Below are 115,343 nucleotides of genomic sequence, written 5' to 3'. Positions count from 1 at the left end.
GGCTTGGTTTTTCACCCTGCTCGTCGGAAGATGCTCTTTTAAGCAGCGCTTCTTTTTGCTGCTCTTTATTTCGGCTCAGGCCGGAACTGGCAAATTCCTCAGAATCACTCATTTCTGAGCCGTCGGGCTTCTTATGATGTTTAACTTTCATGATCCAGTTGGCCATAACCGGTACAAAAGTCTGGGCAAGAAAGTAGGAGACGATCATGCTGAAACCGATCGAAAGTGCCAGCGGCAAGAACAGTGATCCAGGAATACCGCCCATTGTAAACGCCGGGGCAAATACCGCAAGGATACAAAACAAGATCAATAGTTTCGGAAAGGCAATTTCCTGGCATGCATCCCATATCGCCAGGGCTTTGGGTTTACCCATGTCAAAATGCTGGTGAATATTTTCAATCGTCACAGTGCTTTCATCCACCAGGATACCAATGGCCAGTGCCAGCCCACTCAGCGTCATGATGTTAATGGTTTGTCCGAAAAGGTTCAGGAACAAAACACCGGAAATGATGGAAGTCGGGATAGTCAGGATGACGATCAATGCGCCACGTGCATCACCGAGAAAGAGTAATACCATCAGTCCGGTAAGTATCGCACCAATAGCGCCCTCTGTCAGCAAGCTCATTACAGAGTTCATCACATACGAAGACTGATCAAATTCATAACTTACTTTCACATCCTCCGGCAATGTGCTCTGAATACGGGGGATCGATTTTTTGAGATTCTGAACAACCTCCCAGGTGGATGCATCCGCACTTTTGGCAATACTGAGGTAAACAGAGCGCTTCCCGTTTACAAGTCCGTAGCCAGACGTAATATCTGCACCGTCTTCCACCGTTGCCACGTCTCGCAAGTACAGGTTCTGAACTGACCCTTTGAACAAGGGAATATTCTCAAAATCTTTAATATTCCGGATCGTTGTGTTGGTCGGGGTAATGTAATTTTTATCGCCGATCCGGACGTTTCCTGACGGGGCAGTCTGGTTGTTGAGCCGGAGCGCTTCAACCAGCTGATCGGCAGTCATATTATGTGACCGCATCAGCTCCGGATCAGCCTTAATTACAACAGTCCGGATGTTTCCGCCGAATGGAGGTGCCGAAACCAACCCGGGAATGGAGGTGAAGTTTGAACGGACATATACGTTTGCAAGATCCAAAAGCTCATTATTCGATCTTTTTTCGCTGCTAAGTACCAGCTGACCAACCGGAAGGGTAGAAGCATCAAAACGGATAATAAATGGAGGGTTGGAGCCCGGGGGAAAAATAGCCTGTGCACGGTTGGTAAACGCGCTGAGCTCAGCGGATGCCTGGGCCATGTTCGTGCCCGGGTAAAAATTGATCTTCATCAAAGTCAAACCCTGAATGCTCTTGGTCTCAATGGTTTTGATCCCGTTTACGTAAAGCAGGATGTTGACATACTGTTTGGCAAAAAACGTTTCCATCTGATTAGGCGTATATCCCCCGAACGGGTGGGCGATATACATCACCGGCAGGTCAAGCTTGGGAAAAATATCGACCTTTATCGTCCGGACGGCATTGATACCAAAGAAAAATAAGCCTGCTACCAATACCATGATAGTGATAGGCTTACGCAATGCAAATCGTATTAAATCCATATATTCATTTATGATAGAATCTTAATTTTTGTCGTGGGTGGTCAGGTGTTGTCAAGTGTTGTCATTTTTTGTCAGGTATCGTCATTTTTTGTCATTGATAGTCGTTTGTTGTCATTTGCGACTTCATAACTATTTCATGACCGCTCATGACTACTTAATGACTATTTCCATAACTACCTAATGACGACTTAATCCCACTTCATCTAAATACCCCAAAGTCCCCCGATGCCGCTGCTTTCAGCAATAGTGCCTGCCAAAGGTTTGTAAACGCCACGTCACGGTTTGTTTCTGCGCGGTTCAGGATATAAAGCGATTGTGTGAGGTCGACGATATTGCTAAGTCCGTTTTTATACAATACACTTTTTTGCAAATAAGCATCCGCGGCAGATTTAACTTGCACGGGTGCTTCCCGGAAGTTGGCAACGGCGTTTTTAATTTTGGTCTCAGATAAGATAAGCTGGTTTTTGATCTGCTGGTCTATTACGTTGTATTCCTCCTGCAACGCATTGGAAACAAAATTTTGAGACAAAACCTGCTGCCGAGTCCTGAAAATATTCGTAACGTTCCATGTAGCACCGATCCCGAGCAGGTAATTGGCACGCACAGGTTTGATACCTTCAAAGTAACTTTGGGAAAAAGCGCTTTGATCAACCGCATAGTTGGATGAGAAACCGGCGCCACGGCCCTGAAATACTCCAAACAATGAGAAAACGGGCATTCCTAGGGTATGGAAGTACTTGGCTTGCTGGTTACTCACTGCAATCCGGTTAGAATAAAACTGCAGCAACGGATGGTTCTCAGTCCTGTAAACTGAATCTTCCACCTCGGCCGGCATTTTTGTAACGAACATGGTATCAAGCACAAAGTTTTGTTCCGTAACTCCCATGAGCCGCGCAAGATTGTTCGCTTGTTCCTGCTCCAGATCCTTGGCCTGTGTAATGCTGATCTTCGCGTTCGAGACTTCCGCGTTGGCAAGGGACGAGTCTACGCCGGCTATCAGGCCGTTTTTCGCCCGTGTGATAACTACGTTTTTGATGGCCACCGCTCTTTCGAGGTTATTTTCCCAGGATCTGGTCAGTCGTTGGGCAACGATGAGGTTCAGATATGCGCTGGCAACCCGGATGCTGTGCTGAAACTGTTCTTGTGCCAGGTCGCTCTCATCTCTTTTTACAATTGCCTCAGATACATGGATACGTTCTTTTGCGCGGCCAAATGCAAAAAAGTCCCAGTTAACATTGGTAAGGTATAGCGCACCGAAAGCCGAGTTCCAGTTTTGGTTAGGAAGTGGAAGGCCTGAGGAAGCAACCGACAAACCCATTCCATATAACGGGCCGTTCTGTCCGTTTACGGTTCCATAATCCTGCTGGGCGGAGAAATTCAGATTGGGCAGGTACTCTTTCTTGCTTTGCAGCACAGTAGCCCTGGATGCGTTGAGATAGTTATTTTTTGCCTTGATCGTGCCGTAATTCGTTAGGGCTTTCTCGACAGCGTCATTCAGCGTAAGGACTTGCGCGGACAAATCCTGATCCATACAAGTCAGCGTCAGCGAGGTAAACAGAATGGTTAAGAACTTATTCGGCATAGGTAGAAAAATTATAGAAGGAGTGTAGCCAGCGAAGGCACAAATGTAATTATGTCACCGCATGTAAAATCTATCACTTTCAAACAATACATTACAAAATTCAAACATTGTCATCTTTCGCTGATCCGGTAGGATTTCGGTGTAAGTCCAATTTGCTTCTTAAAAAGATTATTGAAATAGGCTGGGTATTCGAACCCGAGGCAAAACGCAATTTCAGCAATGCTCCAGTTGGAATGCCTCAGCATCAGCTTGGACTGGGAAATGATGCTGTCTATGATATGATCTGTGGTAGTCTTGCCGGTGCTTTCTTTCAGAGCACGGTTCAGATGGTTCACATGTACGCCCAGCTTCACGGCATAGTCCTTTGCAGTCTTCAATTTCAGCTTGTGTTCCGGTGACTCTATCGGGAACTGCCTTGCAAGCAACTCCTGGAACATGGAAGACAGTCTGGCTGAGCCATTTACATGCATATCACTCAATTCGGAAGGCTGCATTTTCATAGCTTCATGCACGATCACATTCACATAATTGCGCATGAGGTCATACTTATGGATGTATCCCGACTCGATCTCGCTTTGCATTTTTGCGAAAATACGGAGCAGATGATCCTGCTGATCTTTGTCGATAAAGTAGACAGGTATATTGTCGTTTCGCAAGATGGGGCAATTTACTATAGCCTTTGAGCGATGGATCGAATTTAAAAATTCATCGGTAAAGAGACAGAAATAGCCTGCCTGCTCAGTGGATGTTGCCTGCCAGGAATAAGGAACGTTCCGGTTAAAGAAAACGAGCGCATTCCGGTTAATATCAATTTCCTGGTTTCCATAGAATAACTTTCCTTTTCCCAGTATCAGCGAAATTTTATAAAAGTCCCTGCTGGCGTAAGAGGTGTACTTGTTGCAGAATACCCTTGAAAAAACATTGAAATGCCCCTCATCTCCTGTGTTTTTATCTGGTCCCCGGGAGCCTTGCGCTGCGGGGTGGGTTAAATAAAAATGCTCTACGGTCTCACTTGGTATCATGTGTTGAAATTATGAAATTCAAATATTCGCTACAAAATAATCCTGTTAAAAATTAATTAAAACGTTAACGTACACGCTATTTTCATACTTTTTCCGGCTTTATCAATCTTTGTAAATCGCCAAACGGAAAAAGCCGGCAAACCTGAATGCCGGCTTATGAAAACATGAAATTTGCCTGAAATACTACATAGACTGACACAAAAGCTCTGCGGCTTGATATGAAGCTCGTTTGGTGTGCTTGCCGGTTTTGTAATGACGTGCCGATAGGAGGGGATTTATGTTGGGTTTCTGTTTTTCCTGCTTTACAAATACTACAAGCGAAGCTGTTCGGGTCTGATACCTCGGCGTATAATCACGATTGTTTGTGTTGGAAAATCGCGGCTGACCCTGCGAGCTGATAACGGAGATCACTGGGATAACCAGGCGGCCGCTGTTCTTTGTTTTAGCCAGCGCAGTCTTGTTAGCGTGTTTGTAATTAAAAACTGAAACGCCTGCATCTGTGGAGTTGACAAGCTGTGCGTGCGAATTATGCGAGGCTGCTGCGCCGGCCAGTAGTAGTGCGGAGATAATTAGTGATTTGGAAATCATGATGTGTTGGAGTGAAAATATTACCTGAATAAAGGCTTCAAAATTACCTGGTAACTATTTTCCGGTAAATAGCCATTTCAAACAAAAAAATATAAATTTCAATCATTGTCGAAGGGGCTTGTCCGTAAGTTATCACTCTTGGGTGAAAGATTTTAGTTATTTTGAGGCGGGACGAATTTGAACGTCCATTAGAAAATCTAGTGTCTGGATGTCAATTTGCGCTAAATTTGGGCATCTCAGATTTTGTGTCGGTTATTTTCATTTCCCTATTTTGGGCAGGAGGGCTGATTATTCGCTGGCGGGGAAGTGGCGTGCTGGCGGACTATTTATATGAAATTCAAATATTGCCGCTGTTTGAAACGGCGGAGTAGAAAATCCGGGCATAAAAAAACCGGCTTTGATGTAAAGCCGGTTTTCGATCGAAATGGGGTCGCTTAATCCACAGTCGGATAAACAGCCTTGTCCGAGTTATTGTGGTAGTCGGCCAGCTGCGAAGTATCCTTCGTTCCCGAGTTGGTCGGTGTTTTGTAATTTCTCGGAGAAACCAGCGGATTGATTTCAATTCCTTCAACCTGGTAATCACGATAGACCACCAGCGAAGAAGGTCTTGGAGCATACTTTGGTGTAGTGCTCACGTACCTGTTTCTCTGCTGTTTGTTATATCTCTCGACCGTATTCAGGTTGGCGACTTTTATTGTATTTTGTCCTTCTTTGCCAGCTTTGGCTTTTGCAGCTTTATTGGGGTGCTTGTAATTATAAATTGAAACACCCGGGTCTACTATCGACTGAGCGTTTGAATTGAAGGCTAACAAGCATGCAACTAATATAACTGTAGTTAGAAAGGGCGTCTTTTTCATAATAAATTCGTTTACTATTTGAATAAATGAACCGTATCCTGTATTTGAGGATACATGAAAATAACACATTTTTTCCAAATCAGTTTACTTTCGTAATTTCGTGTACAATTGTAAATTGTTGAAAAATGACTTTAAAAATGGAATGATTGTGGGATAAAATTGAGGGAAGTCGAAGAAATGGGTGTGTATATTTCCCTGATTTTTCGATAAAATCTGAAAATCAAGAAAACTGCGTTAAAAGTGGCTCTCGAAAAAAAAATAAAATTTTTTAAATTTTAATGCTTTTCTGATGAGATCTTAAGAAGTTTCTAATAATTGGGCCTCTGAAATTAATATTATTTCATAAAAGCCTATCTCAACAACGCCGCAGTAGAAGTCTGTATACCCTTGCAAATGCGCTCGATCGGTAGGTCATTGGAGTCATCGCCAAACGGATCTTCGATTTCTTCGGCAATTACTTCAAGGCTGGCCAGGATATAAAATACAAACATTACAAACGGAATAACCAGGAAATGCAGACTGAAAACATAGCCAATCGGCAACGTGAGACAATAGAAAAAGATGAATTTCTTGATGAACGAGCTGTAGGAAAGAGGGATGGGCGTGTTTTTGATCCGTTCGCAGGCACCGCAGATATTGGTGAATTCCTCCAGTTGATTGTTGAGAAGGATCGTATGTTCGGGAAGTAGGGTACCTTTTTTCTGTAATGTGATAACCCTGGAAAAAATGGCAGCTGCAATCTGGTTTGGTATGTGGTCGTGTATATTCAGGTCCGATTTTCCAAATAGCTGACAGTCTGTGAATTCGTCAGATTTGTAGATTCCCCGCAGGTGGTTTTTTAATGAATAGGCGTAATTGGCAATCATGGTCTGAAAGAACATTTTTTCTTCCAGATCGCTCCCGTCAAGCAGTGCGTTGACTTTGAGTGCTAAATTCCTGCTGATATTCATCAGCGCACCCCACTGCCTTCGACCTTCCCACCAGCGATCATAGGCAGTATTTGTTCTGAAAACCAGCAACATGGATATTACAAAACCCAAAAGAGAGTGCATCAGAGAAATGTTCTTCAGGTCAGTATTTTCGCCGATTCGCCAGTAAATCAATATCAGATAGGATAAAACGGCTGAGTATACACCTATAGTCAATATCAGCGGTGTCAGCTTCCTGACGGTGTCCGCTTTCTGAAAATAGAATATGTAGCGGAGCCACTCTTTAGGATTGTAATCAATCATACGAGTTTAACATTGTCAATTAGCTTGAAAAATTCTTTAAAGCACTTGGCTGTCAGCATCGCGTCTTCGAGCGCGTTGTGCGTGGTATCTTCCCGCTCGAAACCAAAGTAGTTAGCGACAGAAGAGAGACTAAGGGATCTGGGAACCGTTTTGCCATTTTTTTCCAGTATCTGGAAAAACAGGTAGGAAACTGTATGCAAGTCAAGCATTTTGTTTGAAAAAGACCATTTCAACTTTTCGTTCCGGTAGGCGTACTGCAGAAAGTTAATGTCATTGATCACACTTTGCCCGCAGATTATGACACTGGATAGATTTGGTTTGCCAGTATTCAGTTTCTTGATCCATTTTTCAAACTCAGGGATCACATCATATATCATAGGCGCATCTTCCAGATCCTGCAACGAAAGCCCGTGTACCTCCTCAGATTTGACGGAAAAAGCCTCTTCGTTTTCAGGATAAACATTCTGGAGGTAGGTACCCTGTGAGCGCCATTGGTCATCGAAAAATTCGGCACCTATTTGTATAATTTCATTCCAGCCGGGCTCCGGTCCGGTCATTTCAATATCGAGTACAAGGAATGGCATAGGCGGATTTCGGGGTAAATGAAAAATGGATGATGTGTTTTGGAAACTCAAACTTATACTTTTGTGTACAAAATTATATAAACATTATCGTCAAGCCGATTTACCATTACTCATTTCAACAAAAATGCCAATAGATTATTCCAATATTCCATCGCCATGTTACATTCTGGAAGAAGATCTGCTCCGAAAGAATCTCCGGCTTATCGATTCCGTCCAGAAGGAATCGGGCTGCAAGATTATCCTGGCATTAAAGGGTTTTTCGATGTACAGCGCTTTCCCGATTGTGAAAGAGTACCTGAGCGGTGCCACTGCAAGTTCATTGAACGAGGTTAAGCTCATCAATGATTTCATGGGAATTCCGGCACATACCTATATGCCCGCTTATCCTGAGCAGGAATTTCAGGAGATTATGGAACGTAGCAGCCATATTACTTTTAACTCTTTCGGCCAGTGGGAGCGATTTAAAGACAGGGTTGAAAATTTCAAAGCTGTTCATCCGGAGCATTTTCTTTCTTGTGGCATCCGAGTGAACCCGCAGTATTCCGAGGTAACAACAGATATGTACAACCCTTGTGTACCCGGGTCGAGGTTGGGCGTGACGCGCGACAAGCTTCCGGACAAGCTTCCCGAGGGAATCGACGGAATCCATTTTCATACACTCTGTGAGAATGGATCCGATACCTTGGAAAGAACATTGGAAGCATTGGAATCCCGCTTTGCCGATCTGCTGCATCAGGCCAAGTGGCTTAATATGGGAGGGGGGCACCTGATGACACGGGAAGGATACGATATTGTGAAGCTAAAAAAATTAGTTAGCAATATTAGGACTAAATATGATCTTGACGTGATATTGGAGCCAGGATCAGCGATAGCCTGGAGAACTGGAGAGCTGTACGCAACTGTACTGGATGTTCTCGACAGTCAGGGAATAGAGGTGGCGATACTGGATACATCTTTCGCCGCTCACATGCCGGACACTCTGGAGATGCCATATAAGCCTGCGATACGGGGAGCATACCAGGAAGCAATACCCGGAAAACCAACATACAGAATGGGTGGAATGACCTGCCTGGCAGGCGATTTTATAGGCGATTATTCCTTTGATGAGCCCCTTGGAATTGGAGATAAAATCATATTTGAGGACATGATTCATTACACCATGGTAAAGACCACAACATTTAACGGAGTTAACCTGCCTTCCATAGGTATCTGGAAAGCTGAACAGGAATTTCAATTGATCCGTTCGTATGGTTATGAGAGCTTTAAAGACAGGTTATCGTAGTAAACCGATGTAAAACACGGTCTGGTCCCTACGGACAGTAAAACAGCCTTCTGAAAATCGTCCTATTCTGATTTTTAGAAGGCTGTTTTATGCATTGCAAAACTGATTCCTTAAGCCGTCAAGGCAGCATAGGAAACAATCGTTTTATTTCTTCTGTGGAAGGTTGTTTTCCATACTCGCAAATCTCGAAAACTTCTACTTGCTTAATCTTCTCAGCCTTCTCGGTTCCGTACCATTTGTCGAGAGAAATTTTGATTTCCGGGGTCACCGCAGATCGTTTTTCCATTGATGCAAGAAGCCATTTTTTTCGTTCGACTTTGTCTTTAGGTACATTAGCAAGGTCCTGATTCGTCCAGGGAAGCCACTCGTAAAATTGGGAAACGTGTGCATCCAGTCCGTCTACCTTTTTGGCAAGATTAGCAGTGATATCAATGGCAATATCCGGGCGGAAAGGATTAGGTCTTTGGAAACGGTCACGGAAATAGAGGAATACCGGGTTCTTGGTTAAAGGCGGTACGCTACTAAGAATATTAGGAACGATTACTAAGTATGCAGCGTCCTGAACGATCACGCCGGTGTTACGATGGTCAGGGTGGTAATCGTTGGTACGTGGTGCGATTACAACATCGGCGTTCCATTCGCGGATGAGCCTGATAGCGGCCATTCTGTTTTCCAGGGTGGGCAGCAATTCGCCGTCGTGGTTGTCGAGTACATCATATTCAATGCCCCATCTGCGGCCGGCTTCCTTCGCTTCTTTCAACCTGATATTGGCCAGCTCGCCGCCGCCAATGTCCTGATGTCCTTTATCGCCATTGGTAAGCGAAACGAATTTCACTTTATGCCCCATGGAGGAATAAATGGATGCGATACCACCGGCTCCCAGATCGCAGTCGTCGGGATGGGCACCGAACACGATTATCTTAAGTGGCGGTTTGGCTGTGTCTTTCGCAGATTGCGCAAACGCAGCGCAACCACAGAGGAGCATGGTGGAAAGTAATAGTGATTTTTTCATAGACGGGAATAGGGATTGTGTTTATTGAATAGAATTTGATTTGGCGGAGTTGCAAAATAGGAAAATAAAAGCTGCCAATTACGAAGCATTTGTACATATTCGTGCGCTCAGTAACCTTTATCGGCAGAAAAAGGGCTTCATCTTAGTACAAGTTTTTTTTAAGTGCTTACCCGCAAGATTAACAATCGGTTAACATGCAGAGCCCAAATAATTAGACCGGGTCTGATAAAATTCTTTTATTTTCCTGTACCTTTGTATCCCGTAATCATAGAAAAAAAGCAACGTCTTATGGCTTCCAAAGCACGCAAGACCGCGAAGTACATTTTCGTTACGGGCGGTGTTACATCTTCACTTGGCAAAGGAATAATTGCCTCCTCTTTAGCCAAATTGCTGCAAGCCAGAGGGCTTTCAGTTACAATACAAAAGTTTGATCCATATCTGAACATAGATCCGGGAACTATGAATCCTTACGAGCATGGTGAATGTTATGTAACGGATGACGGGGCCGAAACGGATCTTGACCTCGGGCATTATGAACGTTTTTTGAATGTCCGGACATCGCAGGCCAACAATGTTACTACGGGCCGTATTTACCACAACGTCATCACAGCAGAACGCCGGGGAGATTTTCTAGGGAAAACTGTCCAAGTGGTACCGCACATTACCGACGAGCTGAAACGGAACATGCTTTTGCTCGGCCAGAGCGGAGAGTACGACATCGTCATTACCGAGATCGGCGGCTGCGTGGGTGATATTGAATCCCTTCCTTTTCTTGAGGCAGTACGCCAGGTGAAGTTTGAAATGGAGGAACACGATACGCTAGTGATCCATCTTACACTGATCCCTTATCTTAATTCTGCCGGCGAGCTGAAAACGAAACCGACCCAACACTCTGTACGCATGTTGCAGGAATCGGGAATTCAGCCTGATATCCTTGTTTGCCGCACCGAGCACCCGCTTCCTTATGATCTCCGCAAAAAGATCGCGTTATTTTGTAACGTTCAGGTCAATTCAGTGATTGAGGCGATGGACGCTGACACGATTTATGCGGTTCCTTTGCTGATGTTAAAAGAAAGACTCGATCAGCGAGCGTTATATATGCTGGATATTTATAATGACAAAGATGTAGACCTCGATTCGTGGAAGACGTTTTTGTCAAGATTGAAAAATCCGGTTGATTCTGTGAAGATAGGTCTTGTAGGAAAGTATGTGGAGCTGCACGATGCTTACAAATCCATTGTAGAGTCGTTTATCCATGCCGGAGCGGCGAACGAATGTAAAGTCGTGATCGAGTGGATCCACTCGGAAAGCCTTACTACCGAAAATGTTGTTGAAAAGCTTGACGGCCTGGACGGTGTTTTGGTAGCGCCTGGATTTGGGGAAAGAGGTATCGAAGGTAAGATCGCTGCAATCCAGTATGTCCGTGAAAACAACATCCCTTTCTTCGGGATCTGTCTGGGCATGCAGATGGCGGTTATCGAATACGCACGCAATGTGATCGGCTGGGAAGGCGCGCATTCTGTGGAAATGGATAATTCTACCGACCATCCGGTGATTCACCTGATGAAGGACCAGAAAGATATTTCGAATAAAGGAGGAACCATGCGTTTGGGCGCATATCCTTGCCGTATCAAGAAAGATTCATTGGCCAGTAAAATCTACGGAAAAACCCATATCACCGAAAGGCACCGCCACCGGTATGAGTTCAATAACAAATACCTGAAAGATTTCGAAGATAAAGGCTTGATGGCTACCGGAATTAATCCTGACAACAATCTGGTGGAGATGGTAGAGTTGCCGGGACATCCTTTTTATATTGGTGTACAATTCCACCCGGAGCTGAAAAGCACTGTGATGAACCCGCATCCCCTTTTCGTTAATTTCGTGAGTGCAGCCTTGTCATACTCTCTTGAAAAAAGGTCGGTGGAGTCCTTAAATCCATCAATCCACTGAGTTAAAAAAGGCAATAACGAAAATCTTGCTACCTTTGCGCTCCCGTCTAAGGGTATACTATTTCAATAATTTTAAGTAAATAATGGATAAAAATTTTATAATCGGCTTAGTACTCATCATGCTAATGCTGATAGGCTACCAGTTACTTGTTCCGAAACCTGTGGAACCGACGCCTGTGGCCCAAGTGAAAAAAGATGCCTCAACAGCTTCTGTACCCTCTTCAATTGCTCCGGATTCGACCCAATTAACCCCCATAACAAATGATACTGCCGCCGTCGCTGCGGTAGCGAAGGATCTGGTTATCGAGACTAAAGACGCCCGTGTGGTATTTTCAAACAAGGGTGGGGTGATGAAAGAGGTTTTGTTGAAAAATTACAAAACCTATGATCAAAAGCCACTATATCTGATCGCTGAGAACCACAACCAATTCAGGATCGATTTTCCGACTCAAACAGGGGATGTTAGGCTAACAGACCAGTTTTTTTCAACAGACGCCACAGATCAGACGCTTGCAGAAAAAGATTCAGCAGTGATCACTTATCGTATCGATCTGAAAAATAACCAATCTATAGAGCAGACTTATGTAGTTCGCGGAACAGGTTATGTGATCGACTATGGTATCAAGTCAAACGGAGCCGGGCTTAGCGACAAATCAGTGAGGTTTGACTGGAGCAATGATCTCTTGCAGCTTGAAAATGACATGAGCAAAAACCGTGAGGTGGTCACGATCAATTATTACACAGACGATCTGCAGAGCCTTGCCACGAGCCCCACTTCAAACGAGGAGGCAAAAACCGCCGATCCCGTAAAATGGTTTACGATCAAACATAAATACTTCCTAGCCGGCCTGATCGCCGACAAACACCCCTTCAGCAATGTTGAAATGAGGGCGGATGTGAATCCGAGTGATTCGGTTATTGTAAAAACAATGAAGGTTTCGGCGGGTATACCTATGTCAGCTATTCAGAAAGGTGATGCCAATTATCAGTTCTACCTTGGACCTAACGAATATCACGTAGTTGATAAAGTAAAAGCAGAGAATTTTGACCAGAACGTTTATCTCGGCTACGCTTTTCTGAAACCGATCAACAAGTTTGTCCTTGTTCCGCTTTTCAATTTTCTGGAAAAATTCATTTCCAACTATGGCCTGCTGATCATCTGTCTGGTGTTGTTTGTTAAAACCCTTCTGACACCGCTTACTTATAAGTCGTACATCAGTATGGCGAAAATGAAGCTGCTGGCCCCCGAGCTGGAACAGATCCGGGCTCAGAATCCTGACGATCTGGCGAAGCAGCAGCAGGATCAGATGAAGTTATATCAGCAAGTGGGAGTAAGCCCGTTGAGCGGGTGTGTGCCCGTTCTCGCCACGATGCCGATCCTGTTTTCGCTCTTTTTCCTTTTTCCAAATTTGATTGAACTGCGGCAGCAGTCATTCCTTTGGGCAAGTGACTTGTCAACATACGATTCGTTTATTAAGCTGCCGTTTACAGTTCCTTTCGGCGTAGGAAACCACATCAGTTTGTTTACGGTTTTAATGACCGCTTCCAGCATTGGATACGCCTACTATAATAATCAGATCACGCCAACGCAGCCCGGCCCGGTTAACATGAAGGTGCTTGGTTACATTATGCCGTTGATGTTCATGTTCGTTCTGAATTCATTCCCCGCGGGTCTTACGTTTTATTACTTTGTTTCCAACGTTGTAACCATTGCGCAACAGTTGCTGATCAAAAGGTTTGTAAACGAAGATAAGATCAGGAACATCCTGGAAGAGAACCGGAAGAAAAATGCAAACGGCGAAAAGAAGCAGACCAAATTTCAGAAATATCTTGAAAAGTCACTTCAGGCAGCTGAGGAAGCAAAAAAGAAGCAGGCTGAACTAGAGAAACGGTCTAAAAAGAAATAATAGTTTTATTGCAGCGTAATATAAAGGGCAATGTTTCCAAAAGGGAATATTGCCCGTTTTTTTCTCTTTGAACTGTTTTAGTAATTTGTCCCATCAAGTGCAATTTTGACCCCGGATACTGATGAGAGTTATTTTTTTGTTGATGTTTACAGTGTACACATGTTCCGCGAACTTATCTTACGGGCAAAACAATGTGCAGGCTGCGGACAGGTATAAATCGGCACTCAACGATTATAAGCAAGGTAAATACGCCGCGGCAATGGAGAAGCTTTCGCCTCTCACCAGCGTGAATGCTACTTCGCCGTACTCGGCTTATGCGCATTACTATTACGCGTTATCTGCATATCAGCTCAAAAGATTTAAGGAAAGCAAACAGATGCTTCTGCAATTGCAGAGCAGGGTCCCTGGCTGGAACAAGATCGCCGACGTGCATTATTTGTTGGGAGCAATTGCTTTTGAAAACGGCCAGATCAGGGAAGGCATGGATTACCTTGGGCGCATCAGGGATTCATCGTTTGCCAAAGATGTCCAGGCCCTGAAACAACATCACCTGAGCAGCCTGAACGATCTCGCTAAATTGAAAGAGCTTCAGAAGCAGTATTCGTCTGACAGGGATATAGCGCTGATTTTGATCAACTATATTGAAAATTCCCCTTCTTCCACCCAGACGGACATGCAGATTGCGGAACAGCTGGAAAAACAATACAAGATTACAAGAAAGGAAAAAGCCGCGGTGAGTGAAGAGGCCCCAAAGCGCAGTGTACCCAAAACTGAGAGCAAATGGACAAAAGGCTATTTTGATGTGTCGGTACTTTTGCCTTTCAGGTTGGATGAATTCAGTACTTCAAAACGCCGGTCCAATCAGTTTGCATATGACTATTACCTGGGGCTGACATTGGCGCAGGAGCAGTTGCGTGAGGAAGGCATTACGGTCAATTTATGGGCTTATGATGTCAGCAATGATGCTGGCTCAATGAAAGCAATCGTAAATAACAAGAACTTCCAATCATCGGATATGGTGATCGGGCCACTGTATTCCGGCACGTTTGACGTCACTGCGCAGTTTGCTGCTGATGCGGGCGTAATCATGCTTAATCCGCTTTCTACAGATGGAAATTTACTTAAATCGGGCCCGGACATATATCTTGGCCACCCTTCCATATCTTTTCAGATGCAAAAAGCCGCTGAGTGGATGAAAGGCCGGTCAGCAGGATTGTCGGCTGTGATATATTATGGTAACACAGCAAAAGACTCGACGATGGCATTCTCTTATGCTGATGAATGGAAAAGCAGAGGCGGCAAGGTTATGGAATTAACGAAAATACAGGGTGAGCGCGAATGGCTTGAAAGTAAGCTTCCCAGCTTCGAAGTTGCCAAGCCGGGTCATGTTGCTTTGTTTTCCTCCGACGGCGGCTCAGGGGCGTCTCTGATCGAGGTTTTGAACGGTCGTAAACTCATCACGGTACCAGTCCTGGCTACTGCTACAAGTTTCAATTTGCAGCAATCACGGTTAACCAAATACGGATCACGCTTGTTTCTGATAGAGACTGATTACGTGGACCGTGAAAAGGAAAGCATTCGTCAGTTTCAGAAATCGTACTGGAATAAAACCAGTTCATTTCCTTCCGTATATTCTTATCAGGGATTTGACCAACTATTGTTTTTCGGCAGAATGATGGCCAAATACAAGGACAAATTCAGCACAGGATTACAGTCCAAAAAGTATGGCGACGACGAATATCTGTTGTCCGGCTTTGATTATACAAAATCAAATGAAAACCAGATCACGCCTGTTTTGAAATATAACGGTTCCAAATGGCTGCCAATCGACAGGTAAAAAATTTAATTAACGAATGAATATCTCAACAAGTAACAGTCTTTTTGAAAAAGCCCAGCAATATATACCGGGTGGTGTAAATTCACCGGTGCGTGCTTTTCGTGCGGTGGGTGGTTCTCCTGTTTTTATCAAATCGGCCAAAGGTCCTTACGTATATGATGAGGACGATAATGAATACATTGAACTGATCAATTCCTGGGGGCCGATGATTTTAGGGCATGGAAATGAATTGATCCACAAGGCTGTGTCAGATGCAATCCAGCATTCATTTTCTTTTGGTGCGCCGACGCGCAGAGAAGTTGAGATCGCCGAGCTGATTGTGGGAATGATGCCTTCCATTGAAAAAGTGCGAATGGTAAATTCAGGTACGGAAGCTACGATGTCGGCTATCAGAGTAGCCAGAGGGTTTACGGGAAGGGACAAAATTATCAAGTTTGAAGGTTGCTACCACGGGCATGGCGATAGCTTTCTGATAGCCGCCGGCAGCGGGGCCGTTACTTTTGGTACGCCGGACAGCCCAGGTGTTACCAAAGGTGTAGCGAACGATACGCTTACTGCTCCATATAACGATCTGGACGCTGTTCAGCGATTGGTAGATGCAAACAAAAGCCATATTGCAGCCCTGATCCTGGAACCTGTTGTGGGTAATATGGGATGTGTGCTGCCTCAGGAAGGTTTTTTAATGGGTTTGCGGAAGATTTGTGACGAGGAAGGTATCGTTCTGATTTTTGATGAAGTAATGACCGGTTTCCGGCTCGCGAAAGGCGGAGCACAGGAAAGATTTGGCATTAAGCCTGATCTAACAACGTTAGGAAAAATAATAGGTGGTGGGATGCCCGTAGGAGCCTACGGCGGCCGGTCTGAAATCATGAACTGGGTTTCCCCGGTGGGACCTGTATATCAAGCCGGAACGTTGTCAGGTAACCCTATTGCGATGGCTGCCGGACTAACTATGCTGAACTACCTCAATGACCACCCGGAAGTATATACCCAGCTTGAAACCTCGGCAGCAAAGCTGGTGAACGGTTTTTCAGCTTCAATGCAGAAACTTGGACTGGATTATACTCTGAACCATATCGGTTCGATGTATACGCTTTTCTTTACAAATCAGGCTGTAACGGATTTTCCTTCGGCCAAATCTTCCGATCTGGTTTTGTTTGGAAAGTACTTTCACGCCATGCTGAACAGGGGAATTTACATGGGCCCCTCGCAGTTCGAAAGTATGTTTTTATCCACCGCGCTGGGGGACAATCATCTGAACCGTATTATCGAGGCCAACGAAGAATCATTGAAAGAAATTCTGAACTTAGGCTGATCTCATTATTCACTATTCAAGTGTTCACGCACCGATGCGCAAGTATTCTATAATCATCCCCGTTTACAACCGTCCCGACGAGTTGCAGGAGTTGCTTGAATGCCTGTCCAGGCAGACTGTGAGGAATTTTGAGGTAATTATTGTGGAAGACGGTTCAAGAGTAAAGGCGGATGTTGTTGTGGCGGGTTACAGCAGTAGGCTTGACATCAAATACTTTTATAAGGAAAACGGTGGTCAGGGTTTTGCCAGAAACTATGGTTTTGAAAGGGCTTCCGGCGATTATTTTATTCTTCTCGATTCGGATGCGCTGATCGAGCCTGATTATCTGGCCATCGTCGATAAAAAGCTGGACACCGATTATGTCGATCTCTACGGAGGTCCTGATACGGATCACCCGTCGTTTTCGCCGATTCAGAAAGCGATCAGCTATTCCATGACGTCATTGTTCACGACTGGCGGGATAAGGGGGAAAAAGAACAATATGGGAGGGACGTTTCATCCCAGAAGTTTTAACATGGGCCTTTCCCGCAAGGTTTGGGAGCAGACCGGCGGTTTTCTTACCAGTAGGATGGGGGAAGACATTTTGTTCAGTATCGCCGCGATCCGCTTGGGTTTTCGGTCAGCTTTGATTCCGGAGGCATTTATTTATCATAAAAGAAGGACCGGTTTTGTCCCGTTTTTTAAGCAGCTGAAATTCTTTGGCCGGGCACGTATCAATATCGGACGGTTTTATCCCGATGAATTGAAACTGGTCCATACATTTCCGCTGCTTTTCACGCTCGGTGTTTGCAGTATACCGCTCTGGCTGCTGGTTTATGAGCCTTTTTTTTATCTCGGGTTGATCGGGCTGGGGATCTATGTTTCGCTTCTTTTCGTAGATGCTTTGGGTAAAACCAAAAACGTTGAAGTTGCTTTTCTTAGTGTTGCAGCTGCATTTGTACAGCTTTTCGGCTACGGAACCGGATTTTTACAGGAGGGATGGAAAAGGATATGGGAAAAAAAATCGCACCGGGAGACCGGCGCGACCATTGAATATCCTTCTTGACGAATTGTGTGTTTCTAGATCTTCTGACAGAAATAGACGATTTCCTCTGATGGCAGTGCGTAACGCTTCACTTCTTCTTTCGAAAGCTGGTCCATCACAAACCTGTCTTCTGTCACAGTAAATCCCCCTTTTTCCAGTTCACGGCCATAATTTCTTCCAAAGAGCCGCAAATGATCATTTTGTAAAAAGTGTTTTTCCCTCTCTTTCGGATCAGTAATTGTTGGATCCTCATAAGTTGTTTCGTATTTCATGTCCTGTGGGGATTGGATCAATGCCCAGCCACCTGGTTTTAAAACTCTGTGCAACTCGCTCATAGCCAGTATGTAATCGTCCACATGTTCCATAACGTGGTTGCAGAAGGCAACATCGAAAGTGTTTTCAGCAAAAGGGATTTCGTGAATATCCATTTTTACCTTAGCCAGGGGCGATTCGATGTCAGCGGTGATATAGTCGATGTTTTTCATGTGCTCGAAGCGATCGATGAAACAGTATTCCGGAGCAACGTGCAGGACTTTGAGATCGGCTGTGAAGAAGTTGGTTTTTCTTTTGAGATATAAACCCATCAGACGATGCCTTTCCAGAGATAGGCAATGAGGGCAGAGGGCGTTTTCACGACTGGAAGTATTTCGTCCGTATGGCAGGAACTTCCGGTACCGGCTGCTGCATACAGGACATTCTACCTGATTCCCGATATAAAAAATGCTTAAAAATCGGGCAACCCAGTGGCCGACAAGCTGTAGATAGGGGCGGGGGATATATCTTAAAACTAAACTTATAATGGCCTTCATTAAACCAATTAATTAAAAATTAATAATTTTAGGATCATATAATAGTGAAAAAACAATCATGATCCCATCTATAGACCCGAAACCACCTGGCAGAAAGCTGATCAAACGAATGTCAACCCGTACCAAATGGATGATTCTTGCTCCATGTGGCTTGTTGATGTTCAGTTTTGGCCTTACTGTACTCAGCGAGGCCGCTCACCAGCGCCGGACGGGCGTGCCCACGCAGGTCTGGGTGGTTTTGGGATTGTACAGTCTCGTGCTGATCAATACCGGGCTTATATTGTTTGGCGAAGCGCTGCGTTTTCGGATCCTGTTGAATGTCCGGCGGGAAACACGTCGCAGTATGCGTCAGATTGTACGGAAAGTAAATACAAAGTCAAACCGGAAAACGAAGTCCGATAAAAAAACAAAAAGCCCTACCAAAACAGATTGACAGGGACTAGTTGAATAACACTTCGTAGAGGCTACTTATTTTTTATTAGCTTCAAACTGAGCCTTAATTGCCTCAACATCTACATTGCGCACCTCTGGCTTGCGTAGAAGATCTTTGATTTTCGCTGTACGATTATTAGCTACCGCCTTGTTTCTACGACCTTTACGTTTTAATTCCGTAACTCCCATTGTAAAATATTGTTTTGTTAAAGAGCCGCAAAATTAATGATTTTCGCGTAAATAATGCAGACAATAGTCACAAATATTGCATAACCTGCCCTAACTTTACGGTTTAGTTGGCATTCGTGGCTGACTTTTTACAATTCTGACATTAATTTAATTGCTACCTGCAGCATGTGATAGCCTGCAGGTAGCGAAAGTTTAGCAAAGGTCGGACAGTGCATATTTGACAGAATTATAATAATGAGTAAACCATCCCTTGCCCGCGGGACCCGAGATTTCGGCCCCGAACAAATGGCAAAGCGTACCTTCATCTTTGATACAATCCGGCGCTCTTTCCAACGCTATGGCTTTCTTCCTCTGGAAACTCCGTCCTTTGAGAACCTTTCGGTTTTAATGGGTAAATATGGAGAAGAAGGTGACCAGCTTTTGTTCAAACTTTTAAATTCCGGGGACTTCAGCGGAAAGCTTACCGAGGACGACTGGAAGGAAGGTTACAAGCCACTGACCAGCAAAATATCGGAAAAAGGCCTCCGTTACGATCTCACAGTTCCGTTTGCACGCTATGTTGTCATGAACCGCGGAACATTGGTAATGCCTTTCAAACGCTACCAGATCCAGCCTGTGTGGAGGGCAGACCGTCCGCAGAAAGGGCGTTACAGAGAATTTTATCAGTGTGATGCCGATGTAGTAGGAACGGATTCGCTGCTTTGCGAGGCAGAAATTGTGACGCTTCTGCATGACATTTTACCAGCTTTGGGAATCACCGATTTTACGGTAAAAATCAATAACCGGAAAATCCTGACCGGTATAGCTGATGTGATCGGCGCGCAGGGTATGGAAGGGCCGCTTTGCGTGGCTATTGATAAGCTTGATAAAATCGGCAAGGATAAAGTAGTGGAAGAATTGCTGGAACGAGGTTTTTCTTCGGACAGCATAACTTTGCTCGATCCGATTTTTACACTATCCGGCGAGGGAGATCCTTTTGCCGAGTTGAAAAGCTTACTTTCCGGCTCGGAGATAGGGTTGAAGGGAATCGAGGAGCTGGAGGAAGTCTGGGTGTTGGTAAAAACTCTTGGGCTGGAAAATCCAAAAATCCAGTTTGATGTAACCCTGGCGAGGGGGCTTTCCTATTATACCGGGGCTATCTTTGAGGTTAAAGCAAATAATGTGCAGATCGGAAGTATTTCAGGCGGCGGGCGATATGATAATCTCACCGGTACTTTTGGTGTACCTGGTATTTCGGGTGTCGGGATTTCGCTTGGGGTGGACCGTATTTATGATGTGATGGAAGAGCTTGGCCTTTTTCCGGAAAGTCAGAAGACCAGTACCAAAGTGATGATTTCCAATTTTGATAATGACGCTTTCAAATACGGATTGTCCATTTTGCCGAAACTGAGAAATGCGGAAATTAACGCTGAAATTTATCCCGATTCAGTAAAATTGAAGAAACAGCTGGATTATGCCGACCGGAAAAACATCCCTTTTGTTATTTTGATCGGTTCCGACGAAATGCAATCGGGCTTGTTAACTTTAAAAAATATGAAAACCGGGGAGCAGCATAAGTTGAGTGCAGATGATATCATCACACATTTGACGTCCGCAGCATTATAACCTGGTCTGAGGACGAGTCAAACTGATTATAGAATTTTAACAATTATATGGACCAAGATAAATTAAGGATTGCGATACAAAAATCGGGTAGATTAAGCGAGGATTCTTTAAAATTGATCAAAGAATGCGGTATCCGGTTTGATAACGGTGCCGGAAAGCTTAAAACGGACGCCACCAATTTTCCTGCGGAGATTTTATTTTTAAGGGACGATGATATTCCGGGTTATGTGGAAGACGGCGTCGCACATTTGGGTATTGTAGGCGAAAATGTTTCGGAGGAATCTGCCAGGGATGTGGATACGGTTCATAAACTTGGATTTTCAAAATGCAGGCTTTCAATAGGTGTTTTGAGAGAGCATGATTATGCTGGTGTGCAGGATCTGGAAGGAAAAAGCATAGCCACTACGTATCCACGTTTGTTGGGTAAATATCTGAAATCGAATAATGTAACAGCGCAGATCCATGAAATAAGCGGGTCGGTAGAGATTGCACCGAGCATCGGCCTGGCGGATGCAGTATGTGATATTGTAAGCTCGGGAAGCACATTGCTGAGCAATGGATTGAAGGAGGTGGAAACTATTTTCCGCTCGGAAGCTGTGATGATCGCCAGCAAGCATCTTTCCGCGGCTCAGCAGAACCTGCTGGATCAATTGCTTTTCCGGATCAAATCCGTTCAGGTTGCTAAGAATAACAAGTATATCCTGCTCAATTGCCCTACTGAGGCAGTTGATAATATCATCAAGTTTTTACCAGGAATGCGTTCTCCGACAATCTTGCCGCTGGCTACCAAGGGTTGGTGCTCGCTGCATTCGGTGATCAATGAAAACGAATTCTGGGAAAATATTGAAAAAATCCGTCAGGCTGGCGCGGAAGGTATCTTGGTGATACCAATCGAAAAAATGATTTTGTAATTACCTGGCTCCCTTGCCGGTATATGATCGATTAAATATGAATATTATTGCATTTCCGGACAGAGAGCAATGGCCTTCTTTGTTGGCCCGCCCGGTGCAGGATGCCCGGGACATAGAAGGAAAAGTAGCGCCCATTCTGGAAAAAGTCAGAGTGGAAGGTGATAAGGGTATAAAGGAACTTGCCCTGAAATTTGATAAAACAGAACTTACTGACCTTGCTTTTTCAAGCTCTGATATAGACGAGTCAGAAGGTAAGCTGGATGAGGAGTTAAAAGTTGCGATAAAACAGGCTTATCAGAATATCTATAAATTTCATAAAGCCCAGTTGCTTCCTGCCGAAAAAATCGAAACGATGCCTGGTGTAACCTGCTGGCGGCGTAGCGTTGGGATTGAAAAAGTGGGTATCTACATTCCAGGTGGATCGGCACCTTTATTCAGTACCGTTTTGATGCTTGGAATTCCGGCCCAAATTGCTGGTTGCAAGGAGGTGGTTCTTTGTACGCCTTCCGACAATCCGGCGATTTTGTATGCCGCGAAATTGGTTGGAGTTACAAAGGCTTTCAGGATTGGTGGCGCGCAGGCTATTGCTGCCATGGCTTACGGAACTGAAAGCGTTCCCAAAGTATACAAAATATTCGGCCCTGGAAATCAGTATGTTACTGCTGCTAAAATGCTGATCAGTAAGGAAGGGGTGGCGATTGATATGCCGGCCGGACCGTCTGAGGTGGCGGTTTATGCGGACGATACGGCAGTTCCCTCGTTTATAGCAGCGGATCTTTTGTCACAAGCCGAGCATGGCCCCGACAGCCAGGTTTTATTGGTTTCGACCAGCAAAAAGGTGCTGGAGGCGGTTCGTCTGACGTTATGGTCGCAAATGGACAGGCTTCCCCGCCGGGATCTGGCAGCTCAGTCTATGGATAACAGCAAGGCCATACTGTTGGAATCCGAGGAGGATGCGATCGATCTTTTGAACCAGTATGCTGCCGAACACCTCATATTAAGTGTGGCCGATGCAGAAAAAGTATCAGAAAAAATCATCAATGCCGGATCCATATTTTTGGGCAACTACACGCCCGAATCCTGCGGCGATTATGCGTCGGGAACTAACCATACACTTCCAACGAATGGGTATGCCAAAGCATACAGCGGCGTGTCGGTAGACAGCTTTGTGAAAAAAATAACCGTACAGCAAATCACAGAGGAAGGCATCAAAAACATAGGGCCGACAGTAGAAACAATGGCAGAAGCGGAATACCTTGAGGCTCATAAAAAGGCAGTTACCATCAGATTGGAAAGTCTTTTGTGAAAAAAATATAAAACCCCGAAAAATGTCGTAAATTTGGAGACAATTTTCCAGAGCTTTAAAAAACAAGTTTATGACAGCATACATGGTAAATGAGCGTTTGGGCGGCTACGGAATTCTCAAACACACTGTAAAAAACGATTTTGATCTGGCTTATCTGGCGGCCAATGGAGTGCCGAAAGCATCCATACAACACTTGGCCGATTCAGTAGGCATGGATGTAAAAGATGTAATTTCCCTTTTGCCGGTAACATCAAGAAACCTGCAACGCTACAACGACATAGATCTGTTAAGCAATGTGGTATCTGATCATCTGATCGCGCTTGCTGATCTTTTCTCGGTAGGGACAAGAGTGTTGAGCAAAGAATACTTTCTGGATTGGCTGAACAATGAGATTCCCGCCCTGGGCAAAAAGAAGCCGGTTGATTTCCTTAGCACACATGCCGGTATAGACCTGATCAAAACAGAGCTGGGGCGCATCGAACATGGTATTTTTGCATAATGGAGCTATTCAGGATCACGCGGTCGGAATATCAAAATGACCTGAGTGGAATAGGGGCTTACTACAATGGCGGGCGATGGAACACACCCGGAAATGCGATGCTCTACACGTCGTCGCACCGCTCGCTTGCCATGCTGGAAATACTTGTCCACTGGCAAAAAACTACTCCACCGCCTGATTACGTCGTGGTAGTCATATTTGTCCCCGACACACTAGCCCATACCCACACGATATACACTACTCCCGACTGGCAGGAAGATGAATACTGGAGCAAAATTGCCGGAGATTCCTGGCTAAAAGAAAAGAGCAGCCTGTTGATGCGGGTACCGTCTGTAGTAGTGAATTCAGAGTACAACTACCTGATGAACCCGCTGCATCCGGATGTGGAATCAATAAAAGTGGTACATGTGGAACCATTTGAATTCGATACAAGATTATTTAATAAATAAAACCAAGCTTACGGCACCGGCCCGGCTTGTTTCCGGAATCAGAACAGCATGAGTAATACCTTTGATCTAAATAAAATCCTTCGTCCTCACATTATATCCCTGGCTCCTTATTCTTCCGCTCGTGACGAGTATACCGGGCACACAGGCATATTTCTGGACGCTAACGAAAACCCTTACGGATCCGCTACCACTGAAAATTATAACCGGTATCCGGATCCCTATCAGGCAGAAATAAAGCAGAAGCTGATAGCACTGAAAAATATCAGTAGTGAAAGAATATTTCTCGGCAACGGAAGCGATGAGCCGATCGATCTGCTGACGCGCGCGACCTGTACACCCGGGCAGGATCACGTGATCATCATGCCGCCTACTTACGGTATGTATGAGGTAAGTGCTTCTATTCATGATGTTAAGATCGACAAGGTTTCTTTAACGACTGATTTTCAGATTGATGCGGAATCTGTGATCGCGGCGATTACACCACTTACCAAAATTATCTGGATTTGTTCTCCCAACAATCCTACCGGTAATGTGATGCAGCATGAAGCGATCCAGACTATTCTGGAAAATTTCAACGGACTGGTCGTCGTGGACGAAGCTTATGTAGATTTCACCGATACACCTACCTGGATACAACATCTTGATAAATACCCCAATCTGGTTGTTTTGCAGACCTTCTCAAAAGCATGGGGACTTGCGGGTATCAGGGTAGGAATGTGCTTTGCTTCTGCCGAGATCGTTAAAATACTGAACAAGATCAAACCTCCCTATAACATCAGCCTGCCTGCTCAAAAAGCATTGCTGGAAGGCCTGGATTCAGTTGACAAAAAAGATAAAATGGTCGCTGAAATTCTTAAAGAAAGGTCATCCCTGTGTAACATGTTACAGGATTTATCGTTGGTGATAAAGATATATCCGTCCGATGCGAATTTTTTACTTGTACAATTTGAAGATGCGAAGGCGATCATGGATTACCTGATCCATGAGACTATCATTGTCCGTGACCGTTCCCGTGTGCACTTGTGCGAAGGCTGTCTGCGAATTACGGTCGGTACTAAGGAGGAAAACGAGGTTTTAATCGAAACTTTAAAAAAATACCAGCAAAAAGGCGTTATCGTTTAGGATTCCCCGGTAATAACTGTTCCCCAAAAAAACTTCTCTGATAAAATTCACTATGAAAAAATTAGCACTCACCGTTATTTGCGCACTTTCATTTGGACTCGCCCATGCCCAATATGATAACTGGGCAGTTGGTTTTAAACTTGGCGAGCCGACAGGCGTCAACATCCGTAAATACTTTAATAACATCCACGCGATCGATGTAACTATCGGCACTTACGGTGGAATTTTGTCCAAAGACCGTAAATACAGGGGAGACGAGGGAATATACAAGAACACAGGAATTTCTCTTCAGGCGCATTATTTGTGGCATACCCCACTTTTCAATTCAGAGGCAGTGCATGTATATTATGGATTGGGCGGCCAGCTCAACAGCCGGAGATCATATCCGAAAAGACTGAGCCCAAACTATGAAAAAGACATATCACTAGGAGGTTCGGTATTAGGTGGCTTTGAATATTATATTCCTGACAACCGCATTTCCGTTTTCCTTGAAGGCGGCACCTATGTTGAGCTTCTACCGCGTCCGTTTTATCTGAGCCCCAATATTTCCGCAGGGATCCGGTTCAATTTATAAAATCCATTTGTCATTCAATCTGAAATAAAGAAGAGCAGGTATCAACCTGCTTTTTTTATGTAAATTCATTAAAAGTTCAAGCGTTTTTCGTCATCACCATTCAATTCTGATCCCAGGTGTTTAAAGTTTACAGCTCATCGGCAGGTTCCGGAAAAACATATACACTCACCAAGGAGTATTTAAAACTGGCGTTACATTCCAATTCCGACACTTACTTCAGGCACATACTGGCAGTAACGTTCACCAATGCAGCCGCCAACGAAATGAAAGACCGGATTTTATTAATGCTCCGGGTTTTTTCTGACGCTGCGAATTCAGACGCGCCGCCGCATCCCATGCTGAAAGATGTCGTGACCGAACTCTATCCGGAAACTGCCGGAAACCAGGTATTATTTGATGAAGTAAGCCAATTGATCTCTCTGCGTGCGCAACTGGTATTCAGGCAGATATTACACCGGTACTCCGATTTTTCGGTGATGACGATCGATAAGTTTACACAAAGGCTAATCAGCAGCTTTACCGATGAACTAGGCATTCCTTTTGTCTTTGAGACGCAGCTTGACAGGGAATTACTGGACGAGGCCGTGGATCGTTTATTGGCAAGAATAGGGCAGGAGGGCGAAGAAATCCTTACGGATATTGTCGAAAAATATTACCGCGAAAATGCCGAGGAAGGTAAAAGCTGGGGCACTCTGCCCATGCAGATTAGGGAAACATCGGGCACTTTGCTCAGCGAACAAAGTTACCTGCAAATGCAACGGGTAGCAGACCTGAAAATGGAAGACTGGATTGTGATCAGGAACCAGATGAGGGATTTTGTCAAAGAAACCGAGGCCAAACTGACCCGGCATGCACAAAACGCCTTGCAATTAATCCAGTCTACTTTCCTCACAGAAAAAGATTTCCACCAGGGCGGGCGTGGGATCTATGGATTTTATAAAGACAGGGCAGAAGGAAAGAAGATCTGGACAGAACCCAATTCATACGTATATAAAACAATTGGCGAGGGAGTTTGGTATGGGGCGAAAACGGCCCTACTGATCAAAGATGAAATTGAAAAGGTCAGGACCGATCTTGAAAATTACTTTCATCAGATCGAAAATATCCGTCTGGCTGAAACGGAGAAAGTGACACTATACATTCAGCTGGACCGGCATATCTACAACCTGTCGCTGCTGGGTGAAATCAGAAAAGAATTTGATGCGCTTTTGAAACAAAACAACCAGGTCCATATTTCAGATTTTAACCGTAAAATTGTTGAGATCGTCGCCAGCGAGCCGGTTCCCTTTATTTTTGAGAGGCTGGGCGAAAAGTATAACCATATTCTGGTCGACGAGTTTCAGGATACCTCCAAATTGCAATTCGCAAACCTCCTGCCTTTGATCGAGAATGCACTTTCGGGAGGACATTTTAACCTGATCGTGGGAGATGCGAAACAGTCCATATACAGGTTCAGGGGAGGCGATATGGATTTGATCCTGAATCTCGCGCAAAACCAGGTGATGCAGCTGGCCAGTGTCCTGGGAAGCAGTCCGTATAATGAAGATCGGTTAGGAAGTCTGGACAACTATCTTCACGTTAACCATCTTAAAATAAACCGAAGGAGCCACCGGGAGATAACCGATTTCAACAATAAATTCTTTCAGTTCATATCTGAAACGACAGGTAATTCGTCCCAGTTGATCCGCGATGTTTTCGATGAGAATTTTCAGCAGGAAATTCCCGGGGAAGTACCGTCGGGTGGACATGTGCAGATCGAATTTCTGGAAGCCGTGGGTGAGTCAGATGAAGCAGGGGATGAGAATTCAAATGACAGCATTGTCAGGCGTTCTCTTGAACTGGTATCGGAATTAAGAGAAAAAGGTTACAACTGGCGGGATATAGCTATTCTCTGCCGTAGGAAAAAAGAGGCAACTTCGCTGGCAAATGCGTTAAAGGAGATCGGATACCCGTTGATATCTGACGATGCGCTTTCACTGGCGTACTCGCGGTCGGTGCATTTTATTGTCTCTTTCATGAAGGTGCTGCAAAGTTCGGATCACCGACTGGCGAGGTACGAGGCGGCTTATCTGTTTCATAACGTTGTAAGACGGGAAAACCCTGCTGCTGCGGAGTATGAGCAGATCCGGTTACTTTGCGAGGAACGCGGGCTCGATACTTTTCTGGAATACTTCAAGCGGTGGAATATCAGCCTCACCGCATTCCGGATGCGTCAGCTTTCGGTATTTGAACTCAGCGAAATGCTGATGGAGCAGTTCGGGTTATTTGAAAACCATTTTGAAAATGAATACCTGTTCAGGTTTCTGGATGTCGTACTCGAATTCGGCAACCGTAAAAGTAACCATCTCGGGGATTTTCTGAATTATTGGGAATCAGCCAGGCAAAAGCTTTCGATTACTATTCCCGAAGAAACGGACGCGATCCGGATTACGACCATACATAAGTCCAAAGGCCTGGAATATCCTGTGGTAATTGTCCCATACGCACATTGGAAAGTGACACCCAATGCCAAGCTGGACAGGCTTTGGATAGATCTGGATCACGTAGATTACGAGGAACTTACACTTGGTAATCAACCCAACTACCTGAATAAAAAGCTGAGAAGCTCCATGGTTTCAGTCGTGAAGGACCTGGGGATTACAGCGATTGCCGATCAATATGATGAAGAGCGATCTCGAACACTGGTAGAAAATCTGAACCTGTTATATGTTGCATTTACGCGCCCTGTGCAGCGTTTGTATATATTGGCAAAACGCGAGAGAAAATGGGAGTCCGGGCAGTTGGTAAGTAACTGGCTGCATGATTATCTCGACCGCCAGGATTTCGTTCCTGCCTGGAATGAAACCGAATCCGTATATGTGATTTCTGATGGAGATGATATATGCAAACATGCCCATTTACGTTCGGACGCACAACCCTTTGTGATGAAAGAAATCCTGAGCAATGACCGGACGGAGTCGCTGAGATTGCGCAGGATGGCAGACCGGATTTTTGATGTGCAGACTTTTGAACCCCGCCATGACCGCATACAGCGGATCCGTTACCTGCTGACGAGACTAAAGACGATCTCAGATTTGCCTCAGGCGATTGAGAAACTTGTAGCTGAAGGGATTTTTACAAGATCGGAAGGATCGCAGGTGGCTGCGCAAACGGATTCCCTGCTCAGCGATCCCGCTTTACGGCTTCTGTATGCTGACAATGTAACCCTTCAAATCAACAAGGAACTATTGATGCCGGGCGGTAAAATGCTGCATATTGACAGACTCGTTCAGATACCGGACGGAGAATTTGTATTTATGTCTTTTGTGGGGGGAAGCAGCCTGGAAGCACCCAAAAAGCATCTTAAAAAGTTGATCAGAGCATATCAGGAACAGGGAAAACCTGCAAAGGGGGTACTGGTGACATTAGAGCATGAAATGGTTGAGTGGGTAACTGCCTGATTTGATTCAAAAAATCGAAGAAAAAGCCTAATATCTTCGTTTGTAGAAATAATTTCTTTTAGTCTACGAAAAAAAATGACAAAATACTTCGCTAGTATGCTGTTTTTTGACCTGAATTGATTTTTTTTTCCAGATATTCACAAAAAATTTACTGACTGCAAGATTTTTTATTGTCACTGTCAAATTTATGCGTCTATCGTTTCAGCATCAGGTTCTGGTCGGAATTGCGTTTTCAATTGTTTTAGTTTTCGTAGTTGGGCTTTCTTCTTACAACGCAATCAAGTTACAGCAGCAAAATGCTGAATGGGTTGACCATACCCGGGAAGTGATCAGCACATCGTCGGCTGTGCGGGGTGTCCTTCTGAAATCTGAGGCCAACGTCCGCGGATTCATTCTGGCCAACAATTCTTTTTATGAAAAGGCTTATCGCGAGGCTTCTGAAAGCCTGCCAATCCAGCTGGAAGCAATGCGGAAACTTGTCTCGGACAATGCGGAGCAAGCTAAACGTGTTGACACCCTCGCCTCTGTGATTCACGCTCGTCTTGACATTATGGAGCAGCAGTATGAGTTGGCTAAGACAAAGAATTATTCACTCGACAGCATACGTTTGCTGCTGATGAAGGGCAGGAGTTTGTCGTCGCAGGTTGAATTGAATTTCAAAAAAATAGAAAATGTTGAGGAGGCACTCCTGGCGGAAAGGGAAAGGGATGCTTTGACGAGCGCTACACGTGCCAAGCAGTTTATTCTTGGAGGTACATCGACCTTTTTTCTGGTGATATTTTTGTTGTACTACTTTATCCGGAGAACATATCTCGCCCAGAAAGCATCTGAAAAAGAGACGCTTAATGCTAACAAGCGGCTGGAAGAACTTTCTCTGGAAGACCATGAAAAGAATTGGATCCTTAATGCCGCAGTGGAAGTTTCGGTCGCTATCAGAGGAGAGCCGACGCAGTTGGAGCTGGCAAAACGGTTTCTGCACCGTCTGGTGGAAGTGACGGATTCCCTGGTGGCAGCGATGTATTTGACAAGCAGAGATCATGGCAGTCTTGAACTGGCGGTTTCGTACGGGATCCCTGACGCACAATCGGTGCCAAGGAACATCATGATGGGCGAGGGGTTATTAGGGCAGATGGCTAAGGATAATACCAGTTTTAAAAGACTCGAAGTTTCTGAAAATTATTTCAGGATTAAAACAGCCACCGGAAGCAACCCGGGCGGGGTTGTTTTTTTGAAGTCGATCGCTTTTGAGGGTTCGGTGGTTGCGGTTATCGAGATCGGCTTTTTAAGGGAGCCGGGATCAAGGATCGTGAAGCTTCTGGAGATGGTTTCGGATAACGTTGCGGTGGCGATTGCTGCTGCGCACGCGCGGCAGGTAACGAATGAGCTCCTGGAAAAAACCCAGCTCCAGGCCGAAGAACTGGAAACCCAGCAGGAGGAGTTGCGGGTAACCAATGAAGAACTTACACGCCAGACATCATTGCTTCAGGTTTCCGAGGAAGAACTTCGGGTGCAGCAGGAGGAGCTCAAACAGATCAATACCGAGCTGGAAGAGAAGGCAGTTTTGCTTGAAGAACAGAAAAATACGATTGAAGAAGCCAGAGACCAGGTTCAGCTGAAAGCCGACGAACTTGAAAGAAGCGGGAAATTCAAAAGTGAGTTTCTGGCCAATATGAGCCATGAACTACGCACACCGCTCAACAGCATCCTGATTTTGTCCCGGATACTCGGTGAAAACAAGGGGGCAAGACTGAATGAGGAAGAGGCGAAATATGCATCGGTTATTTACAACTCAGGAAATGACTTGCTGACGCTGATCAATGATATCCTTGATCTGGCAAAGGTGGAGGCAGGAAAAGTGGAGCTGATGCATGAGAATGTCAAAACGGAGCTGATCTTATCCGAAATACGCAATACTTTCCAGAAGGTAGCAGAGAACAAGTCGCTGAATTTAAAGATAGAAAAAGCCTCTTCTTGCCCCGAATCCCTATATATAGACCACACCCGACTTCTGCAGATACTGCGCAATCTCCTGTCGAACGCCATCAAATTCACTTCTGCGCACGGTACGGTTTCACTGACCATGAGCCAGGAGTCCGGAATGCTGCATTTCGAAGTTTCGGATACGGGTATTGGGATTCCATTAGAAAAGCAGCAGGCCATTTTTGAAGCATTCCAGCAGGCGGACGGCTCCACAAGCCGGAAATTCGGCGGCACAGGATTGGGGCTATCGATCAGCCGCGAACTGGCCCAGTTGTTCGGAGGAAGTATTTCTTTAAAAAGTGAGGCCGGAGTGGGATCAGTGTTCACACTGAAAATACCCGTTCGGGACCAGGAGACTGCCGTAACCGAAGTTACCTCTCAAGTTGAGACTGCCAATTTGCGAAAAGAACCTGCGAGTGAAAAAGGCGTCGTTCTTCCTACAAGAGAAGAGAGATTGCTGCTGATTGAGGATGATCCGATTTTTGCTGCCGATATGCTTACCAAAGCGAAGAGCAGCGGATTCGAAGTAATGATCGCGGAAGATGGCAGGACAGCCTTGGAACTGGCCGCCACATTCAATCCGACCGCCATTATCCTGGATATGCATCTGCCGGACATGTCTGGTGAAGAGGTTCTAAAAAAACTTAAATCAGACCCGACAACAAGATTGATCCCGGTCCATACTGTGTCCGCCGGAGATCATTTCGATGCCGATCATTTGAAAAACGGGGCTATCGGCTTTATGCAAAAACCAGTGGATAAGAAATCGGCAGAGCATATTTTCAGCCTGCTAAAACTGGAAGGCAAAGACCTTGACAAGCAGCGGATACTGCTTGTGGAAGACGATACTTATCAGAGTAAATATCTCGGCGATTTTTTAGCCTCGAACAACATTTTTGTCCTGTACGCCTACTCGGCAGAGGAGGCACTTTCAATTCTCACTCATGAACTGGTGCATGGTATCATCCTGGATATCAGGCTGGCAGACATGAACGGGCTGGATCTTCTTGATCAGATCAAGGAAAATCCCGGCTGGAAATCGATACCGGTAGTGGTCAACACAGCCGAGGACCTGAGCCAGGCGGACCTGAGCCGGGTAATGAAATATGCACATCCGATTGTCATGAAAACCCGCAAGTCCAATGAACGGTTGCTGGACGAAGTGAAATTGTTTTTAAGAAAGATCCAGCCCAAATCTGTCCAACCTGAGCCGGTGAAGGAATCTTTCAGTAATGCTATCGTCAACGCAGACAAGGCTTTTATCGGTAAAAAAATACTGGTAGCTGACGATGACATGCGGAACATATTTGCACTCAGCGCAGTGCTGGAAGAAGCTGGTTTTACGATTGAGATTGCTACAAATGGTAGAGAAGCCATAGAAAAACTGGCGGAAGTTCCCGGTATCGAACTGGTGCTTATGGATGTGATGATGCCTGAAATGGACGGGATAGAAGCGACAAAAATCATCAGGCAAAACAGCAAATGGGCCAACCTGCCTATCATCGCGGTCACTGCGAAGGCGATGCAGGGCGACAGGGAACAGTGCCTGGCAGCGGGCGCGAATGATTATATATCAAAACCTGTGGATGTGGACAAGCTGCTTTCCCTGATTAAAGTTTGGTTACAAGCGTAGACTCATGATTACAATCGAATATTCAGATCTGGAATTGCTGATCGTTCGTATCCGGGAAACATCGGGATTCGATTTTTCAGGTTATGCACGTCCGTCCCTGCTGAGAAGAGCCAGCCGTTACCTGACTAACAAATCATTGGACCTGAGCGGATTATTGTTCCATATAGAGCAGGGGGGCAAGGAAGTATACGATCTGATCCAGGAACTTACAGTCAATTATTCCGAAATGTTCCGTGATCCGGACTTTTTCATTGCATTGAGGTCGGAAGTGTTTTCTTATCTCGAATCCTATCCGGCAATCAGGGTTTGGGTGGCAGGCTGTGCTTCGGGCGAGGAGGCGTTTTCAATGGCTGTGTTACTGCGGGAGGCAGGGTTTTCGGACAAGTCGCTGATCTATGCCACCGATCTGAACAATAAGGTGCTTTCGGCAGCGCGCGAGGGTGTTTTCACTTTGTCCAATGTCAAGACCTTTTCGGAAAATTATCTGCTGGCAGCGGGTAGATACTCGTTTTCGGATTATTATCATGTAGCGTATGACAAAGCTTTCATTTCTCCCGAATTGCGGAAGAACATCGTTTTTTCATTGCATGACCTTACGGGCGATGGTGTGTTCAATGAGTTTCAGCTTGTCAGCTGCCGGAACGTGATGATATATTTCACGGTAGAGCAGCGTCAGAGGGTTTTCAGGCTGCTATATAACAGTCTGAGCATATTCGGGTTCCTGTGTCTCGGTAAGCGCGAAACCCTTCGATACTCCGGGGTGGAGGAAAATTTCAGGATTATTGATAAGAAACTGAACATTTATCAGAAAATCAAATGAAAAGCGCCAGCGATGCATCGCTCAGGCTGGTTTTGATCGGCGGGTCTTCGGGGAGTTTTACCATCTTTGAGGATATTTTGAAAATGCTGACCGGCCCTTTGTCTTTTTCCATGATATTCGTCCTTCACAGGGGGAAGAAGAGCTCGGCGTCGCTGCCCGATTTGTTTAAATCAAAAACGCAGGTACCGATGAAAGAACCTTACCATCTGGAACCTATCGAAACCAATCACATTTATTTCGCTTTTCCGGATTATCATTTGCTCATCGGGCCGGACCGGCATTTCTACTACGACTGCTCGGGTAAAGATTTCTTTTCCCGGCCTTCGATAGACGCAACTTTTATCTCGGCAGCGGTTTCCGGGATTCCCGTAAAGGCTGCCATGCTGTTTTCGGGGTCCAGCGCCGACGGTGCTTCCGGGATGAAGTTGCTCGAAGAGAAAGGGTTCCCGACCTATGTCCAGGATCCGGCTTTTGCCGAGTCCAGGCGAATGCCCGACGAAGCGTTGGCGATATGTGACCGGCACCAGGTACTCCGTAAAAAAAACTATTTGAAAGAGATTAACGATATACTTTTCTATTAGCTGTAATAACCCATGACAAATACAAAAATTCTGCTGCTGGACGACCGGGAAGAAAACCTGCTTTCCCTGAAAGCAATTCTGAACAGGGATGACATTGAGATATTCACGACTACCTCCACCAACGAAGCATTGAGAATGGTATGGGAAAACGACATTGCCGTAGCATTGGTGGATGTCCAGATGCCGGGAATGGATGGATTTGAATTCGCTGAAACATTACTGTCCAACCCCAAAACGAAGGAAATCCTGATCGTCTTCGTGACCGCTATTTCCAAAGAGACTTCCTATGCTGTGCGGGGCCTGAAAACCGGGGCTATTGATTATCTCTACAAACCCCTTGACCCTTATATTACCAATGCCAAAGTGGATTCACTCATACGCCTTGCCCGCAGCCAGAAAGAGATCAGGGATAAAAACAAGCAGCTCGAAAACTTTGCGACCATTGTCCTCAATTCCCCGGATATCATAGCAACGGTCGAACCGGAAACGGGTAATATCATTTCGGTGAACCCTTCGGTCGAAACAATACTTGGTACAACTGTTTCGGCTTTGCTGGGGATCAGTATCCTGGACTTGCTGGTAGAACCGCACAATTCCGGCCTGCGGGAAGTGTTGGTAAAAAGGACTTACTTCGGTGGTGAGACGATCGTGGTCGAGGACCAGTTTTATGGAAGGTTACGCCAGCCAGTGTGGCTGGAACTGCGGATCATGTATAAAAACAGGCTGCTTTTCGTGAACCTGCATGATGTGGAAAAAAGAAAGGCCCACGAACGTGCATTGATTGACGCACAAAGCCTGGCCGAGAAAGCAAGAAAAGTAAAGGAATCTTTTCTTGCCAATATGAGCCACGAGATCAGGACGCCTTTGAACGGTATTATCGGGATCGGCAACCTGCTCGCAGCCACCAATCTCGACCAGCCCCAACGGGAACTGCTCAATATGCTGCGGCAGTCGTCGGGATCACTACTGAACATCCTGAACGACATTCTGGATATCTCGAAAATCGACGTGGGCAAATTCTCTATTCTCCCCACGTCTACCGATCTCAGAGTTCTGGGAAAGGGTATCATAGATTTGATGAAGTTTAAAGCTGATGAAAAAAAACTTGATCTCAAACTCTTCATACCGGATTCGATCCCGGACTGCGTTATGGCCGACGGTATGCGGCTGAATCAGATCCTGCTGAACCTGGTGGGAAATGCCCTGAAATTCACCGATTCAGGAAATGTGAAGTTGCGGATGGAGAAGATTTCCACGGAGGATTCCATACATAAGATCAAATTCATTGTGGAAGATACCGGAATAGGGATGTCTGAGGATCATATCGCGAACATATTTTCCGAGTATGGGCAGGCATCTGAAAATACTTCTTACCAGTACGGAGGTACCGGATTAGGCCTGACAATTTCCCAAAAACTCGTCAGGCTCATGGGAGGGGAACTTGAAGTTAACAGCAGGTATAACCATGGGAGTGAATTTTTCTTTACCCTGATCTTAAAAGACGCGAACGAAAAAACCGGGGAAATAAAGCCTGCGATCGCATTTCAGGACCTGCCTCCTTTTACGGGAAAAACGGTCCTTGTAGCCGAGGATAATCCCATCAATGCCTTGCTTCTCAAAAAGTATCTCACTTCCTGGAAGCTGGTACCGATCATGACGGTCAATGGCAAGGAAGCCATTGATGTGCTGCGTGAAAGAAGTTTTGACCTCATCATCCTCGACACCCGCATGCCTGAAATGGACGGCTTCGAGACTGCCCGCTACGCACGCCAGAAACTTGGTATCGTCACGCCTATTCTGTCGCTTTCTGCAACTGTTTTGCCGGAGGAAGTGGACCAGGCCCTGAGCTCCGGAATGAACGATACTTTGTCCAAACCTTTTGAGCCCGAAAAGCTGCATGCAAAAATCGATTTTCTGGTGAACAAGCTTGCCGTCTGAAAACGGTCTGACACCGGCAGACTGATTAGTTTGCAACTATTTATTCCCGTTTGTCGTAATGATTACTACAGGATTTCGTTTATAAAAAAGTAATCATAATCGCTCAAATCAGTAAAATGAAAAATATAGGAAACAGTTGGTCTTTACTTCTGTTAGCAACCCTCGCTGCATGCAGTTCGACGAAAACAATGCCCTACGAATCAAAATGGAATGCACCGTTTTCTTACGTAGAAGAGATCAAGCCCGATCAACAGGATCAGAAATCGAGATTGAGGTACGGGATTATCAATGATGAACATTACGTTTACATCACGCTGAAAACCAAAGATCCGAATACCATCCAGAAAATTCTGGGAAGTGGGCTGAAGATATCATTTAGCCCGGAAGGTCAGAAAAAAGAGGGATACTCGCTTCTTTTTCCAGTGATCATGAAGGAGGACAGAAAAGCACTTAAACGCATTGAAACGGATCTCCCGAACAGCCTGGGCCTGGGGCTTCTCCTGGATTCTTACAACAAAGAAGCATTGTGGAAAGACAAACAAGGCCAGCGTTTTATCAATCTCGTAGCCGCGGACGGAAGTATCAAATCACATATTTCCATGGATAAGGACGGAGAACTTTCTGAGCAGATAGCGATTCCGTTCAGTCTGATGGGTGTTAATACGAAAGAGAATTCAATGCTCGGTATCAATATCAAAATAGAAGGTCAATCGTCTCAGTCTGGTTTCAGTCCGAGGATAGGGATCGGCCTCGGCGGAGGTATAGGAATGGGCAGCGGCATGGGAGTGGGGATTGGAACGGGCGGCTACGGTTCCCGCTATGACAACAGCGACCGAAATGTCGATATCAGGCTGGAAGTCCAGCTTGCAAGGGCCAACTGATTTTGGAACCCGCCGTAAAAAACGGCGGGTTTTTTTATGACTTCCCGTTATGGAATACTATTTGCTGTAATTTCGGCGTCCGGTTCTGATCTCCAAAACGATTGCATGTGAATAAAGGCACGGTTAAAAAATTATACAACTTTTTAAAGTTTCGCCGGGATTTCACCCGGTTCAGTCTCAGCAAGGCCAGAAGCTACGAGATCGTTCTGTTCTGGCTGAAAAATGTGCTCAGCCGTACTCAGTTTTTGATTCTTTCCGGGGTTTTGGTGGGTATCACCTGTGGTCTTGCCGGGGTAGTCCTCAAATCTCTGGTACATTACATCCACTACATTATTACATATAAAGTACACTTCGAAGAGCAGGTTTTCTTTTATATTCTGTTTCCCTTTCTGGGGATCGTGATCACTACGCTGGTCGTTCTGTTCTTTTTCAAAGGCCAGGATAAAAAAGGCATTTCAGTTATTCTGTATGAAATCGCCCGAAATTCGAGTGTTGTTTCTTCGGTAAAAATGTACTCCCAGATTGTGCAAAGTGCCATCACGGTGGGCTTAGGAGGCTCGGCCGGTCTGGAAAGTCCCATTGCTGTTACCGGGGCTGCAATCGGCTCGAACTTTGCGCAAACCTACAAGCTCGACTACCGCGAACGCACATTGCTGCTCGCTGCCGGGGCAACTGCCGGCATTGCTTCTGCTTTCAATGCGCCCATAGCCGGGATGATGTTTGCATTTGAAATACTGCTTACAGGCGTAGTGTTTACAGATTTCATTCCGCTCGTAGTCGCTGCCGTCTGTGGGAGTCTTGTATCCAAGATCCTCCTGCAGGAAGATGTTCTTTTTCAGTTTAAAACACGCAATCCGTTCGATTACCACAACATTCTTTACTACCTGGTGCTGGGTATTTTGTGCGGTTTGTATGCCAGATACTTTGTGCTCATCGCCAAATATATCGATCAGTTTTTTCATGGATTAAAGATCACAAGGATCAGAAAGGCGATGCTCGGCGGGGCAATACTCTCTGTCTTATGTGTACTTTACCCGCCACTTTTCGGAGAAGGGTATGACACGATTAAAGCGCTGACAAACGGCGAGATCCTGCCGGTGATCGAGAACAGCTTTTTTCGTTTTATAGGATACCATGAGTGGGTAGTGGTGGTGTTTGTTGCACTGATATGTCTGCTGAAAGCATTCTCAGCTTCGATCACGATTTTCAGCGGCGGCAACGGTGGGAATTTCGCTCCTTCTCTCTTTGCCGGCGGAACGCTGGGCTATGTTTTTGCGCTGCTTTGTCTTCGTTTCGGCATAGCAGATGTGCCGGTCAATAACCTGGTGATTGTCGGTATGGCCGGGGTAATGAGCGGGGTTTTGTACGCGCCGCTGACAGCCATTTTCCTGATTGCAGAATCCACCTCCGGTTACGATCTGTTTGTTCCGCTCATGATCGTTTCCGTCACATCTTTTTTGATGGCAAAATGGTTTTCTCCTATTTCTCCTGACTTGCAGAAACTCGCGGACCAGGGGCAGATCTTCACAAAGGAGCACGACCGCAACCTGCTTTCGCTGCTCGATATCCTCGATCTTATTGATAAAGATGTGCAGGTGATCAAGGTGGGTGCATCATCCGAAGAGCTGGCCGATGCTTTGCGTACAGGCAAAAGAAATATGATTTCAGTCGTGGACGAAAACCTCAGACTGGTGGGCATTATCTCCCTGGAAGATGTACGCCCTTTACTTTTTAATCCGGATGCCTACGAATTTCTGACGGTGGAGAATCTCATGAAAAAACCTTCCGTGGTCATCAGTGATTTTGACAGCGTGGTAAGCGTGGTAAAGAAGTTCGACGAAACCGGAGCATGGAACTTACCGGTCGTAAAAGTGTCGGGTGAATTTATCGGCTTCATTTCCAAATCAGGCGTGCTGAACAGCTATCGGCAGCTGTTGCGCGCGCATTCCGGATAATTATTTTTTTCATTTTGTGCATTAGGAATCATTCAAATAGGTTTTATATTTGCAATATACTTGATTACTCAAATATATATCAACAATTTGTCAATCGTATGTCAACTATATCTCAATCTTTAAAGCTGTTTCTTAACCTCACTACCGTCCAGGCGCTGACCTTCAAACGCTTTGATTCCCGGCTGGCAAGCCATGGTGTCAGCCTCAATGAATTCATGATTTTATTCCATCTTGGAGAGGCGCCCGACGAAAAACTGCGCAGGATCGATCTTGCTGAGAAGATCGGGCTGACGGCTTCCGGGATCACCAGAATGCTCTCACCGCTCGAAAAACTGGGCTTGGTGAGGCGGGAAGCAAATAGCCGGGATGCACGTGTGAGCTATGTAAAACTGGCTCCTGCAGGCAAGCGGATACTTGTCGATGCGACAGCTACTGCCGAGGCTACTTCGGAGCAGATCCTGGCGACGGTGAAGACAAAAAAGCTGGATGATGTAGCCCGGGTGATGGTAGAGCTGGGCGGGACAATTGAATAGCGGCCGTCGCGGAAAAGTTATTTTTCTGTACGAAAATCAGAACTCCCGGATTGCCGTATTGCAACCCGGGAGTTCTTCAAAAATGAAGCTTTTTATTTCGCTTTCCGCACATAGATATTGCCATTCATATTCTTCATCATAATCTCCTTTCCGCCGCCGTTTATTTTACCTTTGACCCAGTCTTCCACGCTGACTTTGTACATGCCTTCCTTGCTGGTACGGACTGCCTTTGGCTGCGTATTATCGACGTCCACGTCAAAATCGCTATAAATTTCCCCCCTGTCTGATTTCAGTTTTACGTCGAATTTCGCGCTTGCCGGAAAAGTCACATCAATGTTTCCGTTCAACGTCGAGAACGCCATCGGGGACTCGGGGTTTATACTTTTAAAATTCGCTTTAAGCGTCCCGTTGATCGTATTCGCAACCGCTGATCCCGAAACATTGGTCATGGTGATCAGCCCGTTCACGTTCGTGATCTCCATTTCGCCGTTTACGTTTTCAATCACGATATCGCCGTTGTTGATCGTGCTTACTTTAAGCGAAAAGGTCGGGGGCACTTTAATCTCCAGATCCAGATGGGAATTAACTTTTTTGGAACTGATTGAAACGTGATTTTTTTCTTCTGTCCCGGTGAGATCGATACCCCTGGAAGGTGCCGAGAGTTTTCTCATGCCGCCGGCATTTTCGTCAGGCTTTTCCTTCCTGTTTTTCTCAGGCGCTTTCGTCGAAGCATCTATCACGACCTGATTTCCGGTATAACCTGTCACCCTGATGCTCCCGTTAATAAGGCCGACTTCCAGTGAGCCCGGTTTGCCGGGGTCTGTAAGGGGGATTGTAAGCTGCTCCCTGGTCTCATTTTGAGCCCACGCAGGGATTGGACTTGTAACCAGGACAAATGCTATGAAGAGAATCTTAATGGAATGCGTTTTCATGATTGTTTTTTAATATAAATGTTACCGTTAAATGTTTCAAATTTGAAAGTCTTGCCACCATTTCCGAAGCGGATCATGGTTTCGGTATTGAGCTTGTAAACCGTTTTGCTATCCTGGTTTTCCGCGTTCTTGACGACTTTCGGGGGCAGCGACTCGGCGTTCGGGAAGTCTGTGTAAAAATCGCCGTTGAAGCTTTTGAACTGACAATCTGCCGAAAGCGTCGCGGGGTAGCTGATCTTGATATCGCCGTTGAGCGTTTTATAATCCGATTCACCGGGAGGTAGCGCAACGTAATTGGCCTCTACATTACCATTGATCGTTCTGGCAACTGTTTTTCCTTTGGCATTGACAATTTTTACCGCGCCATTTACATTGGAGACGTCCAGCGCACCGGTCACATTGCTGACTTCCACATTGCCGCCATTGACGGTAGAAACATGTAGATTAAGCGAGTAGGGGACTTTCACAGTATAATTGAGCTCGAAATGGTATTCTACTTTCCTTTCATTTCTTTCCTTCCAGTTACGGTTCGGACGAGAATCGAAAGGCTCTGAAATGTAGGCCGTGATGCTGTCAGCCTTTTCGTCGTATTCCAGTTTAAATTCCGCTTTTCCTTTTTGAAGGTTAGCTTCGTCTTTGGCAGTGATCGTTTTGTCGATTTCCAACACCACTTTGTTGCCGTCATATCCTTCCACTTTGATATAGCCATTGATGTTATAAATCGCCAACGTACTGGCGGAAGCACTCTGGGAAATGGTGAATTCTTTACTTATATGTTCCTGGAATTCAAGCTTTTGGGCCGGGGCCTGGGCACAGCAGAACACTGCTCCCGCCAGCAGGGGGATCGCAAAATATTTCATGGCGTATAAAAAATTGAGATGATGGTTTAAGATAAATCCTTGATCGACTGCTCGATTTTATTTTTCACAAGATCATTGAGATCTTCCTTTCGAAGTAGCGATTGCAATGCCTTTACAGAGCCTTTTTCCTGCATTTTGACCATTACATCCGCAAGGGCAACCTGCACCATCGGAGAGTCCTGTATGGCCAGCGATTTTACCAGCCCTTCACGCACAGCCGGGTTTTTGGCAAACTGGGTCAGCGCTTCCAGCGTTACCAACCTCACATTGACATTCGGGTCATTATTGAGTGTGGCAAACAAAGCCTCTATGACACGTTCGTCTGCGTCGGTTATTTCACTGGTATACCCCACCGCCCGCAGCCTTTCAGTTGCCGAGGGATTTTCGATCAGGGAGAGCATCATCGTGCTTTTCATCTCCTGGACTTGTCCTGCAAGCATGTCTATTTGCTGTTCATAGGTACTTGCTTCAATTTTGGGCCGGCTGGTTTTGCTCCCGATCACCCAGCCAAGTGCCACCAGCAAAAGGCTGAAAGCAAGCTGAATGCTCCATTGTGGCAACGCAAAACTTTTTATTTTCCCCAATAGGTTTTCAAAAGAAAACCGGTGACCCGCTTTTTCGGACGCTTTGAAAGTGTCCAGCATCGCATGAAACTGAACCCGCATTTCCTGACTTGGTTCCGGGACCTTCATTTGACCCATAGCCTCCCAAACCTGCCTGCTGGCCGCAAATTCTTCCTGACAATGCAGGCAGTGGATCAGGTGTTTTTCAACCTCAGAGCGGTCCGTAGTGGTCAGATTATGATTGAGCCAATCGGTCAGTTGCCCTTTTATATTTTCGCAATTCATATCATTATCTGCGGCTTTCATTTTTTACAAACATTTTTTTCAATTCCCCCAGCGCCCTGTGGACGCGTACTTTCACCGTTCCTTCCGTAATGTTCAGCGCATTCGCTATCTCGTCGTATTTCAGCTCCTGAAAGCGGCTCAAAACCAGTACCTCCCGGTGTTCGCTGCTCAATGTTTCCATTGCTTTATGCAGCTGTTCAGCGTCCTGCTGTTTTTCAAAACCCTCATCAGCCAATGCCCCGCCGGCCAGATGGTCGGCCATTTCGTTTACGTCATAGTGATGAAGTGTCTTGTTCTGTTTTACCGAATCATGCAGGACGTTTCTTGCCAGATGGTACATCCACGTCCTGAATTCACCTTCACCTGTAAACGTCTGCCGGTATTTCAGCATACGGTAAAATACATTCTGGACCAGATCTTCACTGGTATTTTTCTGGTGCGTCATATGGTAAAAAAATCCGAACAAAGCCCGGTGGTGCCGCTCAAAAAGCAGCCCCATTTTGTCCATATCACCGGCTTTCACCCGGAGCATCAGCGAATTATCTGTCAGTGAGTTCAAACAGTCAGGCCGTTTTTTGTTGATCTTATAGTGGAAACTCCCGGGATTGGAAAAGGTTACAGGAATTTAAAAAATATTTGGAGATAACCCGGCAACTATCATTTCATAGCTGCCAGACCAAATCAAACCCGTATACTGATAGAATTGGCGTCGATCGAGAAGGTACCATTCTTTACTTTGTCGGCAGCAATCCGTCTTCCGAGTGCAACCAGAATCTCCTGCCGCATATGCAACGGCGTGTTGGTCTGCGCTTCCCAATATTGTTCTTCCGGGATCAAGATAATTGCCACCGCATGACGCCCGCCAAACTCCCACTCAAAGCTCAGTGAATCCGCATCGTTTGAGTAGTGTACAGTACCAGAGCGGCCATCCTGGGTGTAGTTGAGGGCAGGGACAGACTTGTCAGCCATTCTTCTTTTGAAACTTTCGAGATCAAAGTGACGCTTAGCCATAATTGTAGTGTTTTGTAAAATAGTTGTGTGAATTGAAAAAAAGAAAACCGGGCCCGCTCTTCCCCCGAAAGGAAATGCATAACCCGGTTGACGGAGAAAATTGCGCTTCTGTGAAAAGCGTGTATTCATAGCGTTGTGTGTGTGTATTTACTCTTTTAATGGATGTAAAGATGCACATATCCTGCAATAAAATTACTCGGAACGCAGGGATTTAACAGGATTCATCAATGCCGCTTTAATGGATTGATAAGATATGGTCAACAGGGCAACGATAACTGAAACCACTGCCGCGCCGGCAAACATCCACCAGGCAATATCAATTTTGTAGGCAAAATCCTGCAACCAGCGGTTCATCATCCACCAGGCCACGGGCAATGCAATGACTATCGCGACAGCGATGAGTTTTAGAAAATCTCTTGAAAGCAATGCAACGATCCCCGCCACCGAGGCGCCAAGTACCTTTCTGACACCGATTTCCCTGGTACGTTGTTCAGCCGTAAAAGTGGCCAGGCCAAATAATCCCAGACAGCCGACGAATATGGTCAGACCAGCAAATACGCCCAGTATCTGTCCTGTTTTCTGTTCTGCTTTGTAAACTTCGTTGAAGCGTTCGTCCAGAAAAGAGTAAGTGAATGGCAGGTCCGGTTTGAAGCTGTTCCATTGTTTTTCCATACTTGCCAGCAGTCCGGAGATCTCCTTCGTCTTTGTTTTTACGATGATATGGCCCGAGCCTTTGCTTAATGTCATCACCAGGGGGGAAATTGCCTGATGCAGCGAACGGAAATGGAAGTCTTTTACCACGCCGATGACCCTATAGGTTATTATGGTGCCTTCATTGGTGCGGTGGGAAATGCTTTTTGTCAATGCGTTGTCCTTCCAGCCCAGTGTTTTGGCAGCAGTTTCGTTAATGATCACGCCGGTGGAATCTGTCCCATAATCTTTGGAAAAATTACGTCCGTCCGCCATTTCCATTCCCAAAGTCGGTATATAGTCGTAGTCCACTTCGTACCTGAGTGTTTTTACGAACTGTGAAACGTTGTCTTCCGGGGTCACCATGTAATTGTTGTTCGCAGACGGGCCGGCAGGTACGTAACCCGAGAGGCTAACCCTCTCGATCCGTGAATCACGTTGCAGCTCGTCGCGGAAAGCTGTCTCATTTTTTCCCAAAGCCCAGGCCGGTATCACCAGTACCTGACTTTTGTCATACCCGATCTTTTTGTTTTTAATGTATTTGAGCTGCTGATACACCACAGTGGTACCGATCATGAGCGTGATAGAAATGAAGAATTGGAAGACCACCAGTCCGCTTCTTAACCCTATATTTTTTCCAAAAGAGCTTAATTTGATGGAGTTACCGCCTTTCAGAACCGCTACGGGTTTGAAAGAAGACAGGAAAAATGCCGGATAACTTCCGGCAAAAATGCCTACAAAAAGTCCGAACAGCAGAAAGGAAGGCACGAGCTGCGGTATTGAATTCAGCTGGACTTCCATGTTTTTTCCGGACAGGTTATTGAAAAGCGGAAGCATCACTAGGCATAGTATCGCGGCCAGTACCAACGCGATGGATGTCAATAAGACGGACTCGATCAGAAATTGCCACACCAGCTCGGCCTGAGCCGAGCCCATAACTTTTCTTACACCCACTTCACGGGCCCTTTTGGATGAACCGGCGGTTGATAAATTCATGAAATTGATGCAGGCTATAATCAGCATAATAACCGCCACAGCTCCGAAAATATAGACATAGCGAATGTCACCATTTGGATTTTGGTCGTATGTGAAGTCTGAGTGCAAATGGATGTCCGTGAGTGGCTGCAGGTGGAGGGCTATATCGTTTCCTTTTTTCCGGAATTCATCAAGTGTTACGCCCATCGCCTGTTTCAGCTGCGGACCCATGTATTTTCTGACAGTCTGCGGGAGCTTGGCTTCCAGCTTTTTGTAATCGTAACCTTCCGGAAGCACCAGATAGGTAAAAAACTCTGATATCATCCACGAATTGCTGCGCCCATCGGGAATCGTAGACATGGACGCCAAAAGATCATATCCGAAATGAGAATTGGCGGGAATATCTTCGAAAACACCATTCACTTTGTAGGTAGCTTTCCAGTCCTTGAAGTTCAGCAGCTTTCCGACCGGGTCGGTTTTTCCGAAAAACTTCTCTGCCGTTGACCGCGAGATCACGATACTGTGGGGTTCAAGCAAAGCCGTTTTTGGGTTGCCCTGGATCATAGGGACTGTGAAAACGTTAAAAAAGTTAGAATCAACAAAAGCCAGATTTTCATCCGTGAAAAGCTTCTCATCCATAAGGATCAGCGGCGAACCGCCCTGACGGATACGGGTAGCGTCCAGTACCTCGGGGTAGTCGGCTTTGAGGGCGGCGGCAGTAGGAGGCATGACGTGGGATTCATTTATTTTTCCACCCTGCATGGTACCTTTAAAAATCACCCGCACGATCCGGTCCGACTTATCATGAAACCGGTCAAAGCTCAGTTCGTCCAGTACATATAGCCCGATGAGCATGCAAGAAGCAAGCCCCATTGCAAGTCCAATGATATTGATTGCAGAAAAAACACGGTTGCGAACAACGTTTCGCCAGGCAGTTTTGAAATAATTTTGAAACATGAGGTCAGGTTGATTACTATTTTATTTTTATGGCTAACAGACGGTACATGGTATTGCATAGTTCTTTGTATAAAATATATGCCAGTAAGTGAAAATCCCTTTTTTTAGTTCATGATGGCCGTTTTTAGATTTAACTTTGTTCAGATTCGAACATCTTTGTACGAAATCGCGCACGCTGGCGCCAGCCTCCAGGTTAATGCCGACTATTAAAAGGCCTCCGGCCGTAGGAGAAGTATTTCACCCGCCGGAGGCCTAGGAGTATTGATCACGACATTATGTTCGCGCTAACTATACCGGCCGGAGGCCTGAAAATAAAAGTCACGAACGTCTACGTTCGCGCCGGCTTCGTGCTAACTTCACATTAATATGACTGAACTCGAACAATACCTGCATTCCTACTTTGCTTTTGAACGGGAGGATCTTTACAAAGTAGCCCAGCTGTTCAGAAAATCCACGCTCAAAAAAGGTGACTATTACCTCCAGACCGGGAAAATCTGTAACAAACTCAGCTTTATCCAGTCGGGTATGCTGCGAATTTTTGTGTCGCAGGAGGACAGGGAGGTTACGCAATGGATTTCTACAAAAGGCTATTTTGTAACAGACCTCGCAAGCCTCGTTTTTCGCACGCCCGGGCGCTGGAATATGCAGGCACTGACCGATACGGAATTATATACCATCGAAAAAGCGGACTACGACCGGATCGGGGAGCTCATACCCAGATGGCCGGAAACGGAAAGATTATTCATCGCACACTGTTTCACGATCATGGAAGATCGCATATTCAACCTCTTATCCATGACTGCCGAGCAACGCTACAACTTCTTCTTTGAACATAACCGGGAGATTTTTAATCAGGTACCGCTTCAGTATCTCGCTTCCATGCTCGGCATGACACCCGAAACGATCAGCAGAATACGCAGAAAGCAACTTTCCTGATTTCTTGATATATGTCAAGTGGCTTTAAATGAGCCGGTGATAGCTTTGCAGCATCATTAATCAACTCATATTTATGTTTATCGGACATTACGGATTAGCACTTGGAGTGAAAAAAGCAGCTCCAAAAATATCGCTCGTTATGCTTTTTCTGGCCGTCGAGTTTGTGGACATTCTCTGGCCTGTACTGCTCTTGCTGGACATTGAGCAAGTCAAGATCGTTCCAGGTTTCACCGAAGTGAATCCCTTCGATTTTGTGCATTATCCCTACACGCACAGCCTTGTGATGGGAGTTCTCTGGGGAGTTGTAGTCGGTTTTTTGTATTGGTTATTTAAAAAAGATTTCAAAGACGCAGCAATCGTTGGTTTGGCAGTGCTCAGTCACTGGTTTCTGGATTACATAGTCCACACCGCCGATCTTCCACTAACCTTGTTTGGTTCCGAAAAGGTAGGCCTGGGCCTCTGGAATTCCATGCCGCTTACGCTACTGATCGAAGGCATACTGTTCTTTGGAGGGGTTTACTTATATGCCAAAAGCACCCGGGCGGTAAACAGCCAGGGCAAGTGGAGCTTGTGGGTAATGGTCGCTTTTTTTGTTGCCGCCAACCTTTTCAATTTATTCGGTCCGCCCCCGGGCGACTCCATTCCGGCAATGTTTGTTTCATTCATGGTCTTGCAGGCGATTGTCCTGTGGCTCGCCTATTGGGTAGATAAAAACCGGGTCGCGCATTAAAAAAAGGCATTCTTCGCCTTCAAGAAAGCGGCGAAGAATGCGGCATTGAATCTGAAATATTAAGCCAGCACCGCTTCGATCCTTTTCAGTTCGTCTTCCGAAAACGCAGTATTATTCAGACAAGAAAGAGAATCAAGCAGTTGGGCAACTTTGCTGGCACCTATCAGCACGGAAGTGACCCGCGGATCTTTCAGCAGCCAGGATAACGCCATTTGCGCCAGGCTTTGCCCACGATCCACCGCTATCTCATTCAGTTTTTTGATTTTTTCAACAATTTCCGGGGTTACCTGGCTTTCCTGCAGATAACCTTCGGCCTTGGCCGCCCGTGAATCAGCCGGAATGCCATGAAGATATTTGTTAGTCAAAAGTCCCTGAGCGAGAGGCGAAAAAGGGATACATCCTACACCTTCACGGCCTAGTATGTCCATTAAACCCCCTTCTACCCAGCGTTCGAACATGGAGTATTTGGGTTGATGGATCAGGCAGGGCGTCCCGAGCTGTTTCAGTATGGCAATGGCCTTTTCAGCATCCTCCGCCTGATAATTGGATATCCCGACGTAGAGCGCTTTGCCCTGCCGCACGATAGTGTCCAGTGCAGACATGGTTTCTTCAAGAGGGGTTTCGGGATCGGGACGGTGCGAGTAAAAGATATCGACATAGTCCAGCCCCATTCTTTTCAGGCTCTGGTCAATGCTCGCCATCAGGTATTTCCTTGAACCCCATTCTCCGTAAGGTCCCGGCCACATGAGGTAACCGGCTTTGGAGGAAATGATCAGTTCGTCTCGGTATGGGGCAAAATCTTTTTTCATCAATAACCCGAAATTCTCTTCTGCCGAACCTGCCGGAGGACCGTAATTATTGGCCAGGTCAAAATGTGTGATGCCCTTATCGAAAGCAGTCCTGAGAATCGCACGATAGTTTTCAAAAATATCCACTCCGCCGAAATTGTGCCACAGCCCGAGTGAAATTGCAGGTAGTTTGAGGCCGCTTCTTCCGCAGCGGCGGTACGTCATGTGCTGGTAACGGTCAGCATCAGGTTGGTAATTCATAAGGTATTTTTAATACTAAATGGAATGGTTTGCGGCTGCAAGATTGTCATTTGACATGTTTAAACAAATATCTGCGGCCTGGGGCAGTTAAATTTGTCCAGGTATGACGCAAGTCATTGGCTAAACATAAAAAGTACATAAATTTGTTGAGTGAGCAGTCAATCAAAAACACATGCTGTAATGGACAAACAAAAGAAAATACTTGAATCGGCCCTGCAATTGTTCGTGGAATATGGTTTTCACGGAACGCCCACCAGCAAAATCGCAAGTAACGCGGGCGTGGCGGCGGGTACTTTGTTTCATTATTTTAAAACCAAGGACGAGCTGGTCATTAATTTATACAACCGTATCAAAGGGGAGCTTAATACCTATGTATATTCCCAGATAGACAACAACGATACTGTCGAGGCAAAGTTCAGGACCCTATTCAACCACACACTATATTGGGCGCTGAAAAACAACCAGGAGTTTTATTTCATCCAGCAATTTCATTTTTCGCCCCACCTGGCAAGTATCCCGCCCGACGAGCTGGTAAACCAGGCTAAACCGCATATCGAGCTTTTTGAACAGGCAGTACGTGAAGGAATTCTGAAACCTTTGCCAGCCGATCTTTTGCTGACCTTGGTTGGCAGCCACGTGTACGGGCTGCATCAGTATCTTGCCAAGGCTGGTTTTGATAAAAAAAGAGAATCAGAAGTCATCGATCAGGCTTTTGAAATGATCTGGGACATGATCACCATTTAAAACTAACATGGAAAAAAATACAAAGATCAGGGCAATTATCACCGGCGTTACCGGTATGGTAGGAGAGGGCGTATTGTTGCAATGCCTTCAGAGCGACGATGTGGAAGCCATATTGATCATCGGCAGAAAACCTTACGACATCGAACATCCCAAAGTAAAGCAGGTCGTACATAAGGATTTCTTTGATATTTCTCCGATAGAAAGCGAGCTGGCTGGCTACAATGCCTGTTTCTTTTGTCTGGGCGTTTCATCGGTGGGGATGAAAGAACCTGAGTATTTTAAACTCACGCATACCCTGACGCTGCACGTGGCGGGCACATTGAGCAGGATCAATCCCGACATGGTTTTTTGCTACGTTTCCGGCTCAGGTACCGACACCACTGAAAACGGCAAATTGATGTGGGCGAGGGTGAAAGGCAAGACCGAAAATGATCTCATGAAATTGCCTTTCAAAAAAGCATACGCGTTTCGTCCCGGCGTGATGCAGCCTACCGAAGGTGCCAAAAATACATTGTCACTTTATAAATATTTCCGCTGGCTTTTTCCGATCCTCCGTACGTTTTTCCCCAATTTCCTTTCCAGGCTCAGCCAGGTCGGAGATGCGATGATTAAAGTTGTAAAGTACGGATATGAAAAAAATATCCTCGAAGTAAAGGACATCAACGCATTGGCCGACAGGCAGTTTGTAGATTAAAATTGCAGTGTTTCATTTTCGTTTCAACCGTACTACATACCCACCGCCCGGCGCCATTTTGATCTGAATGGCGTCGTTTTTTTTTAACTGCTTTTTGTATAACCGGTAATCTGAAGCATACCTGTCCGCATTGACACCGTCTTCGCAAATGACTGCCTCGTAATTATGCTGATCCAGAAAATCCAGAGAAACGGTTAATTCTCTGGGCGTGAGGTCGGTCATGGCACCGATATACCAGTTGTTATCCTTTTTTCGGGCTGTTACGATGTAGTCTCCGAGCTTTGCATTGAGCACAATGGTCGTGTCCCAGACGGTCGGTATGCTGCCGAGTAACTCCATAAAATCAGGCTCCAAGAGTCCCTGCGACGGATTTCCGGAAAAAAGCTGGATGGGGCTTTCGTATACCACAAACATCGCCAGCTGCTGCGTTCTGGTGCCGAGCGACATTACGTTTTCAGCAGCCGAACGGAAAGTTTTGACAGTACCGTTGCTGAGCAGGCCTGGTTCATAATCCATCGGGCCGGAAGTCATGCGGATAAAAGGCAGGAGCAGGTTGTGATCGGGATGTGCTTTGTCGCTCCACATGTTGTATTCGGAACCCAAAACCGCTTCCCGCGTCAATGCGTGCGGATAAGTGCGGTTGAAGCCTGCGGGTTTGAATGCGCCATGGAACATCAGCATGATTTTGTGGCGGGCGCAGGCCTTGGCTACTTTATGATAAAAATTAACGGTTTTCTGGTCGTCCCGGTCGATGAAGTCTGTCATTATGAAGTCAACGCCCCATTTGTTAAACTGGTTGAGCGCGGGTTCCAGCTGTCTGTCGAGGGTCATCGCGAGTGTCCACATGCCCAGTTTGATGCCTTTGCTTTTAGCATAAAGAACAAGCTCCTCCATATCGAGCGTGGGTGTAATTTTGAAAAGATCATTGTTGTCGCTCCATCCCGCATCCAGCAAAACCTGCTCGAACCCAAACCGTTTGGCAAAATCAACATAGTATTTGTAAGTCTCCGTATTGATCCCGCTTTTAAAAGGCACATTGAAAATATTGGAAGAAATGATCCATTCCTCCGTCGATTTTCGGGGCTGTATCCAGGAAACATCGCTGACGCGGGAGGGAGATGCCAGCCTGTAAACGAGGTCATTCGCCGGAAGGTCTTTGTCTTCGGGAGCTATCATGATCACACGCCAGGGAAAACTGCGGGTACCTTTTGTCTTTGCGAGAAAATTCTCTCTTTCAGCTACATACACATGCGAAAACTCGCCTGTCATGACGGTCTCTTTTTTGGGATAGGGCGGAAGATCGGCGGATAGCGCATTTTTTCCTGTGCCTGCGAGGTACATACCCGGGTAGTCTTCCAGGTCCGATTCTGTGATGACGATTTTGGGCTGATTTTCAGGTGCGATCAAAAGCGGTGTGAAGAGCAGTTTTTTGGAAGAAATGCTGTCCAGCCTTTTCACCTGGTAAGGCTCCTCAAAACTGGTATGGTACTTGTCCTGGTTGCCGCGCGCAGCTACTTCGGAAAGGTATACCTGGTGGCTGGAAGAAAATTTGAAATGGGCCGTTTCGTTTTTAACAATAAGGGAATCCTTGAAAGCCGTGGTAATACGGTAGGCAACACCATCATTATAAACCCTGAAAATAACGCCGAACGAACCCTGAAAACGGAAGGTAATTTCATTATAGACGTCGGGAATCCTTTTCCGTTTTTCCGGCACCGGCGAGATGATCACTTCATTGACGGCCCGCGTAGTGATCTTGGGCTTGGAACGCTGGCCGGAAAGTGTGGCCCCGTTTTCCAGGGCCATATCAATTTCAGAAGCCGTTAAAAGGGTTTGGTTATTGTAAAAAACCGAGTAACTGAATGTCTTGTCGATGGCGACCGAAACCCGGATTTTCCCGTCGGGAGACAATACATCTTTTTGGATAGCCGCAACCGTGAATAACGGCACGATCAGGAAGGCAGAAATGGCCAGGAATTTTTTCATAAAAAAGCAGGGTAGATCAGCAAAAATAGATTTTTCCTGCTTAAAAAATTACAAATCCATGATTTCGCCCGTTTTTTTCGGTTTACGTTTCTTTTCAGCCCACAGGTACAGAGGCGGCAGCAGTATTGGCGCAAAAAGTAAGGTACTGGTCAGCCCGCCTATGATCACTGTAGCCAGCGGCCGCTGCACATCAGACCCGATCCCCGACGAAATCGCAGCCGGTACCAGACCGATAATCGCCACCACAAGGATCGAAAGCAACGCGCGGAGTTGTTCGGTGGAAGCTTCCAGCACGTTTTCGTGGATATTGTTATCCTGCGATTGCTGGGCGCGGTTGAGCGCCGAAACCAGCAATACACCCGCCATAACAGAAATCCCGAAAATGCTCACAAAGCCGACACCTGCGGACACGTTGAAATAATACCCCCTCAAAAGCAGGGCCGAAATTCCGCCACCCAGCGCAAACAGTATGCAACTCATGGTTACCATGGTATGAGGCAGGTTTTTGAACAACATAAAAAGGAACAGGAAAACCATTACGATTGTCAACGGAATGGTGAAAGCAAGCTGTTTTCCGGCACGTTCCAGGTTTTCGTACTGACCGCCGTATACAATGCTGTAACCCTTTGGCACATGCACTTTTGCATTCAGTTTCTTTTGCAGCTCAGCCACAAATCCTCCCTGGTCGCGGCCGCGGATATTGGTACGGACGGTCACCATGCGTTTGCTTCCGTACCGGTAAATATTGGTTTGTCCCTCAATGAAGCGGATATCTGCGAGCTGGCTCATAGGCACCAGCGCGCCGGTCAGGGAAGGTACCTGCACATTTTTGATCGCGTCGATCGAGTTCCGGTATTTGGGTAAAAAGCGCACGACAATATCGTATCGTTTGGTACCGTCGTATAAAGTGGAGATCGTTTTTCCGCCAATCGCCGCCTCGATCATGTTCTGGATGTCCGCCACATTGATCCCGAAACGCGCCGCTGCCTGCCGGTTGATATTGATCGCCAGCTGTTCCTGCGGACCTTCCTGCTCAATATTCACATTGTCGGCGCCCCGCGTTGCTTTGACGATTTTGGCAATGGCCTCAGCTTTTTGGCGCATCATATGCAAGTCATCGCCCACAATGGATACCGCCAGATCGGCCGCGCTTCCTGTCACGATTTCCATCACCTGGTCGATGATCGGCTGGCCGGAAGAAAAGGATACGGCCGGCAGCTGGGTCTGCAGATCAGTTTTTATTTTTTCAACCAGTTCTTTCTTGGTAATGGTTTTACTCCAGAGCTCATAGTCTTTCAGGCCCACCAGGATTTCATTTCTGTTGGCTGGAAAAGGGTCGGTACCATCGTCGTTTCTGCCGGTTTGGGTAATTACAAAAGCGATCTGCGGATATTTGGAAATGATTTTCCTGATTTTCGGCGCGTAGCTTGCATTCTCCTGGATCGTAATTCCCGACGGGAAATTGCCCCTCAGGAAGATAGAACCTTCGTCCAGCGTCGGCAGGAACTCTGTACGCAATTTTAAGCCAAACAAAACCAGCACCATCACGACACTGAAACCTGCGATAACCGTTGTTTTATAATGTCTCAGAAAACCTGCCAGGGATTTTGCATAAGAGCGCGTCATGAATTCCAGTATGAAGTTTTTCTGCTCCTTGATAGGCTTTTCGGGATCGGCGAGGGCTTTCCGGTAGGCAAATGAAATCAATACGGGAATAAACGTGAGCGCAGCCAGCATAGACCCGATCACCGCAAAAGCCAGCGTCAAAGCCATGGGCGAAAACAGCTTTCCTTCCACCCGTGTCATCAGCAGAATAGGCATGTAAGCCAGAATGATGATCGTTACCGAAAAGAATATTTCCCGGCCCACTTCCTGGGCGGCCAGTAAAGTGATTTTTACAATGCCCTGTTCTTTTTCCTCCACGGTGGCCGTGCGGTATTTTCTAATCAAATGCTCGGCCATTACGCAAGCTCCGTCCACGATTATCCCGAAGTCTATCGCGCCCAATGAAAGCAAATTCGCCGGAATGCCGGTTAAACGCATGAGTATAAACGCAAAGAGCAGGGAGAATGGAATTGTCAATGCCACCACCAAGGCGCTGCGGATGCTTCCTAGGAAGAAAATCAGCAATATAACCACGATGGTGATACCTTCGAAAAGGGTATGGGCTACCGTTTCCAGCGAGTGGTCGATCAGGAAGCTGCGGTCGTACAAAGGCCTTAATTTTACACCTTCGGGCAGTTCGCTGGCGGTGAGATCAGCCATTTTTTCCTTTAACACTTTCAGTACCTCGCTGGGGTTTTCGTACCTTCTGAGGAGGATAATGCCTTCCACGCCGCTGCTGACGTCGACTTTGTCCTGTGTAATAGTATAGCCCATTACGCCGCTTGGCGGGGGAGGGGTGATTTCTACAGTCGCTACATCGCGGACAAAGACAGGTACACCATTGTCGGATTTCAATACGATATTCTGGATATCCAGTTCATCTTTGATCGCGCCAAGCCCACGTATCGCAAATCCCTGGCCACCTCTGGAAATGATGTTGCCACCTGTATTCTGGTTATTTACATTGATCGCATCCATCACATTTTGCAGCGAAAGACCATATTTAACCAGCTTTTCGGGAGACGTGATCACATGGTATTGTTTCAGCGGCCCACCGAAAGTGGTCACGTCGGCAATTCCGGGAACCTGCAGCAAGGCAGGTTTAATGACCCAATCCTGCAAATCCCGGAGCTGGGTGGGGCTGTAACTGGCGGGCGCTTCCACTACATAACGCAGGATTTCTCCTACTGCCGTCGACAAAGGAGCAAGTTCAGGCGATACTCCGGCAGGTAGTTCTGCGGAAGCAATGCGCTCTGTAACTTGCTGGCGTGCAAAGTAATCGTCGGTTCCGTCTTTAAATGTCAGCTGCACAACGGACAAGCCGAATATCGTGCGGCTTCTCCTGTCGAGGACATTGGGGGTATTTTGCAAAGCCCGTTCAATGGGCACTGTAACCTGTTGCTCCACTTCTTCCGCGGCCCGGCCGGGATATTGGGCAACAACAATCACATTGGTATCGGCAATGTCGGGGTAAGCTTCTATTTTGAGCTGGGTAAAACACCAGTAGCCGACGCCCATCAGCACAAAGCTGACAGCGATCACAACCCAGCGGTTGCGCAGGCTGAAAAAGAGCAGGTTCTTGATCATTTTAATTCCACTTTTCTACATGGTTGGTAACTATGAAGCCGCCTTTCATCTCTTTGCGGAGCAGGGTGAGCGCTGCTTTTACTTTCTCTTCTTCGTCGATGAAGGATATCACCACCGGAGTTTCGTCAAAGCTGAAAAGGTCGTTGGGCCGGTTCAGGTGTTTGCCGTCAAAACCCAGGCTGGCGCGGTAGACGGTTGCGCCCTGGACTTTTTGTTTAACCAAAAACTGTAAAATGTATTCGTACAAAGGCAATCCGCCTTTCCAATGGTCGGTGCCGATGAATATTTGTGCCTGTAACATGGTCGGGGAGGTTAGTAGCCAAACGATAAGCCTTTCAATTGCATCACGCCTTTGATCACCACATTATCGCCGTTTTTAAGGCCGCTGTATGCAATGATCCTGTCGCCGATCTGATCGCCGACATTGACCTCGCGCCGCTCGAAACTGGTGGCGCCGCTTTTTACAAAAACATAGTTCTTACCCTGTATCGTAATCAGCGCATCTTTATTGATACTGAGGTTTTTACCTTCACTTAAACCAAATGCTACTGTACCGAACATACCGGCTTTGAGCCTGCCAGTGTAGTTGTTGATACTCACCCTGAGCTTGATCATCCGCGTGGTCTGGTCTACCATGTCAGCCACGTCGTCTATGTTTCCTGTGAATTTTTCGTTGGGGAATGCCGTGAACATGATGGTGCAGCTGCTGCCTTTTTTTACTTTATTGATCTCGCTTTCAGGCACATCGCAAATGAGATAGGCGGTTCCGGCGGGCGCACGGCGTAGTTGTTTGGGTTCAAAACCTCCGGCTTTCAGTTTGGTTTCATGTTCAATAATGGCCGATCTTTCGTTGATCAGGTTCGTTTCTTCCATGGCCAGGGCGGTTTGCGATTCGAGCAGGTCTTTGCCGGTGGCTGCGCCGTGTTCCTGCAAATCCTGCATGCGCGCCAGCTCCGTTTTACGTTGACGGATATTGATATTCTGGATCTGGTTGATCATCGTAAGGTGCTGCAAAAGCTGGGTGTAATTGCCGGAAAGTTCAGGATTGTCGAAAATCACGATGTTTCCCGACGCGCCTTCCTCAGAGCGTATCACGGTGGCCGATACCTTGGCCGGGGCCGTAATATCTGCCATCAGGGAAGTTGCAGCTATGTTTTCGGTTTGGAAAAAATTGGCGCTTTCGGCCTGCGGAAACGATATTTTCGTGCCGCTGCTGTTAACCACCGGCGTGGTGTTGTCTTCCTGCACCTGGTGGGTTTCTTTGCTGGTACAAGCTGTGATCAAACCCGCGGTCAGGCAGCTGTATAGGATCAGGTTCTTCATGTTATTGAGCGAGTTGAGTGATCAGACCTGATGTGTACAGGAGGTCAATGTAACTTTGGCGGTATTGTTGTAACAGATCATAATATTGCTGCTGGGTATCGAGCCAGCTGCGTTGCGCTTCCAGAAAATCCACAATTGTAGTTCCTCCACGCAGGTAAGAATATTTAACACTGTTCAGTATGATTTGAGATTGTGTTAGTAACTGATTGAAATTCTGTACGTTCTGTTTTTGAAGCTGAAAGGTTCGATAGGCTGTTTGGATTTCGGTCTGCGCCTGCAGTTCGGTAGCATTCAGGGCCTGTTCCGCCTGCTGTTTCATGATCGTGGACTTTTTGATTTCCCCCTGGTTTCGCGAAAACAGCGGTATTTCAATGGTTCCGTAAATACCCATATAGTGGGCTTTGTTCTGCGGGTTGTAGATTAACCCTAATTCCGGGGTTGGCAATGCACTGGATTTTTGCAGCCTGATATTGGCATCCGCCACATCCATAGTCGATTTGATGGCCTGAATATCGGTCCGGTTCTGAAAAGCTTGTTTTATCAGGGCTTCCATTTCGGCAGGGAACTCAAACCGGAACTGGTCTGCCGTATCGACGCTTACCGAATCCTTTGTTCCCATCATGAATTTCAGGTTTGCGATTTCATTGCGGTAAACCTGGGCGGCCGATTTCAGCTGAATGGCATACTGATTGGCCAGCAGCTCGGTACGTGCCAGATCCGTGGTAGTGATCACCTGGTTTTTCAGCCGGAGCCTGTTAATGGTTGCCAGCGAGTCTACGTTACTTTTCGCGGTTCCCAGTAAGTCAAGCTGTTTGTGGGCCGTCCACACATCGAGCCATTTCTGCGCCACAGCCTGAAACAATTGTCTTTCGGTTTCGGCGTATTGTTTTTGTGTCAATTTTACATTCTGTTCGGCAAAATGGATCTTGTTTTCCCGCTGAACAGGAAGCTGGAACGGTTTGGTGACCTGCCACCATATCTGGCGGTTTGCACCATTGTACCACGATGAATTGTCGGGGAACCGGGAAGGCTGCACCAGTTGCAGCGACTGATTGTTCAAAATCGGGTTCGGCCGGAGCTGCGCCGTGGTGATGTCAGCCTGCGAAATGCCGACATTAAATTGCTCCCTTTTGAGCACCGGGTTGTCCGACCGGGCGGTTTGCAGCGCCTGCTGTAAAGTATATACGGTCTGGGCTTTTCCTGGGCCAGGCCAGCACATCAGCAGCGCGAACGGAAAATAAATGGCTACTTTGATCGACATAGTCTTGTTCGTTTAGACTTTATGTGAGCAAAGGTTCTGAGCTGCGTTAAAAAAGGGATTAAAACGCCTTTATAATTGGATTAAAAAGCTGTTAGAAATAAATTAGAACCCAAAAAAAGGCAACCAGCTCCCGCCAATTGCCCTTTCCTCCTTCCTCCCTTTCCTCCGTTTCTCCATCCTCCCATTCATATTCCCTCTCGTCCGCCCCGAGCGTTGCCGAAGGGCTAGGGTATTTGAGCCCGTTGGGCTCTGCTGATGTGTTTATTTTTTCTTTCCTCCGTTTCTCCCTTTCCTCCTTCGTCCCTTTCTTCCCTTTCCTCCCATTCATATTCCCTCTCGTCCGCCCCCGGCGTTGCCGAAGGGCTAAGGTATTTGAGCCCGTTGGGCTCTCGGAGATTCCTCCCTTTCCTCCATCTTCCCGTTCCTCCATCCTCCCTTTCTTCCCGAACTCCTCTCCCTACACGCAACCAAAACCCCCTTCTCGTCATAATCTAGCAGAAAATAATTACTTTGCTTTCCAAATCTGTTTACGAACAAAAAGACTCCTGAACCTGTATGGATTATTTTCTGGTCTCATTTTTTCTGATCCAATATGTTCGTTCTTCCCTGCAGACGAAAACCACTTTGCCGGAATGGGATAAGCTGCTCATCTATGCCCGATATTTCACCGTTGCCCTCATAGCCACTTACTTCATTGCCGACACACCGGATTGGTTCAGCTGGATATGGCATGTTTTTATGATCGGGCTGGTTTCCGTTATTTACAAGAACGACGAATTTAAACCGCTGCGCTCCACTGTGCAGTCGATCCTGCCGTTCATGATCATTTCAATTATCAATGATATACTGCAAGTTGCCGTGCCAAAATTTTACCGGGAGTATGACCAGTACCTTTCCATAGCCAATTCTTTTGCGTTTGTATTGTGCTTTGTGATATGGTTTTATGCCCAGAAGCAGCAGAAAGCGCTTTTAAAGGAGAGAGAAGACCGGCTGCGCGAAGAAAAAGAGAGCAAAGCGCAGAAAGAATCTCTCGAATATCTGGTGAACGAACGAACACTTGAACTGACATTACAAAAAGAAGAATTGCAGAAAGCGATCGAGGAGCTGAAAGCAACGCAGAACCAGCTGATACAGAGCGAAAAAATGGCTTCCCTGGGAGAACTCACTGCCGGGATCGCGCATGAGATCCAGAATCCGCTGAATTTTGTGAACAACTTTTCGGAGGTTTCGGTAGAGCTTTGCCAGGAACTGGAAGAAGAGATTGAAAAATCGCCTTTGCAGGAAGCAGACAAGGATTATATCAAAGGAATTATCGCAGACCTTAGCCAGAACCAGCAGAAGATCACGCACCACGGTAAACGCGCGGATTCGATTGTGAAGGGAATGTTACAGCATTCCCGGACTTCTTCCGGTGAAAAGGAGCCGGTCGACATCAATGCGCTGGCTGACGAATATATGCGGCTCGCGTACCACGGTCTGCGGGCGAAAGACAAGGAATTCAATGCAACACTTACTACGGATTTCGACCCTACTATCGGCCAGGTTAATGTGCTTCCGCAAGACCTGGGCAGGGTTTTTCTGAACCTGTTTACAAATGCTTTTTATGCTGTAGCGGAAAAGAAGAAAATGTTGCAGGAATCGGGCAACCTCGGGGATTACAAACCGGAAGTGAAGATTTCGACCAAGAAATTTGATAACAAGCTGTACATCAGGGTAACAGACAATGGAGCCGGGATGCCCGACAGCGTGAAGGCCAAGATATTCCAGCCATTTTTCACTACAAAACCAACCGGCCAGGGCACTGGACTGGGCCTTTCCATGAGCTACGATATTATCACCAACGGGCACGACGGCCTGCTCGACGTGGATACCGAACAAGGGGAGCGGACGGAGTTCAGGATCACGATCCCCATAGGGGCAGTAAAACTGTCTGAATGAGATATTTATGAGTAGATATGCGCAAATAAATAATTACTATATTGTCCATTATTTTCAGAAGGACAGGTAAGGCCATTTCCACACCATTTTAATGTAGATAAATTGATCTGATAACAGCAGTGTTCATGTCGGACACGGGCTGATTCTTGCTATACATTTTACATTCTCAACGTGACTTTATGAGCGAACTTGTACAACCTGTACTTTCCAAATCCCCCGAGCCAGGGCATGACCTGGCGAACGTGCTCCATGTCGGGGATTTTATGAATCTGCTGAAAGAAGAAGAAGACTATTTTACGGGTGATCAGAACAATACCAAGCTTATGATTACCAGGTTACGAAAGATTTTTTATGACCAATGGGGCTGGAATACGGAGTTGATCAAGGGGGCGGCGGGCATAGAAATGCGCTACAAAGTGGAAATCCTGCCAGACCCTGCGGAGCATTCCAGAGCGGTGACCCGGTACGAAGACAATGCGTACCAGCCCAAGCACAGGCTCATTACGTATAGGGATAACGACAGGGTTTATGGCAACACAAGGGTGGGGCAGGTGCCTTTTATTTACAAAAACGATCACCAGGAATGTGTGCTGCCCGACGGAAACTATTGCGATGTGGCGCATGTGCTGGCCGGTCTGGACGCTTACAATTACAAGCAGGCGGTTACCCCGCTGCCGAAATTCCTTTATTTTCTCAAAAACCTTTGTCCGCATGTAGATTCGAACATGGACATTGTTACCTGGCTGGGCGACATCGCCAGCTCTTCCGGCGACTTCATGTTTTATTACCTGTTGCATGACAAAAAGCCGCTAACGACCGAGAAGGAGCAGTATTTCATCAACATCGACGCGCCCGGTTCCGACATGCTCGGCGACATAGACCCGTATGTGATCTGCCGGCATTACAATGTTGCTTCCGACAGGGGCATGCGGGTTTCCGATATTTTATCTGAATATTATTGCGGAAATCACGAGGCGCAACCCTATATGAAAAAGAAGTTTCTGATTTTTTGCGAAGCCGTGGGTTTGCGGGATTGGGATGGGGCGAAATTCGGTAATGAACAATCCTGGATGAAATATTACGGAAAACAGCTGCGCGACAATATTTGCTTCCAGGTTTTCAGCCTCACCGAGGAAAAACTGAAAAGTGTCTGGCTGCCGCTGCGTATATTTTTCAATGGTTATCGCGATGTGATCAAGTACGATCTGCTGCTGATACTGTTTTTGAAGTCGCTCAAACAATTAGTCAAAACAGAAACTCAGCCAGCATAAATGAACACTTCCAGTAAAGTTTTTTATCTTCTTGTAGCCTGCGCAGGCATTATTTTTATCCCGTATCTGGGCGCATGGATCTGTTTCGACGGGCATTTCGATCACAATTATTTTCAGTACCCGCCACTGGTCGCGCCTCCCAAAGCGGGTTTCAGTCTGCTTGTTTTTGTCGCCGTTGCTTTCCTTTTTTTCTGCATTGCGCTCCTTTATCTGATGCCGGATATTTTTGGGTTTAAAAAAAGTGTAAAACCTCCGTCCCCGCCAGTCAAACGTGTGCCTTTGCCGATATGGTTCTGGCTGGGGCTGGTGATGTGGGGAAGCACTTTATGGATTCTTTGGGCGAAATTGAGTGAGCCAAGATGGATCATTATTTGGGCGGATTTGCCGCTTTTCTGGGGTTTTGCGCTGCTGATGGACGGCTGGGTATACGTGAGGACCGGCGGAAAGTCCATCATCGGCAGGTCGGGCCGGGAACTGATCGGGATCGGCGTTGCTTCTGTGTCCGGCTGGCTCATTTTTGAATATCTCAATTTCTTTGTGGACGACAACTGGATCTATCCCAAAGGCGATATGATCCCCGACAACCAGTTCACAATCTATGCAGTCATAGGCTCGGCCGGCCTGATGCCGCTGGCTTTTGAATGGTACTGCCTGCTGCTGACATTCGACGGATTAAAAAACAGGTTCAGCAACGGGCCAAAAATCAGAATCGCAGGCTGGCTCGGCTATGTGATGCTGGCGGTTTGTTATCTGGCGCTCTTCTTCATCGCATTCTATCCCGATACACTTTTTACGCTCCTGTGGGTAGTCCCGCTGATCATCCTCAGCATCGTGCTCGAAAAGCTCGAAATCTGGACGCCTTTTAACATGGTCAAAGACGGGAACTGGTCGCCAGTGCTGCTGTTTGCGTTGTCGTACCTGATCCAGGGATTTCTGCTCGAATTCCAGAATTATTTCAGTGCCTACCACGAAAACGGCCAGATCATCACCCAAACCCCGGCCTACTGGGCTTACAGCGTACCTTATGTGAACGTTTACCATATTTTTGAAATGCCGGCCCTGGGTTTCATGGGGTATCTTCCGTTCGGGACTTACTGTATCATCTGGTGGATCGTTTTCGCTTTTTTACTGAATATCCCGTCCAATTTCACAGACCCGAAGCACCTTGACATTTAATTTCCGCCTATGAACAAGCTTTACCTGCTCATCTGTTTGGTGTTTTGTTCGCTCCCGGCATTGTCGGCCGAGGTGATTTGGGATGGGAAAAGCAGTTTTATCGACATTGGGAAAAAGGTAATGCTGCTGGAAGACAAGGAAGGCAAGCTCACCATTGAGCAGGTGAGCGGGGCGGGCATGGCGTCACAATTCAAACCTTCTGACAAGACGATCCTCAATTTCGGGTTTACTGAATCTTTTTACTGGCTCAAATTTTCGTTGGTCAATAAAACAAATGAAACGTTGTGGCTGGAACTCGCCCAGGCGCATTTGCCAGTTACTGATCTTTATTTCAAAAAGCCTGACGGACAATGGCAGTTGTACCATTCGGGTTATACGGCGGGGCTGGACGAAAAGGTGATCCGGCACCATTTCCAGCTTTTTCCGCTGCCTGCCGGCAACCACGAGTTTTATGTAAGGTTCAGGTCATATACCAACCCGGTACCGATCAGGATCTGGAAGGAGAAAGTATACGAGATCAAGGCCAACCGCCAAAAGATGATCTACGGCCTCTACGAAGGCGTTTTGCTTTTTGTCATTATCAATAACATCCTTCTGTTCCTGTCGTTCAGGCGGCGTTCCTACCTGCATTATGCGCTGATTGTGGCCATTTACGCGGCCACCACGGCCTGTGTCATGGATGGTTACCTGCCGTATTTCTTCTCCCGGCCCGACATGATGTTCTGGTACATGCTCATTCCGGCTGTCAACATTCCGGTGTTGTGGCTGTACTGCACGCGGTTTCTGGAAGTCAAAAAGTACATTCCATGGTTTTACCGGTTTTCGCTCTGGGCATTTGGTTATTTCGTCGTTTCGGTAGTCATAAGCCAGTTTATGCCCATGATGCAGGTATTGATTTTTAACCAGATCAATGCCGTGGCTTCCTTTGCGCTGATTGTGACGCTGGGGATTATGGTTGGGAAAAAAGGCAATGTGCTGGGTTACTACCTTGCCCTCACTTATTTTATCTTTTGCGCCATTGTGATCGTGGAAGCGGTGTACATCCAGACCGGCTTCCCTCCCTACTTTTTTGAGATCAGTCACGTGTCGGTGGCTATCCTGATCGAGATATTTATTCTTTCTTATCTTTTGTCAAAACGTTTTGAGTGGGAAAAGAAAGACCTTGAAAAAGACCGTATCGAAGCCCAGCAGCAGCTTCTTGAAAAAACACTGGAAAACGAAAAGATCGTGAGGGAGCAAAATGCGTCGCTGGAACAGAAAGTAGCCGAGCGCACCGCCGAGTTGAACAATTCGCTCAACAACCTCAAAGCAGTCCAGAACCAGCTGATACAGGCCGAAAAAATGGCTTCACTGGGAGAACTTACTGCCGGCATCGCGCATGAAATACAGAATCCGCTGAATTTTGTCAACAACTTTTCGGAGGTGAGCACGGAGCTTTTGGAGGAGTTTATGGAGACAAGGGAGGAAAGGGGGGAAGAGGATGCTTTGTTGAATGATTTGGGGGAGAATCTTCGGAAAATTACGCATCATGGAAAGCGGGCGGATGCGATTGTAAAGGGTATGCTGGAACATTCGAGGGCAAGTACCGGGCACAAGGAACCGACGGATATCAATGCGCTGGCCAATGAATATCTGAGGCTGTCGTACCATGGTTTGCGGGCAAAAGACAAGACCTTTAATGCAGAATTTAATTTCAGCGGTGACCCGGCAGTTGGCAAGATCCATGTTGTGGCCCAGGACATTGGCCGCGTTTTGCTCAATCTGATCAACAACGCCTTTTATGCTGTAAATGAGCGGAAAAAAGAGGAGCCGGAGTTCAAACCAACTGTATCGGTAAGCACGAGAAGGCTTGCGGAGTTTGTTGAAATCCGGGTAAAAGACAATGGCAGAGGCATTCCCGAAAACATCCGTCAAAAGATCTTTCAGCCATTCTTTTCTACCAAACCAACCGGCCAGGGCACAGGGCTTGGCTTGTCGCTCAGCTACGAAATCCTGGTGAAAGGCCACAACGGACGGCTGGAAGTGGAAAGCGAGATTGGTAAAGGCTCCGAGTTCATCGTTACCATTCCAGTATGATTATTAAGGTTGAAACCCTATTTTTATGATCTGTAACAATGATTTCTTCCTATGAAAATACTGGTCGTTGATGACGAAGAAGATGTAAAGTCGCTTTTTGAGCAAAAATTCAGAAAAGAGATCCGCAGCGGGCAGTTCGCTTTTTCCTTTGCTTTTTCCGGTGAAGAAGCCTTGCAATTTCTGGCTGAACATCCTTCCGAGGTTGTTATGATCCTTTCTGACATCAATATGCCCGGCATGAGCGGCATCGAACTTTTGAAATCCATCCGCAAGGATTTCCCTACGGCCCCGCCACAAGTGATGATGATCACGGCTTATGGGGACAGTCAAAACCACGATCAGGCGATGAAGCTGGGCGCGGACGATTTCCTGACCAAGCCCGTGAATTTCCCCGAACTAAAAGAAAAACTGATGCAGCTGCCACTATCGTGAATAGTACATGTAAGGCACTGAAAATGAATATGCTGATATGAAATCTAAAATACTGGTTGTGGATGACGAAGCGGACCTTCAGCTGCTGATCAAGCAGAAATTCCGAAGGCAGATCCGTGAGCAGGAATATGAATTTGTTTTTGCCGAAAATGGTGCCAGGGCGCTCGAAACGCTGGATGCCAATCCGGATATTGATATGGTGCTGAGTGATATCAATATGCCCGAAATGGACGGACTGACGCTGCTGATGCACCTGAGCGAAGTAAGTCCGCTGCTTAAATCCGTGATTGTTTCGGCTTATGGCGACATGGATAATATCCGCACGGCCATGAACCGGGGTGCCTTCGATTTTCTGACGAAACCCATTGATTTCAAGGATCTTGAAGTGACGATGGAAAAGACCCTGAAATACGTTGCCCAGCTCAAAGAAACATTAAGGGCCGTCAGGGAAAATGATATCCTGCGGATGTATGTGGACGCGTCGGTATTGCAGTTTATGACCCAGGATTCGTTTGGAAAATCACTGATGTCGAGCGAAAATATTGAGGCTACGGTGGTGTTTATGGACATGTGCGGATTTACGACTATTTCCGAGCAGGAGCCGCCCGACACGGTTGTGAGGCTGATCAACAAGTATTTTGATGTGATGGTGAAAGAGATCATTGCGCAGGGCGGACTGGTTGATAAATTCATGGGAGACGCTGTTATGGCCGTTTTCCGGGGCGAATATCATCTCGACCGGGCGGTTGAATCCTCCCTCGCTGTGCGCAACCAGATCAATAGTTTCAAAGAAGAATTGTCCGATCAGTCGGGTTATTTTCCCAAAGTGGCGATTGGTATCAATTCGGGTGAAATGGTTTCAGGAAATATCGGTTCTGCGGCTTTGAAACGGCTGGATTATACCGTGATAGGCGATGCCGTTAACACCGCGCAACGCCTGCAGTCGATAGCCAAGCCGGGTCAGGTGGTACTACCTGAGGCGGGCTATTTACTTATCAAGGAGGCATTTAAGTGCAATCTGATCGGTGAAGTAAGTCTGAAAAACAAAGCCGGTACCGTGAATATTTATGAAGTTCTGGAATAATGGAATTTGAAAGGGCGGAAGCATATATTCTTGACCGGCTCCGGACCGGCCTGGCGGATTCACTGTATTACCACGGCCTGCACCACACCCTGGATGTAGCGCAGGCGGCATCTGCGCTGGCGGAGGAAGAGGGTATCAGCGAAAACGAAGATCTTATTTTGCTTAAAACCGCAAGTCTGTACCACGACTGCGGGTTTTTATATGCATATCAGGGGCATGAAGCCGAGAGCTGCCGGATCGCAGCGGAAGTGCTGCCGGACTTCGGATACAAGTCAGAGCAAATTGCTGAAATTGTGGGCATGATCACGGCTACGAAATTGCCACAAAGTCCCCAGACACATCTGGAGCAGATTATTTGTGATGCCGATCTGGATTATCTGGGCAGGGAAGATTACTGGCCGGTGGCGGAAACATTGTTTCAGGAGCTAAAAAAACGCGGGCTGATTGAAGATCCAGCAGCCTGGATTGCGACCCAGATCAGGTTTCTGGAAACGCACCAATACTGGACAGCATCCGCCCGCAAAAAGCGGGACGCTTTGAAACAGCAACATCTTGATCGCCTGAGCAAATCAGTGGGCCGATAGCAGCCTCATTTTTTCGTTCTGGACACGGATACGCTGACAAAGTATCCGTAACACGTTTTTCAGAATTTCGTCCCGCTCTTCCATCAATTCAAAAAAGTCTTCCTGATCGATCCTGAAAACGAGGATATCCGACTCGGCCACGGTGGTAGCGGAGCGGGGTTCGGTATCGAGCAATGCCAGTTCGCCGAAAATTTCTCCTTTGTCAAAAAGCGCCAGCTGCTTATCTCCATCATAAATCCCGACCTGACCGGCATAAATGATGTACATAGAATCGCCCAGGCTGCCTTTTGCAAATATCTCCTGCCCGTCGCTGTAACTGACCTCCTTCATGATCGGGGCAATGGAGCTGAGGACGTTTTCGGGCGTTTCAGAGAAAAGGCGGGTGTTTTTCAAAACGATGACCCTTTCCATTTCGGAAATCTGCTGCGGGGTTTCGGAATGTTTCATGCTGTCGGAATAAGTAAAATGGGTATCGCCGTGTTGGGCGAGCGTAATTATTTTTTGCCGGAATGCATCCCGGATCAGTCGGGAATGATGATTGGATAAGCTGCGGGCATCTGCCTGGTTCAGTTCATCAAGGGTACTTTTTGTCACGGCCAGGGCAATTGTCCAGGGAGTGAATGACCTTTCTTTTCGCGTCAGTATGTATGAAACGAGTGTAAGGCCTGATTCCTGGTTTCCTACAAACTGTTTCAGTGCCTCGCGTTTTTTCTGGATCGAAATGTCTTCGAACAGTGCGTGCAGCGAGGGGTACAAGGTGCGGGGCAGCAGGCTTTCGATCATTTCCAGCGAATTCGCCCTTTTTTCCCTGGACGAATGCTTGATTCCCTTCCAGGCATTCTGCACGGCATCTTTGTCGTATTGTACCATAAAAAGGTAAAACAACCGCCGACCGGTCAGTTCGAGTTCGTAATCCAGTGCATTATTCCAGGAAGCGTCGTCTTCATTTTCCTCTGTTCCGTTCAGGATCTGGTAGGCATGGACCAGTTCCTGCTCTACAAATTCGGATATAGTAACTTTATAATCAGACGATAACGAATAATTGGATAAAGCTTTCAGCGCCGACTGGTGCGTGAGGGTATTGATCCCGCTGAAATTTAAAAGTGTCGATTGGGGAGAAAGGTTTGAATGGTATATATTTTTAATAAGGTTAAAAAGTATCTGAAAAATAAACTCGTGCTTGTGCTTTTCAGCTGCTTTCAGCAAGATACGGATACGTTCACCGGACGGGTCGTTTTTCAACCATTCTTCGACAATACCGGGGCCTGCATCACCAGATTGTACCAAAGCTATGATCGTTGGCCGAGATAAATTCCCTGTCAGAAACGGCTTGATTTCGCGCAAAAGCTGCGTAGACCCGGAAGCTGCAATGACTTCCGTCGCGCGGTCGCGGACTTTTTCGGAGCCGGTTTTGAGGGTATTTTTAATAACGTCTTCATAGGAATGCGTGCCGGTTATTTTTACACAATCCAGGGCGGCAAGGATCAATTCTTCGTTGTCGGAAAGAAACAGCTTGCGCAAGGTACCATGCACGAGCGGCAGCGCTTTTCCGGCTTCCCAGCAGCCGATGATCGCGCCTTTTACAATATCCAGATCCTGATGGGCGAGGAAGCGTGCAATGGTTTCATCGGATAATCTGGATGAAGCGCAGGCGATCCTTACAGCCAGGGTCTGGCAGGCAGTATCGGGCTCCTGTTCAATGTACTGCAGAAACGAGGGCGACAGCTCCCGTTTTTCCTGTGAGGCGAGTGTTTGCAGCGTTTTCAGTCGGACGGGAATTGCCGGATTTTTGAGCAGGAAACCAATGTTTTTGAGGAATAGCGGCATTTTATTTTTAGCCAGCCAGTCGATCGCATTCAGGACTTCCTCTTTCCTTTCACTTTTAAGATTGTCGGCGATAATAGGCAATGCTTCGGCAGGGGAGGCCATTTCGCCACTTCGGATAAATCTTTTGCTGATCGCGTTTTTCAGTTCCAGAATATAATGTGAATAGGCTTTTCTGAAAATGAGCAGGGCGGCCACCGCAAAAAGCAACGAAAGGTCAAAAGTCAGGCTGATGTCGCCGAGTTTCCAGGTGTAGACGATCCACAGCAGTAACCCTGCAATCAGCATCCCCGCGGGTTCGAACAGTCCTTTTGCAAGGGTATGTCCTTTCAATCTGGTTTTGGTGGACAATGGCTGGAAAAGGACCAGGAATACCGGGTCAAAGATTGTCCTTCGCACAAGCTCGAAAAGCAGGTAGGCTACACAGTAATATACCAGAAGCGAGGGTTCATCTTTCCGGAAATAGGAGGAAACAAGCAGTCCGAGCGAAATGGCAATGGTCGTGAGCGGCAGCAGGTAAAGCGTGATCTTCACGCCGAAACGCTCCACTGTTTTTCCGGAAAATATCAGTTTTACAAATGTCGAAATAACATAAGTGGCTGTTAACAAACTACCTACAAACACAATCACATCGTGCTGGCTGTGGAATTTGTATTTGACATTGACAAAAAAATGATACTCTATCCAGGTTGCAGCCGCTGCTATAGCCACCATTCCCAGACATAGCGAAGTCAGCAGTTTGTTCCCCCCGAAATACTTTCTTATAATCTCCGAATCGGACGAAATCGCCTTGCGGGGCCGCGCATGGTGCGGATTGGGAATTTCTGTGTATCTGAATGTAAGGAGCTGAGTGTAAAACGCCAGCGCAAAGAACGCCAGCGATATCACCAGCAGGATCATCAGTACGGAAGGAGAGTGGATGAGCACGGCCAGTACTGCACCCAGCGCCTTGGCAGGCATATCCCCGGACCCGATCACGCTAAACAGCCGCTTGCTTTGCCGGACATCGAAAACAAGGGCAGATAACCCCCAGAATTCCAGGTTAATGAGCAGATAAATGACCCGGTAACCTACCATAATGGCAATCGCAGTAGCGATTCCGTGGCCGCTCCAAAGCAGTCCCATCACAATCAGCACCGTAAAAAGCGAAGAAAGCATGGTACCGGTGCTCAGCTTTTTGAGCAGCAGATGGTGTTCGAAATACGCGTATATCTTTCCGGCGACCATCACCGTCAGTGCGGCGGCGATGTATGCGATGGGTAGGGAATACTCGGGATGGTTTTCGAGGAGGAGTACGTTGGCCGACACATACACCAGCGTGGTACCGACATTGATAAAAAAATTATGGAAGAAGAACAGGATCGTCTGCGGGTTGATGTTCCCGAAAAACCTGTTGTTCCTGATAAATGACATCATAAAATGGGTGCTAACTTAGCTCATGGAAAAAAGGTTAGCGGCCTATATTTTGGCCGCCTCAAGTATGCTCATATCTGCGCTTGCAGGAAAGTTTGCAGCATGGGGAGCGTTGACGATCAGCACGGAAGGGGAATAGGAAAGCCACAGGCTATGCGATTCCACAGCTTGTTTCCAGCTGTCGAGGCCAATGATCATCAGGTCCTGTTTTTGCATAAAATCCTTTTCCAGTGCCTTTTCATTGTGCAGCACCACACGCCCCGGCGCGATTGTCCCGATTTCCAGGATGGTGTCTTTGATCTCCGCATGCATTTCGATGTACCCGAAAGGGTCGAGGATGATAATGTTCACGGATTCGGTGCGAACGATTTTTTGCGCCAGTTGAAGCAGGAAATGATCTTTTTCCGAAAATATCGGGATAAATATGTCCTCGGCTTTTCCAAGGTCTTTTTCGATCAGGATCCCTACCGGCACTTTTACAGATTTGAGAATGTGGCTGGTACGTTCGTCGAAAACATCCTGATGGAAAAACCGTTTTTTGCCGGTTATTGTATCAAAAAGCCTTTCCGGGCTGATTATTTTGTTGGTAAAACCCAATACTTTTCCCAGGAAAGTCCCTTCAAAAACCGACCGGCCGATTCCGATCATGAGCATATCGAATTCCCCTGAATTAGCGGTTTCGATGATATCATGTTCGATACTTTGGGATGGCTTGAACAGGGAAACAAACGGCAGGCGGAGCTTCCGGGCTTCTTCCTGAATCGGGCGGAATGTTTCGTGCTGGTATTCTTCTGTATTGACTTGGTTGAGATAGCTGCTGGGCGAGAGATGCAGGGCAGTGACATTGGTGTCAGAGGCGTCTTTTTCAACCAGCAAATTGCTGATACGGAGCATTTTACGGCCACCTTGAGGGCTTGCAAATGCAATCAATATCGTAAACCGGCTGGGTTCCAGACTGGAAATGAAGTCGTTTTGTTTTTTTTCAGGCATGAATTTGTCGATCAGGTCGAGGGCCGGGCCTGTCATGCAGGTGGTGAACAGCGCCATAATCACCATCATCGCAAATATTTCGGGAGAGAGCACGCCGATGTCATAGCCGATATTGAGTACTACCAGCTCCATCAATCCCCTTGTATTCATCAGTGATCCGATGATCAGGCTGTCGCGCCAGGACTGGTTTACAAATTTCGCGGCCACCGTACTTCCTACAAATTTACCAACAACGGCTGCCGCGGTGATAAGGGCGGTAACCTGCCAGAGGTAAGCGTCATTCAAAAGTCCGATCTGGGTTCTCAATCCTGTAAATACAAAAAAGAGCGGAAGCAGCAGCACCATGGAAACATCCTCTACCTTCTCGATGAAAAGGTTTCTGAAACGCTGATTGCTCGGCATAATCACTCCGGCCATAAATGCGCCGAAAAGCGCGTGAATGCCGATCACCTCGGTGCAATAAGAAGATAGCAGGAGCACAACGAAAAACACCGCCACCACGGGTTTGGTAAGACCTTCTTTGTAAGAATAATGGTCGCCGAGCCTTTGCAGGAAAGGTTTTACGGCTTTCATCATCAGCAAAACGTAAGCCCCGGCCAGGATAATGGTGTAGATAGAACTGATAAATGAGCCTGCTTTGACGATCGCAATAACGGCTGCAAGGATGCACCAGGCGGTAATATCATCGGTAGCAGCGCAGGTGATCACCATAGTACCGAGCTTTGTTTTGGACAAACCTCTTTCCTGAACGATACGCGCAAGCACCGGAAATGCCGTGATACTCAGTGCTATACCTATAAAAAGTGAAAATGAAAGAAAACTGATACCGTCCGGCGCAAATTGTTTGTAGATGTACAAAGCCAGCCCGACACCTAATGCAAACGGAAAAATGATGCTGGCGTGGCTGATGACAATTGCTTCCTGTGCTTTTGTTTTAAGGGTTTTGAGGTCGAGTTCCATGCCGATGATGAACATGAAAAGGATCAGGCCGATCTGGCTCAGGAACTGAAGATTGCCGAGCGACTGGGTAGGAAACATGAATGAAGAAAATTCCGGAAAATACATTCCGGCGAATGACGGACCGAGGAAGATACCGGCGGCAATTTCGCCGATAACGGTCGGCTGCCCGATTTTTTTACACAAAAAACCAAAAATCCTCGCAACGAGGATGATAGTGATGATTTGCATTAAGAGGATAGCGAGCGGATGGGTGAGGTTGTGAACAAAGGTATCCAGGAACTGATCCCAGGAAGAGGTATTGTTCAGGGCTGAGGCGGCGGAGGCAATATTAGCTTTTTCGAGGAATCGGCCCTGGTACATGAAGGTGTATAGCAGGGCTGAAAAAGCGCCGATTGTGACAATGTAAAATAGTACGTTGCGTAAATTTTTCATCAGCAATTTTGAGAGTGATGCACGCAAAATACCAAAATCGGACGAGATTTCGTAGCGTTTATACCAGTAAGCCCCGATTTTAAGTCGGGGCTCACTGGTACTTACTTTATTGAGAATCTAGCTCCAGAGCCTGTCGTGCGAACGTTTGTCGTTCCAGTCGGGCGTAGGGGCAAAGAAGCTTTTGTCTTTTGGATTCAGGTGTTTTTTCACCTCTTCTTCATTGAGCTCTATGCCAAGCCCGGGTGCTTCCAGCGGCACAGGCGCGAACCCTTTGTCGATGAGCTTGCGGCCGTCGGTAGTTTTGACCAGGCTCTCCCACCAGGTAACATCCACCGAGTGGTGTTCGAGCGCCAGGAAGTTCTGGGTTGCGGCAGCACAATGCACATTGGCCATAAAGCTCACTGGTGTACCTGCGAAGTGCATCGCCATAGCGATACCGTTATCCTCTGCATAGTCACCGATCCTTTTTGTTTCCAGCAGGCCGCCCGAGGAAGCGAGGTCAGGATGGACAATATCTACGGCGCGCTTGTCGATCAATGCCTTGAAACCTTCTTTGAGGTAGATATCTTCTCCGGTAAGGCATGGCGTTTCCAGGGCGTCGGTCATTGTTTTCCACTGATCGGTATATTCCCAGGGTACCATATCTTCCAGCCATGCAAGCCGGTATTTATCGAGGGCGCGACCCAGACGGATCGCATTGTTCAGGTCAAAGTGGCCATAGTGATCGGTGGACAAAGGTATTTCGTAACCGATCACACTGCGTACATCCTCCACCACCTTGGCCATTTCGTCCAATCCTTTCGGGGTGATCTGAATCGCTGTAAAAGGATGTTTGGTATTGGCATAAGAATAATAGTCGCCGGACCACTGGGAGAAACCGCCTCCCCAGAATTTATTGTTTACGACACTGTTTTCCTTGTTTTTCAGCATCCCGATAGAAACGTCCATTTTCAGCCAGGTATAGCCCTGGTCCTGCGTGCGGTACTTGATTTTCTCCTTGAACTCGTTCAGGTCACTGGACTCCGGGGTATCCGCATAGAGCCGTACTTTATCCCGGTAGCGGCCGCCCAGCAGCTGCCAGCAAGGAACCCCGTAAGCCTTTCCGCACAGATCCCATAACGCCATTTCCACTCCGCATACGCCACCGGCCTGACGTCCGTGGTAGCCAAATTGCTTGATTGACTTGAAGAGCTGTTCAACATTGCACGGATTTTGTCCCAGTAAGTGGCTTTTCAGGAAGAGCGCATATCTTTCATCCGCCCCGTCGCGCACTTCGCCCAGACCGTAAATTCCCTGATTAGTATCGATACGGATAATGGGCGTGCGGCCAACGTTTTGAACAATACAATAGCGGAGGTCGGTGATTTTCAGTTCGGATGGTTTGGAAGCGCGGCTTACTTTTGAAGTAGCCTGTGCGATGGTATCTTCCGTGGACATAGACATGAACCCGCCGAGCGCGATACCTCCGACAGCCGTTTTTCTCAGAAAGTTGCGACGGCTGTCCTTGGTTGCCGGATTGTTTATTTCAGCAATAGTAGCCTCTTTTTCGGCCTGCTCTAGCGTTTTGTTGGATGCAATGAGTTGGTTTAAAATGCTTTTCATCGGGTTGTTTTTTTTCGTGGAAAACTATTTTTGGGCGGTGGGCAGTCGGCTTTGGGCTTTGGGCTTTGAGCTTTCGGCTTTTTTGGAATCTATCTTGCATAATCAGCCTTCGGTGGCCGACTGCCTAGTAATTTCTTTCTTTCAAATAATCATCCAGCTCCTTTTTCGTCATCGGGAGCTTTCCCGGGTAGTTGTTGACCCAGTTCAGAAAATCCTTCTGGATCGCTTCGGACCATTTGGTATCTATTTCGCCGGGGGTATATTTTCCTTCGCGCAGGCGCAGGTGACCAAACTCGTCACGAAGCGCAGTTACTTCCGAAGTAAGAACGAGTTCTTCTGCGAGATGTGCAGGGATGAAAATCGTTCCGTATTTCTTGGCAAGCACCACGTCGCCGGGAAGTACCGTGGCGCGTCCGATGCGGATCGGCACGTTGATGTTGGAGAGCATCATTTGCTGGATGTAGGAAGGGTCTTGTCCTTTCATCCATGCGTTGAAACCTTTGATCTCGCTCAGGCCTTCCACATCGCGCACAGAACCGTAGAAAATAACGCCGCGCTTCGATTTGGCATAAATGGAGTTGCCAAGATTATCACCGATCAGGGTTCCGTCTGCGATTTTTCCATAACCGTCGGCTACATACACATCGCCTTCTTTGAGCACATCAATAGGCCAGGAGTTGGTACCACCGGTTTGAACACGACCTTCCTTTTTCCCGGTTTCCTTTACCAGGTCCTGCAAATCAGGGCGGGAAGGTACATACTGGGCGGTTACGACACGGCCCGTCATGACACTGTCGGTATGGATCAGCTGCCAGTCTCCTTCAAACTGGTTATGGTACCCTTTGTTTCTCAAAACTCCCCACGCTTCTTCCATAGAGATGTTTTTTAATCTCGCCAGAATAGCATCTGAAACCCTGGGACGTCCGTCGGCCGAGCGTTCGCCCTTCCAGCCGGATGTGTAGGCTTTGATATGATCCGGAGAAGGGGAGATGGACTGTGCGCCCGAAACCAGTGCCATTAGCAGCAAAGCCCCTGTAAACACGTTTTGTTTAAGCATAGAAGAATAATTAAGAAGATTGAAATATGGAACTGCATGCAAATTTTAATGCTATTTATCCCAAAAAACCGGCGTTCCCAGCTCGTCTGCGCCCATGCGCGCAACTGCCTCGTTGTAATTCACCTGGTTCACCGATTTCTCCCGTACAGGATATACCAGCCTGCGGATAAAATCCTTCACGGAAGGGTCTTTGCCCGGATAGGTATTCACGGGTAAAATAGGGAATCCGCTTCTGCGGAAATTGGCCCATCCTTCCGAGCCGTTCAGAAATGACGAGATCCAGTACTGGGTATTGATCTGCTCGAGTGCCCTGGCCGGGGTGTAGGGATTTGCTACAATGTACGCCTCCTGAGCGGCAGGCGCGATGGTGGCAGCTACATCATAAGTCGCCATCTGAGCCATGTGTGCCTTAACAGCGGATTCATAAAGTGCCTTCGCATCGCCCGTTGCCCAGCCGCGCACCACCGCTTCTGCCAGTAACAGCTGTGTCTGGGACCAGGTGATAAAGAACTCGGGCGCATCAATTTTACCTGCTGTTCTGCGGTTGATCTGAGAATATTTGAATGCCGAGCCTATTTTGCCGGGAAACCCGGGGGCACCGGTAATGGTAGATTCGTTGTATCCGTAGGGCATACCCTCCTGGTTCGCCGGTGTGGTATCTTCCGCTCCCGCGGTGGCGATTGGGTTGCCCGGCGTTTCATACTTTACCGAAATAACCCTTAAACGTGGGTCAGCCGTGGTTTTCAGGTAATCCACAAAGGCATGGCCGAGGTACACATTACCGCGTTCGGTTCCCTGGAAATAATTGGCCAGCGGATGGTTGAATGTGCTGTTGAAAGCAATGTATGCATTGTCGGAGTTTGCGCTCAGCAATCCTCCGTTGGCTGGGTCTGTTGCTTTCGTAACATAGGTTTGAGCCTTGGCGACATCCACTTTGGAAAAACGCATGGCGGCACGCAGCAGCAGGGAGTTGCCCAGCTTTTTCCATTGTGCGATGTTTCCTTTGTAAAAAAGATCACCGGTTTCAATGGCCTTTGTGGCGTCGAGCGCTTTTGTACCTTCTTCCAGCTCTTTCAGGATATCGTCGTAGATCACTTTCTGGTCGTCGTATTTGGGCAGGTTAATACCTTCCAGGAACGCTTTACCGGCTTCAAAGTACGGTACATCACCGTAAGTATCCACTAAGACCATAAATACGTATGCGCGCCAGATCCGTGCCATATTATAAAGATTGGAGCGGGCCGGATCGTCTTTTGTTTTGGCGAGCACCGTGGTCAGCAAATTAACCGGGCCGTTTTGCAAGTACAGTGAATTAAAATTCGCATTGGAATTCGGATCAGAAAGTGCGTTGTGGTTACCACCTTCCAAAACACCGGTGTAAGGCGTGTTGATTTGCTGTACGATCTGTAACTGGTAGTTCTGTGTCGCAATGGCCGACCCGAACTGGGCATTTGAAAACAGATAAACGGGGTCTACGCTTGTAGCCTGGACCGGGTTCTTGTTTACTTCTTCAAACCCTTTATCACAGGAGCTGCTGCCTGCAACGATGCCGAAAACCGTCAGATATATGAATATTCTTTTCATTGAATTAGAAGTTAGGTGTGGATTACAGTTTAATGTTGAGATTGAGGCCAAAGCTCCTTGTAGTAGGAAGCGTGTGGGTTTCAATACCCTGCAAATTGTCGGATGCAGACACCTGCGCTTCCGGATCAAGATTGTCGATATGCTTTTTGATCAGCCATACATTGTTGACCATTGCTGAAATGTTCAGGCCTTTGATAAAGGTTTTGTCCCTGACAAAACGCGAAAGGTCGTAACCCAGCGAAATAGTCCGCCAGCGGATGAACGCTCCGTTGTATACAAACGGCGTGGCAATGTTGGTACTGCGGTAAGCTGTGTAAAATTGCTGGGCCTCAACACGTTGTGTATTCGGCGCACCTTCCGCGGTAACACCTTCCAGCAAAACACCGCCTTCACGGCCTACCAGCGAAGGTTTGGAAAGCCCTTCTCTCAGGAAGTTCAGGTTGGAGTTGGAAAGGATCGTGTTGCCCGATTTGAAATCGATCTGGGTTCCGATACGGATTCCTTTGATATTCACCGTATTTACCCAGGCACCTACCCACTTGGGTATCGCGCTGCCGAAAGTGGTGAGGTTGCCCTGCATCGGAAGTCCGGCCGAAGTGACGATACGTCCCTGCGCATCTCTTTTGTAGTCAAAGCCGCGGAGAGAGGCGAGGGGCATGTCTTTTTCATGCGAAACAGTCCCGAAAAATTCCCCGGTACCCACATCCAGTCTGGGCTGGTTGTTGGCCAGTTCAAGTACCTTGCTGATGTTGTAGCTCGCATTGAATCCGGTTTCCCAGGTAATGTTATCATTTCTTACGGGAACGATTGTTACCAGAAATTCAATCCCTTTGTTCTGCAGCTTGCCGACATTCACCTTGGTCTGGCTGAATCCGGAGGTATTTGAAATGTCTACGTTCAGAATTTCGTCAACGGTGTTTTTCCTGTACACAGACATATCTACGTTCAGCCTGCTGTCGAATATCTTGAATTCAAGTCCGAGTTCCGTTTCCTTCACTTTAAGCGGCCGCAGATTTGCATTCGGGCTTACGGTCGATGGCAGGTTGCCAAGCGCTGTTCCGTTGAAAGGGTTCGCGTTGATACCGTAATAGAGGTTATTGGAATAAGGGTCCGTGTCGCCTCCCACTTCTGCATAAGCCGCCCGGAGCTTGCCGTAATTCAGCCAGTTGGGCATACTTGCAAATGCCTGGCTGAACACAAAGCTTCCGCTCACAGACGGATAGAGGTAGCTGTTCGACTGCGGGTTCAGAGTGGAAAACCAGTCATTTCTGCCGGTCACGTTCAGGAACAGAAAGTTCTTATACGAAAACTCAGCCGCTCCATAGATGGAGTTTACTTTTTTCTTGCTGTAATTATAGTTCGGATTTTTAACCTGACCGTTTGCGATTGTGTACAAATCCCGCACATAGAAATTGGTAACCGCAGTGGAAACATTGTCGCTCACCTGCAGCATCTGGTTTCCACCCAGAGTAACGTCGATCCCGAAGTCGCCGAACGTGCGGTTGGCACCGATGAGTACATCCAGGTTACGCTCGCGGAAAGTGGCTACATCCTGATAGTAATATCCGTTGAAACCGGTGGCAGCGGCGCCGATAGACCTTGTTCCGGTGGGGCGGTTGTAGTTATAAGGGCGGGTATAATAATCCTGACCGATCCTGCCTTGTACAAATAACCAGCTGGTAAGATCGTAGCGAACGGAAGTGTTGCCGAATATCCTGTCACGACGCACGTTTTCGAAACGGTCCAGGGTAACCCAGTAAGGATTGTTCCGGTTTGTGAAACGTGCCAGCGGCATTTCATTGCCATTGGCATCCTTGCGGTTCTTAAGCCAGTCTGTATCGATACTTGTAGCCAGGGTATAAATGGTCGTATTGGCATTCATATCCTGGATCCCGATCTGGGGCGGATTGTGGTTATATTCGTTAGAATAATTGGCGTTCAGCTGCGCAGAGAGTTTTTTGGAGAATTTGTAGTTAAGCCCCAGGTTAAAGATCCTTTTGTGGTAATCGGAATTGGGCATGATCGCGTTGGCATCCGTATTGGCAAATGACAGTCTGAAGTTACCTTTTTCATTTCCACCCGACAGCGCCACGGAGTTCGTAAAGCTCGTCCCGGTTCGGTAAAACTTTTTGATACGGTCGTTATGCGGTGAATAGGGCTGTGTGCTTCCGTCGAACTGAGGTGTGGGTTTTCCGTCCATTTTTTCGCCAAATGCAAAAACACCGGAACTCTGCGCCTCTGCGACAGTGGTAGGCCTTTTGCCAAATTCTCCCTGGCCGTACTCATACTGAAAATCCGTGTAGTCCAGCGCTTCCTGTGCCTGAAAATTCGAATTCACTTCCACACCTATGCCTGTAGTCTTGCTGCCGCTTTTGGTTGTGATGATGATCGCACCATCTTTGGCCCGAAAACCATACAAAGCCGCTGCTGCAGCACCTTTCAAGACCGTCATGGATTCAATATCGTCCTGGTTGATGCTTTGCAGACCATCACCCGCATCGGACGAACCTCCCGTGGGATTACCGGTTCCGTTCCCGTTAGACCCGCCTGCAGAGACGCTGCTATTGTTGATCGGTATACCGTTTACAATGATCAATGGAGAGTTGTTGCCGCCGAAAGAAGACTGGCCCCGGATACGTATTTTGGTCGATCCGCCAGGACCGCTTGCAGGAGGCGTTACATTAAGGCCAGCTACTTTTCCCTGAAGGCTGTTCCCCAGATTGGTGGTCCGGTTGGTGGTAAGTTCCTCTGTATTTACCGTTGCGGTAGAGTAACCCAGCTTTTTAGCGTCACGTTTGATACCCAATGCGGTAACGACGACCATTTCGAGGTTCCTGACATCGGGCTGCATGCTGATATCATAAGTTGCCTGATTTCCGAGGGCAACTTCCTGCGGCATGTATCCAACATAAGAAAAAACCAGCGTTCCTCCTGCGTCGGGCACGCTCAGCTGGAATGCGCCTTCTGTGTTGGAAGCTGTGCCGGATTTGGTTCCTTTAACGATGATGCTTACACCCGGCAGCGGCTGACCTTTTTCATCCTGAACTTTGCCGCTGATATTGCGGTCGGGCAGGGCAGCGTCGCGGATGCCCTGAGGCACGAGGAGGCTGCTCGGAGCGGCCGTGCCTTTGAGCAGTACAACTTGTTTGCCTTCGATTTTATAGGTGACATTAATGGGTTTGAAAAGTTCATCCAGCACGTCGGCAAGTGGTCGGTCGACTATGTTCAATGACACTTTCCGCTGCGAACGGATCAGTGCCGAGCTGTAAGTGAAGCGCAACTGAGTCAGCTTGTTAAGACGCGAAAGTACAGTTTTTATTTCCTGATTACTGACCTGGATCGTGACCTTCTGGTTCAGGATATCCTGTGCATCGACGATACTGGCCGCAGAGATGTTAGCAAAGATAAAGGCAATACTTAATTGGTATAATGATATTCTCATAGCACGATAAAGTAGCCTGGACAATTGTCGGTGTTTTTTCATACTTTTGATTGTTTTGTTCGGTATTTGGAAGAAGATAGGACAAACACTCCCAGGCATCTTGAAGAAGATGTTGCTGATTTTCCGGGAGGCATCGGTCAGTGATGGCGCAATCATCACTGACCGTTTTTGTTAATTGACTGTGGTATCGGTTTAAATCATAGGCAAGAAGTGGTTAAAAGAGGTAGTTCGATTCAGGTTAGGTTTGTTATGTAATATTTTAGTATGTCTGCTTTTTCGATGCTAAAGTGTCAGCTGCATCCTTTGCTGTTAATAATGATCTCACCATTGATCATATCATAGCTGGCCCCGATAGCCTGACAAATGGCATTCATTCTCTGTTTCAGGTTTTCGTCATTGAACTGCGCGCTGATCACGCATTCGGATAGGATGGCTGCGTTGTATACGATCACGATCCCGTAGATGTTTTCAAGCGCTTCAAATACTTCCGTTACCGGTTTTTCATCGAATACCAGCTCCCTGTGAAGCGAGGATTCAGACAGCAGGTTCGGGTTCGCAACCGCACCTCTTTCCAGCCTGTTCTGGTCCCGGATAAATACCACCTGCTGATTGGGCTTTAATACCACACCGGAAACCTCGCGTTCCGTTTTCTCTGAGAGGCTTTCATACTCCGTTTTCTGATATACCGAGACCGTACCGGTTTTCACCAGGACCATTACCGTGTTGTCTTCATCGAAAGCTTTAACCCTGAAACTGGTGCCCAGTACTTTTGTCACCGTTTCATTGGTAAAAACCAGGAACGGTTTCTGGGGGTTTTTGGAAACATCAAAAAAAGCTTCACCAGTCAGAAACACGCTGCGGTTCCGCTCACCGAATGTTTTGGGGTAACGGATGGAGCTGCCTTTCATCAGCGTGGCCACACTGTTGTCGCTGAGCAGTACCGTCATATCCTTGTCCGTGTGGTTGGTTTTCACGATCATCGGCTCAATCGAAACCGTCGGCTGAGCTTCTGCCGAGGCGGTTTCTGTTTTCAGCGACTGGCCGGAATAATACATCCAGCCGAGTGTGCCTGCCAGCACCAGCACCGCGGCAGCCCGCCGTACGGGATGAGCAAAAAAGCTCAGGATGTTACGCTGTTCTCTTTTCCGTAAATCGGCGAGGCGGGTAATCTCCTGTATCTCAAAGTCAATCATTTCGGGTGAAAGATCGTCTTTGTAAATTTCATGCACTTCCAGTACAAGCTCTCTGGCCTGACCGATCAAACCGGCCTTGTCCGGATTTTCATTGAGCCATCGATTCCAAAAAGCCGAATTTTCTGACGTAGTGTCTATTACCCAGCTCCTGAACATTTCGTCAGTCGCGAGGTCCTCAACGGTATATGAATGATAATTATGCATAATTAAAGTGGGTTTTCCGCAGCGTGAATAAGCCTGGAAATTTTATAGGGTTCAGTATGATGCTAATCTGATATGAATGTCAGATTTGCATAACGTTATAACCAAAAAAATTAAAATATTTTTTGAAATAGTGATATATGCAGATGGGGTCAAGATATAAGTATCTCAGCAGAAGTAAATTAGCATTAGTGCCCAAAAGAATTCCGCAGGATGCCAGATCTCTTTTATTTCTTTCAATGTACGGTACAACAGGTTGGAAACACTCTGGCGGCCCAGGCCCATGATTTGAGCGATGTCCTCGTTTTCCAGGTTTTGGTAAAAACGCAGATAGATGATCTCCTGCTGACGTTTTGAAAGGAGCGTAATGATACGTTTCAGCCGGTTCGACTGGTATGTGGTATGCTCGTCCTCAATGATGTGGGATTCAATGGAGAGGTCTGAATTGTCAGCGTCGAAGAGCACTTGATTGTGTTCCTGGATACGTTTCAGCCTGACGCTCTCTTTGATCAGTTTGTGGCGGAGTGCCTTTAACAGATAGGACCTGACGAATGCGGTTTCGGATAAAAATTCACGGCGTTCCCAAAGTTCAAGGAACAGCTCCTGAATGGAATCGCGGATGAAATCAGGATCGGGGGTAAATTTTGACGCGTAGTTGTACAATGCGCGGTAATGAACCTTTGAAAGCTGGCCCAGTGCGTCTGCGTCGCCGGCCTTAAAATTTCTCCAAAGGTAGGCGTTGATGTCAGAGGAGCTTGATATGTTCTGTTCTTCGTTCAAATCTTTTAACTATTAACATTATTAAATTTAATCAAAGAATTGTACTAGGTAAAGCAGATTGCATTTTTGATCTCCTTGTCAGAAAGATAAAATGATAAAATTGAGGTAGAGATGGATAAAAAACTGCCAGACCTGGTTGAGTCTGGCAGTTTTCGGCAACGGTCAACGGTTATTTGCTAACCTTAAGTTTTCCCTGCATCAGGGAGTAATGGCCGGGAAATGTGCAAACGTACTGGTAGGTTCCGGGCTGTTTCGGAGCAACGAAGTAAATGGACTCTGATTTTTCCGGCTCGACGATGTTGCTATGAAAAAGCACATCATTGCTTTTGGGCACATAATTCATTTCAGATCCTTTCAAGCCCAGATTAAGCCCGGCCTCGCCAACAGCATTCGCTGTACCTGGCTTGGTGATTACAAGGTTATGCAGCATATCGTCATTGTTATTAAAAATGATCTTGACACGGCTGCCGGCTTTCACCTGTATTTCGGATATGTCAAATTTGAGCCCGGGGACCGTTCCGATGGTGATTACCTGATCGGGCCCGTTTGTCCAGCTCGCCGGCATTTCGGTAACCCTTTTCGCGGAAGGTGCGCTGTTCGCAGGCTCAGCAGACATGGTATGATTGCTGTGATCGGCAGTTGCTTTTACGGTAGTCGTGAACTGTGAGCTGCTTACAGGTGTGCCGGAAGCAATTTCATTCAGCGTATAATAACCGGAGACATGCAGTAACGGATTGCCGTCTGTCCCTTTGATACCCTCAGCCTTGATCTCGTGCACATATCCTTTGCGAAGGACGGCCGGATCCAGTACAAGCCTCACTTTCATGCCATCTTCCGACACCACAATACCTTTGAGCGGAACTTCCCGGGTGTTGATGATCGGGCTACCGTAAGTCTGGTGGTATTTGTATGTAAAGCTGTTCAGTTTGTAAGAGTCCTGGTCGGCGGCTGTTTTTTTGTCGACCGGACTTGTGAAGGTGATTTCAAAACCATCCGGCATCGAACGCACCGTTTTCATTTCAAAAGGCATTTTTCCGGTCCATACGAGACGCTGGATACCAAAATCCTCTTTTCCTGTTGCAGACCACCCGCGGCTGGTCTGCCCTACGAACATCGACCCATCAAGCCCCCACGCCATACGGATGATACCCGACATGAATCCTTCGCGGAAGGGGAAAACGGTTCCCTGCCACACGCCGTTCACCTTCTCGAGGTCGACGCGCGTAATGATGCTGTGTCCCTGATCCCCCACGAACATCTGTCCTGCAAACGGCCCGAAAGCTCCGTTGGTCACGTCTTCTTTGAAGTCTGAAGTAGAAATTCCTACGATGGTGTGCGGAAACCATACGGTCGGTGGTTTGAGGCCTTTCACCCTTTGGGCCACATCGTACAAAGGCTCGCCGGTGTTAGGAATATCGCCCGGGCTGAGCTTCACAGGGGAACCTTCTTCTTTGCTCCATCTCAATCCCGCGGGGTTTCCTGCGAAATCCCCTTTTTCCAGATGCGTCATGCGGCCTGAGCCCACCCAGTCGCCCTGGTTTTCGGTGTAAAAAATGTCGCCTCGGTAAGAACCGAATCCCGATGGGGAACGAAGGCCGGTGGCCCAGGGAGTCAGTGAGCCGTCTTCGCCCAGTTTCAGCATCCATCCTCTCCATTTCGACTGGCTGGCACCACGTCCGACCCAGTCGAGGTTGAGGGTTACCAGCATCTCGCCGTTCGGCATCGCAACCGGCCCGTAAGAATACTGGTGGTAGTTACCTGATAATGGCCATTTGGCGAAGGATTCATACAAATCAGCAACGCCATCATTGTCGGTATCAACAAGGCGGGTTACCTCGCCCCGTTGTGTGATCAGAAAATCCTTGCCCCGGTAAAGTAATCCCAGCGGTTCATGCAAACCGGAAGCAAAGCGGTTGAACGAAGGTTTTCCGTCACCCTTCATGTAAGGGTTGCCGATCATCCACACTTCTCCGCGGCGGGTGGAAGCTGCAAGGCGGCCGTCGGGCAGTACCGACATACCTCCTATCTCCATCTTTATATTTTCAGGAATGGGAATGGTTACAAGCCTGTAAAAGTCATCTTCTTTATTGGGCTTCGACTGTGCGTGGGCCGACAGGCAGCCTAGTGAAATCAGGGAAGTTAAAAGGATATTTTTCATTTATTGGGTTCAAATCTTTGAAGTAATTGTTAGCAGGCACTTTTACCAGAACATCATATAAGTAGTATTGTCCGTAACAGGCAGCAGGATTTCCTGGTTTTCACCGGACGCGCGAACGATCGCTTTATACTTTTTATCTACCTGGATGTAATAGCGGTCATCTATCTGATACAATCCGTTTTTGAGGTCGGTGATATGTTTGCCAGACGCCAGCAATGAATAAATCGGGCTGCTTGGTTTGCCTTCCACTTTGAAAGTCCTGAAAACGCCTTTGTCGTTGGATACCAGCTGGTCGCTCACGGTAGCTGAAGCGATTGAATATCTGAACCCCGGAAAACCCTTTTCATCCAGTTTATAACCGAGAAAATTGATATTGGAAGAATCCGGCCATGCTGCGGAAGTGTTTTCCAGCGCTGCAAAACTGCTTTTTCCCGAAACGGGCACTGTCAAACCAGCCGGGAAAAGCAACTGGGGTTCTCCGCGCTCGTACCACATTTCGGTTACGTTGGCGAACTGTCCGCGCCATGCTTGCAGCAATGCGCCGCGGTTGAGGTCCATCGTGTAATTCCAGCCGTCGGGGCTTCCGACAGAAATACAGTGCGTACGTTTGTATTTTTCACCATCCAGCAGGATGAATGAACGCACCATTTCAGGGCGTATCTCGGGCGTTACGCTGATGTAGGGTTTGGGCTCCGGCTCCGGAAGAGAAGAAAGCACGTGCAGGTCATAAGGTCTTATACCTGATTTTTCCACACGCAGTCCCAATGCAGGCTGCCGCCAGGGAAACCGGGAATAATGTATTTTGAATTTATGGTTGCCCTGGCTGAGGTTTGCGGAGCCGGTATGGGTTTCCTGAGAAGTGCTTTCGCCGGTCAGCAAAACATTTTTGCCGTCGATGTCCAGAGAAAGCACCGGGCCCGAATATATACTTGTAAAGATGTATTCACCAGCTTCCGTAACATCCATATCGCCTTCATAAACCAGATGAAACTCGCGCAGTCCCTTTGTCACTTCTTGCGTCAGAACGGCGGATTTGCCTTCGTGGTCCAGTTTGCTGTATTCCTTCGCGTCCCATTTGTCGGAATAGACTTTGTAAGCGAGATTGTTCAGCGTCAGCGGCTTGCGGCTGGCCAGCAACTGATATCCGAGATTTCTGAAAGCGATCGTTCCTTTGTTCACTTCCAGGGCCAGAGGCTGGCCGTCTGCGGCGGATTTGGAATTCGTCAGATACACCGTTTCCAGTACGGTCACACCGTTCAATGAAAGTGAATTCAGGCGGGCGGAATTGGCGACCGCCGGAACCGCAGCATCATAAGCCAGTTCCATAGTCTGCCATAATCCCGGCGATTTGGCCGCATTCTGGGTCGGAAACTGACCGATATAGCCAGACGTTTTTGCACCCGGATGTTGGTCGAGGCTGCTGTCGGAAATCCGCACTTTTTGTCCTCCGGGCAAAACCACGTTTCCTTCCGCCCCCGGAGAAACCATGAATTCGACGAAAAGCCGCAGGTCACTGGCCTTCAGTTTTGTAACGATGGGGTTGCCCGGCGTACCTACCAGAATCCCTTTGCCTCCTTCCGTTTTTGTTTTCACCAGACCTGTGGGATGAATCGAAACATTGCCCTGAACAGACCAGTTTGGACTGCTCGTTTCAAAGGAACTGAGGTCTTGAAGGGGAAGCGTGGTGTAATTTCCTTTTACGTTCTGGCCCGTTGCCATAACCGGGCATGTCAGAAAAAGTAGCGTGACTTTCTGAATCAAATGATGCATGGAATATATTAAGTGTATTGTTTACAATTATAAAGCGAAGTTCGCATTTTTTTCTTCTAATATACCGCGATTTATTATGAATTTTTATAAGTCAGATCCGGCGTGTGCTGCCGCTCCATTCGGGATAGAGCGTTCTTCATTTATTTTACGGCTGGCAGCAATTATCAAACGGATGTGTATGAATATTGAAATTATGCTTTTACGTATATGTCTTTCGGTTAGCACTGGTTACAAATTTTCGGATAGCTTAGAGGAACCGTTTAGCAAATAAGCGGGGCATAGAGGTGGGCGGACGGTCACTTTAAATACGGGCAACTCTGTTTTTTTTCCGGTATAAAATATTATTCTGTCATGATCAGGTACGTTATTTTCTCGAAAAGCCTGGGTTTGATAGAATATAATTTCAATGCGATTATGCTAATAACGAATCAATTGATTAATTTTTAGGCACAATAGTGCATACCGGTGGCGACAGGCTTCCCGTAAAATTTCCGGAGGAGCTCTGATCTGATGACTTCCGAAAACCTGAAAATGATAGTACAGCAGGTTTGCAAAATTATGATTAGAGCTTGGTGAAGGTGGGTGGATTTGTTTATAGAAAGTTAATAAATACTTAACACGAATGATTGGATTATCGCAGAATTTTGCGGTTTGTCAGGTCTGGTGCCGTTAGAATTCCATTTTCTTTTTTCAATTATAACCCAATTTTTTAGCTCATGACTAAACTTGTCTACTTGGCCCGTCCGAGGCTGTTTTCGCAATTGTGTAGAAAACTAACCTGCCTTGGACTATTTTTGCTCATTTCACAACTGTCTATCGCTCAAAGTATTAGCGGGCAGGTGACTTCCGGTGACGACAATCTACCGCTTGCAGGGGTGAGCGTGGTAGCAAAAGGCACTACGAATGGGACTGTAACGGATTCCAACGGTAAGTATCAGTTAAATGCAGGTGGCAACAGCACCGTAGTTACGTTTTCATTTTTGGGTTATGTCTCTCAGGATGTAACGATCAGTGGCAAGTCTGTGATAGATGTTGTGCTTGCGCTGGATCAGAGGCAGTTGCAGGAAGTTGTAGTAACCGCTCTGGGTATCAAAAAAGATGTCCGCAAGCTTGGATACGCAGTGCAGGAACTGAAAGGCGAGAGCATTGTTACAGCCCGGGAAACAAATATCGTCAACCAGCTGGCCGGTAAGGTGGCGGGGGTGACTGTGGTCGGAAGCCCGTCCGGTATAGGCGGCTCGTCCAGGGTGACAATCCGGGGTGAAAGGTCTGTGGATTTGAATAAAAACCAGCCTTTGTATGTGATAGACGGTGTGCCGATCAGCAACTCGATCACCAGCGGATCTGGATCGGGCAACCTTGAAGTGGATTTTGGCAACGGTGCAAGCATGGTAAACCCCGATGATGTGGAAACGATGAGCGTTCTGAAAGGACCTGCTGCTGCGGCATTGTATGGTTCGAGAGCTGCCAACGGGGTTATTCTGATCACAACCAAGTCCGGTAAGGGAAACAAGGGGATCGGCGTTGAAGTGAACAGCAACCTTACTTTTGAAAGGGCGCTGAAACTGCCAGAATATCAGAATAAGTATGGACAGGGAAATGGAAACGGCGGTGATTTTGCTTTCGTGAACGGTGGAGGCGGCGGTCTTACCGACGGAACGGATGAAGGCTGGGGACCTGCTTTCAACGGCCAGAGCTACCCGCAATACAATTCTCCCCGTACGCTGAATGGCCAGGTGATACCTTTTACAGGCGGGGACCTGAACGCACCCGCCGGAAGCGTCATCACAGCTACGCCCTGGTTGCCTGATGTGGACGGTCTGAAAAACTTCTTACAGACTGGAAAAACGTTTACCAACAATGTGGCCCTTGTCGGCAGCAATGATCAGGGAAGTTTCAGGTTATCGTATACCAATCTGGATCAGACGGGTATCGTGCCCAACACGGATTTGAAAAGAAATACCGTTTCTGTAAGCGCAGGATATAACCTTACCAAGAAATTCTCTGCGAAAACTTACGTCAGTTACGTGAAAAGCGCTAGCGGTAACCGTCCTTCGATCAGCTACGGTACCGAGAGTATCATGTACCTGTTCAACTGCTGGTTGCCAAGGTCTGTGAATGTAGCGGACATGAAGCGTTTGTGGATGAACGGAGCTGAAAATCAACGTCAGTACAGCTGGAATTACAATTACCACGACAACCCGTACCTGACTGTGTTTGAAAACACAAACGGCCAGGACGTAAACCGGATCATTGGTAACGTTATTCTGAAATATGATTTTACGAGCTGGCTGAGCCTTCAGTTCCGTACAGCGACAGACTGGGGTAACGAGATCAGGAAATACAAACGTGCGTTCAGCACACAGCGTTTTCCGTTCGGGGAATATCGTGAAGTTAAAATCAATACGGAAGAGAGAAACTCGGATTTCCTGCTTAGTGCCAACAAAGACATCAGCAATGACCTGTCGTTCTCTGTAACCCTTGGCGGAAACCAGAACAGGCAGACTTCGTTCTACGATGAATCGACTGCCGGCCAGCTCAACCTTCCTGGAATCTACAACCTGACGAACTCACGGATCGCGCTGGTATCTTCGCAGTCTAATGTCGGCAAGCGTATCAATAGTATCTATGGTTCCGCAGCGCTTTCATTCCGCAATTATCTGTTTTTGGACATCACTGCAAGAAACGACTGGAGTAGCGCATTGACATTGCCACAAAACCTGAAAGCGTTCGGAACTGAAAACAACTCGTATTTCTATCCTTCGGCGGCTTTGAGCGCAGTATTATCCGACATGGTAAAGCTGCCTGAGGTAATTTCATTCGCCAAGCTGAGAGCAAGTGTGGCGCAGGTGGGTAACGATACCGATCCTTTCACATTTACACAGGCATTTAATCCGAGCACACCTTACGGAAGCTCACAGATCTACGGGGAAACAGACCGCCTTGCGAACCTGAACCTGAAACCGGAGATCAGTACCGCATTTGAATTGGGAGCGGACTTGAGATTTTTCAAAAACAGGGTAGGACTTGATTTTACTTTTTACCAGAGCCGCACCAAAAACCAGATCCTGCAGATACCTCTGTCCCTGACCACCGGGTATAACGGGCGGTATTTTAATGCGGGAGAGATCAAAAACTGGGGTTTTGAAACCATGCTGAATGTGACGCCGGTAGAAGTGAAAGATTTCAAATGGAATATCGCTGTTAACTTTTCGGCGAACAGAAGCAAGGTACTCGAACTTTCAGACGGCCTTTCCAACTTCGTGATGGCCAGTAAAGGTGTAAGCATCGAGGCGCGTGTGGGAGAAAGAATGGGAGATATGTACGGGATTGGATTTGCAAGGGTACAAAATACCAATAGCGCGTTGCCATACTACGAAGCAAGCGGGGCGAATGTCGGTAAAGTTGTGTACAGGGACGGAAGACCGGTACCGACTACTACCTTGCAGAAAATGGGAAATTACAATCCAGACTGGCTTGCAGGTATCTCCAACCAGTTTAGCTACAAAAATCTCCGTTTGAGCTTCCTGTTTGACGTACGTCAGGGAGGTGAATTGTATTCGCTTACACAAGTGGTTGGGCGCGAGGGTGGTATTATCACTGAAACCCTGGAAGGCCGTGCAGATGGTTATGATCTTTCAAAACCGGGCAATGGTGTGATCGGAGACGGTGTGATCCAGAATGCAGACGGATCTTTCAGTGCGAACCAGACGAAACTGGCTGCAAGAGCTTGGCATACTGCATTCACCGGCGGCCGCAACATTGCGGAAGGTGTTGTGTACGATGCATCTTTTGTGAAACTGAGAGAAGCGCAGCTGGGATATTCAATTCCCAACAAATGGCTGGGCCGTTCACCGATCAAAAACATCACAATTTCTGCCGTAGGACGCAATTTGTTCCTTTGGTCAAAAGTACCCCACGTGGATCCGGAGACGATGTCTTACAATGGCGGAACTGCATTGCCGGGTATCGAAACCATGTCGATCCCTTCCAGCAGAAGCTACGGCTTTAATGTGAGTTTCAAACTTTAATATTCTAATTTGACAACAATGAAAAAGCTACTTCCAATATATATTTTCTTGTTGGTAATCATTTCCGGAGGCGGGTGTACCAACGATTTTGAAGAGATCAATACCAACCGTAACGTCCCGAATGGTGTAACTCCAGACTTGCTCCTGGCCGGTGTGATTCGTAACATGGTCAACTCACAGGTGAACATGGCCTGGGGTATCGGCAACATCGTTGTGCAGCACCACGCCAAGATCCAGTTCGTGAACGAAGACCGTTACCTCTGGGGACAGCAGAATTCTGTCTGGGATAATGTTTATGGTAACATGCGTAACATCAAGAATATCCTTGATTATGTGGGCGAAGACAACGCGAATGGCTACCGTGGCGTGGCATTGGTCATGAAGTCGTGGATGTTCGGGCTGGCTACTGATTCTTACGGTGACATTCCATACACAGATGCTATCAAAGGCAAAACTGATGGCGTTTATCTTACCAAGTATGACACGCAGGAGTCTGTTTATGCGGGGATTCTTGCAGACCTTAAAACAGCCAATGAAATACTGGCGGGAAGTTCAACAGCCATAGGCGGTGACATTCTCTTTGGAGGAGGAGCCGGTTCGCTGATCAAATGGAGAAAGCTGGCCAATTCGCTTCGTATCCGTTACCTGATGCGTATTTCCAAGCAGAAGGATGTGAAAGCCGATTTACAGGCGATCGTCGGCGATCCTGCCAATAATCCGATTTTTGAAGGACTTGCTGACAATGCGGAATTGAAATACCTGGCATCGGCGCCAAATCAGTGGGCGTTGTATGGAAACAGGGTAGGTTCGTTTGACGAATTCCGTGTGAGTAAAACACTGAGCGATCGTCTTACGGCTCTGGGCGATCCCCGCCTGAACGTTTTCGGACGTGCTTCACAATCGTCTGTAACGGCTGGAAAACCGGTCATAGAAGGTATTCCAAACGGTTTGGGAGATGTTCCTGCACTTAACTATAACGGAGGTCCTCAGGGCGTTTCCAGAGTAGGATATACATTCGCGTGCCTGGTGTGCAATGATCCGGGCCAATCGCCTCCGGACCCTGCCGCTCCCCGTGGTATTATCATGAATTATCCTGAACTGCAGTTTACCTTGGCAGAAGCACGTGAAAAAGGATTGATCTCTACCGGTACTGCCGAAGAGTATTACCTGAACGGGATCAAAACCAACTTTGACTACTGGAAAAGTGTAGTTCCCGCTTCGTACGGGATCAACGTAACTCCAGCCGCTACATACTATACTCAGGCAGCGGTTGCTTACACTGGTACAACCCAGGAAAAACTGGCCAAAATAGGCTTACAGAAGTGGATCGCTTATTATTTCAACGGAACTGAGGCCTGGTTCGACTGGCGCCGCACAGGATTCCCGGAGATCATACCGGGACCAGACAACCTGAATGGTAACAAAGTGCCGGTGCGCTTCCCATATCCGCTTTCTGAGCAGTCGCTGAACACTGCCAGCAGGCAAGAGGCAGTTACCAGACAGGGTGCAGATGACCTCAATACAAGAACCTGGGTGGCAAAATAGATTCCTGACCAGGCAGATTTAGTTGCAACAAAGCCGGGCTACATTTCGTAACCCGGCTTTGTTGTTTTCTGGGAGGCTCAATGTGCTTCCAGCCAGTTGGCACCGACACCTATTCCTGTTTCCATTTTTACGGGAAGCTCAATTGCCGTACGCATCAGCTCGTCCACTTTCTCCTTCAACAACGGAATTTCATCCCTGTGCGCGTCGAACACAAGTTCATCATGCACCTGAAGGATCATTCGGGATTTCAGTTTTTCGTTGGCAATAAAATCGTGTATATTAATCATGGCAACTTTGATCATGTCCGCAGCTGAACCCTGGATCGGAGCATTGATCGCATTTCGTTCAGCATATCCGCGGTTGGTCTGGTTACGGGAATTAATGTCCGGCACATACCTTCTTCTGCCCAGAATGGTTTCCACGAATTCTTTTTCCCGGGCGTCATTGATGACGCGGTCCATATAACCTTTTACAGCCGGGAACTCTTCAAAATACGAGCGGATGATCTCCGCAGCTTCCGAGCGTGGAATGGCCAGCCGCTGGCTCAGACCGAAGGCCGAAATGCCGTATATGATACCAAAATTGACCATTTTAGACTTACGCCTCATATCCGAAGTCACCTCTTCAAGAGGTACTTTAAATACTTTGCTGGCAGTAGTAGCATGGATGTCGCGGCCCTGGTTAAAAGCTTCTATCATACTCGCGTCCCCGCTGAAAGCCGCCATGATCCGGAGTTCGATCTGGGAATAATCTGCCGAAAGGATCTGGAATTCTTCATTGTCGGGCACAAATGCTTTTCTGATTTCTCGTCCGCGCGGGGTACGTATCGGAATGTTCTGCAGGTTGGGATTCGTAGAGCTTAATCGCCCGGTGGCTGCCACAGCCTGATTGTAGGAAGTATGGATCCTGCCGGTACGTTTGCTGACCAGCGTGGGCAGCGCATCGACATAAGTGGATTTTAGTTTTTGCAGTTCTCTGTAGTCCAGTATTTTACGGGCTATGATGTGGTCGTTTTCCAGCTCGGATAAAATCTCCTCACCGGTAGCATATTGCCCGGTTTTGGTTTTTTTAGGCTTGTCAATGAGTTTCATTTGTTCAAAAAGCACCTCGCCGAGCTGTTTGGGAGAGCTGATGTTGAACGATTGGCCTGCTGCCTGATATATTTCAGATTCTGTCTGCCGCAGGTCTCCTTCTAGTACGTCGGACATCTCTTTCAGTGCCTGCGTGTCCAGCCTTACGCCTTTGTTCTCCATAGCTGCCAGTACTTTTAGAAGCGGCATTTCGACGGTCTGGAACAGCTTTTGGGCGTTTACTTTCGGAAGTTCTTGGATAAAGATATTATTGAGCTGCAAGGTAATGTCCGCATCTTCGCCGGCATACTGGGTAATTTCCGGAATTGCGACGTCACGCATGTTGCCCTGCTTTACGCCCTTTTTACCGATCAGGGAAGTGATTGACACAGGTTCGTAGTTCAGGTAGGATGCAGCCAGTATATCCATTCCGTGGCGTTTGTCCGGTTCCAGCAGATAATGGGCAAGCATCGTATCGCTTAATGTTCCGTTCACCTCAATGCCATAGTTTTTCAGTACCAGAATATCGTATTTGATGTTTTGTCCGATCTTGCCGATATTTTCATTTTCAAAAACTGCACGGAAATTCTCTACGATTTCCTGCGCCTTTTCCTTGTCAGCCGGTACAGGAATGTAAAAAGCTTCTCCCGGCAGGTAGGAAAACGAAAGTCCTACCATTTCTGCATCAATGGTATCAAGCGAAGTAGTTTCAGTGTCAAAGCAAAATGACTCCTGAATACTCAGATAATATGCGAGGCTTTTCAGCAACTCGGGCGTGTCCACAGTATGGTAACGGTGGAGCGTATTGTCAATCGTTCTTTTGGCAGTCGGGATTTGCCCTTCCAGATACCCCTGGTCGGCGGCATCGCTGTCGGCCAGACTTTCGCTGATCACGGCAGGTTGCTTACCGATTTCTTCCGTGGCATTTCCAAAAAGGTCGAGCTGGCCTTTGCTGTCGGAAGCTTTTGGTTTTGAACCGCCCGAAGGAGGCGTGATCTGGATAGGCTGGTGCATGGCCAGCACCCGCTGTCTCAGTGTTTTGAATTCTAGTTCGTCGAACAACGCGATGATCTTATCACTATTGGCCGGGCAGACCGTTAGGTCCTCGGCATCAAAAGGGACCGGCACTTTGGTATCGATGGTGGCCAGCTGCTTGCTGAGTATCGCTTTATCAAAATTTTCGCGGATCTTTTCTCCCAGCTTTCCTTTGATCTCGTCTGCGTGTGTGATCAGATTTTCAATGTTATCATATTCTGCGATCAGTTTTTGGGCGGTTTTTTCACCCACGCCGGGAATTCCCGGAATATTGTCCACAGCATCTCCCATGAGGCCCAGAATGTCGATCACCTGATCAATGCGTTTGATCTGCCAGCGTTCCAGGATTTCGGGAACACCGAGCTTTTCGGCCCCTTTTCCCATGAAAGCCGGCTTATACATGTACACATGTTCTTCCACGAGCTGCCCGTAATCCTTGTCGGGCGTCATCATAAAAACCTCAAATCCGGCTGTGGAAGCTTCCTTTGCAATGGTACCTATGATGTCGTCCGCCTCGTACCCATCAAGCACGAGAACAGGGATACACATGGCTTCCAGTAACCTTTTAACCAAGGGGATAGCAATTGTAATATCTTCGGGCTGCTCCTCCCGCTGTGCCTTGTACGCCTCATATTGAACGTGACGGAAAGTAGGGGCTGAGGTGTCAAAAGCGACGCCGATATGTGTCGGCTTCTCTTTTTGCAAAACTTCGAGCAGGGTATTTGTAAAGCCGAAAACCGCACTGGTGTTCAGTCCTTTAGATGTGATCCGGGGCGCTTTGATAAAGGCAAAATGGGCACGGTATATCAACGCCATGGCGTCAAGAAGGAACAACTTGTGAACGGGTTTATCCATAAGATCTTTTTGATTTAAGAAATCAAATATAGTGCAAGTAAAGCGATGAAATGGATTGTATCCGGATTTTTGTAGCTTTAAAGTTCAGTCATTTTTAATTACTTTAAATACATTTCATTCATTTTAAATGTTCATATCTTTTAGTATAGTTTATATGTCGTAATAGTATTGAAAACTGGAAACAAATAATACCTTTTATAAATACATTACATTTTAAATATATTGTAAACAGGCTGTATATGAGAATTTTTTTATTGATTTTTACTGTTGTTATTTTTTCGTGTAACCAAAACAAAGAAGTGAAAGAAGCATATCAATGGCCGGGTGCAACGCCGCCCGTAGCAGAAAAGAAAGACCATGAAACAGGAATGCATGGCGACAAACGAAACGATGAATATTATTGGATGGCTGATTTTTTCAGCAAAGGCCCCGACAGCAATAAGGTAGTGGACTACCTGAAAGCGGAAAATGCCTACACGGATACGATGATGAGCGGTACGGACAAGTTTCAGGAAAATCTGTTTGCTGAAATGAAAGGCCGCATCAAAGAAAAAGATGAGTCGGTGCCGGTGTTCAGCAATGGTTACTGGTATTATACCAGAAGCGAGGAGGGGCAGCAGTACTTTAAGTATTGCCGGAAAAAAGGTAGTCTGGACGCGCCGGAAATTGTTTTGCTGGATGTGGATAAAATGGCGGAAGGTCACCCTTATTATTCGGCAGTAGGCTTTAATGTCAGTCCCGATAACAAGCTGCTTGCTTACGGAGTGGATACCGTTTCGCGCCGGCAGTATACGATTTATATCAAAAACCTGGAAACGGGAGAAATATATGCGGACGCCGTTTTCCCGGCTTCCGGCGGCTCGGAGTGGGCTAACGATAACAAAACATTGTTTTACACCGCTACCAACCCCAAAACTTTGCTGAGCGAAAAGATCAAACGGCACACCCTGGGCACCGACAGCAAGAAGGATGTAGTGGTGTATACTGAGAAAGATAATAGCAACTACATTGGCGTAGGCAAAACAAAATCGGAAAAATTTATAATCATCGCATCCTCAGCGACCATGTCTTCCGAGTATCGCATTCTGGACGCCGACAAACCGGAGGGAGAATTTGAGGTTTTTCAGGCAAGAATGAAGGATGTGCTGTATGATATCGAGCATCAGAACGATAAATTCCTGATCGTGACCAATAAGGATGCACTGAATTTTAGATTGATGGAAACGCCATTGAACAAAACCGGTGTTGAGAACTGGAAAGAAGTAATCCCGACCAGAAAGGACGTTTTGCTGGAAGGAATCGATGTTTTCAAAGATTATCTGGTAGTTACAGAGCGTAAGAATGGCCTGCTTCAGCTACGCATCAGGAATATAAATACAAACTCGGAGCACTATGTGGACTTCGGGGAACCTGCTTATGCAGCTTACGCCGGGTCAAATCCTGAGTTCAACAGCACCAATCTCCGATACATTTATACATCGCTGACGACGCCGAATTCGGTGTATGATTACAACATGGAGACGAAAGCTAAGGAATTGAAAAAAAGGCAGGAAGTGGTAGGCGGATACGATCCCGAAGAATATGTTACCGAACGCCTGTACGCAACTTCTGCGGAGGGTTTGAAAATCCCTCTCTCCGTTGTTTATAAAAAAACAACTAAAAAAGATGCCGATACGCCTCTGTTGCTTTACGGATACGGCTCGTATGGAAACAGTCTTGACGCAGCATTCAGCAGTTCCAGGCTGAGTCTTCTGGATCGTGGGTTCGTATACGCTATTGCGCATATTCGCGGCGGGCAGGAAATGGGTCGCCAGTGGTATGAGGACGGCAAACTTTTCAAAAAGAAAAACACCTTCACTGACTTTATCGCCTGTGCGGAATACCTGATCAAGCAAAATTATACTTCTCCGGCGCATCTGTATGCGGAAGGCGGAAGTGCAGGCGGATTGCTGATGGGTGCTGTAACCAACTTACGGCCGGATCTGTGGAAAGGGATCATCGCGGACGTGCCGTTTGTAGATGTGGTTACTACCATGCTGGATGAAAGCATTCCATTGACAACTAATGAGTTTGATGAGTGGGGAAATCCTAAGAACAAAGATTCTTACGACTACATGAAATCGTATTCACCTTACGATAATGTAGAGAAAAAAGATTATCCCAATATGCTCGTAACCACAGGCCTTCACGACAGTCAGGTGCAGTATTTTGAGCCGGCCAAGTGGGTTGCGAGGTTGCGGACGCATAAGACGGACAAGAATGTATTGCTTTTGAGAACAAATATGGAATATGGTCATGGTGGCGCGTCGGGCAGGTTTGACTACCTGAAAGAAGTGGCGCTGCAATATGCGTTTCTTTTCGCGCTTGAGGGGATTAGTAAGTAGCGAGGCTCGTTGATGCCACTCCATCGGAGTTCACGGAGATCGAACTGCTGTATTTTTTTATAAAAATTTCAGCCCTTCGGGCTTTTGCGTGGCTACTGTTTGGATTTTTGTAGCACTGGAATCCCGAAGGGATGTTATTATTCTAGAATATAATCGCCTAAAACCAGAACGAATCCCGTGAGGGGTGACATTTGGTCCTTATGTCACTCCTTCGGAGTTCACGTAAATGGAACTGCGGTATTTTTATTATAAAAATTTCAGCCCTTCGGGCTTTCGCGTCTGTGCGGGTTTGGTAGCACTGGAATCCCGAAGGGATGTCATTATTCTAGAATATAATCGCCTAAAATAAGAACGAACCCGGTCAGGAGTGACATTGGTCCTTATGTCACTCCTTCGGAGTTCACGTAAATGGAACTGCGGTATTTTTTTATAAAAATTTCAGCCCTTCGCGCTTTCGCGTCTGTGCGGATTTGGTAGAACTGGAATCCCGAAGGGATGTTATTATTCTAGAATATAATCGCCTAAATAAGAACAAACCCGGTCAGGAGTGACATTGGTCCTTATGTCACTCCTTCGGAGTTCACGTAAATGGAACCGCTGTATTTTTTTATAAAAATTTCAGCCCTTCGGGCTTTTGCGTGGCTACTGTTTGGATTTTGCAGCACTGGAATCCCGAAGGGATGTTATTATTCTAGAATATAATCGCCTAAAACCAGAACGAACCCCGCGAGGGGTGACATTGTATGACCGATGCCACCCCTCACGGGGTTCACGTAAATTGAACCGTTTTATTTTTTTATAAAAATTTCAGCCCTTCGGGCTTTTGCGTGGCTACTGTTTGGATTTTGCAGCACTGGAATCCCGAAGGGATGTTATTATTCTAGAATATAATCGCCTAAAACCAGAACGAACCCCGCGAGGGGTGACATTGAATGACCAATGCCACCCCTCACGGGGTTCACGTAAATGGAATTGTTGTATTTTTTTATAAAAATTTCAGCCCTTCGGGCTTGTTGGCGTGACCCTTCAAATCTGTGCCAACGACGCTTCAATATCAGCTTTTATATCATCTATATGCTCAATTCCCAGCGAAATACGCAATTGGGTAGGCAGCACGCCAGCCGAGACCTGCTCAGCTTCCGACAGCTGCGAGTGCGTCGTGGAAGCCGGATGTATGATAAGGGTTTTTGCATCGCCTACATTGGCCAGGTTACTGATCAGTTTGAGATTATCTACAAAGCTTTCGGCGGATTTCTTGTCGCCCTTAACTGTAAACGACAACACGCCTCCAAAACCGCGTGTAAGGTATTTCTTGGCCAGGCCATGGTACTTGTTGCTTTCCAGGCCAATGTAGTTGACACTCTCCACTTTTGGATGCTGTTCCAGCCATTCCGCTAGTTTTTGAGCGTTTTCCGCTGTGCGCTCCACGCGAAGTGAAAGTGTTTCAAGGCCTTGCAGAAATAGAAATGAGTTAAAAGGCGATAATGCCGCACCCCAGTCGCGCAGACCTTCTACCCGTGCACGGATGATAAACTGAATGTTGCCAAATGGGCCGCCGATTCCGAAGACATCATTGAAAACCAGTCCGTGGTAGCTTGGTGAAGGCTCGGTAAACTGCGGGAATTTTCCGTTGCCCCAATTGTAGGTTCCCGCGTCGACGATCACACCGCCTATGGAAGTCCCGTGTCCGCCGATCCATTTCGTAGCCGATTGCACCACCACATGGGCACCATGTTTGATAGGCTGAAAAATAGCCCCTGCAGCACCGAAAGTATTATCCACGATCAGAGGCAGGTCATGCTTGGTAGCGAGGGCTGAAAACGCTTCAAAATCAGGAACGCTGTAACTTGGGTTGCCGATTGTTTCAAGATAGATAAACTTGGTTTTTTCGTCGATCAGTTTTTCGAAACTCGAAACATCGTCCCCGTCTGCAAATCTGGCTTCGACACCTATGTTTTTGAAAGAATTTTTGAACTGGTTATGCGAGCCTCCGTAAAGGAAAGATGTGGTCACAAAATTATCTCCGACTGTGGTAATGTTGTTGATCGCCAGAAATTGAGCAGAGTGCCCCGACGCTGTGGCCAGTGCCGCGACGCCGCCTTCCAGTGCTGCAATTCTTTTTTCAAAAACATCCGTAGTCGGGTTCATGATCCGGGTATAAATGTTCCCGAATTCCTTTAATGCAAAGAGATTTGCCGCATGTTCAGCGTTGTTAAAAACATACGAGGTGGTCTGATAAAGAGGGACTGCGCGCGAATTGGTCACAGGGTCCGGTTGTTGGCCGGCATGAAGTTGCAAGGTCTCAAATTTCATTTTTCATACGTTTAAGTGGACAACCCAAAAGTATTAAATAAAAAATATAAGGCATATAGAAATTGTATTCTTTTGCTCTAAATATATTTTTTATCATTTTACCGGTAAGGTACCTTTTGATTACTCCGCCATAGTATGTAAAAACGGCCTAAATGGCGACTTGTGGCACAGTGTCAGGTTTTTCCAGATTTTCTGCGATCTGCCGGATCAGCATTTTGATCGTATCTTTGAGCACCTGGGGTTCGCAGATCGTGGCGTTAGGTGCGATCATCATGTACCAGCGGGCAAACCACTCAATATGGCCGGTCAGGAACGACATTTCCACCTCGTCGCCCTCAACCGTCTCGGAGACAAATCCGTAGTAGTATTTTTGGTTTGAAACATACCTGGCGGCAGTTTTTTTCATCCTTATTCGGACGAGGCGCAGGTTTTGTCGTTCCCAGGAATCGGCCAGGAAATCCTTCAGCGGAGCATGCTGGTGTTGAAAGGGATTCTCGGTTACCTCGGCTTTGAGCATCCGGTCGCAGCGGAAATTGCGGTATGCCCTTCGCAAATAACAAAAAGCGATGGTATACCAGTAGTTGTTCTCATGGAATATGCCCACGGGTTCAATCAACCGATCGACTGGGCCGTCGGATGCAATCGCCACGTAATTGATTCGGACAATTTTTCGTTCGCTGATGCTTTTCAGCAGAATATCAAGTGCGTTGCTGTTGGGAGTTGGGAAAGGGTTATTGCTGTTTCGGACTGCGATGTGGTTTTCAAGATTCTCAACCATTGATTTTTCACTGCTGCGCAACACCGCCTTCACCTTGTACATCGCCGACTGGTACTGAGACTGGGTGGAAAAGTCCGTGAATTTCTCCATCAGCTTTTCGGCGGTGATAAATGTTCTCGCTTCTTCTTTCGTAAACATGACAGGAGGCAGGCGGTAGCCATCCATGATGGAATAGCCGACACCCGCCTCCCCGATAATAGGTACTCCCGCTTCCGCAAGCGAGCTGATATCTCTGTAAACGGTCCTCAGACTGATTTCAAACCGTTCGGCCAGGTCCTGGGCCTTTACGATCTTACGGGACTGAAGCTGAATTAATATCGCGGTGATGCGGTCAAAACGGTTCATTTTGTATCGGCGGCTAATGTTCGATACAAAAATAAAATTAATGAACTGTTTCCCTCAAATTAAATGCTTCTGAAATCAATTCGAATGATCTGATGCGATCTTCTGCGCTGTCGGCCATGGTGGATATGATGATCTCATCCACTTCAAATTCATTTGCGAGGTCGGTGAGTTGCTTTTTCACGTCTTCCTTGGTGCCCGACACGATCCTGCCGCTGTTGTAGCGAAGGCGTTCCAGCTCGCCCGGTGTGAAACGGTAGTTCATAACCGTCTGGCGATCCGGAAACGGCCCGAATTTTCCTTTTTCGAATTCGATCAGGATGTAATCCATTGTTTTTCTCAGTTCCAAAGCCTTTTCTTCGGTTTCGCCGCAGAGGACAAAGACGGATAAAAGTGCGTGCGGGGCCGGGTACTGTTCCGAGGGACGGAAATTCCTGCGGTACGTTTCAACCACATCAGGTCTTACAAAGCCGTTGATAAACTTAGCAACGGCAAGTCCGAGACCAAACCTGGCCGCAATATTGCTGCTTCCGCCGCTGGAACTTAGTATCCATTGCATAGGTATTGTCGTGGATTGCGGTGTCGCATAAATAAAGCCGCGTTCTGTACCGGCTGTGTCATTAAAGAAATGCTGTAAATGCTCCAGTTGACGGAGGTAGCTGCTTTCGCTGAAATCATTGGAAGGGTTCAGGAGCGACGATGTAAGCCTGTCGGTGCCTGGTGCGCGGCCCATGCCCAGGTCTATCCGGCCCGGAAAAAGGGTTTCGAGCATGCGAAAGTTTTCCGCAACTTTCAGGGCGCTGTGATTGGGGAGCATGATACCGCCCGAGCCAATACGGATATGGTTGGTGGCGTCGGCCAGTTTCACCATCAGAACTTCCGGTGTTGACCCGGCTATAAAGGTAGAGTTATGGTGTTCGGAAACCCAGAACCTGCTGTAACCCAGTTCCTCTGCAAGCTGGGCCGTGGCCACCGTTTCCAGAATCGCTTCCTGAACAGTTGCGCCTTGTCTTACAACCGATTGGTCTAATACTCCTAATTTGATGTTATCCATTACGAAAAATGTATTTTCAGGACAACAAGCGGGGAGGGGTTTGTGTTTCCCGGGTATGGCTAAAGTGTACTTTCCTCCGGGATAGCGAATGTGTTTTGAGGTAAAAGAGTGGGACTATAATTGTCTCTGCCAGTATGTGGACCTGCCGAAAAGGGGGATCCCGACATAGCTTCTGATTTCCAGAACGTCTTCTTTGGTTCTCATAAAGCAGCTGTAGGTTTTGCCGCTTTTGCGGTCATACATTTTCCCATCATCCCAGATACCGTCTTCGTATGTAAAGCTCATGAGTATCTCCATATTTTCCTGGCTTCTTTCCTGCAGTTTCAGGTCGTGGTTATTGCTGTCCCGGCGGGCTGTCTTGCCGTCCGGCTCGTAGAGATCGATGCTCCATACCAGCTTGCCAAAGTATTGGGCACCTTTTTTAAAAATTTCAATTCTGGTATTATTTTCCTCATTGGACCATGTTCCCAGAATTTTATCTGCTGCTATGTTTTGCGACAGACAGACGGCATAGAGAAGTGTTAAAAGTATGGTAAAAGTAATTCGCTGCATTGCTTATGATATGGGTAAAATACTTATCGTTGAGTATGTTCCTCTTTAAAATGTTCTATTTGAAAATATAGTTGCAATTGTACTGAAATTCACATCGGGCTCTCGTTTTGCGCAATTTGAACAGTGAAAGAAGTTAATTAACAATGTTAAATTTTATAACATTGACAAAACTGAGCTAATCAATGATTTTACTACGATCGGAAGTAGACGCTGTCTTCTTAATTTTCTATTTTGAGCATATAATTAGTGAGACAATATACGACTCTTATTCGAAGAAAAATAAATGAATTTTTTCAAGATATTAAAAACCCGACCTTCAGCTCCGAACTTGCTGCCTTGTCATGTGACGGCTTTGATTTATTTGTGCCACGGAATTATATTATTCCTGGATCGGGAAGTGAACGAAAATATGGATGAAGGATTTGCCTTCGATTATCGATAGTTTTGTAAACTTCGAACTCAGGAAATTTTTAGACATTGAAATTACACAAAGGACTTGTAGAGGCGGTGGTGGAGTCGCTGCAAAATGTATTCCAGAAAAACCGGCAAGCCGACAAGGTTGTGGAGCTGGTATTGAAATCCAATAAAAAGTGGGGCGCCCGCGATCGTGCATTTATAGCTGAAAATACATACGAAATGGTGCGCTGGTGGCGCCTGGTCAAATATGTGGGAGAGCTCGGTGCAGCAGGTGAAGCTGCGCATTTCTGGAAGCTTTTTGGAGCCTGGCAGATTATTAAACCGGTTCACCTTGGCGGCGGCGGCGAAGAAACATTACCGGCTTGGACAGAATTTGCAGAAATTGAGCCAAGCCGCGTCTTGGAACGTTATAAAGAGGCAATGTCTTTCCCTAAAATTGCGCAGTCAATTCCCGATTGGATCGACGATCTGGGGCACAGCGAGCTAGGGGACAAATGGGATGAAGAAGTAGCGGCGCTCAATAAGCAGGCACCTCTTGTTTTGCGTGTCAATACCCTGAAAAGTAATGTGGGTGCTGTCAGAGAGCTATTTGGGCATGAAAATACCGAACTTGTGTCGGATGTGCCCAATGCACTCGTACTCAAAAAAAGACAGAATGTTTTCGGGCAGGAATCTTTCAAAGAGGGATTTTTTGAGGTCCAGGATGCGGGATCCCAATTGATCGCGCCATTTCTGGATGTGCAGCCCGGGCTGAGCGTTATCGACGCTTGTGCCGGCGCTGGTGGAAAAACGCTGCATATTGCTGCTTTGCTTCAAAATCAGGGTTCAATCCTTTCTATGGACATTGATTATCACAAGTTATCCGAGCTCGAAAAACGAGCCAAACGGAATGGTGTGGAGAATCTTGAAACGATGCTGATCACATCAGATGACATCATCACAAGCCTCGCAGGCACAGCCGACAGGCTACTTTTGGACGCCCCCTGCTCCGGATTAGGGGTTTTGAGAAGGAATCCGGATACAAAATGGAAGCTGAAACCGCAGTTTCTCGACAATATCCGCAACGTTCAATGGCATATTCTGAGCACGTATAGCAACATGGTAAAGAGAGGGGGGAAAATGGTGTATGCGACATGCAGTGTGCTTCCGTCGGAATCCGAAGATCAGGTGAAAAGGTTTGCGAAGCAGCATAAAAAGGATTGGAAGTTCGTGTCCGAGCATCGCACTTCGGTTGCAGGCGATGGGTTCGACGGCTTTTACATGGCCTTGTTGGAAAGAAAATAGTGAAAAAGTATCGCCGGGGTGTGAATGGGTATGATTTTTTAGCTGTTTGTATCTGATCAAACATACTGAGTATGCTGTACCAAACCATCATCTACGAACTAAGTTTCAGCGAGTTTCCGGGCGATAAGCCACTAGCTACCAGCTATCCCGAACTTGATGGGCTGGCACCCTTAAACCCGAAATCCCATGTTCCCGGCACGGATTCGCCGGGAGTTGGCACCGGTTCCGGAATGAATGCCGACAAAGCGGAACAGGATGATAATTCCGATAAAGAATCGGATAAAGAGGAATAGTATTTTTACCTACTGTCTTCCCGACCCAAAATACATCAATGCGTTAAGTATCAGTTGATTTTGGGCTTCATTGTCGAATGAAAAAGACAGTTCCTTATTGATTTTGTTCTCATAATCGATATCGTTATGCCCCATGTTGAGATACATCATTTTGTATTTGGCGTGGGTCCACACCACCGGATAATATCCGCTATGCCATATCTCATGCTGTTTGGGGCCGGTCCCGAGGGGGAAACTGGCCAGATCTATCGATAACAGGATACGGATATCCGGATTTGCTTTCAGATCCTTTTCCCACCTGTACCATTCATTTGGCGACGCTTTAAATGTTGCCGGAAGGTTTTTTGTTAGCGGACTGGATGGGTCTTCTACTTTCAAAATGGCCGATGTGGGCCGCCAGGTATTGCTTTTATATTGGCCGGATCCCAGGAATTCGTCGTGATACCAGTTCCAGTTTTGCGGGTAGGCGGAGGGAGTGAGCGCAAATGCAGCAAAATGGAAACCGATCCACCCACCTCCATCCTCCATATACTTCTGAAATGCTGTACGTTGTCCGGGTGTTTCTGGCCGGGTATCGAGGAAAAGCACCACCTGATATTTCGAAAGGAACTCCGCGTTCAGATTGTCCCAGTTACTGGTTGAGTCGTAAGTGAAGTGGTATTTTCTCGCCATTTCGGGAAAATGTCTGTTTGCTTCATTTACAAAGCTGATGTGCGCTTTGTCATTTTTTCCGGTAAAAAATGCTATTACATTAAACTGACTGTCAGTGTTTTGTGCTTGTAATTCCAGCACAGATAAAAACGGCATCAGGCCGAGCAGAATACCAGCCAATCTCCGTAAGCAAGGATTTTTCATTTTCAGGGAATAATTGATCATTAAGTTACCACGACAGGGCTGGTGCGAACTTTTGTTCCAGTTTACGGTTCGCTCCCGAAATAAGCGGGCGCCCGTGGCCGAAGACCGCTGTTTCAAAGTCATAATCGGCGACCTTTAAAATACTTTTCATGCCTTGTTTCCTGTCTTCATACACAGTACTGTAATCAAGGCCGAGCATATTTGCGCAGATGTCGCCGGCGATCAGGATTTCTTCCTTTTTAACCAAAAGCGATATGTGCCCTTTGGAATGGCCGGGTGTGTGTATGATCTCAATACCGCCGGCAAAGGGGAGAATATCTCCATTTTTCAGCTTTTTATCAACAACGAGGACGTCTGTTTTATTTGGGCTGTTTTTTATGAAAATATGGAAAATAAGCCAGTTGGCCACACCCGGCGACAGTACATGGGGCAGCCTGCCACCAATACCTGCTTCCAGGAGTGTGGCATCTTCCTCATGGGCAAAGACGGGCACGTTCAACGTGTTTTTGATGTCCGCTGCGCTGCCGCTATGGTCCGGATGTGCGTGTGTAAGGATGATCCTCCTGATATCTTCCGGCTTTTTTTTGCCCTCTCTGATGGCTGAGAATATCTTCTCTTTGCTGTTCTGATATCCGGTATCCACCAGTGTCAGGCCCTCTTCATCAGCTATCACAAAGGCATTTACAGCGCCCAGTGATAGCTGGTAAACATGTTTGGATAATTGTTTCATTGGGTAAGGTTTTTGTTCGTAACAATAAAAATAGACAGATCTTTGGTCAGAACATCATTGTTGTACTAAACTTTATCTCAATATTCTCCTAAAATAACCCTGCTACTTAATACCAGCCTAATCAGGACTTTAGGTAAACCAGGTATTTTACGGTTCCAAAGTATAAAAGGATTTACATGGTTTTTGTCAGCGAGTGAGTAATATTACAAACTGAATTTAAGCAAATACACAATATGAATTACCCGCTGATTGCGCAGCAGACGCAGATTACAGAGAAACAGGTCAAAAATACGATCCAGCTTTTTGAGGAAGGGGCGACGCTTCCATTTATTTCCCGCTATCGCAAAGAGGCCACCGGCGGGCTGGATGAGGTACAAATCGGGGCTATTAAAGAAGCCTGGCAGAAACAACAGGAGGTTGAGAAGCGGCGGGAGGCAATACTCAAAAGCATAGAGGACCAGGGAAAGCTTACCCCGGAGCTGAAAAAGCAGATCAATGGCGTGTATTCGCTGGTGGAGCTCGAAGACATTTACTTACCATACAAACAAAAACGTAAAACGCGGGCAAGCATAGCGATTGAACGGGGGCTTGAACCACTGGCTCAGCTGATTTTCGGGGGACGGGAAACAGATCCAGCGGCACGGGCGAAGGCATTTCTTACCGATCAGGTTCCGGCGGTGGATGATGCTTTGCAGGGGGCGCGGGACATTATTGCGGAATGGATCAACGAAAACCAGGACGCGCGTTCCCGGATAAGGAACCTGTTTCAGCGCGGAGGCGTGGTTACAGCTAAGGTAAAGAAAAAGAAAGAGGAGGAAGGCGTTAAATACCGCGATTATTTTGAGTTTTCGGAGCCACTGTCACGAATTCCCTCGCACAGGCTGCTGGCGATACGGCGGGGTGAGGAGGAAGGGGTACTCAGCGTGGATATTTCCCCGGACGAAGATCAGTCGCTTGAAGCACTCGACAGATTGTTTGTGAGAGGATCTTCGGCTAGTAAGGATCAGCTCGAACTGGCTGTTTCCGATAGTTACAAGCGTCTTTTAAAACCTTCTATTGAAACAGAGTTTGCCAATATTTCGAAAGAAAAGGCAGATGTTGCTGCTATTCAGGTGTTTACTGAAAATCTCCGCCAGCTGCTACTTGCCTCGCCTCTGGGGCAAAAGAATGTACTGGCTATTGATCCCGGCTACCGCACCGGCTGTAAAGTAGTGGTGCTCGACAGCCAGGGTAATCTGCTGTCCGACCAGGTGATCTATCCTTTTGATAAAGCTGCAGAGGCGGGACAAACTGTCTCGGCATTGATCCAGAAATGGAAAGTGGAAGCAGTGGCTGTCGGGAATGGAACTGCCGGGAGGGAGACGGAGGATTTTGTGAGGAAGTTGCTGGTGGGTCTGGGGAAAACGGAGGAGGTTGGTTTGTATATGGTCAGCGAGCAGGGGGCATCCATTTATTCGGCTTCGGATGTTGCCCGGGAAGAATTTCCCGACAAGGATGTTACAGTACGCGGTTCGGTGTCGATCGGGCGGAGGCTGATGGATCCGCTTGCCGAGCTTGTGAAAATTGATCCGAAGTCAATAGGAGTAGGGCAGTACCAGCATGATGTAGACCAAACTGCATTGAAGAATGCTTTGGATGTAGTCGTGGAAAGCTGCGTAAATTCCGTAGGCGTAAATCTCAACACGGCAAGTAAGCACTTATTGCGGTATGTATCGGGCCTTGGACCCGCTTTAGCGCAGAATATCGTAGATTTTCGGGCCAAAAACGGAAATTTCAAATCACGCCAGCAACTTTTAAAAGTTCCCCGTCTCGGTGCAAAGGCTTTTGAGCAGGCGGCGGGGTTTTTGAGAATAGAAAATGGTGTTAATCCATTGGATAACAGTGCAGTACATCCGGAAAGGTACGATCTGGTGGAGAAAATGGCGAAAGATGTGGGTACCACGGTGAAGGATCTGGTACAAAAAGGAGAATTACGCAAGCAAGTAAAGCCAGAAAGATACATCAGTGACTCAGTTGGACTGCCTACGCTGATGGATATATTATCGGAGCTGGAAAAGCCGTCGCGCGACCCGAGGGCAGCGGTCAAGAAATTTGAGTTTGACAGTTCGGTCCGTAAACCCGAAGACCTGAAGGTAGGCATGGTGCTGCCCGGGATCGTCACCAACATTACAGCCTTCGGTGCTTTTGTTGATGTCGGTGTGAAGCAGGACGGACTCGTGCACGTATCGCAAATGGCCGACAAGTTTATCCGCGATCCGAATGAGGTGGTTAAGCTTCAGCAGATCGTAAGTGTTAAAGTTACCGAAGTGGATCTTGCCAGAAAGCGGATTGCGCTCAGTATGAAATTATAGAAAACGGCGTGACTTTCCAGGGTATTTAGTCAAACCTGGAAAGTCATTTCTTACAAAACATGCTTGGACTGCTCTTCCAGCATGTTTTTGATTTTACGGCCCACTTTCATCCAGTTTTCCTCCGCTGCAACCACTTTTTCATCACTTTCCAGATTATCCTGCGTGATGGTCAGCGTCGTTTCGTCATCATACTCCGAAACGTGATACGTAACGATGGTGTAATTATCTTCGAAATCCTCAGTTCCGAAAAGCGGACTCCAGAAACTGAAACTCAAAACCCTTTCCGGGATTATTTCAAGGATCGTTCCTTTATCCTGATAAGGTTTACCTTCCCACTCGCCGGTGAAGGTAATCGGGCTACCTACTTTCCATGCGGAGTTCACGATGGTGCCATGCATGTATTGTTTTACCAGATCCGGATCGATCAGCGCTTTCCATACAGCTGACGGACTGGCGTAAATAGAGATGGATGTTGTGGCAATCAGTTCTCGGTTCATAACGGTTTCAGGTTTTCAATTGGATACTCTCATTTTTTGTCCCAAAATCGTGCCATGTCCAATGTATTTTATGTACTGGCCTGATAGTTTACGTATATTCGACAAACATTGTTTTCATTCATGCAGGAATTATATTTTACGCAGGAACTGCCCATATCGCTGGATGAGGCGTGGGAATTCTTTTCCAATCCGGCCAATCTAAAAGAAATAACACCCGCTAAAATGGGATTTGTGGTAACCTCTTCCCACCACGGAGAAAAAATGTATGCGGGCCAGATTATCCGCTACATTGTTCGGCCTCTTTTCGGGATTCCATTAAAGTGGTGCACAGAGATCACACATGTTGCTGACAGACAGTATTTTGTCGATGAGCAGCGGTTTGGGCCATATGCATTTTGGCACCATCAGCACAGATTTACAGAAGTTCCGGGAGGGGTTTTGATGGAGGATATCCTCCATTACAAACTTCCCTTCGGGTTTATTGGTAACATCGTGGATACCCTGCTTGTCAGGAATGAAGTACTCGGGATATTTGCTTACCGGAAAAAGGTACTGGACGAGCGGTTTAAAGCTTAGAAGTTGTACTGTACGCGGCAGGTGAAAATGTCGTCGGCGACGTCTTGCTCAAAGCCGGTGATGGAAGAGGATTCGTTTCTTACAAAATCATAATAGAATGTGAATTTGAGGGAGGAATTGGGGATATAAACGTATCCCATTCCCACGGTGTCATAGCGCAAATCCGCTTTGCTGAAACCGTTTGCGCTGGAAACCTGGCGGCCCGACACGCTGGTATTGGCATCATACCAATCATATTTCATCACAATCTGGTGCTCCTCGCTTCCGAGGTTTTGCAGGAAATAAAAGTATGCGCCATCAAAATTACGGATGTAGAGCGGATCTTTGACGCCATTTGTTACCGGGTAAACACCCGGCGTTTCGCTGGATGCAAATGTCGCAGTTTGTCTTCCACGTATGTATTCCGCCCGGAATTCTGTCTCTCCCTTGCGGTTGGGGATTGAAAACTGTGCATCCGCGCCGGCATAGTTACGTGGGGCGACCTTTCTGAAATTGTTCGCCGACGAGTCGCGTACCATGTAATATTCACCCGACTGTTGCCGTGTTTTGTTCAGTACGGCCGACTGGCTGGTAATTCCGCCCCAGTAACCCGAGACAGCCGCTGAAAACGTTGCTCCGTTGAAACTTTGTATTTTGGTAGGTTTCAGGCTGAGTCGCCCGATCACATCCTTGTGGCTGTCGTAGTCCATTGGCCCTGACATTCCCTGGCCGTTAAAAACACCCAGATCTAGTTTCAGGACTGTAAAGAGCCCGTGATCTTTCCGGCTGCTGACCGTGAGCATTGCCCCGATATCCCGCTCCGTTCTCATAAGGATCTGCGACATTCTGCCACGTTCGGGCGTTTCGCGGTTGGCCGAGGACAGGTTTACCTCATAGCCGAACGGACGTGCAAACATTCCTGTCGTGAGGGCGAACATTTTGTATTTATTCTCATAAAAACGTCCCCAGAAATCGCGGATCGCAACGCCTCTTTCGGTTCCGTCGAACTGGAACACAAAGTAGGAGGTAGGTTCCGAACGTTCATTTAAATGTGCATAGTCAACCCGCAGACGGCCGCGGCGCAGCATGAAGCGGTTGTTGGACATGGGTGAAAAATTGCCTCCACCATAAGTTTCCGCACCTTCTTTGGTAATTAATTGAAACTGAGGCTGGATATACCCGCTGATCCGAACCCGGTTATAGCGTTCATAGATGGATAGCATGCCCTTTCCCATCTGGTTGGTGGTATCCACCAGGTCCATAAGAAAGCGCTGGGCGACCGACTCGCCCGAAAAAATCAGGTTGCAAACAAGTATGAGGCTGAGGAGCCGTAATTTCATTCCGTTGAACAGGTTGGTACAAATGGGGTGCAAAGAACCGCAAATTGACTCACAAACCGAAAAATCCGCGGATAAATTATACTCACTGCCATAGATACATTTGCCGCATTTCCTACTAAATGTATTTTTAGTTCTTTTCGTATGTATTAAATGTCATGGCAGGGCGATATGGAGCCGGTTTTACGGTACTTATGTACAATGTGGAAGGCTACTTAACATAAAAACCATTTAATACTTACCAGGTAGTATTAAATGGTTTGAACTTTCAATTAAGTATGTACTTTTAATTAGTAGGCGGCCGTAAACCGCTTCTTTATGAAGTTCGATTGCTCGATTTCGTCGACAATTGCCACTGCAAGATCTTCGGCGGAAATGATGCTACGACCATTTTCATCGAATACAGGGTTGTCCAGTCCGGTGCGGTAAACACCTTTTTTTATCCCGGAAGTACCCTGGTGCATTTCGATTGCCGGGCTTAAAAATGTCCAGTCGAGATCTTTTTCCTCTTTGAGGATATTCAGGTATTCCCTCGCGGCGTTCGCCCCCGGTTTGTATTCCGCAGGAAAATTCGCGGTGTCGATCAATTGCTGGCCGGGGGCAATTTCGAGGCTTCCGGCACCGCCCAGGATCAGTATTCTTTTTACACCGGATTTTTTTACACCTTCCTGTATCGATTTAGAGCCTGCAAGGTACTCCGCGTAGATATTCGGGTTGGTCCAGCCGGAATTGTATGCGCTGATTACCGCGTCGGTTCCCTCCACCGCAGCGGCTACTTCTTCGGAGTTCAGTACGTCGGCCTTTTTAACCTCCACAAGGTCGCTTTCAGGTGAGAATTTGGCAGGATTACGCACGAGCGCAACGACGTGGTGGCCGCGGGAGATCAATTCATTCAGAATGTGGGAGCCAACAAAGCCTGTTGCTCCGATTAATGCTACTTTCATTTGCGTTTTTTTAAGTGGTTTTGTATTTCTGTAATTTTAAATGTTACAGTTTTAGCTAAAAAAATTAATTGAATTTCTTCGCAAATTCAGCCAGTGATTTCTTTCCAAGGCTGAGAAGCAGTGTTTTTTCCGCTTCTTCGTACAGATTGTCCAGATGCTCGTTGATCTTTTTGCCAACAGGGCAAGCCGGATTGGGCGAATTAATGCCTTTGCCAAGCAAATCCTGCTGTTTTACGGCTTCATAAATCTCCGACATAAAGATCTGGGAGGCTGGTTTGGCGAGGCGGCTGCCACCGGATTTGCCTTCTTTACTCGCAACAAGGCCACGAAGACGAAGATTACCCAGTTCTTTCCGAACCATCACAGGGTTAATGTTGATGCTGCCGGCCAGATATTCAGAAGAAGTCCATTCATCCTCCGAAACGGCCAGCAAGGTCAATATGTGCACCGATATAGCGAAACGTCCGTTGTTCATTCTGTAACATTAATTATTACAGTACAAAGGTGGAATTTTATAGCCGGAAAAGCAATTTTCCGGCTATAAAAAATTGATCAATATCAATATATGTTCGATAATTTATTTATTTCCAGTCACTTGCGGCAGTCAGCAATGCGATTGCCTCGTCGTCCAGCTGCAAATTTGCTGCTTCAACCAAGGCGTTTAATTGTTCAATGCTGGTAGCGCTGGCAATGGGCGCTGCCACACCCGGACGGGCAATAAGCCAGGCAATCGCAACGCTTGCCGGTTTTGTATTGTATCTCTCTGAGACTTTGTCGAGGGCTTCCAGTATTTTATAGCCCCGGTCATTCAGGTATTTTTTCACGTCTCCTCCGCGCGGACTTTTGCTGAGGTCATTTTCGTTTCTGTACTTGCCTGTGAGGAACCCACTGGCTAGTGCATAGTAGTTGATCACACTGAGATTATTGTCCAGCGCTATTTTTTCATATTCCTTTTCAAAACCTTCCCTTTCATACAGGTTGTACTCCGGCTGGAGAGTCTGGTAAGCAGGAAAATTATGCGCCTTGCTGGCTTCAATTGAGGCCAACAGACGTTCCGGGGAGAGATTGCTGGCTCCGATCCAACGTACTTTGCCGGACTTAACGAGTTCCGAATAGGTTTCCAGCGTCTCTTCAACTGGCGTGGTAACGTCGTCCCAGTGGGTCTGATAAAGATCGATGTAATCCGTTTGCAGCCTGCGGAGTGAGTCTTCGACGGCTTTTAATATGTAAGCTTTTGTAAGGTCTTTTTTTCCTTGACCCATATCCGCCCCGACTTTTGTAGCAATGATCACGTCTTTTCGGTTGCTTCTTGACTTGGTCCAGTTGCCGATGATGGTCTCTGATTCACCACCCGTGTTGCCCGGAGCCCATCGCGAATATACATCCGCAGTGTCGATGAGATTGAAACCAGCGGCTGCGAACGCATCGAGTATTTCAAATGATTTTGCCTCATCAATAGTCCAGCCAAAAACATTTCCACCAAGAGTTATGGGTGCAACATATAAATCTGATTTACCTAATTGTCTGTTTTTCATTTAGTTACTTGTTTTGTAAATATTAAATGGTATTAACTTTTAATACTTATTTAAAATATTGTAAATGATTATAAGTATTAAAAGTTTGATATGTTAATAATGTTTTAAAAATATCAAATGAGAGATTAGTTGGATGTGGATAATATGTTGTGATATGGGTGTTTCATTTTCTGCTTTCAGTATTTTACAACATTATACTTCGTATTAAACATATTGAAAGGTAAGTAATGTGTTTATGTTTGATATCAAATTGTATGCTCACAGCTTTTAGTTTGTATTGTATTTTATAAAAGTATATAATGTATAATAAGTCAGTATCTAGTTAATACATATAGAATTTAATAAACATATTGTAAGTATATTATGTATTATTCATTTAATACTTATCAATTGGTATGTTACTATGTAAAATATTAAATGGATTAAAAGGAATAATTCATATCAGCTGGGCGAAAACACTCGGTCGTATTTAAAGTAGGTGCCTTTTTTAATATATTAAAAGTTGTAATAATATTAAAAGTAATGATAGTTTTAAAAGTATTTGAAATGAATAATACTTTTAATTGATTGATAAACTTATTGTTAATTTTAAAAGTATAGATCATTTTATACTATTGGTTTATTTATCACTTTTAAAAAGTATAAATAGGTCGTTACTGTATTTGTCTGTTTTTACTTTTATTACTTTTTAAAAGTGTGTCGACTGCCAGTGAATTGCTGTCATTAACGAAGCAGAGCAGGACAGCAAAGAAAGCGGTATGAATGAGTTGTGACGGAATAGCGCCCCACTCTTCAATCATGGAAGAGCCGAATATCAGCGCAATCATGACAAAACCCCCGGCGATGAGTGCCTGCCTGGTAAATAATCCTATCAGAAGCAGTACGCCGACGAGTAGTTCAGCAAGAGGAAGAAAGTAGCTGAATGGGACAACGATAGCGTCCGGGAGCATGGATTTCTGAAATTGACCAACCATCCAGTTGCTGAATCCGTGGAGTTTGGGCAACCGCACAAAGCCGTGGCCGAACATACTCATGCCTGCGGCCAGGCGCGCTAGGAGAAACGGCCAGTGATATCTGTTTGTCATTTTGATCTGCTGATTGATACATAGAGAGTAACAACCCGTGGCTGTTAACGGTTTCTCGGCAAATCAAATAAACGGCAGGATACCACAGGAAAAAAGCTATTGCATTGTGACGCAGAGGCTTATTTCAAGACTGTCAGGCCACCTTTGTAGGATTTTTGTGTGTAGCGGATCACGTAGTAGTAGTAGCCGCCTGATATGCTGGTAGGGCACCAGTCGTTTGCCCTTACTTTGGAGTAGTAGATCTGTTTTCCCCAGCGATTGTAAATGGTCACATCTTGAAATTGATCGGCACAGTCGCCTTCCGGCAGGTCCTGGAAAACGAGGCAGTCGTTTTTACCGTCTCCGTTGGGCGTGATTACATTGGGGATTTCCGGGAAAACCTCCGATTTGTTGTTCTTCACAATTACTTTCACGGTGGTGGTATCGCTCGAAGCGGCACAGCTTTTGTCCTGTGTTACAAAATCTATCAGAAATGTCTGTTCTTCTTCGCCGTTCAGCAGCGAGCAGTCGGGGTTCCAGGAGTAGGGAGAGGTGACCTGTTTTACGCCCGTCTTACCTTCAAAAATCATCCCTGCGTCGGCAATATCAAACCCGCGCCCGAAAGCCGCCAAGCTGATCATATTGGTGTCGGGATCGTTTCCAAGGACATCAAATTCGATGACAGGAGAGCTACCGATCGTATGGCTGATCTCGGCCGCAATAAGCGAAGTGGTGACGGAAGGCGGATTGTTTGGCGACTCGTCGACAATAAAATATACCGGCTTGCTGACTGCCAGCGGATTACCTTCACAGCGCATATCTTCCACTTTGAAGTCAACAGCCAGCGTATCACCTTTCTGGGTATTGCAAGGCGGCGTCCAGGTGAAATTCTGCTGTATTGCCTCGGTGCCATTTACCGCTTTAAAATCCATTCCCATACTGGTCATATTAAAATCCTGGCCGCGCCCTGAAAGTGCAAGGGGATCTTTATCAAGGTCTTTGCCATAAACGGTGAAAGTTACAGGCACACCGGCCGTGACGTGGACATAGTTGCCAGGTAGTGAAGTCGTTACGGTCGGACTTGTGTTTCCGCTGCTTTCGCGCCGGATAAAGATGGTCAGTGTGTCCATGAGTGGCACGGGGCAGCTTCCGTCTTCGGCAATGAGTTCTATTTTAATGGGGCGGTTGTCGTAAGTTACAAAGCAGTCTTCCAGACAGACTTGAAAACGCATGGTATCATTCGCGGTGGTAGTGCGGAATTCGGCCGGAAGCAACGTAAAATAGTCTTTGGAATTATTCACCGCCCGCCCGTTCACGCGCACGATCTGGTTGACTGATGGGTCGGTAACCATGACTTCAAAACAGTCGGGATCGCCTTTTTTGAATGTAATGATTTCATTTTCAGTATAAAATATATTTTTCCCCTTAGGTTTAAACATCAGTTTCGGAGGATCCATTTTTGGACAGTCCACTACTTTGAGCTGGAAATCCCTGGTGACCGTGCCGATTTTTTGTCCATTCCTGAACTCGTCTACCCGTACGGCAAATACATACAAACCGATATTGCCGGGAGTTACTGACAACATACCTGTTCTGGGGTCGACCTTCAGTGGCTGCGGCCCAGGAATGATGTTTGCGACGGAAATGCCGTCGATCCAGGTGAGCGTCGGATAATTGGATGACCCGCGTGCCTCTATGCTGGGATTATTTTTGTCCGAAAACCCCTGTAATGGCGTGATCAGGCTGTATGAAAGGCTGTCCCCGTCAGAATCGGTACCTCCGAAATTGAAAAAGAATGGAGAATTGACGCAAGCATAATCACCGATAATGGCGGGGAAAAGAGGGGAGGAGTTTTTAAAATTGGTGTAATTTTTAACAAGAGGCGGAAATTCAACATAAAA

Annotated in this window: 87 protein-coding genes (2 of these 87 cut by a window edge); 40 read left to right on the top strand and 47 right to left on the bottom strand. The window is 46.8% G+C overall.

From position 1 onward, the window contains the following. From FBF61_RS05985 to FBF61_RS05955, 7 genes are all read right to left on the bottom strand, one after another. Positions 1-1,615: the beginning of an efflux RND transporter permease subunit gene (locus tag FBF61_RS05985; RefSeq protein WP_138476301.1), read on the bottom strand. Its footprint begins 1,649 nt before the window's first position; only the first 1,615 of its 3,264 coding nucleotides appear in the window; the start codon lies at positions 1,613-1,615; the stop codon falls past the left edge of the window. Positions 1,616-1,814: 199 nt separating this feature from the next. Beyond that, a complete protein-coding gene (locus FBF61_RS05980; protein WP_138476300.1) occupies positions 1,815-3,197 on the bottom strand; it encodes a TolC family protein in 1,383 nt (460 codons plus the stop codon). Positions 3,198-3,307: 110 nt separating this feature from the next. After that, entirely contained in the window at positions 3,308-4,219 is a 912-nt protein-coding gene (locus FBF61_RS05975; RefSeq protein ID WP_138476299.1) for a helix-turn-helix domain-containing protein, read from the bottom strand. A gap of 183 nt (positions 4,220-4,402) precedes the next feature. After that, positions 4,403-4,807 (bottom strand): hypothetical protein, encoded by a 405-nt coding sequence (locus FBF61_RS05970; protein ID WP_138476298.1) that lies wholly within the window; start codon positions 4,805-4,807, stop codon positions 4,403-4,405. A 434-nt stretch (positions 4,808-5,241) separates the two neighbouring features. Further along, positions 5,242-5,664: a hypothetical protein gene (locus FBF61_RS05965; RefSeq protein ID WP_138476297.1), complete on the bottom strand. Its 423-nt coding sequence runs from the start codon at positions 5,662-5,664 to the stop codon at positions 5,242-5,244. 350 nt (positions 5,665-6,014) lie between these two features. Further along, entirely contained in the window at positions 6,015-6,896 is an 882-nt protein-coding gene (locus FBF61_RS05960; protein ID WP_138476296.1) for a bestrophin family protein, read from the bottom strand. Then, on the bottom strand, positions 6,893-7,480 hold the full coding sequence (locus FBF61_RS05955; protein ID WP_138476295.1) for a 3'-5' exonuclease: 588 nt from the start codon (positions 7,478-7,480) through the stop codon (positions 6,893-6,895). The genes FBF61_RS05960 and FBF61_RS05955 overlap by 4 nt, the downstream gene beginning before the upstream one ends. A 124-nt stretch (positions 7,481-7,604) precedes the next feature. Here FBF61_RS05955 and nspC point away from each other — a divergent pair, with 124 nt between their 5' ends. After that, positions 7,605-8,762 carry a carboxynorspermidine decarboxylase gene (nspC, locus tag FBF61_RS05950; RefSeq protein WP_138476294.1) on the top strand — a complete coding sequence of 386 codons (1,158 nt, stop codon included), beginning with the start codon at positions 7,605-7,607 and terminating at the stop codon, positions 8,760-8,762. A 118-nt stretch (positions 8,763-8,880) separates the two neighbouring features. Here the strand turns inward: nspC and FBF61_RS05945 are convergent, their stop codons facing one another. Then, entirely contained in the window at positions 8,881-9,774 is an 894-nt protein-coding gene (locus FBF61_RS05945; protein ID WP_138476293.1) for a PIG-L deacetylase family protein, read from the bottom strand. Positions 9,775-10,062: 288 nt separating this feature from the next. On the opposite strand from FBF61_RS05945, the gene pyrG reads away from it, so the two are divergent. From pyrG to FBF61_RS05920, 5 genes are all read left to right on the top strand, one after another. Beyond that, positions 10,063-11,727, top strand: coding sequence for a CTP synthase (pyrG, locus tag FBF61_RS05940; RefSeq protein WP_138476292.1), 1,665 nt, complete (start codon positions 10,063-10,065; stop codon positions 11,725-11,727). Positions 11,728-11,809: 82 nt separating this feature from the next. Continuing rightward, positions 11,810-13,633 (top strand): membrane protein insertase YidC, encoded by a 1,824-nt coding sequence (gene yidC / locus FBF61_RS05935; protein WP_138476291.1) that lies wholly within the window; start codon positions 11,810-11,812, stop codon positions 13,631-13,633. Between the two features lie 121 nt (positions 13,634-13,754). Then, complete coding sequence (locus FBF61_RS05930; RefSeq protein WP_138476290.1) at positions 13,755-15,470, top strand: ABC transporter substrate-binding protein; 1,716 nt, start codon at positions 13,755-13,757, stop codon at positions 15,468-15,470. Between the two features lie 16 nt (positions 15,471-15,486). Continuing rightward, positions 15,487-16,785, top strand: coding sequence for a glutamate-1-semialdehyde 2,1-aminomutase (hemL, locus tag FBF61_RS05925; protein ID WP_138476289.1), 1,299 nt, complete (start codon positions 15,487-15,489; stop codon positions 16,783-16,785). Between the two features lie 34 nt (positions 16,786-16,819). Further along, positions 16,820-17,830, top strand: coding sequence for a glycosyltransferase family 2 protein (locus FBF61_RS05920; protein ID WP_138476288.1), 1,011 nt, complete (start codon positions 16,820-16,822; stop codon positions 17,828-17,830). Positions 17,831-17,844: 14 nt separating this feature from the next. On the opposite strand, the gene FBF61_RS05915 is transcribed toward FBF61_RS05920, so the two are convergent. After that, positions 17,845-18,618: a class I SAM-dependent methyltransferase gene (locus FBF61_RS05915; protein ID WP_138476287.1), complete on the bottom strand. Its 774-nt coding sequence runs from the start codon at positions 18,616-18,618 to the stop codon at positions 17,845-17,847. Between the two features lie 58 nt (positions 18,619-18,676). Here FBF61_RS05915 and FBF61_RS05910 point away from each other — a divergent pair, with 58 nt between their 5' ends. Beyond that, positions 18,677-19,051 carry a hypothetical protein gene (locus FBF61_RS05910; protein WP_138476286.1) on the top strand — a complete coding sequence of 125 codons (375 nt, stop codon included), beginning with the start codon at positions 18,677-18,679 and terminating at the stop codon, positions 19,049-19,051. A 35-nt stretch (positions 19,052-19,086) separates the two neighbouring features. On the opposite strand, the gene FBF61_RS34490 is transcribed toward FBF61_RS05910, so the two are convergent. Then, positions 19,087-19,239, bottom strand: coding sequence for a hypothetical protein (locus FBF61_RS34490; protein WP_166444435.1), 153 nt, complete (start codon positions 19,237-19,239; stop codon positions 19,087-19,089). Between the two features lie 234 nt (positions 19,240-19,473). Between FBF61_RS34490 and hisS the strand changes: the two genes are divergently transcribed. The 15 genes from hisS (at position 19,474) to FBF61_RS05835 (ending at position 39,466) form a co-directional block, all read left to right on the top strand. Then, a complete protein-coding gene (hisS, locus tag FBF61_RS05905; protein WP_138476285.1) occupies positions 19,474-20,844 on the top strand; it encodes a histidine--tRNA ligase in 1,371 nt (456 codons plus the stop codon). Between the two features lie 47 nt (positions 20,845-20,891). Continuing rightward, positions 20,892-21,755, top strand: coding sequence for an ATP phosphoribosyltransferase (gene hisG, locus FBF61_RS05900; RefSeq protein ID WP_138476284.1), 864 nt, complete (start codon positions 20,892-20,894; stop codon positions 21,753-21,755). Between the two features lie 37 nt (positions 21,756-21,792). Then, positions 21,793-23,061 (top strand): histidinol dehydrogenase, encoded by a 1,269-nt coding sequence (gene hisD / locus FBF61_RS05895; RefSeq protein ID WP_138476283.1) that lies wholly within the window; start codon positions 21,793-21,795, stop codon positions 23,059-23,061. Positions 23,062-23,131: 70 nt separating this feature from the next. Further along, positions 23,132-23,560, top strand: coding sequence for an Xre family toxin-antitoxin system antitoxin (locus FBF61_RS05890; protein ID WP_138476282.1), 429 nt, complete (start codon positions 23,132-23,134; stop codon positions 23,558-23,560). Next, positions 23,560-24,009 carry an RES family NAD+ phosphorylase gene (locus FBF61_RS05885; RefSeq protein ID WP_138476281.1) on the top strand — a complete coding sequence of 150 codons (450 nt, stop codon included), beginning with the start codon at positions 23,560-23,562 and terminating at the stop codon, positions 24,007-24,009. Before FBF61_RS05890 ends, FBF61_RS05885 begins: the two co-directional genes overlap by 1 nt. A 48-nt stretch (positions 24,010-24,057) precedes the next feature. Then, complete coding sequence (gene hisC, locus FBF61_RS05880; RefSeq protein WP_138476280.1) at positions 24,058-25,131, top strand: histidinol-phosphate transaminase; 1,074 nt, start codon at positions 24,058-24,060, stop codon at positions 25,129-25,131. A 52-nt stretch (positions 25,132-25,183) separates the two neighbouring features. Continuing rightward, on the top strand, positions 25,184-25,705 hold the full coding sequence (locus FBF61_RS05875) for a hypothetical protein (RefSeq protein WP_138476279.1): 522 nt from the start codon (positions 25,184-25,186) through the stop codon (positions 25,703-25,705). 116 nt (positions 25,706-25,821) lie between these two features. After that, positions 25,822-29,145 carry a UvrD-helicase domain-containing protein gene (locus tag FBF61_RS05870; protein WP_138476278.1) on the top strand — a complete coding sequence of 1,108 codons (3,324 nt, stop codon included), beginning with the start codon at positions 25,822-25,824 and terminating at the stop codon, positions 29,143-29,145. 187 nt (positions 29,146-29,332) lie between these two features. After that, positions 29,333-32,758 carry a hybrid sensor histidine kinase/response regulator gene (locus tag FBF61_RS05865; protein ID WP_138476277.1) on the top strand — a complete coding sequence of 1,142 codons (3,426 nt, stop codon included), beginning with the start codon at positions 29,333-29,335 and terminating at the stop codon, positions 32,756-32,758. Between the two features lie 4 nt (positions 32,759-32,762). Further along, a complete protein-coding gene (locus FBF61_RS05860) occupies positions 32,763-33,578 on the top strand; it encodes a CheR family methyltransferase (RefSeq protein WP_138476276.1) in 816 nt (271 codons plus the stop codon). Then, entirely contained in the window at positions 33,575-34,159 is a 585-nt protein-coding gene (locus tag FBF61_RS05855; RefSeq protein WP_138476275.1) for a chemotaxis protein CheB, read from the top strand. The genes FBF61_RS05860 and FBF61_RS05855 overlap by 4 nt, the downstream gene beginning before the upstream one ends. Positions 34,160-34,171: 12 nt before the next feature. Then, the gene (locus FBF61_RS05850) at positions 34,172-36,097 is read left to right on the top strand and encodes a response regulator (RefSeq protein ID WP_138476274.1); all 1,926 of its coding nucleotides are present in this window, start codon (positions 34,172-34,174) and stop codon (positions 36,095-36,097) included. 188 nt (positions 36,098-36,285) lie between these two features. Beyond that, a complete protein-coding gene (locus FBF61_RS05845) occupies positions 36,286-36,978 on the top strand; it encodes a hypothetical protein (protein ID WP_229214931.1) in 693 nt (230 codons plus the stop codon). A gap of 107 nt (positions 36,979-37,085) precedes the next feature. Beyond that, on the top strand, positions 37,086-38,933 hold the full coding sequence (locus tag FBF61_RS05840; RefSeq protein WP_138476272.1) for a chloride channel protein: 1,848 nt from the start codon (positions 37,086-37,088) through the stop codon (positions 38,931-38,933). A 98-nt stretch (positions 38,934-39,031) separates the two neighbouring features. Continuing rightward, the gene (locus FBF61_RS05835) at positions 39,032-39,466 is read left to right on the top strand and encodes a MarR family winged helix-turn-helix transcriptional regulator (RefSeq protein ID WP_138476271.1); all 435 of its coding nucleotides are present in this window, start codon (positions 39,032-39,034) and stop codon (positions 39,464-39,466) included. Positions 39,467-39,558: 92 nt separating this feature from the next. Here FBF61_RS05835 and FBF61_RS05830 read toward each other — a convergent pair whose 3' ends face one another. From FBF61_RS05830 to FBF61_RS05805, 6 genes are all read right to left on the bottom strand, one after another. Next, the gene (locus tag FBF61_RS05830) at positions 39,559-40,398 is read right to left on the bottom strand and encodes a DUF4097 family beta strand repeat-containing protein (protein ID WP_138476270.1); all 840 of its coding nucleotides are present in this window, start codon (positions 40,396-40,398) and stop codon (positions 39,559-39,561) included. Next, positions 40,395-41,258, bottom strand: coding sequence for a DUF4097 family beta strand repeat-containing protein (locus FBF61_RS05825; protein ID WP_138476269.1), 864 nt, complete (start codon positions 41,256-41,258; stop codon positions 40,395-40,397). The genes FBF61_RS05830 and FBF61_RS05825 overlap by 4 nt, the downstream gene beginning before the upstream one ends. Before the next feature lie 26 nt (positions 41,259-41,284). Then, on the bottom strand, positions 41,285-42,127 hold the full coding sequence (locus FBF61_RS05820; protein WP_138476268.1) for a HEAT repeat domain-containing protein: 843 nt from the start codon (positions 42,125-42,127) through the stop codon (positions 41,285-41,287). Further along, positions 42,111-42,638: an RNA polymerase sigma factor gene (locus FBF61_RS05815; protein ID WP_138477064.1), complete on the bottom strand. Its 528-nt coding sequence runs from the start codon at positions 42,636-42,638 to the stop codon at positions 42,111-42,113. Before FBF61_RS05815 ends, FBF61_RS05820 begins: the two co-directional genes overlap by 17 nt. 149 nt (positions 42,639-42,787) lie before the next feature. Next, positions 42,788-43,117, bottom strand: a complete 330-nt coding sequence (locus tag FBF61_RS05810) for a hypothetical protein (protein ID WP_138476267.1) — start codon at positions 43,115-43,117, stop codon at positions 42,788-42,790. A 192-nt stretch (positions 43,118-43,309) separates the two neighbouring features. Then, positions 43,310-45,739 carry an ABC transporter permease gene (locus FBF61_RS05805; RefSeq protein ID WP_138476266.1) on the bottom strand — a complete coding sequence of 810 codons (2,430 nt, stop codon included), beginning with the start codon at positions 45,737-45,739 and terminating at the stop codon, positions 43,310-43,312. A 366-nt stretch (positions 45,740-46,105) separates the two neighbouring features. On the opposite strand from FBF61_RS05805, the gene FBF61_RS05800 reads away from it, so the two are divergent. Beyond that, positions 46,106-46,675: a Crp/Fnr family transcriptional regulator gene (locus FBF61_RS05800; RefSeq protein ID WP_138476265.1), complete on the top strand. Its 570-nt coding sequence runs from the start codon at positions 46,106-46,108 to the stop codon at positions 46,673-46,675. Between the two features lie 73 nt (positions 46,676-46,748). After that, the gene (locus FBF61_RS05795; protein ID WP_138476264.1) at positions 46,749-47,405 is read left to right on the top strand and encodes a hypothetical protein; all 657 of its coding nucleotides are present in this window, start codon (positions 46,749-46,751) and stop codon (positions 47,403-47,405) included. 59 nt (positions 47,406-47,464) lie between these two features. On the opposite strand, the gene mgrA is transcribed toward FBF61_RS05795, so the two are convergent. Then, the gene (gene mgrA, locus FBF61_RS05790) at positions 47,465-48,454 is read right to left on the bottom strand and encodes an L-glyceraldehyde 3-phosphate reductase (protein WP_138476263.1); all 990 of its coding nucleotides are present in this window, start codon (positions 48,452-48,454) and stop codon (positions 47,465-47,467) included. Between the two features lie 180 nt (positions 48,455-48,634). On the opposite strand from mgrA, the gene FBF61_RS05785 reads away from it, so the two are divergent. Together FBF61_RS05785 and FBF61_RS05780 are read left to right on the top strand one after the other, a co-directional pair. After that, positions 48,635-49,198 (top strand): TetR/AcrR family transcriptional regulator, encoded by a 564-nt coding sequence (locus tag FBF61_RS05785; RefSeq protein ID WP_166444434.1) that lies wholly within the window; start codon positions 48,635-48,637, stop codon positions 49,196-49,198. Between the two features lie 7 nt (positions 49,199-49,205). Next, complete coding sequence (locus tag FBF61_RS05780; protein WP_138476261.1) at positions 49,206-49,892, top strand: Rossmann-fold NAD(P)-binding domain-containing protein; 687 nt, start codon at positions 49,206-49,208, stop codon at positions 49,890-49,892. 12 nt (positions 49,893-49,904) lie between these two features. Here FBF61_RS05780 and FBF61_RS05775 read toward each other — a convergent pair whose 3' ends face one another. The 6 genes from FBF61_RS05775 to FBF61_RS05750 all read right to left on the bottom strand — a co-directional run bounded on the left by FBF61_RS05775 (position 49,905) and on the right by FBF61_RS05750 (position 57,982). After that, the gene (locus FBF61_RS05775; RefSeq protein WP_138476260.1) at positions 49,905-51,878 is read right to left on the bottom strand and encodes a glycoside hydrolase family 97 protein; all 1,974 of its coding nucleotides are present in this window, start codon (positions 51,876-51,878) and stop codon (positions 49,905-49,907) included. A gap of 48 nt (positions 51,879-51,926) precedes the next feature. After that, positions 51,927-55,070 carry an efflux RND transporter permease subunit gene (locus tag FBF61_RS05770; protein ID WP_138476259.1) on the bottom strand — a complete coding sequence of 1,048 codons (3,144 nt, stop codon included), beginning with the start codon at positions 55,068-55,070 and terminating at the stop codon, positions 51,927-51,929. Between the two features lies 1 nt (position 55,071). Then, positions 55,072-55,371 carry a DUF190 domain-containing protein gene (locus FBF61_RS05765; protein WP_138476258.1) on the bottom strand — a complete coding sequence of 100 codons (300 nt, stop codon included), beginning with the start codon at positions 55,369-55,371 and terminating at the stop codon, positions 55,072-55,074. Between the two features lie 11 nt (positions 55,372-55,382). Beyond that, the gene (locus FBF61_RS05760) at positions 55,383-56,393 is read right to left on the bottom strand and encodes an efflux RND transporter periplasmic adaptor subunit (RefSeq protein ID WP_138476257.1); all 1,011 of its coding nucleotides are present in this window, start codon (positions 56,391-56,393) and stop codon (positions 55,383-55,385) included. A 1-nt stretch (position 56,394) separates the two neighbouring features. Further along, positions 56,395-57,654 carry a TolC family protein gene (locus tag FBF61_RS05755; protein WP_138476256.1) on the bottom strand — a complete coding sequence of 420 codons (1,260 nt, stop codon included), beginning with the start codon at positions 57,652-57,654 and terminating at the stop codon, positions 56,395-56,397. Between the two features lie 91 nt (positions 57,655-57,745). Continuing rightward, positions 57,746-57,982: a hypothetical protein gene (locus FBF61_RS05750; protein ID WP_138476255.1), complete on the bottom strand. Its 237-nt coding sequence runs from the start codon at positions 57,980-57,982 to the stop codon at positions 57,746-57,748. 227 nt (positions 57,983-58,209) lie between these two features. On the opposite strand from FBF61_RS05750, the gene FBF61_RS05745 reads away from it, so the two are divergent. The 7 genes from FBF61_RS05745 to FBF61_RS05715 all read left to right on the top strand — a co-directional run bounded on the left by FBF61_RS05745 (position 58,210) and on the right by FBF61_RS05715 (position 66,215). Next, entirely contained in the window at positions 58,210-59,592 is a 1,383-nt protein-coding gene (locus FBF61_RS05745) for an ATP-binding protein (RefSeq protein WP_138476254.1), read from the top strand. 179 nt (positions 59,593-59,771) lie between these two features. Then, a complete protein-coding gene (locus tag FBF61_RS05740; protein ID WP_138476253.1) occupies positions 59,772-60,863 on the top strand; it encodes a hypothetical protein in 1,092 nt (363 codons plus the stop codon). Continuing rightward, a complete protein-coding gene (locus FBF61_RS05735) occupies positions 60,864-62,039 on the top strand; it encodes a mechanosensitive ion channel protein MscS (RefSeq protein ID WP_138476252.1) in 1,176 nt (391 codons plus the stop codon). It begins immediately after the preceding gene. 9 nt (positions 62,040-62,048) lie between these two features. Beyond that, the gene (locus tag FBF61_RS05730) at positions 62,049-64,115 is read left to right on the top strand and encodes a sensor histidine kinase (RefSeq protein ID WP_138476251.1); all 2,067 of its coding nucleotides are present in this window, start codon (positions 62,049-62,051) and stop codon (positions 64,113-64,115) included. A gap of 51 nt (positions 64,116-64,166) precedes the next feature. After that, a complete protein-coding gene (locus FBF61_RS05725) occupies positions 64,167-64,547 on the top strand; it encodes a response regulator (RefSeq protein WP_138476250.1) in 381 nt (126 codons plus the stop codon). Between the two features lie 37 nt (positions 64,548-64,584). Then, complete coding sequence (locus FBF61_RS05720) at positions 64,585-65,631, top strand: adenylate/guanylate cyclase domain-containing protein (RefSeq protein ID WP_138476249.1); 1,047 nt, start codon at positions 64,585-64,587, stop codon at positions 65,629-65,631. Beyond that, complete coding sequence (locus tag FBF61_RS05715) at positions 65,631-66,215, top strand: HD domain-containing protein (protein WP_138476248.1); 585 nt, start codon at positions 65,631-65,633, stop codon at positions 66,213-66,215. Before FBF61_RS05720 ends, FBF61_RS05715 begins: the two co-directional genes overlap by 1 nt. On the opposite strand, the gene FBF61_RS05710 is transcribed toward FBF61_RS05715, so the two are convergent. The 10 genes from FBF61_RS05710 to FBF61_RS05665 form a co-directional block, all read right to left on the bottom strand. Next, positions 66,201-69,455, bottom strand: coding sequence for a cyclic nucleotide-binding domain-containing protein (locus FBF61_RS05710; protein ID WP_138476247.1), 3,255 nt, complete (start codon positions 69,453-69,455; stop codon positions 66,201-66,203). The genes FBF61_RS05715 and FBF61_RS05710 overlap by 15 nt on opposite strands. A gap of 42 nt (positions 69,456-69,497) precedes the next feature. After that, positions 69,498-71,834: a cation:proton antiporter gene (locus tag FBF61_RS05705; protein WP_138476246.1), complete on the bottom strand. Its 2,337-nt coding sequence runs from the start codon at positions 71,832-71,834 to the stop codon at positions 69,498-69,500. 117 nt (positions 71,835-71,951) lie between these two features. Then, entirely contained in the window at positions 71,952-73,436 is a 1,485-nt protein-coding gene (locus tag FBF61_RS05700; RefSeq protein ID WP_138476245.1) for a mandelate racemase/muconate lactonizing enzyme family protein, read from the bottom strand. A 124-nt stretch (positions 73,437-73,560) separates the two neighbouring features. Then, complete coding sequence (locus tag FBF61_RS05695; RefSeq protein ID WP_138476244.1) at positions 73,561-74,493, bottom strand: RraA family protein; 933 nt, start codon at positions 74,491-74,493, stop codon at positions 73,561-73,563. Between the two features lie 51 nt (positions 74,494-74,544). Continuing rightward, the gene (locus FBF61_RS05690; RefSeq protein ID WP_138476243.1) at positions 74,545-76,077 is read right to left on the bottom strand and encodes a SusD/RagB family nutrient-binding outer membrane lipoprotein; all 1,533 of its coding nucleotides are present in this window, start codon (positions 76,075-76,077) and stop codon (positions 74,545-74,547) included. A gap of 22 nt (positions 76,078-76,099) precedes the next feature. Beyond that, entirely contained in the window at positions 76,100-79,561 is a 3,462-nt protein-coding gene (locus FBF61_RS05685) for a SusC/RagA family TonB-linked outer membrane protein (RefSeq protein WP_229214930.1), read from the bottom strand. A 248-nt stretch (positions 79,562-79,809) separates the two neighbouring features. After that, positions 79,810-80,916, bottom strand: coding sequence for a FecR family protein (locus FBF61_RS05680; RefSeq protein WP_138476242.1), 1,107 nt, complete (start codon positions 80,914-80,916; stop codon positions 79,810-79,812). Positions 80,917-81,081: 165 nt separating this feature from the next. Further along, complete coding sequence (locus FBF61_RS05675; protein ID WP_138476241.1) at positions 81,082-81,693, bottom strand: RNA polymerase sigma factor; 612 nt, start codon at positions 81,691-81,693, stop codon at positions 81,082-81,084. 169 nt (positions 81,694-81,862) lie between these two features. Further along, a complete protein-coding gene (locus FBF61_RS05670; RefSeq protein ID WP_138476240.1) occupies positions 81,863-83,851 on the bottom strand; it encodes a plastocyanin/azurin family copper-binding protein in 1,989 nt (662 codons plus the stop codon). A gap of 42 nt (positions 83,852-83,893) precedes the next feature. Then, the gene (locus FBF61_RS05665) at positions 83,894-85,621 is read right to left on the bottom strand and encodes a 3-keto-alpha-glucoside-1,2-lyase-like domain-containing protein (protein ID WP_138476239.1); all 1,728 of its coding nucleotides are present in this window, start codon (positions 85,619-85,621) and stop codon (positions 83,894-83,896) included. 716 nt (positions 85,622-86,337) lie between these two features. Here FBF61_RS05665 and FBF61_RS05660 point away from each other — a divergent pair. Together FBF61_RS05660 and FBF61_RS05655 are read left to right on the top strand one after the other, a co-directional pair. Beyond that, positions 86,338-89,652 carry a SusC/RagA family TonB-linked outer membrane protein gene (locus FBF61_RS05660; protein WP_138476238.1) on the top strand — a complete coding sequence of 1,105 codons (3,315 nt, stop codon included), beginning with the start codon at positions 86,338-86,340 and terminating at the stop codon, positions 89,650-89,652. A gap of 18 nt (positions 89,653-89,670) precedes the next feature. Beyond that, positions 89,671-91,197 carry a SusD/RagB family nutrient-binding outer membrane lipoprotein gene (locus tag FBF61_RS05655; RefSeq protein ID WP_138476237.1) on the top strand — a complete coding sequence of 509 codons (1,527 nt, stop codon included), beginning with the start codon at positions 89,671-89,673 and terminating at the stop codon, positions 91,195-91,197. Between the two features lie 77 nt (positions 91,198-91,274). Here FBF61_RS05655 and polA read toward each other — a convergent pair whose 3' ends face one another. Next, a complete protein-coding gene (polA, locus tag FBF61_RS05650; protein ID WP_138476236.1) occupies positions 91,275-94,157 on the bottom strand; it encodes a DNA polymerase I in 2,883 nt (960 codons plus the stop codon). A 239-nt stretch (positions 94,158-94,396) separates the two neighbouring features. Here polA and FBF61_RS05645 point away from each other — a divergent pair, with 239 nt between their 5' ends. Then, positions 94,397-96,541: a S9 family peptidase gene (locus FBF61_RS05645; protein WP_138476235.1), complete on the top strand. Its 2,145-nt coding sequence runs from the start codon at positions 94,397-94,399 to the stop codon at positions 96,539-96,541. 1,026 nt (positions 96,542-97,567) lie between these two features. Here the strand turns inward: FBF61_RS05645 and FBF61_RS05640 are convergent. The 4 genes from FBF61_RS05640 to FBF61_RS05625 form a co-directional block, all read right to left on the bottom strand. Next, a complete protein-coding gene (locus FBF61_RS05640) occupies positions 97,568-98,854 on the bottom strand; it encodes an O-acetylhomoserine aminocarboxypropyltransferase/cysteine synthase family protein (protein ID WP_138476234.1) in 1,287 nt (428 codons plus the stop codon). A 148-nt stretch (positions 98,855-99,002) separates the two neighbouring features. Beyond that, a complete protein-coding gene (locus tag FBF61_RS05635; RefSeq protein ID WP_138476233.1) occupies positions 99,003-99,977 on the bottom strand; it encodes a helix-turn-helix transcriptional regulator in 975 nt (324 codons plus the stop codon). A gap of 37 nt (positions 99,978-100,014) precedes the next feature. Continuing rightward, positions 100,015-101,028: an LLM class flavin-dependent oxidoreductase gene (locus FBF61_RS05630; protein ID WP_138476232.1), complete on the bottom strand. Its 1,014-nt coding sequence runs from the start codon at positions 101,026-101,028 to the stop codon at positions 100,015-100,017. A 114-nt stretch (positions 101,029-101,142) separates the two neighbouring features. After that, positions 101,143-101,580 carry a DUF2147 domain-containing protein gene (locus tag FBF61_RS05625; protein WP_138476231.1) on the bottom strand — a complete coding sequence of 146 codons (438 nt, stop codon included), beginning with the start codon at positions 101,578-101,580 and terminating at the stop codon, positions 101,143-101,145. 477 nt (positions 101,581-102,057) lie between these two features. Between FBF61_RS05625 and FBF61_RS05620 the strand changes: the two genes are divergently transcribed. Both FBF61_RS05620 and FBF61_RS05615 read left to right on the top strand, forming a co-directional pair. Next, complete coding sequence (locus FBF61_RS05620; RefSeq protein ID WP_138476230.1) at positions 102,058-103,281, top strand: RsmB/NOP family class I SAM-dependent RNA methyltransferase; 1,224 nt, start codon at positions 102,058-102,060, stop codon at positions 103,279-103,281. A 71-nt stretch (positions 103,282-103,352) separates the two neighbouring features. Then, complete coding sequence (locus tag FBF61_RS05615; RefSeq protein ID WP_138476229.1) at positions 103,353-103,574, top strand: hypothetical protein; 222 nt, start codon at positions 103,353-103,355, stop codon at positions 103,572-103,574. Between the two features lie 9 nt (positions 103,575-103,583). Here FBF61_RS05615 and FBF61_RS05610 read toward each other — a convergent pair whose 3' ends face one another. Both FBF61_RS05610 and FBF61_RS05605 read right to left on the bottom strand, forming a co-directional pair. Further along, positions 103,584-104,381, bottom strand: coding sequence for a ThuA domain-containing protein (locus FBF61_RS05610; protein WP_138477062.1), 798 nt, complete (start codon positions 104,379-104,381; stop codon positions 103,584-103,586). A gap of 73 nt (positions 104,382-104,454) precedes the next feature. Further along, on the bottom strand, positions 104,455-105,159 hold the full coding sequence (locus tag FBF61_RS05605; protein ID WP_138476228.1) for an MBL fold metallo-hydrolase: 705 nt from the start codon (positions 105,157-105,159) through the stop codon (positions 104,455-104,457). 233 nt (positions 105,160-105,392) lie between these two features. Between FBF61_RS05605 and FBF61_RS05600 the strand changes: the two genes are divergently transcribed. Continuing rightward, positions 105,393-107,510 (top strand): Tex family protein, encoded by a 2,118-nt coding sequence (locus FBF61_RS05600; RefSeq protein WP_138476227.1) that lies wholly within the window; start codon positions 105,393-105,395, stop codon positions 107,508-107,510. 50 nt (positions 107,511-107,560) lie between these two features. Here FBF61_RS05600 and FBF61_RS05595 read toward each other — a convergent pair whose 3' ends face one another. Beyond that, the gene (locus FBF61_RS05595) at positions 107,561-108,007 is read right to left on the bottom strand and encodes an SRPBCC family protein (protein WP_138476226.1); all 447 of its coding nucleotides are present in this window, start codon (positions 108,005-108,007) and stop codon (positions 107,561-107,563) included. 120 nt (positions 108,008-108,127) lie between these two features. Here FBF61_RS05595 and FBF61_RS05590 point away from each other — a divergent pair, with 120 nt between their 5' ends. Further along, a complete protein-coding gene (locus FBF61_RS05590) occupies positions 108,128-108,583 on the top strand; it encodes an SRPBCC family protein (protein WP_138476225.1) in 456 nt (151 codons plus the stop codon). On the opposite strand, the gene FBF61_RS05585 is transcribed toward FBF61_RS05590, so the two are convergent. The 6 genes from FBF61_RS05585 to FBF61_RS05560 all read right to left on the bottom strand — a co-directional run. After that, positions 108,580-109,902, bottom strand: coding sequence for a putative porin (locus FBF61_RS05585; protein WP_229214929.1), 1,323 nt, complete (start codon positions 109,900-109,902; stop codon positions 108,580-108,582). The genes FBF61_RS05590 and FBF61_RS05585 overlap by 4 nt on opposite strands. 287 nt (positions 109,903-110,189) lie before the next feature. Beyond that, positions 110,190-110,843 (bottom strand): NAD(P)-dependent oxidoreductase, encoded by a 654-nt coding sequence (locus FBF61_RS05580; RefSeq protein ID WP_138476224.1) that lies wholly within the window; start codon positions 110,841-110,843, stop codon positions 110,190-110,192. Positions 110,844-110,907: 64 nt separating this feature from the next. Then, on the bottom strand, positions 110,908-111,318 hold the full coding sequence (locus tag FBF61_RS05575; RefSeq protein ID WP_138476223.1) for an Rrf2 family transcriptional regulator: 411 nt from the start codon (positions 111,316-111,318) through the stop codon (positions 110,908-110,910). 106 nt (positions 111,319-111,424) lie between these two features. Continuing rightward, positions 111,425-112,378, bottom strand: a complete 954-nt coding sequence (locus FBF61_RS05570) for an aldo/keto reductase (protein WP_138476222.1) — start codon at positions 112,376-112,378, stop codon at positions 111,425-111,427. A 653-nt stretch (positions 112,379-113,031) separates the two neighbouring features. Then, complete coding sequence (locus tag FBF61_RS05565) at positions 113,032-113,463, bottom strand: DoxX family membrane protein (protein WP_138476221.1); 432 nt, start codon at positions 113,461-113,463, stop codon at positions 113,032-113,034. A 119-nt stretch (positions 113,464-113,582) separates the two neighbouring features. Further along, on the bottom strand, positions 113,583-115,343 hold the 3' portion of the coding sequence (locus FBF61_RS05560; protein WP_138476220.1) for a T9SS type B sorting domain-containing protein. It continues 447 nt past the right edge of the window; 1,761 of the gene's 2,208 nt are visible here — the last part of the coding sequence; the start codon falls outside the window, past its right edge — the gene reads right to left on this strand; it ends in the stop codon at positions 113,583-113,585.

The organism is Dyadobacter bucti (assembly GCF_005869225.1).
Lineage (GTDB): Bacteria > Bacteroidota > Bacteroidia > Cytophagales > Spirosomataceae > Dyadobacter > Dyadobacter bucti.
Note: the sequence above shows the minus strand (reverse complement) of the source record. Positions and strands in the feature narration are given on the sequence as shown.

Excerpts from the sequence above, each read along its gene's own strand:
- FBF61_RS05845 (WP_229214931.1), top strand. The coding sequence starts at position 36,286 with ATGCCCTACGAATCAAAATGGAATGCACCGTTTTCTTACGTAGAAGAG.
- FBF61_RS05690 (WP_138476243.1), bottom strand. The coding sequence starts at position 76,077 with ATGAAAAGAATATTCATATATCTGACGGTTTTCGGCATCGTTGCAGGC.
- FBF61_RS05630 (WP_138476232.1), bottom strand. The coding sequence starts at position 101,028 with ATGGATAACATCAAATTAGGAGTATTAGACCAATCGGTTGTAAGACAA.
- FBF61_RS05570 (WP_138476222.1), bottom strand. The coding sequence starts at position 112,378 with ATGAAAAACAGACAATTAGGTAAATCAGATTTATATGTTGCACCCATA.
- FBF61_RS05805 (WP_138476266.1), bottom strand. The coding sequence starts at position 45,739 with ATGTTTCAAAATTATTTCAAAACTGCCTGGCGAAACGTTGTTCGCAAC.
- FBF61_RS05730 (WP_138476251.1), top strand. The coding sequence starts at position 62,049 with ATGAACAAGCTTTACCTGCTCATCTGTTTGGTGTTTTGTTCGCTCCCG.
- pyrG (WP_138476292.1), top strand. The coding sequence starts at position 10,063 with ATGGCTTCCAAAGCACGCAAGACCGCGAAGTACATTTTCGTTACGGGC.
- FBF61_RS05785 (WP_166444434.1), top strand. The coding sequence starts at position 48,635 with ATGGACAAACAAAAGAAAATACTTGAATCGGCCCTGCAATTGTTCGTG.
- FBF61_RS05885 (WP_138476281.1), top strand. The coding sequence starts at position 23,560 with ATGGAGCTATTCAGGATCACGCGGTCGGAATATCAAAATGACCTGAGT.
- FBF61_RS05875 (WP_138476279.1), top strand. The coding sequence starts at position 25,184 with ATGAAAAAATTAGCACTCACCGTTATTTGCGCACTTTCATTTGGACTC.
- FBF61_RS05825 (WP_138476269.1), bottom strand. The coding sequence starts at position 41,258 with ATGAAATATTTTGCGATCCCCCTGCTGGCGGGAGCAGTGTTCTGCTGT.
- FBF61_RS05725 (WP_138476250.1), top strand. The coding sequence starts at position 64,167 with ATGAAAATACTGGTCGTTGATGACGAAGAAGATGTAAAGTCGCTTTTT.
- FBF61_RS05855 (WP_138476275.1), top strand. The coding sequence starts at position 33,575 with ATGAAAAGCGCCAGCGATGCATCGCTCAGGCTGGTTTTGATCGGCGGG.
- FBF61_RS05710 (WP_138476247.1), bottom strand. The coding sequence starts at position 69,455 with ATGATGTCATTTATCAGGAACAACAGGTTTTTCGGGAACATCAACCCG.
- FBF61_RS05910 (WP_138476286.1), top strand. The coding sequence starts at position 18,677 with ATGATCCCATCTATAGACCCGAAACCACCTGGCAGAAAGCTGATCAAA.
- FBF61_RS05865 (WP_138476277.1), top strand. The coding sequence starts at position 29,333 with ATGCGTCTATCGTTTCAGCATCAGGTTCTGGTCGGAATTGCGTTTTCA.
- FBF61_RS05625 (WP_138476231.1), bottom strand. The coding sequence starts at position 101,580 with ATGCAGCGAATTACTTTTACCATACTTTTAACACTTCTCTATGCCGTC.
- FBF61_RS05565 (WP_138476221.1), bottom strand. The coding sequence starts at position 113,463 with ATGACAAACAGATATCACTGGCCGTTTCTCCTAGCGCGCCTGGCCGCA.
- FBF61_RS05745 (WP_138476254.1), top strand. The coding sequence starts at position 58,210 with ATGGATTATTTTCTGGTCTCATTTTTTCTGATCCAATATGTTCGTTCT.
- hisG (WP_138476284.1), top strand. The coding sequence starts at position 20,892 with ATGGACCAAGATAAATTAAGGATTGCGATACAAAAATCGGGTAGATTA.
- FBF61_RS05890 (WP_138476282.1), top strand. The coding sequence starts at position 23,132 with ATGACAGCATACATGGTAAATGAGCGTTTGGGCGGCTACGGAATTCTC.
- FBF61_RS05685 (WP_229214930.1), bottom strand. The coding sequence starts at position 79,561 with ATGAAAAAACACCGACAATTGTCCAGGCTACTTTATCGTGCTATGAGA.
- FBF61_RS05930 (WP_138476290.1), top strand. The coding sequence starts at position 13,755 with ATGAGAGTTATTTTTTTGTTGATGTTTACAGTGTACACATGTTCCGCG.
- FBF61_RS05665 (WP_138476239.1), bottom strand. The coding sequence starts at position 85,621 with ATGCATCATTTGATTCAGAAAGTCACGCTACTTTTTCTGACATGCCCG.
- FBF61_RS34490 (WP_166444435.1), bottom strand. The coding sequence starts at position 19,239 with ATGGGAGTTACGGAATTAAAACGTAAAGGTCGTAGAAACAAGGCGGTA.
- FBF61_RS05860 (WP_138476276.1), top strand. The coding sequence starts at position 32,763 with ATGATTACAATCGAATATTCAGATCTGGAATTGCTGATCGTTCGTATC.
- FBF61_RS05720 (WP_138476249.1), top strand. The coding sequence starts at position 64,585 with ATGAAATCTAAAATACTGGTTGTGGATGACGAAGCGGACCTTCAGCTG.
- FBF61_RS05835 (WP_138476271.1), top strand. The coding sequence starts at position 39,032 with ATGTCAACTATATCTCAATCTTTAAAGCTGTTTCTTAACCTCACTACC.
- FBF61_RS05580 (WP_138476224.1), bottom strand. The coding sequence starts at position 110,843 with ATGAAAGTAGCATTAATCGGAGCAACAGGCTTTGTTGGCTCCCACATT.
- FBF61_RS05830 (WP_138476270.1), bottom strand. The coding sequence starts at position 40,398 with ATGAAAACGCATTCCATTAAGATTCTCTTCATAGCATTTGTCCTGGTT.
- hemL (WP_138476289.1), top strand. The coding sequence starts at position 15,487 with ATGAATATCTCAACAAGTAACAGTCTTTTTGAAAAAGCCCAGCAATAT.
- FBF61_RS05715 (WP_138476248.1), top strand. The coding sequence starts at position 65,631 with ATGGAATTTGAAAGGGCGGAAGCATATATTCTTGACCGGCTCCGGACC.
- FBF61_RS05640 (WP_138476234.1), bottom strand. The coding sequence starts at position 98,854 with ATGAAATTTGAGACCTTGCAACTTCATGCCGGCCAACAACCGGACCCT.
- FBF61_RS05655 (WP_138476237.1), top strand. The coding sequence starts at position 89,671 with ATGAAAAAGCTACTTCCAATATATATTTTCTTGTTGGTAATCATTTCC.
- FBF61_RS05605 (WP_138476228.1), bottom strand. The coding sequence starts at position 105,159 with ATGAAACAATTATCCAAACATGTTTACCAGCTATCACTGGGCGCTGTA.
- hisC (WP_138476280.1), top strand. The coding sequence starts at position 24,058 with ATGAGTAATACCTTTGATCTAAATAAAATCCTTCGTCCTCACATTATA.
- FBF61_RS05820 (WP_138476268.1), bottom strand. The coding sequence starts at position 42,127 with ATGAAAGCCGCAGATAATGATATGAATTGCGAAAATATAAAAGGGCAA.
- FBF61_RS05810 (WP_138476267.1), bottom strand. The coding sequence starts at position 43,117 with ATGGCTAAGCGTCACTTTGATCTCGAAAGTTTCAAAAGAAGAATGGCT.
- FBF61_RS05695 (WP_138476244.1), bottom strand. The coding sequence starts at position 74,493 with ATGCTTAAACAAAACGTGTTTACAGGGGCTTTGCTGCTAATGGCACTG.
- FBF61_RS05670 (WP_138476240.1), bottom strand. The coding sequence starts at position 83,851 with ATGAAAAATATCCTTTTAACTTCCCTGATTTCACTAGGCTGCCTGTCG.
- FBF61_RS05755 (WP_138476256.1), bottom strand. The coding sequence starts at position 57,654 with ATGTCGATCAAAGTAGCCATTTATTTTCCGTTCGCGCTGCTGATGTGC.
- FBF61_RS05750 (WP_138476255.1), bottom strand. The coding sequence starts at position 57,982 with ATGAATGGGAGGAAAGGGAAGAAAGGGACGAAGGAGGAAAGGGAGAAA.
- FBF61_RS05680 (WP_138476242.1), bottom strand. The coding sequence starts at position 80,916 with ATGCATAATTATCATTCATATACCGTTGAGGACCTCGCGACTGACGAA.
- FBF61_RS05780 (WP_138476261.1), top strand. The coding sequence starts at position 49,206 with ATGGAAAAAAATACAAAGATCAGGGCAATTATCACCGGCGTTACCGGT.
- FBF61_RS05915 (WP_138476287.1), bottom strand. The coding sequence starts at position 18,618 with ATGAAGGCCATTATAAGTTTAGTTTTAAGATATATCCCCCGCCCCTAT.
- FBF61_RS05945 (WP_138476293.1), bottom strand. The coding sequence starts at position 9,774 with ATGAAAAAATCACTATTACTTTCCACCATGCTCCTCTGTGGTTGCGCT.
- FBF61_RS05635 (WP_138476233.1), bottom strand. The coding sequence starts at position 99,977 with ATGAACCGTTTTGACCGCATCACCGCGATATTAATTCAGCTTCAGTCC.
- hisD (WP_138476283.1), top strand. The coding sequence starts at position 21,793 with ATGAATATTATTGCATTTCCGGACAGAGAGCAATGGCCTTCTTTGTTG.
- FBF61_RS05960 (WP_138476296.1), bottom strand. The coding sequence starts at position 6,896 with ATGATTGATTACAATCCTAAAGAGTGGCTCCGCTACATATTCTATTTT.
- FBF61_RS05955 (WP_138476295.1), bottom strand. The coding sequence starts at position 7,480 with ATGCCATTCCTTGTACTCGATATTGAAATGACCGGACCGGAGCCCGGC.
- FBF61_RS05970 (WP_138476298.1), bottom strand. The coding sequence starts at position 4,807 with ATGATTTCCAAATCACTAATTATCTCCGCACTACTACTGGCCGGCGCA.
- FBF61_RS05590 (WP_138476225.1), top strand. The coding sequence starts at position 108,128 with ATGCAGGAATTATATTTTACGCAGGAACTGCCCATATCGCTGGATGAG.
- FBF61_RS05815 (WP_138477064.1), bottom strand. The coding sequence starts at position 42,638 with ATGCTCCGGGTGAAAGCCGGTGATATGGACAAAATGGGGCTGCTTTTT.
- FBF61_RS05645 (WP_138476235.1), top strand. The coding sequence starts at position 94,397 with ATGAGAATTTTTTTATTGATTTTTACTGTTGTTATTTTTTCGTGTAAC.
- FBF61_RS05705 (WP_138476246.1), bottom strand. The coding sequence starts at position 71,834 with ATGAAAAATTTACGCAACGTACTATTTTACATTGTCACAATCGGCGCT.
- FBF61_RS05735 (WP_138476252.1), top strand. The coding sequence starts at position 60,864 with ATGAACACTTCCAGTAAAGTTTTTTATCTTCTTGTAGCCTGCGCAGGC.
- mgrA (WP_138476263.1), bottom strand. The coding sequence starts at position 48,454 with ATGAATTACCAACCTGATGCTGACCGTTACCAGCACATGACGTACCGC.
- yidC (WP_138476291.1), top strand. The coding sequence starts at position 11,810 with ATGGATAAAAATTTTATAATCGGCTTAGTACTCATCATGCTAATGCTG.
- FBF61_RS05585 (WP_229214929.1), bottom strand. The coding sequence starts at position 109,902 with ATGAAATTACGGCTCCTCAGCCTCATACTTGTTTGCAACCTGATTTTT.
- FBF61_RS05965 (WP_138476297.1), bottom strand. The coding sequence starts at position 5,664 with ATGAAAAAGACGCCCTTTCTAACTACAGTTATATTAGTTGCATGCTTG.
- hisS (WP_138476285.1), top strand. The coding sequence starts at position 19,474 with ATGAGTAAACCATCCCTTGCCCGCGGGACCCGAGATTTCGGCCCCGAA.
- FBF61_RS05575 (WP_138476223.1), bottom strand. The coding sequence starts at position 111,318 with ATGAACAACGGACGTTTCGCTATATCGGTGCACATATTGACCTTGCTG.
- FBF61_RS05595 (WP_138476226.1), bottom strand. The coding sequence starts at position 108,007 with ATGAACCGAGAACTGATTGCCACAACATCCATCTCTATTTACGCCAGT.
- FBF61_RS05600 (WP_138476227.1), top strand. The coding sequence starts at position 105,393 with ATGAATTACCCGCTGATTGCGCAGCAGACGCAGATTACAGAGAAACAG.
- FBF61_RS05800 (WP_138476265.1), top strand. The coding sequence starts at position 46,106 with ATGACTGAACTCGAACAATACCTGCATTCCTACTTTGCTTTTGAACGG.
- FBF61_RS05760 (WP_138476257.1), bottom strand. The coding sequence starts at position 56,393 with ATGAAGAACCTGATCCTATACAGCTGCCTGACCGCGGGTTTGATCACA.
- FBF61_RS05775 (WP_138476260.1), bottom strand. The coding sequence starts at position 51,878 with ATGAAAAAATTCCTGGCCATTTCTGCCTTCCTGATCGTGCCGTTATTC.
- FBF61_RS05795 (WP_138476264.1), top strand. The coding sequence starts at position 46,749 with ATGTTTATCGGACATTACGGATTAGCACTTGGAGTGAAAAAAGCAGCT.
- FBF61_RS05610 (WP_138477062.1), bottom strand. The coding sequence starts at position 104,381 with ATGCCGTTTTTATCTGTGCTGGAATTACAAGCACAAAACACTGACAGT.
- polA (WP_138476236.1), bottom strand. The coding sequence starts at position 94,157 with ATGGATAAACCCGTTCACAAGTTGTTCCTTCTTGACGCCATGGCGTTG.
- FBF61_RS05660 (WP_138476238.1), top strand. The coding sequence starts at position 86,338 with ATGACTAAACTTGTCTACTTGGCCCGTCCGAGGCTGTTTTCGCAATTG.
- nspC (WP_138476294.1), top strand. The coding sequence starts at position 7,605 with ATGCCAATAGATTATTCCAATATTCCATCGCCATGTTACATTCTGGAA.
- FBF61_RS05615 (WP_138476229.1), top strand. The coding sequence starts at position 103,353 with ATGCTGTACCAAACCATCATCTACGAACTAAGTTTCAGCGAGTTTCCG.
- FBF61_RS05980 (WP_138476300.1), bottom strand. The coding sequence starts at position 3,197 with ATGCCGAATAAGTTCTTAACCATTCTGTTTACCTCGCTGACGCTGACT.
- FBF61_RS05850 (WP_138476274.1), top strand. The coding sequence starts at position 34,172 with ATGACAAATACAAAAATTCTGCTGCTGGACGACCGGGAAGAAAACCTG.
- FBF61_RS05700 (WP_138476245.1), bottom strand. The coding sequence starts at position 73,436 with ATGAAAAGCATTTTAAACCAACTCATTGCATCCAACAAAACGCTAGAG.
- FBF61_RS05770 (WP_138476259.1), bottom strand. The coding sequence starts at position 55,070 with ATGATCAAGAACCTGCTCTTTTTCAGCCTGCGCAACCGCTGGGTTGTG.
- FBF61_RS05975 (WP_138476299.1), bottom strand. The coding sequence starts at position 4,219 with ATGATACCAAGTGAGACCGTAGAGCATTTTTATTTAACCCACCCCGCA.
- FBF61_RS05765 (WP_138476258.1), bottom strand. The coding sequence starts at position 55,371 with ATGTTACAGGCACAAATATTCATCGGCACCGACCATTGGAAAGGCGGA.
- FBF61_RS05920 (WP_138476288.1), top strand. The coding sequence starts at position 16,820 with ATGCGCAAGTATTCTATAATCATCCCCGTTTACAACCGTCCCGACGAG.
- FBF61_RS05740 (WP_138476253.1), top strand. The coding sequence starts at position 59,772 with ATGAGCGAACTTGTACAACCTGTACTTTCCAAATCCCCCGAGCCAGGG.